Below are 113,813 nucleotides of genomic sequence, written 5' to 3' on the forward strand. Positions count from 1 at the left end.
GGCCGTCTCGGAACTGCCCGCCGCCGTGAGTGTTGGTTCTTCAACAGTAAATCAAGGAGTATGATTATGAATTTTGTCGTAAAAACAATCGCCGCCGCAAGCCTGATGGGCAGCGTTGCCGCACCCGCCCTTGCCGATGCGCACATGAGCACTTCCATGACATGTGCCGAATACAAGGCATTGACCCCCGAAGAACAGATGACCGTTGCCTCGATGGCAATTGCCGAAATTGACGGCGAAACCGACGGAATGGTGACCGATGGCAATGCCAAGGCAGACCAGGGCACCATGGGAACCACCTCCGCCGAGGAAGCGACTGACGGTACTTCCGAAACCGGCAGTGTCATCGACGGTGAAGCCCAGGCGGTCGAGCCGACCGGCGGCAATACCGCGGCATCCAACATGACGGCAGTGCCGATGGATGAAGCTGCGATGGAAGCTTTCATGACAATCTGCGACCAGAATCTGGACGCCATGGTGTCAGAAGCTGCAGCCGGTCTTGACGGCACCAGATAAGACCTGTTTCTGAATGACCGGATCAGGGCGCCTTCGGGTGCCCTTTTTCGTTTCTGCCCGACAGAGAGATGGCATTTGTGTGGTGGCAGGTTAGATTTGGCCGATGAGGCAGCCCCTGTTCATCGGTCACGACATTTACCGCCATTCGACCTACGGCCGCTGGCACCCTTTGCGGGTGCCGCGCGTGTCCACGGTCATGGATCTGGCGCGGGCGCTGGGCTGGCTGGAGGAGGGTCAATTCATCAGATCACCCCGCGCCAAGCCCGAAGCGCTGACCCATTGGCATACCCCGCGCTATATCGCGGCGCTTCAGCGGATCGAGAAGGAACAGGCCGCGACCCCGGCAGATTTCGAGAACCATGATATCGGCAGCGTGACGAACCCGGTCTTTCCGGAGATTTTCCGCAGACCGGCGACGGCGGCGGGCGGTTCGATCCTTGCCGGTGAACTGTTGAAGGATGGCGGGACGGTCTACAGCCCGGCGGGTGGCACGCATCACGGGATGCCGGACCGCGCCAATGGTTTCTGCTATCTTAACGATCCGGTTCTGGCGATGCTGTCCCTGCGGCATCACGGGGTCCGGCGGATCGCTTTTGTGGACATAGACGCACATCACCCGGATGGGGTGGAGGTCGGCTTTGCCGGTGATCCGGATTGCCTGATGATGTCGGTCCACGAAGAACGTCTGTGGCCCCGCACCGGCCCGCTGGAAAACGACGGTGGCGGAAATGCCTTCAACCTGCCGGTGCCGCGCGGATTCAACGATACCGAAATGGCCTTTGTCAGAGAGGAATTCCTGATCCCGCGCCTGCTGTCGTTTCGGCCCGAAGCCATCGTGTTTCTATGCGGTGCCGACGGTCTGGAAGAGGACCCGCTGTCGCACATGCAGCTCAGCAACAATGCCCATTGGGACGTTCTGCGCGCCATCCGGGGGCTTGCCCCAAGGCTGCTGGTTCTGGGTGGGGGTGGGTACAATCCGTGGTCGGTGGGCCGGATGTGGGCGGGCATCTGGGGCATACTGAATGATCATGCGCTGCCCGGTCTCTTGCCGGCCCCTGCCGAAGCCGTGCTGCGCGCGTTACGGTTCGACGGGAACCGGCGGGGCAGGAACCCGCCGGAGAACTGGTTCACCACGCTGCAGGACAAGCCGCGCCCGGGCATCCTGCGTGACGAGGTTGCGCAGCGCGTTGACCATCTGAACAAGCGTCCGGTGATCTAGGCTCAGTGGACATTCATTTTCGACTGAAACGGGTGGTGGAAGATGAACGCCGCAGGCCCTGGGGTCAGCCCATCCGTTCAATGGCCAGCGCGATCCCCTGACCGCCGCCGATACACATGGTGATCAGGGCGCGCCTGCCGCCGATCCGCTCAAGCTCATACATTGCCTTGACCGTGATGATCGCGCCTGTCGCCCCGACGGGATGGCCCAATGCAATCGCGCCACCATTCGGGTTCACGATTGCGGGGTCAAAGCCCAGTTTCCGGGAAACCGCCACGGCCTGCGATGCAAAGGCCTCGTTGCTTTCGATGACATCGAAATCGCCGACTGTCAGCCCGGTCCGCGCCAGCAGGTTTTCAACCGCGGGCACGGGGCCGATCCCCATCACCTCGGGCCTTACCCCGGCGTGGGCATAGCCGATGATCCGCGCACGGGGGGTCAGGCCGGATTTCTCAGCTGCTTCAGCGGTGGCCAGAACGACCGCCGCCGCGCCATCGTTGATCCCGCTGGCATTGCCCGCCGTCACACTGCCGTCCTTCTTGAACACCGGGCGCAGGCTGGCCAGCGCCTCTGCCGTGGTGGCCTTGGGATGTTCATCAACCTCGAAATTGACCGTATCGCGCTTTACCCGGATCTCGACAGGGGTGATCTGTTCCGTGAAATATCCTGCCGCGATGGCCGCCGCCGCCCTTTGCTGGCTCTCCAGTGCGAAGGCGTCCATGTCCTCGCGGCTGATCCCGTGTTCCGCCGCCACGTTTTCCGCAGTGACGCCCATGTGACCGCTGCCAAAGGGGCAGTTCAATGTCCCCAGCATCATGTCCAGCGATTTGACATCGCCCATCTTCTGACCCCAGCGGGCGTTCTGAAGGAGGTAGGGCGAGCGCGACATGTTCTCTGCCCCGCCGGCAAGGCCGAATTCCGCGTCACCCAGCATCAGGGATTGTGCAACCGACACGATGGCCTGCACACCGGACCCGCACAGGCGGTTCACGTTCATCGCCGGAACCACGTCGGGCACACCCGCCTGCATGGCGGCGACACGCGACAGGTACATGTCGCGCGGTTCGGTGTTGATGACATTGCCAAAGGCAACATGCCCGATGCGATCAGGGGTCACCCCCGCGCGTTCCATCGCGGCTTTCGCCGCAGCAGTCCCCAGGTCGATGGGGGGTGTACCGGCCAGTGACCCGCCAAAAGTGCCAATGGCGGTCCGTGCGCCACCCAGGATAACGATGTCTTGTGTCATGACGGTTCCTTTGATGTTTGTTCGAATATGCCGCAGCTCTTGCCGGATGTCAGGAAAAGCCTGCCGGGACCTCACGTCAATTCCATGTGTTGCGCGTTGGTCGGTTGTTGACTTTCACCCGGGCGCGGTCAATTCCTCCGTCATGACGGAAAGCTCTGACACAATGTTGACCCAGCTGCCTGCGCGCCTGAAACAGGCGCGGCTGGGGCAGGGCCTGTCGCTTGAGGCGATTGCGAAATTGTCGGGTGTGTCCCGGTCCATGGTCAGCCAGATCGAGCGGGGAGAATCATCGCCCACCATCGCGACGTTGTGGAACCTGACCCGTGCCTTGCAGGTCGATTTCGCCGGTCTGCTGGACGGCGCGCCGCAGGTGTCGCGGATTGAATTGCTTAGGGCACAGGATGTGCCGGCCATCAACAATCTTGGTTCCGGGTGCCGGATTCGCATCCTGTCCCCGCCAGAGGAGGCGGGCAGGCATGAGGTTTACGATCTTTACATAGCCGCCGGTGGTGCACTGGACAGCCAGCCGCATGCGCGGGGTGCGCGCGAGCATCTGACCGTGATCGAAGGCCGCATCAGCCTGCGCAGCGGGGAAAGCGCGCAGGTGCTGAATACATCTGACACCGCCCGCTATCCTGCGGATGTGAACCATTGCATCGCTGCGCATGAAGGTCCGGCACGGGCCTTTCTGGTGGTACATTACGCCTGAAGCGCGCGCGTGTTTCTGCTATAAAAGAAAATTTCCGGAATATTGGATATTTTGGTTTTGTGCCGTGATGCGCCATGTTAGAGCAAGGAAAAGGACATGCGCATGACCCAGGCCTATCTGAACCATATCGAAAACATCCTGACGCAGATTGATGCGGACGGCATGATGAAGAAAGAGCGGATGATCACCTCCGCCCAGGCCGCGACAATCAATGTGGGCGGGCACTCCGTCATCAACCTCTGCGCGAACAACTACCTGGGGCTGGCCGATCACCCCGAGCTGATCGCGGCGGCGCAGGATGCGATGGGCCCCAAGGGGTTCGGCATGGCCTCTGTCCGCTTCATCTGCGGGACGCAGGATATTCACCGTGAGCTTGAACAGAAGCTGGCGGCCTTCCTGGGCAAGGATGATTCCATCCTCTTTGCCGCCTGTTTCGACGCAAATGGCGGCCTGTTCGAACCGCTGTTCGGACCGGAAGACGCCATTGTCTCGGATGCGCTGAACCATGCCTCCATCATCGACGGCATCCGGCTTTGCAAGGCCAGACGGTATCGTTACGCCAACAGCGACATGGACGATCTGGAAGGGCAGTTGAAACTTGCCCGGGAAGACGGCGCACGGTTCATTCTGATCGCGACGGATGGCGTGTTCAGCATGGACGGCTATCTGGCGAAACTGCCAGAGATCACCGCGCTGGCAAAGAAATACGAGGCGCTGGTGATGGTGGACGATTGCCATGCCACCGGGTTCATGGGGCCAAAGGGCGCGGGAACGCCCGCCCATTTCGGGGTGGATGTGGACCTGCTGACCGGCACCCTGGGCAAGGCGCTGGGCGGGGCCATCGGCGGCTATATCGCAGGGCCGCAGCCGGTGATCGACCTGCTGCGCCAACGTGCGCGGCCCTACCTTTTCTCCAATTCCCTGCCGCCTGCCATCGTCATGGCCGGGCTCAAGGCGCTGGACCTGGTCGAGGCGGGCGACGACCGGCGTGAGAAGCTGTTCGCGAATACCGCCTATTGGCGCGCCGGTCTTGAGCGGCTGGGGTTTGACCTGCTGCCGGGTGAACATCCCATCGTTCCGGTCATGCTGGGTGAAGCGCAGCTGGCGCAGGACATGGCCGCGCGCCTGTTCGAGGAGGGCGTCTATGTCTCGGGCTTTTTCTTCCCGGTTGTGCCGCGCGGACAGGCCCGGATCCGCACCCAGATGAATGCGGCGTTGACGCGCGATGAGCTGGACCGCGCGCTGACGGCGTTCGAGGTGGCGGGCAAGGCCAGCGGGGTGCTGTCATGACCAACGAGATGAAGGCGCTGAGCAAGCTGCATGCGCGAGAAGGCCTGTGGATGACCCATGCCCCGGTGCCCGAGATCGGCGCCGACGACGTGCTGATCAGGATCAACAAGACCGGCATCTGCGGCACCGATATTCATATCTGGAACTGGGACGACTGGGCGGCAAAGACCGTGCCCGTGCCGATGATCACCGGTCACGAATTCGCGGGCGAGATTGTCGAGATCGGGCGCAATGTCGAAGGGCTGGAGATCGGGCAGCGCTGTTCGGGCGAGGGGCATCTGATCGGCAAGCAATCGCGGCAATCGCGCGCGGGCAAGTTCCACCTCGACCCGGCGACGCGGGGCATTGGCGTCAACGAACAGGGGGCCTTTGCGCAATACCTCAAACTGCCCGCTTTCAACGTGGTGCCCTTGCCCGATACGATCAGCGATGACATCGGCGCGATCCTGGACCCTCTGGGCAATGCCGTACACACTGCGCTGAGCTTTGACCTTGTGGGCGAGGATGTGCTGATCACCGGTGCCGGGCCGATCGGCATCATGGCGGCGGCGGTGGCGCGGCACGTGGGTGCGCGGCACGTCGCAATCACCGACATCAACCCGGCGCGGCTGGAACTGGCGGCCAGGGTCGCGGATGTGGTGCCGGTCAACGTGGCCCAGGAAGACCTGCGCGACGTCATTGCCCGCCTGAAGATGAAACAGGGTTTCGACGTCGGCATGGAGATGTCGGGGTCACAGGCTGCGCTGGACCAGATGGTCGAGGCCATGACCATGGGCGGGCGGATCGCCATGCTGGGCATACCGCCGGGAAAATCGCCGGTGGACTGGAGCCGCATCGTGTTCAAGGCGATCACGATCAAGGGCGTCTATGGCCGCGAGATATTCGAGACCTGGTACAAGATGATCGCGATGCTGGAAAACGGGCTGGATGTCTCGGCCATCATCACCCACCGGTTTGGCGTTGATGATTTCGAAGCCGGGTTCGCCGCGATGAAGTCCGGCCAGTCAGGAAAGGTTGTGCTGGACTGGACCTGAGGCAGGTCACGCCGGCGTTTAGCTTTCCGGCGTGAGTGGGTTGCGGCCCTTGTCGGTGAGTGTCCAGCAATTGCTGCCCTCAAAGACCGCCGCCGTCAGCGGTTGCCCGTATCCCGCCCCGCTGTCGAGATTGATCCGGTTGCCGTAATGCGTTGCCTGATCGACCGGCGTATGACCGTGTACGATGATCTTTGGGTGCGGTTCCGCATATTCGTGAAACTCATTGCGAATCCACAACAGGTCTTCCTCGTCCTGCCGGGACAGCGGGATGCCGGGGCGAATGCCCGCATGACAGAAGAACAGCGCATCGGTCTCGTGGCACAGGTCCAGCCCTTTCAGGAACTCCAGATGCGCCTGTGGAACCGCCTTGCGCGCCGCTTCGTGGACGGCCAGCATCCGGTTCCGTGATCCAAAGTCGACCCCGTAGGATTCCAGTGTGGTGTCACCGCCCAGCCGCCTGTGCAGCCAGTATAGCTCGACCGGCAGATAGGCCTCGTGCTGGGGGTAGTCGCGCATGAACCATTCGAACATGCGGTCATGATTCCCCTTGATGAAAGTCCAGGGTCGGTTGCTGCGTTGCCCCTCGATCAGCAGGTCGAGCACACCGCGGCTGTCTGGGCCACGGTCGGTGTAGTCGCCGAGAAAAACGATCCGGGCGTCGCAGCCACCATCGGCTTCGATCAGGGATAGCACACGCTGCAATTCCTGCAGCTGGCCGTGAATGTCGCCGATGGCGTAAATGGGATCAGTCATGCGCAGCAGGTAGCGCAGGCCGACCCGCAAGAAAAGCCCCTAGGCTCTGGACCCATTAATTCTACATGCTCAGCGGCAATTTCACAAAATTTCAATGGTTTGGGGCGTGCAGCCAATAGTGGTTCTATTTGCAAACGGCCCAAGACGTTGAAATGAAGCGAAATCGCCGCCCTTCGGGTTTGACGGATTTTCCCGAAGCCTGCGTCACATCTGCTTGAAATAGAACCACTATTCTTGCGCAGATGTTCCTGGTCTGCGAAAAAATCTGTCAAACTGAGCATATAGAGTTAATGGGTCCAGAGCCTAGCCGTCAGCCTGACGATATGCGTCAAGCGGTGCCAGGATATCTGCGATGACACCACGGATCCAGATATGTGCAGCTGCATTGGTGCGGCGCCGGTGCCAGATCATGCCAATCACCGGCTCCGGCATGACGACAGGGGGCGGCAGAACCTGCAGGTTCAGTTTTGTGCTGATCTTTCTTGCCAGTTGATCGGGGACAACCGCAACATAATCGGTTTCAGCCACGGCGCTGCACACGCCGTACATGACCGGAAGTGTCATGACGACACGTCGGTTTCGGCCAACCTTGGCCAATGCGGCGTCAGCCATCGCCGCAAGGTTCCCTTCCGGCGAAAACAGGACATGGCTGAGATCGCAAAAGGTGTCGATGTCGATTTCACCGGGCGTCGGCAAGGCTGCCAGCCGCGGATGCCCGCGCCGCGCGATCATGGAAAAACGTGCACGGAACATCGGCTGCCATTCCATCCAGGACGGGCCTTCCATCTGGGGCACCATGGCCAGGTCGACATCCTGCCGTTCCAATGCGCCGGCGAAGTTGTCCGGCACCAGATCGACCAGCTGAATGCGAACGCCGGGTGCCTCCTGCGCGATTTTCTCCGCCAGCTGCGGCATCAGCATCTCGGCAAAGAAATCGCTGCCCGACAGGCGAAACCGGTCGTCCGCGATGCTGGGATCGAAACGCGGCGGGCCGGAAAGTATGGATTCGGTTTGATCCAGCAATGTCCGCAGTGGTTCGGCAAGTGACAGGGCATAGTCGGTTGGTTCAAGCCGGGGACCGATCCGTATCAGCAGAGGGTCGTTCAGCGCGGCACGCAACCGCGCCAGCGCAGCGGATACCGCCGGTTGCGAAAGCCCGATCCGCTGGCCCGCGTGGGTCGCTGACCGGGTTTCCAGCAACGCGTCAAGAACGCGGAGCAAATTCAGATCAAAGCTGCCAAAATTCATATCATCTATAATGATAATACATTTAATTAATTTTTTATATGGCGAAATTTATGGCATAGTATCAGCACGATTTTTGCAAAAAAGTCATTCTTTATGGGGGCTGCTCCTCGCTTCTGCGTGGCAGCCCTCTTTTGCGGACGGTGCTGTGTTCGTGTGGATTGGAAACTGGATGAATTGGAAGGGCAAATGAAAGGTCTGGCGTTTTATTTTTTGTTGGTGGGTGTGCTTTCGGTGCTGGTCGGGATGGTTTGGGGCATTCAGATGTCAGCCACGCACGATCATGGCCTCTCCCCCGCGCATGGGCATCTCAACCTGATCGGCTGGGTCAGCATGACGCTGTTTGCCCTTTATTATCACGTGGTGCCCGGTGCCGCGCAAAGCCGCCTGGCGATGATCCACTTTGCCGTCTCCGTGGTCGGGCTGATCGTACTGGTGCCGGGCATTGCCATCGTCCTGTCGGGTGGTACGGAATCGCTGGCCAAGATCGGTTCAATGATCACGGTTGTGGCCATGCTCCTGTTTCTTGCAGTGGTGCTGCGCAACCGCGCGGCCTGAACGAAAAAGGGCGCTCCTGCCGGAGCGCCCCTGAACCGCTTGTCAGGCCACGTCGAACTGCAGGGGCTTGATCTGTTTGAACATGCCCGTCGCGCGCAGTTTCTGAATGACCGGCTCGGGCACGACTTCATCCACATAGAGCAGCGCAATGGCTTCGCCCTTTGCGGCAGAACGTCCCAATGTGAAGTTGGCGATGTTCACATTGTTTTCGCCCATGGTCTGGCCCAGCGTCCCGATGATGCCAGGCACGTCCTCGTTCGTGGTATAAAGCATATGCTCGCCGATCTCGGCGTCGATGTTGATGCCCTTGATCTGGATAAAGCGCGGCTTGCCGTCGGAAAAGACAGTGCCCGCGATGGATCGCTCGCGTTTTTCAGTGACCACGGTGACCTTGATATACCCGTCAAAGACCCCCGATTTGTCCTGATTGGTAGTGCTGATCTGGATGCCCTTTTCGCGTGCGACGACCGGGGCGGAAACCATGTTCACGTCCGGGTTGGCGCGTTTCATGATGCCGGCAACCACACCGCAGTTCAGCGCGTCGAGGTTCATTTTGCCGACCGAGCCGTCGTAAAGAATGTTGATCGCCTTGATCGGTTCATCTGTCATCTGACCGATGAAGGCCCCCAGATGTCCGGCCAGCTTGACCCATGGGCCCATGACCTTGGCTTCCTCGGCGGTGACCGATGGCATGTTCAGCGCGTTGCTGACGGCACCTGTGAGCAGGTAATCCGCCATCTGCTCGGCCACCTGCAGCGCGACGTTTTCCTGTGCCTCTGTCGTGGCGGCACCGAGGTGCGGGGTGCAGACCACGTTGGGCAGGTTGAACAGCGGGTTCTCGGTGGCCGGTTCGACCTTGAAGACGTCAAATGCCGCACCCGCCACATGGCCGGATTTCAGCATTTCGGCCAGCGCCTCTTCGTCCACCAGACCGCCACGGGCGCAGTTGATGATGCGCACGCCTTTCTTGGTTTTCTCTAGGTTCTCGCGGCTGAGGATATTGGCGGTCTGATCGGTGTAAGGGACGTGCAGGGTGATGAAATCGGCACGTTTCAGCAGTTCGTCGAGTTCGACCTTTTCAACGCCCATCTTCTTGGCCTTCTCGTCGCCGAGGAAGGGATCGTAGGCGACGACTTTCATCTTGAGGCCGCGCGCACGGTCGCAGACGATGCCGCCGATATTGCCCGCGCCGATCACGCCCAGCGTCTTGCCGGTCAGTTCGACACCCATGAACTTCGACTTCTCCCATTTGCCGGCATGGGTGGAGGCCGAGGCTTCTGGGATCTGGCGGGCCACGGCGAACATCATCGCAATGGCGTGTTCGGCGGTGGTGATCATGTTGCCGAAGGGCGTGTTCATGACGATCACGCCTTTCTTGGAGGCTTCTTCCTTGTCGATGTTGTCGGTGCCAATCCCAGCGCGGCCGATGACCTTGAGGTTCGGCGCATTGGCGAGGATCTTTTCGGTGACCTTGGTCGCGGAGCGGATGGCAAGGCCGTCATAATTGCCGATGATCTCGGCCAGTTTGTCCTTGTCCTTGCCCAGGTCGGGCTGAAAATCCACGTCGATGCCGCGGTCCTTGAAGATTTGAACGGCGGCGTCGCTGAGCTTGTCGGAGATGAGTACTTTGGGGGCCATTGCTGTGGTCCTTTGAGGGATGGGGGAAGGTGCGCAGTGAATGCGCACCCTACGGGTCATGCGTTGGGGGTGCCTTTATGGCGCACCGATCATGCGTTGATTTCGGCCTCGAAGGCCCAGGTGAGCCAGGGCAGCATCGCCTCGATGTCGGCGGTTTCGACGGTACCGCCACACCAGATGCGCAGACCGGCGGGGGCATCGCGGTAGGCGCCGATGTCCAGCGCCACGCCCTCGTCTGCCAGCCTCTTGGCGACAGCCTTGGCAAAGGCGGCACCGTCGGTGATGCGGTCATCGGTGAACTTCAGGCAGACCGATGTGTTGGAACGCGTGGCCGGGTCTTCGGCCAGGTTCGCGATCCAGTCGTTCGCCTCGCAGAAATCAAAGATCGCCTGCGCGTTGGCGTCGGCCCGCGCGATCAGGCCCTTCAGCCCGCCCACGGATTTGGCCCAGTCCAGCGCCAGCAGGTAATCCTCGACGCAGAGCATGGAGGGCGTGTTGATCGTCTCGCCCTTGAAGATGCCTTCGTTCAGCTTGCCGCCTTTTGTCAGGCGGAAAATCTTTGGCAGGGGCCAGGCGGGTGTGTAGCTTTCCAGCCGTTCCACCGCGCGGGGGCTGAGGATCAGCATGCCGTGGGCCGCTTCACCGCCCAGCACCTTCTGCCAGGAGAAGGTGGTCACATCCAGCTTGTCCCAGGGCAGGTCCTGCGCAAAGGCGGCCGAGGTCGCGTCGCAGAGGGTCAGGCCCGCACGATCCGCCGGGATCGCATCGCCGTTCGGCATCCGCACACCGGAGGTGGTGCCGTTCCAGGTAAAGCAGACATCGTTGTCGTAGTTGAGCGCCGCCATGTCGACGATCTGGCCATAGTCGGCCTCGTGTACCGTCGCTTCGATCTTGAGCTGTTTGACCACATCGGTGACCCAGCCCGCGCCGAAGGATTCCCAGGCGACCATTTCGGCAGGGCGTTCGCCCAGCAGGGACCACATGGCCATCTCGAAAGCCCCGGTGTCAGAGGCAGGTACGATGCCGATGCGGTAATCCGCCGGCACACCGAGGACCTCGCGGGTCGTCTCGATTGCCGCAAGCAGTTTGGCCTTGCCAGGAGCGGCACGGTGGCTGCGCCCCAGGGGAGCGGATGCCAGCTTGGTCAGATCGAATGTGGGGATTTTGGCACAGGGGCCGGAAGAAAAACGCGGATTAGCCGGCCGCGTTGCCGGTGCAGTAATAGCCATTGATGCTACCCTCTCAGATAAGCGCCCTTCGTTGGGGAAGGGTGTCCCAAGGCTGCGTTTAAGCGGTTGGTCAGGCTGGCGCAATCTGAAAAACGTGTCTAGAACGCCGCCTTGTCGCACATTTGCGACCTGAATGACGCGGATCGGAAACTTCGGATGTACACAGTTGTCTTGCTGACCTCACCCCAAGCGCGGACTCTTGAGCCCTCATTGGTCGAAAACCTGCGCAATGCCTGGGGCGGCGGCGAAGCAGTCTGGCTGGCGCCGGACGAGGCGGCGGAATTCGGGATCGCGCAGCAGCCCGACAATTTCGAGGCCGTCTGGGAGGAGTGTCAGAAAATGGGCGTCGATCTGGTTGTCTTGCCGACCGCGAATCGCCGCAAACGGATGCTGCTGGCCGATATGGACAGCACGATGATTCAGCAGGAATGTATCGACGAACTGGCCAATGAGGCCGGTGTGGGGGCAAGGGTCAAGGACATCACGGCGCGTGCGATGAATGGCGAGTTGGATTTTGACGGCGCATTGCGCGAGCGGGTCGGTCTGTTGAAAGGATTGCCGGAATCGGTGATCGGCAAGGTGCTGGCGGAACGGATTACCCTGATGCCGGGCGGTCCGGTGCTGCTGGCGACGATGAAGGCCCAGGGCGGCCATGCGGCTCTGGTCTCCGGCGGCTTTACGGCCTTTACGGCAAAGGTCGCCGCTCTGCTGGGATTTGACGAGCATCGGGCCAACACCCTGCTGGTCGACAAGGGTGTGTTGAGCGGTGAGGTGGGGATGCCGATCCTGGGTAAACAGGCAAAGGTCGATGCGCTGGAGCAGATCACGGCGCGGCTGGGCATTGCCGAGGCGGATGTGATCGCTGTCGGGGACGGGGCGAACGATCTGGGCATGTTGAAGCGTGCGGGCCTTGGTGTGGCGCTGCACGCAAAGCCTGCCGTAGCCGCGCAATGTAATGTGCGGGTGAATTTCGGTGATTTGACCGCCTTGCTTTATGTGCAGGGCTATGCGCAATCGGATTTCGCCGCCTGACGGCGGCGATCCGGTGGGGGCGCTGCCCCCGTCCTTCGGACTCCCCCGGGAATATTTTTTGCCAAAAAGAATCAGAGGAGTTCGGCAGCAGGTTTCAGCACACCTGTCACGATCTCTCGTCTGTTGGTGATCGGGGCGTTCATGCGTTTCAGCGTGGCGGGGTGGTTCGGATCAAGGGCGCCGAGTTTGACCAGAATCGCGGCGATGGCGCATTCCGCGGCACGCGTGGTGCCGCAGGCCGCCTTGAGGGCGATGCCCAGCTTCTGCTCGGGCAGGATGGCGATGAAGAAGCCTTCGGCGCCGGTTTTCAGGGCGACCTTGCCGTCCATCGCGCGCATCAGCTCGGTGCAGGCCCGACCCTCGCCCGCGACAAGCTCCGGGTGCAGGCGCATCGCCTGATGCAGGCGGGTTTCGGCGGCGCCATCGGGCGCGGCGGCGAAACGGGCCATGGCGCGTGCCATGCCGTGCAGCGTGCAGGCGTGGTTCGGGGCCGAGCAGCCATCAATGCCGTAGCCGGGTGAAGTCTCTTCTGTGACGTCTTCGAAGGCGTCCAGGCAGGCCTTTTGTACCGGATGTGCCGGATCGACATATTCCGAATTGCCGCCAAGATGCCTGTTCAGTGTCAGGAAACCCGCGTGTTTGCCCGAGCAGTTGTTGTGAACCTGGCAGGGGGCTTCATCTGCCCGGATCAGGTGGTTGCGGGCATCACGGTCATCGGGTTCCTGCGGACCGCATCGCAATGCGGCATCGTCCAGGCCAAGGGTATCGAGCCATGAGTTGACCCTGTCGGTATGGATCGCGGCGCCGTTGTGCGAGGCGCAGGCCAGCGCAAGCTGTTCGGTGGAAAGCCTCATCCTGTCGGCGGCACCGGAGGTGACCAGCGGCAGGGCCTGGATCATCTTGGACGACGAACGGGGGAGGATCACGGCACTCGGATCACCCCATGATTGCGCGATCTGGCCGGTGTCGTCGCAGACCACCGCATGGCCTGAATGGACGCTTTCCAGAATGGGACCACGCCAGATTTCGGCAAAGGGGCTTGGCTGGGTCATGAATTCCTCCGATTCGTGCGCGAAATCCTGCCAATCAGGGTTTCGTCTGTCGCCTGTTTCGCGTTATTATGCTTGTTGTCGAAAAGATAACAGGCACTTGCAGGAGAGCGGCCAAACAACGCCGCCATCAAGGCTTGCGATTGAGTTGAGGTCAAGGACAGCTGGAGGCTGGACAGATGCGAATTATTAAGAATTTAGGGGTTGTGGCAGGGTTGGCCGCTTTTGCGGCGTCAGGCGCTGCCGCACAGGATCAGAGCACGAACCGCGTCGCTGCCAAGACGGACTGGAGTGTCTTCGTCGAGGACAACCCGACCGAATGCTGGGGTGTGTCCACACCAAAGGAAACCGTGAATTCGCGCGATGGCCGGGTTGTCGCGGTGAACCGCGGTCAGACCTTGTTGATGGTGTTCTACCGGCCCTCTGCCGGCGCCAAGGGGCAGGTTGCCTTTACCGGTGGCTACCCCTTCAAGTCGGGATCGACCGTAAACATGGATATTTCCGGCAATACGTTTGAGCTGTTCACCGAGGGTGAATGGGCGTGGCCGGCAACCACCGAAGATGATGCCAAGATCATCACAGCGATGAAACGCGGTGCCGATGCGGTACTCAGCGGTCAGTCAGGTCGGGGGACGAACACCAAGGACACGTTCTCCTTGCTGGGATTCACGGCAGCGGTGGAAGACGCGGCCAAGCGCTGCGGTGGCTGAACATTGGTGGGTGGTGCGTTCAGACGATGCGCACCATTAATACCATCGCCGCCAGAGCGCAGCCGATTCCGGCGAATTCCCTGAATTCCAGGGTTTCGCCGAACCGCAGCACGCCCAGGGCGCAGAGCGCGATCAGCGTGATCATGGAAAACCCGACTCCGGCTTGCGAAAGTGTGATGTGCTGCAGGGCAAAGTACCAAAGCAGGGCCGAGCCCGCGTAAAGCGCGCAGCCGATGATGACCAGTGGCGATCCGGCTGACTGGCCCTCGACAACGGCGGTTTTGATCAGGTAGTCGCCGAAGATGACAATCAGGGCCGTACCGGATGTCAGGGCGAGGCCGTAGAATATCGACATACATCTATCCTTCAGAGAAAATGGTTCATGCCCCTGCAGGGTGGCTTGAAATGAAGCCAGGGGTGCGAAAGTCTGAATGGATTGAAGTTGGGCCGGATGCAAAGACCGCGCAAGTGGGGATAACCATACCCCGGAGCGTGCGGTTCAAGACCCTTTTGCAATTCGCGGCACATTCTATATAGAGACGCATCCACCCAAGGAGAGTCGCCCCATGACCGCCACCGCGCCAATCACCCAGGAAGTCCATACCATTCCGCGCAAGATGCCGGAGGGTCCTGTGAACCTTGTCGGGATGACCCGCGACAAGATGCGGGAGGTTCTGATCGCCAACGGCACGCCGGAAAAGCAGGCTAAGATGCGGGTCGGCCAGATCTGGCAGTGGATCTACCAGTGGGGCGTGCGTGATTTCGATGCGATGACCAATCTGGCCAAGGCCTATCGGGCCGAGCTGGCTGAGAAATTCGTGATCGAGGTGCCGGAGGTCGTGACCAGGCAGGTCAGCAGCGACGGCACGCGCAAGTATCTTGTCCGCATTGCCGGCGGTCATGAGGTCGAGGTGGTTTATATCCCGGAAGAGGGGCGCGGCACGCTTTGCGTATCGTCACAGGTAGGGTGCACGCTGACCTGTTCGTTCTGCCACACGGGCACGCAAAAGCTGGTGCGCAACCTGACGGCGGCAGAGATCATCGGCCAGGTCATGGTGGCGCGGGACGATCTGGGCGAATGGCCGGTCCCGGGCGCGGTCAAGGATGAGACGCGGCTTTTGTCGAACATCGTGCTGATGGGCATGGGTGAACCGCTGTATAATTTCGAGAACGTGCGCGACGCGATGAAAATCGCGATGGACGCCGAAGGCATCCAGCTGTCGCGCCGTCGGATCACGCTGTCCACATCGGGCGTGGTGCCGGAGATCTGGCGCACCGCGCAGGAGATTGGCTGCCAGCTTGCGGTATCCTTCCATGCCACCACGGATGAGGTGCGTGACAAACTGGTGCCGATCAACAAGCGCTGGAACATCGAGGAATTGCTGGACGCCCTGCGCAGCTATCCCAAGGTCAGCAATTCAGAGCGGATCACCTTCGAATATGTCATGCTGCACGGCGTCAATGACAGTGACGAAGACGCGCGGCGGCTGGTCAAGCTGATTGACGGCATTCCGGCCAAGATCAACCTGATCCCATTCAACGAATGGCCCGGTGCGCCATACAAGCGGTCCAGCAACAACCGCATCCGCGCCTTTGCCGATATCATCTACAAGGCCGGCTATGCCTCTCCGATCCGGACCCCGCGGGGCGAGGATATCATGGCGGCCTGCGGGCAGCTGAAATCGGCCACGGAACGCGCGCGCAAGTCGCGCAAGCAGATCCAGGCGGACGCGGGGATCAGTTGATCTGCCATCCGGCAAAGAGATGCTGATGCTGCTCCCGAGGCAATGGAATCAGGCGGTTTGAGATCAATTTTGGTCCGGGGGTCAGGCGGCCTCCGGGGTTTATCTATCTGAATTAAAGCAATAAACTACAGATTTATGACATCACGGGTCGTTCGGTGCGTCCTGAAATGACCTTTGTTCCGACGCATTCCCGAGCAAATGTTGCCATGGGCGGCGTCAAGATTGTTTCCTGTAGAAACCCAATCAGGAGACAGAAAATGTCTGTCATGATCAACAAGGACCCTTTTATCACCGCTCAGGTCATGGACCTCGTGCTGCGGGAACGCGCCGTGGCGCTTTCCAGTCGCGAATGGAAACACCGGCTGGCCGGATATGGCTATGCGATCAAGTCGACGGATCACGGTGAAATCGTGGAAACGCTGCCACATCATGTGGAAGTTGGTGTGCTGCCCGACCAGGCGCGCGCCTGACCGGACCGATTGCGCCGGCGGGCGAGGCGCACGGCTGTTGACGCCCGGACGATCAACCAGGCGCAGAACGATCAACAGCAGGTGCTTACCGGCCGGGAATTTCCTTGCGCGCAGGTGACACTTTCCAGTTTTCGATCAGGTCCATCGCTTCGGCTGCTGTTTCGACAAATCGGAACAGGTCCAGGTCCTCGACCGAGATGGTGCCGGCATCTGCCAGCGCGTCCCAGTTGATGATCTTTTCCCAGAATGCCCGCCCAAACAGCAGAAACGGAACCGGCTCCATCCGGCCCGTCTGGATCAGGGTCAGCGCCTCGAACATTTCGTCCATGGTGCCAAAGCCACCGGGAAAGACGCAGATCGCCTTGGCCCGCATCAGGAAGTGCATCTTGCGGATGGCGAAGTAGTGAAAATTAAAACATAATTCCGGTGTGACATAGGCATTGGGTGCCTGCTCGAACGGCAACACGATGTTCAACCCGACAGAGCGCCCGCCGGCGTCCATCGCGCCGCGGTTGCCAGCCTCCATCACGCCCGGCCCGCCGCCGGTGACGATCACACCCTCGCGTCCGTTGCTCTGCATGGATTTCAGGGTCATCAGGCGGGCAAATTCGCGGGTTTCATCGTAAAAGCGGGACAGATCCGCCAGGGTCTCGGTCCGGGCGGTGTGTTTTTCTGCCGGTTCCGGAATGCGTGCGCCGCCAAAAAGGACGATGGTGCTTTCCACCCCTTCGGCATCCAGCATCAACTGGGGTTTCAGCAGTTCCAGTTGCAGCCGCACGGGGCGAAGTTCGTCGCGACACATGAAATCATCGTCGGAAAACGCCAGACGATACGCCGGGGCCCGCGTCTGTGCCGTGTCGGGTGCGGATTCCGCCGCCCTGCGATCGCTGGATGCATGGCGCAGGGGGTGGCGGCGGTCATCGTCTTTCATCAGTCTCTCCGGATTAGATGGCAGGTCAGGGTGGCGTGGTTGGGCCGAACTTGCAATGGGGTATCGGTCATGCAGGAACCGCCCTGCGGCCGACGTCTTTACGGAAGTTGCGTGACATCCGGTCCGCAGGTATAGCGCGTCAAAGACTTTCTTCAGCAGGAGTGCGCCCAATGTCCAATTCCCAACTTGAAACCGCGATCGAAAAAGCGTGGGACACCCGTGATCAAATCAATTCATCGACCACTGGCGAAACCCGTGACGCGATCGAGGAGACGCTGAGTGCATTGGATTCAGGCAAGCTGCGGGTTGCGGAAAAGCAGGAAGACGGCAATTGGCATGTGAACCAATGGGCCAAGAAGGCCGTGCTGCTGGGCTTCCGGATCAAGGATATGGAATATCACGATGGTGGCCCGCAGGGTGCCGGGTGGTGGGACAAGGTCGACAGCAAGTTCAAGGGCTGGGGCGACGCGGAATGGAAAGAGGCCGGTTTCCGTGCCGTGCCCAACTGCGTGGTGCGCCGCTCTGCCTATATCGCGCCGGGCGCGGTGCTGATGCCGTCTTTCGTGAACATCGGTGCCTATGTGGACAGCGGCGCAATGGTGGACACATGGGTCACTGTCGGTTCCTGCGCGCAGATCGGCAAGAACGTGCACCTGTCCGGCGGCGTTGGCATCGGCGGCGTGTTGGAGCCGATGCAGGCGGGCCCGACCATCATCGAGGACAATTGCTTTATCGGGGCGCGTTCGGAAGTGGTCGAAGGCTGCATCGTGCGGGAAGGTTCCGTTCTGGGCATGGGCGTTTTCATCGGCCAGTCGACCAAGATAGTGGACCGCGAAACCGGCGAGATCATGTATGGTGAAGTGCCCGCGGGGTCGGTCGTTGTGGCGGGCACGATGCCGTCCAAGAACAACGTCAGCCTGTATTGCGCTGTCATCGTGAAACGCGTGGACGAACGGACGCGGTCGAAAACCTCGATCAACGAGCTTCTTCGTTCCTGACCGGGAACCATTTCCCGACCTGCGGGTTTCTGTCCGATATCTCAGGGAAGGACGGATACCATGACAGGTTTGGGCTGGATCGCGGCAATTATCGTTGGCGGCATCGCCGGATGGCTGGCGGAAAAATTCATGAAGGGTGATCACGGGCTGTTGCTCAACATCTTCATGGGAATCGTTGGGGCGATGCTGCTCAACGCGATTCTGTTGTTCATATTCGGTTTCACCCTTGGCGGATGGATCGGCCAGCTTGTTGTCGGCTTTATTGGTGCGTGCCTGTTGATCGCGGCCATCCGCGCAATGCGGGGTCGCGGCTGATCTGGAGCCTGGCGCCGGGGGAGGCCGCAGCGGCTTGACAAACCCCCTGCTGCGCCGCCAATTGCGCGCATGGCGAAAAAAGGTCCAAGCAGACAGCAAGTGTACACCCTTTTGGTCGAGATTGGCCGCAAGGAAGGCGACGGCCTGCCCGAAAAGGCGACTGGCGCCGCGCTGATGTGCTTTGCTTCCGGCATCGACGAGGCTGAGGCCGTGCGCGAAACTGTGGCGATTCTCAAGCAGGCGGATACCAATCCGCTTGATGTCACGGGCTACGGCACATTGGCCGAGCGTGAGGCCGAAGGCCACGAGATCGACGAGGAGGAGCGCGCGCTGATGGCCCGCGCGCTGGAAGAAAACGCGGTCATCGTCGCGCAGATGACGCCCTTCTTTGATTGATCTTGCGAGCGGCCATCGGGCCTGCGGGATGTCAGCTTTCTGACTTCAGGCCGCGCGCTGGCGGGCCAGGTGAATCGCATCGTACCATTGCAAGACGTGGTGCGCGGGCTTGCCGTGTTCCGGCAGGCTGTTGCGATCAAGCCCGTGCAGCAGGCTGCCGTGCAGATGCTGCCCGTTCCGGCGAATACGTCCGATATAGAGACTTTCGAGCGCTGTGCCGGCAGCAAGAAGCGTTTCGTGGCTGGGCAAGAGCAATTGGGTATAGCTGATGGTCGGGCCGCAGGGCTCTGCCATCGCGGCAAAGCCGTTGACCAGATGCCGCGCGGGCACGAGGACGGCCTCTTGGCCGAACAGGTATTCCACTTCCGGGCCGTCGATGATCAGCCGCTGGTCCGGTGACACGACGATATCCTGCTGCAATCCGAAATAGGGCGCGCGCAGGCGCACGGGATGATAGCTGCCCCGCGCGGGAACGGTCCGGCTGATGGTTTGCAGGACAGGGACCACCCCGGCATTGCGGGTCATCACCGTGTCGCCCCGCTGCAAGGTCTCGGCGGGTCTGTAGCCCCATGGCGTGGCCAGCGGTGTCCCCGGCAGAAGACTGGGCATCGGTCCGATCGGTTCGATCTGATCGGACAGGGCGGCAAAAATCATGTCCGGTGCAAATGTGTGGTCGCCGCTGCCCAGCATCAGCTGACGCACGTCTTCCAGGGACAGGGGGTGAGGATTTTCGACATAGACGCTGGTCAGCGTCGTGACCTCAGGCTGTTCCAGCGTCATCCGGCCCCATTTGGCGCAGCTGTCCCAGGAATAGGTGATCCGGACCACATCCGTCCGGCCCGCATCCTTGCGCTGGATCGCGGCGTGGTTGATGGATTTGCCCTGTACCTGCACCATGGCGATGCCGCCGCCCGGTATCGCCTGAAACGTCAGGCTGCGCTGCCAGGGAAAGATCGTCTTGTACCCGAACAGCAGTTGCGGACGCCCATCCGCGGAAAGCCGGGTTTCAAACATGATCGAACCACGTGTCAACAGCGTGCGCGGATCGTCCTCGACCTGTGGCTGGTCATTCTTGTCGCTGCCCAGGCCCCGGACAGAGAGCCGCCGCCCATCGTGATCGCAAAGCGCCAGCCAGGTCACGTCACGCTGCCTTTGCGGCGCGCAGCAGGCCCGCTTCAAACCGTTTCAGGGTACGTCGTGCCGCGGGTGAATAGCCTGCACCGGTCTCCGGGTCGATTTCCGGGAACAGGGCGCAGATCTCATTCACGATCTCCTGCTCAAAACTTTGTTTGGTCTGGGGGCCGGGGAGGAAGCTTTCGGTTTCCAGCCCTTCGGAAAAGACGACCTGATGGCGGTCGAAGAGCAGATGAACATAGGTGACATCGCCACCCGTGCGTCGGGTGACAGACCTGTCATTCACAAGGTCACGCGCCGCGATCAGCACTTCGGCCTCGCCGAACAGCAGCTCTGCCAGATTGTCCCGGATCAGCACCCGGTGCAGCGGCGACACCAGCAGATCACGGTGCTTGCCAAAGGTGTTCGCGCGGATGTGGATCGGGGCGAACTCTCCTGTGGCGGGAACGGTGCGGGTGCCGCTCCAGCGCAGTGGCTGCGGGCCGTCATCCTGGGTCAGCACCATGTCGCCGGGTTGCAGGTGCTCGGCCGGCCGTTCCCCATCGGGGGTCGCGATCAGGGTGCCGGCGACGAAACAGGGCACGCCCGTCGCGTTGACGAAGCCGACGTCGGTGTTGATGCCGTTGTCGATCGTATAGGTGAAGTTGAAGTTCTCGACGTCACCGTCACCCGTGACCGTAAATGTCCCGTTTGCATTCAGGCGCACCGTCTGGCCGGTCGGCAGCGTAATCGTGTCGCCCGCATTGACCGCCACGCCGTTGATATGCGTGATGGTCAGAGTGCCGCCACCCTCGTTGATATCATTGCCAAGGACGTCGATTTCACGTTCGCCGTCCGGAAACAGATCCACGTTGTCGGACATCGCGATCAGGTCGGTCTGAACCGAGTTGCCGGCGATCAGCAGATTGGAATCGTAATTGCTGTCCGAGACGTCCGCGATGGCGATGCGCAGCGAATTCACGACACCGGGGTTCACGAACATGGTCAGGGTCAATGTGATCGTGAACCCGTCCATTTCCGTGTTGAACTGGTCGTTCTGGTTGTTCACGTACATGTTGATGTTATTGGCGGTATTGACGTTGCCCGGGTCCACGTCGCCATTGCCCACGTCCATCGGCACAAGTGTGCCGTTGACCCAGACGCCGACAAAATCCTGATAGATCGAATTCTCGAACTCTGGATATTCCTCCGAGGAAAAGACGAACTGCATGGTCATCACGCTGCTGTCGGGAATGAAATCCACATCCAGCGTTGCCGCGTCATAGGTCCGCGCCCCTGCCACATCGTTGTAGGGTCGGTAGTTGTTCGTTCCCGATGTGTTGGTGGAGGTATTGGTGTTCTGGTTCGACTGGCCGTTGGAATTGGTGAAATCCTGCGCATTGCCCGTCGACAGGATCACGCCGGTATCGCCCGGCGTCACACCGGGGGCAGTTGTGTCGCCACCCGAATAGATGCCGGCGCTGTCGTTGTCACCGTAATAGGTCGCGCCGACGACGGTCACGCCGTCGCCAAATATCGTTTCGGCCATATCCGTGGCGCTGGTGCCTTCTCGGACCGTTTCGATGGGAAGTTCTGATGCTGCTACCACGTCTCTGCCTCTTACCCTTGGTTCGAGGCGACATTGGTCAGCGGCGCACGGATCAGCCCCGTGCTTTTCATTTGCCGAAGTGCAAGCATGGCCCTGTTTTCAGGTGTCCGGTCTTGCGTTTACTGCTGATGCCCTGCCTCGGGTCATATTATTGCCACAACCTTAACACCATCCGGACAAAACTGTTAAGCATTTCGTGAAATCCCCCCCTTGGCACCGCGCTTTTTTGGTCACAAAAGGTCAATGCCGACCAAAACACCTTAACCAAGGAGCCCGATATGCCCGCGACTGACCCTGTAGAGCTTACGGCAAGGCTGGTGCGCTGCGCCTCTGTCACCCCTGCAAACGAAGGGGCGCTGGAGATTGTCGAGGAGGTTCTGTCGCTGGCCGGTTTCAATTGTGTCCGGGTGGACCGGGGGGGCATCTGCAACCTCTTTGCCCGCTGGGGGGCCAGGGGCAACGGCAAGGCTTTCGGCTTTAACGGGCATACGGATGTGGTGCCCGTGGGCAATCCCGATGACTGGTCGATGCCGCCCTTCGGCGCCGAGATCAAGGATGGGGTGATGTATGGCCGTGGCACCACGGATATGAAATCCGGCGTTGCGGCATTTGTCGCCGCTGCCGTCGATTTCGTGCGTGACACACCGCCGGATGGGTCTGTTGTCCTGACCATCACGGGGGACGAGGAGGGCGATGGCGTGGACGGCACGGCGGCGCTGCTGGACTACATGGCGGAAAATGGCGAACGTATGGATGCCTGCCTGGTGGGAGAGCCGACCTGCCCCGAGAAGATGGGCGATATGATCAAGATCGGCCGCCGCGGGTCGATGTCCGCTTGGTTCAAGGTGATCGGGACGCAGGGGCATTCGGCCTATCCACATCGCGCCAACAACCCGCTGCCTGCCATGGTGCGGCTGATGGACCGGCTTGCCAGTCATGAGCTGGACCGGGGGACGGATCACTTCGACCCCTCCACGCTGGCCGTGGTGACCGTGGACACCGGCAACCCCGCCAGCAACGTGATCCCGCGCAGCTGCTCGGCCGCCGTGAACATCCGGTTTAATGACACACATTCCGGCGCCAGCCTGACCGCATGGCTGGAGCAGGAAGTGGCACAGGTCCGAGATGCCTTTGGTGTCGAGATCGAGATGAGCATCAAGATCTCGGGCGAAAGTTTCATCACGCCGCCGGGCGCGCTTTCGGCGCTGGTGGCAACCGCGGTTGCTGCTGAAACGGGGGTGACGCCTGAACTCTCCACCACCGGTGGCACATCCGATGCCCGTTTCGTCAAGGCGCATTGCCCGGTTGTGGAATTCGGGCTGGTGGGCCAGTCCATGCACCAGGTGGACGAACATGTCGTGGTTGAGCAGATACATCAGCTCAAGGCGATCTATGGGCGCATTCTGCGCGACTATTTTGCATGAGCGTGACGATTGAAACGACCGATGACCTGGCAAGCTGCCTGCGTCTGCGGTGGGTTGTCTTTATCGAGGAACAAGGCGTCAGCGAGGCGGATGAAGTCGACGGGCTGGACAATTCCTGCCTGCATCTTCTGGCGCGGGACGGGGCCACACCGGTGGGGACCGCCCGGGTTCTGTTCGACGGCGAGGTCGCCAAGATTGGCAGGGTTTGCGTGCTGAAATCCCATCGGGGCACCGGGCTGGGCGCGGGTCTGATCCGTGCGGCGCTTGCGGCTGCAGAAGGGCGCGCGCGCAAGGCCAGGCTGGGCGCGCAGGTACATGCCCTGGGATTCTACGAGGCGCTTGGGTTCACGGCGGTCGGGCCGGTCTTTGACGATGCGGGCATTCCCCATCGCGACATGGTGCGGGATCTTTGAACCGAACACTGATCATCATGCTGAAAGAGCCGCATCCCGGACGGGTCAAAACCCGCCTTGGCCGCGACATCGGCATGACGGCAGCGGCATGGTGGTTCCGGCATCAGGCAGGGCGCCTGCTGCAAAGGCTGGACGATCCGCGCTGGCAGATCGTGCTGGCCGTTTCACCGGATGCCGAAGGGCTGCGCAGCCGCGTCTGGCCCGCCGGTCTGCCCCGTCTGGCGCAGGGACGCGGTGATTTGGGGGAGCGGATGGCGCGGATGCTGCGCCAGGTGCAGCACGGGCCCGCCTGCCTGATTGGCGCGGATATTCCAGCTGTGAACCGGGCGCATATTGCCAGGGCATTCAGGCGGCTGGGTGATCATGATGCGGTCTTTGGCCCGGCCCCGGACGGGGGTTTCTGGCTGATCGGTCTGAAACACCCGCGCCGTCAGCCCCCCGGATTTTTTCGCAACCTGCGCTGGTCCACGTCCACGGCGCTGGCCGACAGCCGGGCAACGCTGCCGGACCACCGGATCGCGACATGCGATACCCTGAGCGACGTGGACAACGCTGACGATTTGAACATGACGTTGGCAGGGCCGCGTGCTAGCTGAGGGGGATGAGCAACATTCCGACCAAAGCCGAGATCCTTGACTGGATCGAACAGAACCCCACCCTGACCGCCAAGCGTGACATCGCCAAGGCGTTCGGGATCAAGGGGGCCGCGCGCATCGACCTCAAGCGTCAGCTCAAGGAGCTGGAGGCAGAAGGGCATCTGGAAAAGCGCAAGCGCAGCTATCAGGATCCTGACCGCCTGCCGCCGGTATCCGTTCTGGTCATCAGCCACGCGGACAAGGATGGCGATCTGATTGCCAAGCCGATGGAATGGCAGGGCGAGGGGGTGGAACCCGTTGTTCTGGTGATCCCACGCGCATCCGACCCCGCGCTGGGCGAAGGCGATCGCATCCTGGCACGGCTGACCGTCGTGAAGGAAGAAGGTCACAATTACGAAGCCCGCCTGATCCGGCGGATCGGCACCAATCCCAAACGGGTCATGGGCATTTTCCGCAAGCGCAGCGAAGGCGGGCGGATCGTGCCGATCGACAAGGGGGCCGACCGCGAATGGGTGGTGGCCGAGGGGGCGACCCATGGTGCCAGGGATGGCGAGCTGGTCGAGGCGGAACAGGCCGGGCCAAAGGGCCGTATGGGCCTGCCCAGGGCGCGCATTGTTGAACGGCTGGGCGACCCTTCGGCACCCAGGGCGGTGTCGCTGATTGCCATCCATCAGCACGGCATTCCGGATCACTTTCCCGACGATGTGATTGCCGAAGCGGATGCAAAGAAACCTGCCGGGCTGAAAGGCCGCGAGGACCTGCGCGATCTGCCGCTGATCACCATCGACCCCTCAGACGCGCGCGACCATGACGACGCCTGCTATGCCCATGCCGACGAGGACCCGAAGAACGAAGGCGGTCATGTGCTTTGGGTCGCGATTGCCGATGTTGCCCATTACGTCACCCCCGGCTCTGCCCTGGATCGCGAGGCGCGCAAGCGGGGGAATTCCACCTATTTCCCGGATCGCGTCGTGCCGATGTTGCCTGACCGCCTGTCAGGCAATCTGTGTTCGCTGCACGAAGGCGTGCCGCGCGCCTGTATCGCAGTGCGCATGGTGCTGGATGCCAGGGGTAACAAGCTGAAGCATTCGTTTCATCGCGGGCTCATGCGCTCGCCGGCCTCATTGCATTACGAAGAAGTGCAGGACGCCATTGACGGCAATCCGAATGACAGGACCGGGCCGCTGCTGGATCCGGTGCTGAAACCACTTTACGCGGCCTATGGCGCGCTGAAGCTGGCAAGGGCCGAGCGCCAGCCGCTTGACCTGGATTTGCCAGAGCGGCGGATCGAGCTGGCGGAGGACGGCAAGGTCAAGTCAGTGAACTTCAAGGACCGGCTGGATGCTCACCGGTTGATCGAGGAATTCATGGTGCTGGCGAATGTCGCTGCCGCCGAAACGCTGGCGGCAAAGAAGATACCGCTGCTTTACCGTATCCACGAGGAACCCTCGCAGGAGAAACTGGACGCCTTGCGCGAGACCGCAGCTGCTGCCGGGTACACGCTGGCCAAGGGGCAGGTGCTGCAGACCGCACATCTGAACCGGTTGCTGAACGATGCGGCGGGCTCCGATGATGCGGAACTGATCAATCTCAGCACCCTGCGTTCGATGACCCAGGCCTATTACGGGCCGGAACACATCGGGCATTTTGGCCTGGCGCTGCGATCCTATGCGCATTTCACCTCGCCGATCCGGCGCTATGCCGATCTGATCGTGCACCGCGCGCTGGTCACCGCGCATGGCTGGGGCAAGGACGGGCTGACGCCCGAGGACATGGAAACGCTGGATCAGACCGGCGCGCATATTTCCGACACGGAACGCAGATCCATGACGGCGGAGCGGGACACGACAGACCGCTATCTGGCGTCCTATCTGTCTGAACGTGTGGGCAGCGAATTTACCGGCCGGATCAGCGGCATCGCCCGGTTCGGGGCCTTTGTGAAGCTGGATGAGACCGGGGCGGATGGATTGCTGCCCATGCGTGCGCTGGGCCGCGAGTATTTCCACTATGACCGTGAGGCGCAGACCCTGATGGGGTCGGACACCGGCAGGTTGATCAGCATCGGTCAACGCGTCACCGTCCGCCTGGCAGAGGCTGTGCCGGTCACTGGCGGCATCGCGTTGGAACTGCTTGAAATCGACGATCAGAAAGTCCCGCAGGGGCGGCAATCCCCGGCAGGGCGCCATCCCCGCCGGAGCGCGACCAAGGCCAAGCGCAAGAAGGACAAGATCAAGCGCAAAGTGGCTCGGACACGGCGGTCGAAGTGACATCGTACACCTTCGGCATGTCCAGCATGTTCTGGCAAAGGTCGATGTAGCGGCAAAGCATCCGGTCCCCGGCAATGCGCATCTTTGCCGGCCCGTTGCCCGGCGTGGCCCGCAATCCGGCCAGCATCGGTGCCACCGAAGCATCGGCGGCAGTGGGCCTGTCGCCGAACAGGAAAGGCCCCTGCCAGAGCCGCGTCGTGATCGCCTGCAGGTCCGGTTCCAGCCTTTCGAGCCGCTCCTGCGCGGAGAGGCGGCCAAGCCCCTGGGTTTTCATCCCCGTCAACAGGTTCTTGCGCAACTTACCGGTGATGAAGCCGCGCAGGGGTTTGGGGATCTGGGCAAAATAAGTGTCCCGGATCACCGGCCAGACGTCATCGTCGCCCCAGCGGGCCAACACGTTGTGAAAATAGATATGCTCCTCGGCCATGCGGATGAAGGCGCGCGAGGCGGCCTTTTCCATTTCGGATAACCCGCCGTCAAAATCCGCCCCACGCGATTCCAGAAAGGCGCGGATATTGTCACTGTCCGCGATTACCTGCCCATCGACCCGAATGGCAGGGAGTTTCTGTTTGGGCATGTTGCGCGGATCGGTGCTGTCTTCCCGTTGCCAGTCCTCGCCGGACATGTTCAGCAGCCAGATAGCCTTGACGCAAAAGGGGCTGGCGGCAATCTGCCCGAATGACGGGGCAAAGGTGATGAGAGTGATCATGTCGTGCTCCTGTTTTCCTGCCTCGTGATAACGGGTATTGCTGTCAATTCCTGTCAGGATGGGGTATGCCCTGCGCATGACCCGAACCCATCGCCTTTTCCAGATGATGACAACGCTGCGACGGCTGCCCGCGCCGGTCCGGGCGCAGCAGCTTGCGGATGAAATGGATGTGTCGCTGCGGACCGTCTATCGCGATATTGATGCGCTTCGTGGGCTGGGCGCGGTGATCGACGGGGAGGCCGGATTTGGCTACACCCTGATCGAAGATGCCGCCATGCCGCCGCTGGCCTTCGAAGACGACGAATTGGAGGCTCTTGTGCTGGGTCTGCGCAATGTGTCCGTAATTGGTGATCCGGCTCTTGCTGGCGCTGCCAGAACCGCGCTGGCCAAATTGACCGCACGAGTCCCGCCTCGACAGGCGCGCCGGTTGCAACATGCGATTCTGGATGCGCGCCGGTTTGATCCACCGGCCCCGCCGCGTATCGACGTGGCCGTGTTGCGCGCTGCCACATGGGATGAGGAAACCATCGCCTTTTCATACGTGGATGCCAAAGGGGCGGCATCTGTTCGTCAGGTCGATCCCTTGGGCATCGTATACATGCAGCAAACAAACATGCTGCTGGCCTGGTGCCATCTGCGGCGGGATTTCCGGGCATTCCGGCTGGACCGGATGGATGACCTGGTCCGCACCGGCAAGAGCTTTCGACCCCGCCGCGTTCCGATGTTGCGCGACTATACCGCGCGCCTGCGTGAAGCGAACCGCGCACAGCCCGAAGGTCAGGATTGAACACCTGGCCACAAGCCCTTTTTCGCGGGGCCAAAGACGGGTAGGTTTGGCCAAAGTCCTTTTCAAAGAGACATGCAAATGCACAGGCGAGTTTTCGTTTTCTGCCTATTGATGGTTTTCGGCACGGCCAGCGGGGCACAGGCACCGGATGCATCCGCCCGCCCGCCGGAGCGTGTTGTCGAGATTCAGTCGGCGCCGGAGGGCGGCTCCACGGCCGGGTTGCGGGCGTGGGTTGCGGCGTTTCGGCCGCGCGCGCTGGAGCAGGGCATTGATGGCGAGGTTTATGACCGGGCGCTCAAGGATGTGACCTATGACCCGGAGGTTGTGCGCCGCGACCGCAACCAGGCGGAATTCACCAAGACGATATGGGATTATCTGGACACCGCAGTGTCCGACCTGCGCGTCGCCAACGGCAGGGCCGCCCTGGCGAAATGGGACAAGGCACTGACCCAGATCGAAGAAACCTATGATGTGGACAAGGAGATCATCGTCGCAATCTGGGGGTTGGAGAGCGCCTATGGCACGTTCCGGGGCGGCGATTCCGTGCTGAATTCCATGGCCACGCTTGCCTATGATGCACGGCGGGCCGAATTTTTTGAAGATCAACTGCTGGCCGCCCTCAAGATCCTGCAAAGCGGCGATACCACAAAAGCGAAACTCAGCGGGTCATGGGCCGGTGCGATGGGGCATACGCAGTTCATGCCGACCTCGTTTCAGGACCATGCGGTCGACCACGATGCCGATGGCAAGCGGGACATCTGGGGCGATGATCCGGTGGACGCGCTGGCCTCGACGGCGGCCTACCTCAAGCATCACGGATGGACCCGGGGTCAGCCCTGGGGCGTCGAGGTCAAGATTCCCGAAGGATTCGATTATGAGCTGGCGCGCCGATCCCTGCGCAAGATGCCAAGCGAATGGGCAACACTGGGTGTGACCCTGCCCAGCGGGACGGCGGTAAAGGATTATGGTCTGGCGTCTGTCCTGCTGCCCGGCGGGGCGGAAGGCGCGGCTTTCCTGATCTTTGGCAATTTTGCCGCACTGGAAAATTACAATACCGCGGACGCCTATGTCGTCGCGGTTGGTCACCTCGCCGACCGGATCAAAGGTGGTCCGGCTTTTGAACACGGCTGGCCCCGGCACCTGCGGGTTCTGACCTTTGACGAGAGAATCGAGTTGCAGAAAAGACTGACCAGCGCGGGCTACGACACGGAAAAGATAGATGCCAAGATGGGGCCCCTTACCGTGGATGCCATCCGCCGGTTTCAGGTGGATCGGGGAATCGTGCCCGATGGCTATCCATCATTGAGCGTTCTGGACCGCTTGCGGGCATTGTAAGGATGGCAGTTGGTTCGCGCCCCATGGAGCGCGCGCCAACTGTCATCCCGCGTGATCTCAGGACTGAATCTTGAGCATGTCCTTGTCCTTGAGGTCCTTGTAGGTCGCATCCAGTGCCAGCTTGGCGCGCGCGGCAAAGACGTCGATCTCTTCCGGTGTGATCACCAGCGGCGGCGAGATGATCATCCGGTCGCCCACATGGCGCATCACCAGATTGTTGGCAAAGCAGTGCTCGCGGCACATGTAGCCCACGGTGCCGCCATCGCTTGCGAATTTCGCGCGGCTTTCCTTGTGCGGCGTCAGCGGCAGGGATGCCATCATGCCTGAAACGTTCACGGTGCCGACCAGCGGATGCTCGCCCAGCTTTTCAAGCGCAGCGTGCAAGGCCGGCATCGCGGTGTTGCGGATGTGGCCAAGCAGGTCTTCCTCTTCCATGATTCGCAGGTTTTCCAACGCGACGGCGGCGCAGACCGGGTGCCCGGAATACGTATAGCCATGGTTGAATTCACATGCGTTCATCACGGCTGCGATCTCGTCCGAAACGATAGAGCCGCCGATGGGGGCGTAGCCAGAGCTGAGCCCCTTGGCGATGGTCATGATGTCGGGGCTGATCCCGACGGTTTGCGAGCCAAACCAGTTCCCGGTCCTGCCGAACCCGCAGATCACCTCGTCCGCGATGAGCAGGACATCGTATTTTCTGCAGATGCGCTCGATTTCCGGCCAATAGGTGCTGGGCGGGATAACAACGCCGCCAGCGCCCTGGATCGGTTCACCGATGAAGGCCGCGACCTTCTCCGCCCCGAGTTCGAGGATTTTTTCCTCAAGCTCCTGCGCGCGGGCAAGGCCGAATGCCTCCGGCGTCTGGTCGCCGCCTTCAGACCACCAGTCGGGCTGTCCGATGTGGTGGATGCCGGGAATCGGCATGCCGCCCTGTTCGTGAATATAGGTCATGCCACCCAGGCTGCCGGACCCGACCGAAGAGCCGTGGTAGGCATTCTTGCGGCTGATGATGTGGCTTTTTTCCGGCTGGCCCTTCTGCGCCCAGTAGGTCCGCACCATCCGCAGGTTTGTGTCGTTCGCCTCTGATCCTGATCCGGCGAAGAAGACGTGGTTCAGGTCGCCCGGTGCGAGTTCGGCAAGTTTGCTGGCCAGGGCAATCGCGGGCACATGCGAGGTCTGGAAGAAGGTGTTGTAGTAGGGCAGTTCGTTCATCTGGCGCGCGGCAACCTGGCCCATTTCCGGCCGGCCATAGCCGAGGTTCACACACCACAGGCCGGCCATGGCATCCAGGATCTCATTGCCGTCGCTGTCCGTCAGGTAGACGCCGCTGGCCCGCGTAATGATCCGCGCGCCTTTTGCAGCCAGTTCGTCATTGGTTGTGAAAGGGTGCATGTGATGCGCTGCATCCAACGCCTGAAGCTCGGCAGTTGGCAGATGATTGGTGATGGTTGACATGGCATGACCCTTTCGGACAGGCGTTTCGGAATGGGACGCAGAATATGATCAAATTCTGCGGTGTCAATCGAATCAGGGGTAAGTTCAGGCTTCGGCCAGCACGACCCTGATCTGGTGCATCCCCTGATTGACGTCTTCCGCCATGGCTTTCGCAGCGGCTTCGGTGTTGCCATCGGCCAGCGCCATGATCAGGTCCGAATGCTTGTCTGGCAGGCTGGAGGTGCCGAATCGCCCGCAGACGACACGAAGGGAGGGGCCGAATCGGAGCCACAGACGATCCACGGTGGCCGTCATGATAGGGGCTGCCGCCGCAGAGTAGACTTGCGAATGAAACCGGTAGTTATGCGTGAGGTAACCGCCCACATCGCCCACGTCTATCGCGGCATTCAAATCCGAATCGCAGGATCTCAGCCGGTCCAGGCACTCAGGGGTCATGCGCTGCGCCGCCCGCCGTGTCAGTTCCGGTTCCAGCGTTCTGCGCATGAAATGCAGTTGATCCAGGCAATCCGCCGTCAGGCCGGGGACCGTAACGCGGCGGTTTCCTTGATGGATCAGCGCCCCTTCCGCGATCAGGCGACGCAGTGCTTCGCGCACCGGTGTCATGCCGGCACCGAGCGTTTCAATCAAACCCTGGATTGTCACGGCCTGCCCGGGAACGAGGTCGCCGAACAGAATCATCACACGCAACTGCTCGTAAACCTGCTGATGTGCAGGGATTTTTGCCGCATCGTCGGCTCGAAACGGATTTCCGTGCGCGAACATCTCAGTTTTCATTCTCAGCGCCTTTTTTTTGTCCAGCGTCAGCACCTTGCACCAAGATGCAGTGCATGAAAGCATATCTTATATTGCCCGATGAGGCAAAACTTGATCAAATTCAATAGAAGCCGGGACCAACCCGGTATCAGATGGGAGAGCCAAATGAAGAAATCTATCATTGGCGGCATTGCTGCCGCCGCCGTCATGGCAACAAGTGCCTTTGCCGAGGAGGTCCGGGTTTATAACTGGTCCGACTATATTGACGAGAGCCTGCTGGAGAAATTCAGAACCGAGACCGGGATCGACCTGATCTACGACGTGTTCGACAGCAACGAAGTGCTGGAGACAAAAATGCTGGCCGGCGGTTCCGGGTATGATGTGGTTGTGCCGTCGGGTACTTTCCTGCAGCGGCAGATCACTGCGGGCGCGTTCCAGAAACTGGACATGGCCAAGCTGCCCAACAACGGCAACCTTTGGGATGTAATCGAAGACCGGCTGAAAAAATACGACCCCGAGAACGAATATGCCATCAACTACATGTGGGGCACCACCGGCATCGGCGTGAACGTGAACAAGGTCAAGGAAGTGCTGGGCGATGATGCGCCGGTGGATTCCCTCGCCCTGGTCTTCGATCCGGCGAATATGGAAAAGCTGGCCGCCTGTGGCGTGCATTTCCTTGATGCCCCGGCAGAGATGATCCCGGCGGCGCTGGCCTATCTGGGCGAAGACCCTGACGCGCAGGACGTCGAGACCATCGAAAAGGCAGAGCCTGTGCTGACGGCAATCGCGCCTTACGTGCAGAAATTCCACAGTTCGGAATACATCAACGCGCTGGCCAACGGCGACATCTGTGTCGCTTTCGGCTGGTCCGGTGACATCCTGCAGGCGCGCGACCGTGCAGCAGAGGCCGACAATGGCGTCGAAATCGCCTATAACGCACCCTCCGAAGGGGCGCTGATGTGGTTCGACAACATGGCAATCCCGGTCGACGCGCCAAACCCGGATGCCGCACATAAGTTCATCAATTTCATCCTTGATGCGCAAAACATGGCCGCGGCATCGAACTATGTATACTACGCCAACGGCAACAAGGCGTCTCAGGAGTTCCTGGAGGAAGACGTGATTGGCGATCCGGCGATCTATCCCAATGAGACGACGCTGGAAAAACTCTACACCACGTCGCCCTATGGGCCGAAGGTGCAGCGGACGGTGACCCGTATGTGGACCAAGATCAAGTCAGGGACCTGACCCGATCCTGCGGCGAGGCCTGATGGCCTCGCCCTTTTTTCATCGCCTGTGGCACCCCAAGGATGAACTAAATTGACCCAAACTGTATTTGCCCCCTGGGATGATCCCAATCAAAAGCCGTTGATCCGGTTCCAGAACGTGACCAAGCGATTTGGCGAATTCGTCGCGATTGACGACCTGACGCTGGATATCTTCGAGAAAGAGTTCTTTGCCCTTCTTGGACCTTCCGGATGCGGCAAGACGACGATGATGCGCATGCTTGCGGGGTTCGAAACCGTCAGCGAAGGCCGCATCGAATTGTCCGGCAAGGACATCGGCCATGTGCCGCCCAACAAACGCGCCGTGAACATGATGTTCCAGTCCTACGCGCTTTTTCCGCATCTGTCGGTTTGGGACAATATCGCCTTTGGCCTGCGCCGTGATCGCAAGAGCAAGTCAGAGATCGATGCGCGGGTCGATGAAATGCTGAAGCTGACGCGTCTGGAAAAGTTCGGCCGCCGCAAACCGCATCAGATTTCCGGCGGCCAGCGGCAGCGCGTGGCGCTGGCGCGGTCCCTGGCCAAGGCGCCGAAGCTGTTGTTGCTGGATGAGCCGTTGGGCGCGCTGGACAAGAAGCTGCGACAGGATACCCAGTTCGAACTGATGGATATTCAGGAGAGCACCGGGACCACCTTTGTGATCGTGACCCACGATCAGGAAGAAGCGATGACCGTCGCATCCCGCGTCGCGGTCATGGACGAGGGGCGGATCATTCAGGTCGCGACCCCTGCCAACATCTACGAATACCCCAATTCGGTCTATGTGGCGGATTTCATCGGTGACGTGAACATCATCGACGCGACAGCGACGCCGACGGGTGAAAATACCTATGCCCTGAACTGGATCGACGGTCAGCCGCCGATCACCGCCGAAACCAAGACCTCCTTCAGCGCGGGCCAGCAGGCGCATCTGGCAATCCGGCCGGAGAAGATCCGCATTTCGACGGAAAGGCCCGATGATGCAGCCAATGCGCTGCAGGGAAAGGTGCTGGATATCGCCTATCTGGGCAACCTCAGCACCTATCACGTGCAACTGCCCGGTGGTCAGTTGATCAAGGCGCAGACAGCAAACACCCGCCGCATCGCGCGTCGTGACATCACCTGGGAAGATCCGGTTTGGATTTCATGGAGCGCCACCGCCGGCGTTCTGTTGGAGCATTGAACATGCGCCGCTTTGCCCTGATCGCTGTTCCCTACGTTTGGTTGCTGGCGCTCTTCCTCGTTCCGTTCATCATCGTCTTCAAGATTTCGCTGTCGGACCTCGCGCTTTCGATCCCGCCCTATACCCCCACCATGCGGGACGGGATCGGCGATATGTTCGCCGCTTTCGATTTCGAGAATTTCGTCTTTCTGACGGAAGATGATCTGTACTGGAAAGCCTACCTCAGCTCCCTGCGTATCGCGCTCATCTCAACCTTCATGACCTTGCTGGTGGGCTATCCCATTGCCTATGGCATGGCGAAGGCACCCGACGAATGGCGGGCGACACTGATGATGCTGGTGATCCTGCCGTTCTGGACCTCTTTCCTGATCCGGGTCTACGCCTGGATGGGTATCCTCAGCAACGAAGGTCTGCTGAACCAGTTCCTGCTCTGGCTTGGGTTGATCAATGAACCGCTGGTGATCCTGAACACGAATATGGCCGTCTATATCGGTATCATCTACACCTATCTGCCCTTCATGATCCTGCCGATCTATGCGGCGCTCGACCGGTTGGACGAGTCCCTGAACGAGGCGGCAGAGGATCTGGGGTGCTCGCGGATGCAGGCATTCTGGCTGGTGACGATTCCATTGTCGAAAAACGGGATCATCGCGGGATCGTTTCTGGTGTTCATCCCGGCGCTGGGTGAATTCGTGATCCCGTCGCTGCTGGGCGGATCCGGCACGCTGATGATCGGCAAGATCTTGTGGGAAGAGTTCTTCAACAACCGGGACTGGCCGGTCGCCTCTGCTGTGGCGGTTGTCCTGCTGTTGATCCTTGTCATCCCCATCGTGCTGTTTCAGCGCAACCAGCAGAAACAGGCGGAGGCAGAGCAATGAAGCGGATGTCGTGGTTCAATGTCACCTCGCTGACCCTGGGGTTCGCGTTTCTGTACCTGCCGATGATCATCCTCGTGATCTACAGCTTCAATGCCTCCAAGCTGGTGACGGTCTGGGCGGGGTTTTCAACCCGGTGGTATGGCGAGCTTGTCCAGAACGAGGCATTTCTGGATGCGGCTTGGGTCACCATCAAGGTTGCCGTAATGTCCTCGACCCTTGCCACCGTGCTTGGCACCATGGCCGCCTATGTGCTGGTACGTGGCGGGCGCTTTCTGGGGCGCACCCTGTTCTCCGGTATGATCTATGCACCGCTGGTCATGCCCGAGGTCATCACCGGCCTGTCGCTGTTGCTGTTGTTCATCGGCATCGGGCTTGACCGCGGGGTTCTGACCATCGTGCTGGCGCATACGACGTTTTCGATGTGCTATGTCTCTGTTGTGGTCTCCTCACGGCTGGTCACCTTCGACAGGTCGCTGGAGGAAGCGGCGCTTGATCTGGGTTGCTCCGGCTGGGATGCCTTTCGTCTGGTCACCCTGCCGATCATCGCACCTGCCGTGATCTCTGGATGGTTGCTGGCCTTTACCCTGTCGCTTGATGACCTGGTTATTGCATCCTTCACCTCCGGGCCCTCTGCCACGACGCTGCCGATCAAGATCTTCTCGGCCGTGCGGCTTGGCGTTTCGCCCGAGATCAATGCCCTGTCCACGATCATGATCGCGATCGTTACGGTCGGCGTGATCACGGCGTCGCTTGTCACCAAACGCAATGCCACCCGGGCCGAGGCTGATACCCGTGCGGCGGAACGCGCCCAGGCATGAAACGCATCTACGGCGACTTCGCCTATTCCGATGCGCCAAGGCAGGGATGTTGGTGGGATCAAACCTGCGACATCCCTGACCGACCGGCGCTGTCCGGCGAACATCGCTGCGACGTTGCGATTGTCGGCGGCGGCTTCACCGGCATCTCCGCAGCTTTGCATCTGGCCGAATCCGGTGTCAGCGCCACGGTACTGGAAGGCCGCTATGTCGGCTGGGGGGCCTCGGGGCGGAACGGCGGCTTCTGCTGTCTTGGCGGGGGCATGCTGGACAACGCGGCACTGGACAAACGCTTTGGCCGGGAGGGCCGCGTGGCCTGGCGCGAAACGGAAATGGCCGCAATCCATCTGGTCGAGGGGCTGTTGGAGCGGCACGCGATAGATGTGGACCGCCATTCCAATGGTGAAACGCAATTGGCGCATCGGCCCAAAGACTTTGACGCGATGCAGGATGACGTCGCGTATTACGCAGAGAGTTATGGCGTGGAGGCGCGCCTGACCCGGCCAGAGGATCTTGCGGCCGAAGGCATGAATGCGGGTTTCCACGGGGCCATCACCGTGCCCATCGGTTTCGGCATGAACCCGCGCAAATACATCACGGGCCTGGCCGCCGCCGCCGAAGCAGCGGGTGCGCATATCCATCACGACACGCCGGTCACCACAATTACGCGGCAAGGGTCGGGTTTTGCCCTGCAAACACCGGCGGGCCGGGTGCTTGCCAATCGTGTGATCATCGGCACAAACGGGTATTCTTCCGAAGATTTGCCGGACTGGTTGGCGGCACGCTACATGCCGACCCAATCCAGCGTCATCGTCACCCGCCCCCTCACGCAGAGCGAGCTGGACGCCCAGGGCTGGACCAGCGGGCAGGCTTCTTATGACACCCGCCACCTGCTGCATTATTTCCGCCTGATGCCGGACAACCGAATGCTGTTTGGCGTGCGCGGCGGCCTGTTGGCCAACGCCGGATCGGAAAAGCGGGCGCTGCAACGGGCGCGGGCGGATTTCGACCGCATGTTCCCGGCGTGGCGTGACGTGGAAACACCTTTCAACTGGTCGGGCATGGTATGTATCGCCCGGGACAGGATGCCCTTTGTTGGCCAGGTGCCCGATGAGCCGGGATTGTTTGCGAGCCTTTGCTATCACGGAAATGGCGTGGCGATGGCAAGCTATTCGGGGGCGGTGCTGGCCGACGTGGTTCAGGACAAGGTACCGCAACACCCCTATCCCGAAGCCATGCAGCGCCCGCTGGCAAAGTTCGAACTGGGCAGGTTCCGCCGCGCCATCATGCCCTTCGCCTACCTCGGTTTCAGCCTCTCCGACTTGTAGTTCCGGCCGATGACCCGCCTGCGCTTGAACCCGCCGAAGGGCTGCTGCCGGCCGGTTCCCGCAGACCGCTGACAGCGCTGGCCAGAACGGCGGCGCCCCCTTCCAGGATCAGGACGGTCTGGCCGTCCTGCACACGCGCCTCCGTGATCCGGCCATATGTCGCGACCGGATCGGTCAGGACCACTTCACCATCTGCGCGGCTTTCGATTTCGAAACTGTAAAGGCCCTGGGCGAATGGCGCGCCATCCTCCGCGACACCGGCCCATTCGACCGGTTCCGCCGAAACCGGAATTGACATGCGCTGCACCTCTGTCCCGGTTTCATCATAAACGACAAGAAACACCTCGTCAGAGATGGCGGCGGGGTTGGGATTGATTGTGATCGGGCTGCCGTCGAAATAGGCGGGCGCGGTGCTGAGCGCTTCCATTCCGATCCACCCTGCCATTTGCGCCATGCCGCCGGAGCCGAGTTGAGCGGTCAGCGCAGTCAGAAGATCGTTGGACAGCACCTGCTGCTCTACCATCGAGAATTGCGCAAGCTGGGCGGCATATTCGGACGAATCTATCGGTTCCAGAGGGTCCTGAAACCGGGCCTGGGCGGTCAGCATCTTCAGAAACGTCTCGAAATCGGAGGACAGGACGGCGTTGGACCCGGTCGGGCCACCAGTGCCAGCGCCGACGGTGTGACCTGCAACATTTGATGTGGGTAAGATCATTGTTCTTCTCCTGTCACAATCTGATGTCGATGCCGGTTTCGGGCGTGGCGGAAAGGACGATTTCAGCAGGGCTTTCCGTGCCTGCTTCGGCCTGCGTTTCGGGTGTGCGTGACGGGCGTGCCATCGCCCCGTCCTCTTGTCGGGTATCACCACCCGCAAAGGTGAAGCTGATATCCGCATAGCCGAGCTGCCGGAACTCCTGTGCCAGTTCCGTGATATGCCGTCGCATCAGTTCGATCGTATCCGGACGCTCTGCCGTGATCTGGACCGCCATCCCGGCCTCCGTTGTGGAAAGGGCCAGGCGCAGGCGGCCCAGCTCTTCCGGATTGAGCGCGATATCAACCGGACGTTGCCCGGCATTTTGCAATGCGTCGGCCAGTTGCCGCGCCACCTGAACCGGTAAATCGGCGCGATGCGGCGCCGCGGTTTGAGGGGCAGAGGTTGTCTGCATCACATCCATGCGCGGGCCGCCGTGCCCTTCGGGAACCAGCGGACGGTTTGGCTCCGACGCAGGCTGGGTTGTGTCGGTCTTTGTGGCCTCCGGACCGGATGCAGCCAAAGGTGCGGCCATCGCAGCCCTTGTGGGGCTTGCGGCCCTGGGCATTTGCGGGAGGGCGACATCGCGCCCTGTGTGAAACTGTTCCGTTGGGCGGTCAGGGGTTGAGGCACGGGGCGCGGCGCGGTGCGTCACGGAAATGAGAAATTCCGGATCGCTGCCTGGCACCGCAGCATCGCGTGCAGAGCCAGAAACAGGCACAGCAACCCGCGCATTGAGGGAGGAACGATCCACTGTCTGCGGAAGCAATCTGGACGGGTTCGTTTCCCGCTTGTCGTCGAACGCCCGATCACTGCGCCGCAGGCCAATCTCCCCGGCGGTGGCAGGCAATCCATCTGGCAACTTGCTGCTGGCGGCAGGACCAGAGGCAGGACGTGCAACAGGTGCGGAAACATCGGTTGGGCGGCTCACATGGGTGAGCGGCCGGTCAATGATCTGGCGAGTCGCCACAGGCTCTGTGCCGTTTGTTGCCTGATGCAACCCCGTTTCAATGTTGCGCACAGGCACGGGTTGTCGCGGCGTTTCGCGTTCTTGTACGGCCCCTGAAACCACATCACCTGCAGATGGCCGCTGTTGTGGCAGCCTCATGTCAGTCGCCGCAGGCAGGTCGCCCTGCGGTTTCATGGGGCTCCCGCTCTCGTCCGTCATGGTGCGCGCGGCATTGCGAACCACCGGGATAACCGGTCGATCCAACTGTTGTTTCGCAGTGACCATCTGACGGTCTCCGGGGGCGGGTTGAGGTCTTGCTGGCGGGTCCTGGAAGGACACAGAGGACAGCGTTGCAGATCCGCCTGTTTCTGCGTCTCGCCAAACCATTTGGCCGGTCACCGCACGTTCCAGAGAGGTCTCGCGGCCTGCGCCAACCGCAGGATTCTGCAGTTCTGTTGTTATCGCGTGACGGTTGAGCTTCTCCTTCCCGGACTGAGACAGAAATCCGTTCGCTTCAACTTGCTGCCTGTCGCTTCGCGTTAGCTGAGGCCGTGCGTCTGGAATCGCATGACGGTCGAAGCCTTCCTTTCCGGACTTGGACGACGGTCCGCGCGCATCGGCTTGCGCCCTGCCGTTCCACGTTGCACGAGGCCGTTCGGCTGGGGTGATGACCGAGCCTTCGCCCGTGGCGAGGGCTGCGGATTTCGGCGGGTTTGTCCCCATCGCATGTTGCCGGGCCGTTTCGCCAACCAGCGCAGTTGCGGGCGCCCGAGCGTCTGGACCTTCATGCCCAATGTCAGGAAGGCTTTCTTCCGGTTGCTGCCGGAGCACAGAATGGTCCTGTCGCGGCGCAAGGATGCGCTGTAATTGCGGGTTCGCTTCGGGTGAGGTGCGGTTGTGAAACGCGGAAACCTCGTCACCTGTCGAATCATCAACCGCGATTTGATCGCGGGTAATTTCCGGAATGCGCTCCGCTTGCGGCTTCGGCATTGCCACACCGGTAACCGCCGGGCGTGACGCGCCTTCAGTTAGGTGTGGGCTGGATCTCTCCTCCGCGTCGTCATGCGGGCCGTCCATGAAAGAGGCATCAAGATCTTCCGGTTCTGCGCCCCCTGCATGCTTGGCGGGTCGCTGCCCTGTGCCTGTCATGCCAGTCTCGGGCTCGGGCTCGGGCTCCTGCGCCGGGGCGCTTCCAGGGAATGGTTCAACCGATTTATCATAGGCGAGACCAAAGTCAGGCACGCCGGTGGCAATCGCCGGGCCATCACGCGCTGTGGCGGGCAGAACCAAGCTACCCGTCTTTCGGGCCTCGCCCGCCGATGGGGCGGTGATATTGGGAAGTGAAATGTTCAACAGCGCCTCCGGGAGTTCTTCTCCGACGGGGGGTGTATGCGGCAAAATCCTTACCGGTTGTTTACCGGTTCAGGCGCATCCTTCCAAAAATAGAACGCAATTTAAGGACCAGGTCGATGCAAATTACGCCTCCCACGCGGCACATTTCCTCCCCCGATGGCGCGGACCTGCGGCTGCGGCAGGCGGCGGAGCAGCTAGAAGCGACATTTCTTGCAGAAATGCTGAAATCTGCGGGGCTTGGACAATCCCGGGATCAGTACGGCGGTGGCGCGGGGGAGGATCAATTTTCCTCATTCCTGGTGCAAGAGCAAGCTGCGGCAATGGTCCGTGCCGGTGGCATCGGGCTGAGCGAATCTCTCTATGAAGCACTCAAGGAGAAAGAAGATGACCGATGAAACCGTGAAACATCAGATCGACGCCCTCAACGACCTGCTGGATTCCGAGCGTGAGGCCTTGCTGAAAGGGGACCTGGAGCGGCTCGCAGAGATGCTTGCACCGAAAGAAACACTGATCGGCGCGATCAACAGCGTGCCGCAGGATGATCTGCAGGGGCTTCGGGAACTCGACAACAAGGTAAAGCGAAACCAGCTGCTTCTTGGTGGCGCGCTTGACGGTATCCGCGCAGTCGCGGACCGAATGGCCCAGCTTCGCCAGGTCAGAAGCAGTCTGGACACCTACAGCGCGGATGGCAAAAAGCGCAGCATCGACCTGCGGGACAACACCACATTGGAACGGCGTGCGTGAAGTCCATGCCGATCCACGGCAGCTCCGGCAAAATCAGCTAAAAACCGCGATAGTCCGGCCTCAGGCATTCAGCAAACCTTAAGCCTCGAATGGGCATGTAGGCCATGCATCCGAAATCGGGTGGCGCATCGTTTTCCACAGAACGCATGCACAGGTCAGAACGCCGCCAACGTATCCCCATGGGGGGTGACACTCCACGGGCGCAAAGCGTCCATGATTGAAGGAACTAGCTTATGTCGAGCATTCTTACCAACAACGGTGCAATGGTTGCGCTGCAAACACTGAAGTCCATCAACAAGGACCTTACCCAGACGCAGAACGCGATCTCAACCGGCAAGGACATCGGATCCGCCAAGGACAATTCCACGGTCTGGATCACCTTGGCATTGGAGGAATAGGCCCGTTGCGTCTGGATCATCGCGGTCAGTTCACCCGCCACATCGGTGGAGGATTCCTCAAGCGCGAAGGCAAGAATGTCGCCGGTCGGCCCGTCGCTGGCATCCCACAGGAAGAAAGAGCCGCTGTCGACCGACGGCTGATAGGTCTGGCTGTCCAGGGCGACCATGCCATTGGGATTTGGCAGATCGACCAGCGGCACCTGGTAGATGGTCCGTGTTATGCCGGTATCGAAATAGGCATGGACATAGCCATTGGCGTCAACCTCGACGCTGGTCATGTTCCCGACGGGCGATCCGTCCTTGGAAATGGATACGGGCGCAAAAGCATCCGACAGCTGCGTTATGCCATCGCTTTCCCCGATCTGGCCAATGTCGATTTCGATCGGGCCGCCAGCGACATCGACGATCAACTGCCCGGTTGCAGGGTCATAAGGGCCGCCGCTTACCGTCGTGACCGAAGCAAGCGTACCGCCTGCGGTCCTGTCATCGGCGAAGGTCAGGATGTACTCGCCGATCACCGTTCCTGCCGGATCGGTCGCGGAATCCGTCATGGTTATGGTCCATTCGTTCGACGACCCAGTGGCGGGCACGGTCGGCGTGAACGTGACATTGATGTTTTCCGATGTGCCGAGGTTGTCGTAATATTCCACCGACAGGTTGTGCACGTCACCGGATGCCCCTGCATCGGTGTCGGTGGCGGGCAGGTTGACGCCCAGCGTCATGCTTGTCGTCGGTTCGCCCGAGAACTGGTTGACGTTGATCTGCACAGGCTCCAGGCCGTCCGCCGTGTCGCGCGGAAAGCTGGGGATCGTGCCGTCGGGCAGCGCCGGCCAGCCCAGCAGCACGAGGCCCGAATTGGACCGCAGGTATCCTTCTGAATCGGTTCTGAAGGATCCGGTGGTGGTCAGCATCATGTTGCTGGCGCCGTTGCCCACCTCAACCTCTGTCGCCTGGGTCACGGGCAGAAATCCCCGCCCGCGAACAGCAAGATCCGTGGCGTTCGAGGTTGACACCAGCGGGCCGCGCTGATCGATCAGCCGCTGGGTGTTCGCGCGGACACCGCCGGCGGAATAGGCCCCGCCGCGCGACGAGATCACCAGGGATTCGAACTCGGTGCTGACCCGTTTGTATCCATAGGTCGAAGAGTTCGCGATATTGTCCGAGATGGAAGCAAGACGGGTCGCATTCGCCTGCAGCCCCGCCACCCCTGCGTTGAGCGAAGATGAAATTGTCATAGACACGCCTTTCTGCTGTATCATTCCGTCAGAGTCAGGCTCACTTCTATGCAGGGTCACCTTAACGCTGCGCTAACAGATAAAATCTGTCCTATTCCGCCTGTCCTCAGTTGCGTGGCACGTTTCGCAACAGGATGATCTCCAGCCGGTTGTTCCGCCGTGCCATCGGGTCGGTCACGGCAGGTGCCCGGTCGGCATGTCCCGTGACCCGGCGGATGCGTTCGGCGGGCACGCCGCTGTGCTCCAGCAGTTTCCGCATTTCAGTGGCGCGCCGCGCTGACAGGTCCCAGACCGGGCTTTCTGCCAGGACGATGGGGTTGGCGCGGACATGCGCGCCGACCGCGATCTTGTTCGTGACCGCCGTGACGGTTCCGGCGATCATTGCCGAGAGGTCTTTCAGGATCTGTGTCGGGGCGGCCGTCTTTTCGTCAAACAGCGGGACATCCTCAAGATCAAACAACTCGATGACCAGTCCTTCATCGGTGATCCGGGTCACGATGTGCCGCCTGGCATTTTCCATCACCAGGCTTTCGCCCCCCATGCCCTGCAATTGCGCGTCGAGATCGCGAAAGCGCTGCTCTTCGCTCTCGGCGGCTTCGCCGTTATCGGCCTTGTCGCTGGCCCCGCTTGCCTTGTCATCGCGGGCGGCATGTTTTGCGGTTGATCCGGTGCCTTCCTTGGGCAGCGTCATCTCGGAAAAGATGCTTTCGCCGCCAAAGGCCCCGTTGCCGCCGCCGGACACGCGGTTGACCGGGATCGTCGGCGAAAAGTAATCCGGGATTCCCTTGCGTTGTTGTTCCGTTGTTGCATTCAGCAGCCACATCAACATGAAGAAGGCCATCATCGCGGTAACAAAATCCGCATAGGCGACTTTCCAGGCCCCACCATGGTGCCCGCCGCCGCCGACGACCTTCTTGCGTTTGATGATGATTGGCTGCGCATTTGCCTGCGCACTCATCTCCACCACCTCTTTTTCACCCGGGATCAGGGATAAGGGATGAGGTTTACTGCACGCTTAACAGGTCAATTTGTCGGGAAATTCAGGGCTGCAAAGGATCGGCGGATCAGGGCAGACGCCGCCGTGCCGCGAGCCGCAGCTGTTTCTGCCGCTCGCGGAAACGCGCCTTGTCGTCCTCGGTCGTCCGGTCGAAACAATGATGGCAGCTCACGCCTTCTTCGTATTCGGGGCGGTCGCGGTCCTCCGGCAGGATCGGTTGACGGCAGCCGTGGCAGAGCATGTGCGGCCCTTTGCGCAGCCCGTGACCGACGCTGACCCGCGCATCGAAGACAAAGCAGTCACCCTGCCAGGTACTCTCCTGCGCGGGGACGTCTTCAAGGTATTTCAGAATGCCGCCCTTGAGGTGAAAGACCTCTTCGACGCCTTGCCCCAGCAGGTAGTTTGTCGATTTCTCGCACCGGATGCCGCCGGTACAGAACATCGCGATCTTCTTGTTGTGGAACCGATCCTTGTTGGCTTCCCACCAGGCGGGAAACTCGCCAAAGCTGGCGGTCTTGGGGTCAATTGCCCCGTCGAATGTGCCGATGGCGACCTCGTAATCGTTCCTTGTGTCGATCACGGCCACTTCCGGATCGCGGATCAGGTCGTTCCAGTCCTGGGGCTCGACATAGTGTCCGACCCGCGCCTGCGGGTCCACGTCAGGCTGACCCATGGTCACGATCTCGCGTTTGATCCGCACTTTCATGCGGGGGAAGGGCGGTGTTTCGGAATGCGCTTCCTTCCACTCCAGATCGCTGCAACCCGGCAGGGCGCGAAGATGGGCAATTACCGCATCGATGCCTTCACGCGGCCCCGCAATGGTGCCATTCACACCCTCATGCGCCAGCAGCAGCGTCCCCTTGACACCCTGCGCGACACAAAGCTCCAGCAGCGCGGGTTTCAGCGCGGCGGGGTCTTCGAACCGGGTAAAGTGGTACAGGGCGGCGATCGTGTGCATGGGGCGGAAATAGGCCCTTGGGGGGCTGTTGTGCAAGGGGGTGCTGGGGTAAAACCCGGTATCCAATCAGAAACGGAGTGACCGCGATGCATGCCCTGATCGTAATCGACGTACAGAAGGATTTTTGCCCGGGCGGCGCGCTTGCGGTGCCCGAGGGTGATCTGATCGTGCCGGGCATTACCGATCTGATGGCAGAATTCGACGCGGTTGTTCTGACCCAGGATTGGCACCCGGCGGGGCATTCCTCCTTTGCCAGCGCGCACGAGGGGCGTGCGCCCTACGACATGATGGAAATGCCCTATGGTCCGCAGGTCCTCTGGCCCGACCACTGCATTCAGGGCAGCCTGGGGGCGCAGTTCCACGAGGGCCTTGCCCAGGACCGTGCAGACCTGATCATCCGCAAGGGCTATAACCCGGCAATCGACAGCTATTCCGCGTTTTTCGAGAATGACCACAGCACCCCCACCGGGTTGGAAGGCTATCTGCGCACCCGCGGCATCGACAGGCTGACCATGGTGGGGTTGGCGCTGGATTTCTGCGTCAACTTTTCGGCTGTTGATGCGGCGAAACTGGGCTTTGCTGTGACGGTGCGGCAGGATCTGTGCCGCGCGATTGATCTGAACGGTTCGCTGGAGGCCGCACGGGCCGGAATGACCGCCAGCGGCGTGCAATTGGCCTGAACCTAATTCAGCGGGCTTTCTGTCTGTGCCAGGTCAAGCAGGCCCAGCGCTTCCAGCCCGCCCAGTGTCGAATCGACTGCCACGGTGGCCAGGACAATGCCCATGACCCGGCTGATCACGCTTGACCCGGTGGTGCCGATCAGACGGCCAATCCGAGAGGCCAGCAGCAAAAGCACCAGTGTCAGCAGCAGCACGAGCACCAGCAACCCGCCGGTGATCGCCTGATCGACCACGGGGTTGGTATGATTGTCGGTCAGGATCACGATCGCCAGCATGGCACCGGGGGAGGCGATCGAGGGCATCGCCAGAGGAAAAACCGCACCTGCCAGGTGATCGCGTTCGGCGCTTGCGACCTCCTTTTCGGGTTTGCTGTCGCCAAAGATCATGGTCATGGCAAAGAGGAACAGGACCATCCCGCCCGCGACCTGGAATGATCCCAGCCGTAACCCCAGGGATTCCAGCAGGAACTGGCCGCCAATGAGAAAGGCCAGCAACACGGCCCCGGCCACAAGCACCGCCCGCAAGGCGAAACTGCGGTGCAACTGCTTGGGAACATGGGCAGTCGCATAGAGGAATATCGGAATGCTTCCGATGGGGTCGATGACCACCACCAGCGTAATGAATTCACGGATCAGGTTCTGCCAGTCCATCGGGGCGGCTATCTTTCGGGGCTGAATGCTGGGCGTTGCCCTACATTATCTGGATTGAACGGCGGGTGAAACGCCAAAGCGATCCGTTAAGGCTAAAGGCCTTCGAAGATTGGCTTTCCCTTGGCAAAGATGCCCCGGACAAGGCGCAGTTTGCCTGCAATCTGCGCCCGGTCCCTGAACTGGTCGTTGGACACCACGGGCATGTTGTTTTCCCTGGCGTATTTCAGCAGGAAAGCATCCGCTTCCGTCCCGGCGGGGCAGACCATCACCCGGTTTTGCGGCAGGCCCAGTGCCTTGGCAAAATCCTTTTCCGTCAGGCTCTTGTCCTTCAGGTGGTGCCGTGATGAGGCATCAAGAAAGACAACCGGTGCATATTTGCGTTTCAGCAGGGCGCTGACGACCAGCCGCAGGCTGGCCAGTTCCGCCACCTCGCCATCCCAGTAGAGGACATTGGTGCCGTCGATCACGATGTCCTTGCGGTCACTGGCGGCGACAGTTTCGCCGGGCGGGGCGGCAGGTGCGGGCGGGCGGCCCAGCCGAGACAGGGCAACGGCACCCAGCACCAGCACGGCGGCACCGCCCCAGCCCCATGCATTTGCCGCAATGAACGGATAGGACAGCGACAAAAGCGCCGCCAGCGCGGCTGTGCCCAGCAAGGTCTGCCAAAGCGCTGTGGCCAGGCAGCGGACATAGCCAAAGGCGGCCAGCGCCAGGACAACGGGGGTCAGGATCTGCAATGGTGTGAGGCTTGCAAGCACATCCATGGTTCAATCCTAACCTTTAGCCTTGCCCCTGTCCTGCAGTCTTTGCCACAAGGGTGCGGAAGTTCTGAGGAATAACTGATGGTCGATATCGCAACCCGCGTCTGGAATCACAAGTGGAAGATCGACCCGATCGTCCGGTCCCTGATCGACATGGATTTCTACAAGCTGTTGATGTGTCAATCCATTTTCCGCAACAAACCGGATACCGAGGTCACGTTCTCGCTGATCAACCGGTCTGACCACGTGCCCCTGGCCAAGCTGATCGACGAGGGCGAGCTGCGCGAGCAGCTGGACCATATCCGCTCGCTCAGCCTCAGCCGGGGCGAAAGCACCTGGCTGCGGGGCAATACCTTTTACGGCAAGCGTCAGATGTTCCGGCCCGATTTCATGGAATGGTTCGAGGGGCTGCGCCTGCCGCCCTACCACCTGGAGCGGCGCGGCGACCAATATGAGCTGACCTTCGAAGGCAAATGGCACGAGGTCATGCTGTGGGAAATTCCCGCGCTGGCGGTGCTGATGGAACTGCGGGGCCGGGCCGTGCTGGACACGATGGGCCGCTTCGAACTGCAGGTGCTCTATGCCCGCGCGATGACCCGTGTCTGGGAAAAGATCGCTGTCCTGCGCGAGATCCCCGACCTCTCCGTGGCCGATTTCGGCACCCGCAGGCGGCACAGCTACCTCTGGCAGGACTGGTGCGTACAGGCGATGCAGGAAGGCCTGGGCAAGGCCTTTACCGGGACCTCGAACTGCAAGATCGCGATGAGCCGCGAGCTGGAGGCGATCGGGACAAATGCGCATGAGTTGCCAATGGTTTACGCCGCATTGGCCGAGGATGATGCCGCGCTGGCACAGGCCCCCTACGAGGTGCTGTCGGACTGGCACGAAGAGCATGACGGGAACCTGCGGATCATCCTGCCGGACACCTATGGCACCAAGGGTTTCCTCGACAATGCGCCGGACTGGCTTGCCGGCTGGACAGGCATTCGCGTGGACAGCGGCGACCCGGTCAAGGCCGCGCAGATTGCCATCGACTGGTGGAAGTCGCGGGGTGAGGATCCGACCCAGAAGCGGGTGATCTTCAGCGATGGTCTGGATGTGGACAAGATACGGGAACTGCATGGAAAATTCGCCGGAAAGGTGAATGTCTCCTTCGGTTGGGGCACATTGCTGACCAATGATTTCAGGGGCCTGGTGAAAGATGATGCGCTGGCCCCTTTCTCGCTGGTGTGCAAGGCCGTGGCGGCCAATGGCAGGCCGACGGTGAAGCTGTCGGACAATCCCAACAAGGCAATGGGCCCGGCCGAAGAGATCGAGCGCTACAAGCGGGTGTTCGGGGTTGGCGCGCAGGACCGTCAGGAGGTTGTGGTCTAGAACGCGCGCAACGGCCCCGGCCGATGGGGGCAGAGCACGGGTGTCTACTTTGGCGTGGTCACCTCGCGACCAGCCGCGTTCATCTGCCGTTCCCGCCAGATGATCAGCAATCCGCCACCTGCCAGCAGCAGCGCGCCGGGGAACAACTCGGACCAGGGCGCTTCGCCGTAGAACAGCCAGCCCAGGACAAAGGCCAGCGGGATGCCGAAATAGCCGAACGGGGCAAGGTTGCTCTGTTCAGTCATACGGTAGGCCGTCACCAGCACCAGCACGGCAAATCCGCCGAGCCCGCCCATCGCCACAATCCACAGCAGGTCCGTGCTGTCCTGCATTGGCGTGAAACCGCCCGTGGCCAGCGTCAGCACCAGCGCACCCAGGGTCGCGACGCCGGTGGAATACAGGTTGATCAGGGCTGTTGGCGGGCCGTCGTCCATCATCCGGGCGGTGACGGCGGTCAGCGCATAACAGAGCGCCGCGCCCAGCGGCAGCAGGGCCGCCAGTGAAAAGCTGTCCCGGCCCGGTCCCACGATCATCACCACCCCGGCAAAGCCGACCAGCACCGCGGCCCAGCGCACCAGCCCGACCTTTTCGCCCAGCAGGGGCACGGCAAGTGCGGTGACAAAGACTGCGTTGGAATAGGAGATGGTGGAGGCGGTGGCAAAGGTCAGGATGCCCAGCGACAGGTAAAAGAAATATTGCGCGAAGGTCAGGATCAGCCCGCGCAGCAGGGCCAGTTTCCATTGCCGCATGTGCAGGCTGCGCCCTTTGGCGTGCCAGTCCCGGGAGGTCCAGAGGACCAGAAGTGCCGGGATCAGCCCCACCAGGTTGCGGTAGGCCGAAAGTTCGGCGGCCCCGTAGCTGCCGGAGAGGTGTTTGATGATCAGCCCCATGCCATCGAACAACAGGATCGCAAACAGCGAATAGAGAATCGCGAGGGTGGTTCGGCTCACGCGGCGAAGGCTCCTGTCAGAGGGGGAGGGTTGTCCGCCTGTTATGGGCCGCAGGGCAGAGCAGGGCCAGAGGAAATTGAAACGTCATGGTCGGGTGCGGCCAGGCCACCACCCGATCCGGGGCCGGAGTACCGGGGATTGTGCACCGGGGCCGGCGTTTCCAGACAGCGCAAGGCGTTGCTGCGGGCAAGCGCATTCGGCGCATGAGTTGTCGTGAATGAGCCTTGCCTTGGCTGGGCCGAAGTGCAACATTGGGCTTGCTTGGTGTTCCCGCAAGCGCCCCTTTGGGTGTGGAACCGAACAGGGAATTCCGTAAGGGCCGCACAGCCTGAAACGGAAGCCGCCCCCGCGACTGTAAGCGGAGAGTCTGTGCCCAACGTGCCACTTGACCATTCGGTCGGGGAAGGCGGGCAAAGGCATCGACCCGTGAGCCAGGAGACCTGCCAGGCGTGAGAAACTTGAAACAGGTCGTCGGGTGTGACGGCAAGGAGAAGACCATGACTACAATGACTGCCAAGTCGCAGACCGCCAGCCGCTTTGTTCCCGCGATCTTTGCCGCCGTTCTGGGCCTTGCCCTGATCACGCTGACCGGGCACGTTCAGGCCGCCGCGTTGCATGATGCCGCGCATGATGTGCGCCATGCCACAGGTTTCCCCTGCCACTGACCCCATTGGGCCATCGGGACCAGGTCTGAGCCGCGTCAAAGCAGGCGGTGACCCGGTTCCCCTGGTGAACAACGCAGCGCGTTCCGGTCAAAGACCTTTATCAGCTTGAGGCGCTGCCGATTTTCGGCGGCGTGTTTGCGTTGATTGGTGTCGGTGCCGGCGCGTTGCCATGAAAGCAAGAGGATCTCGTTATGACTTCACGGTTTTTGGTTTCCGCCCTTTTTGCAGGGGCCTTGGCGGGTGCGATCATCGGCCTGCTGCAACTGGTATTTGTGCAGCCTGTGCTGCTGCATGCGGAGCTTTATGAAAGCGGGGAGCTGGTCCATTTCGGCGCAGAGGCGGTCAGCGCCCATCCCGCCTTGCCCGGTTTCGACCTGATGCGTGACGGGTTGAGCGTGATTTTCACCATGCTGACCTATACCGGTTATGCGCTGATCCTGGTTGCGGCCATGAGCTTTGGCGAGGACCGCGGTGCGCGGATCGACGGGCGCTGGGGTATCCTGTGGGGCGTGGCCGGTTTCGTGGCCTTTCATCTGGCCCCCGGATTTACCCTTGCCCCGGAAGTGCCCGGTGTGGCTGCGGCCGATGTGGCCCTGCGGCAGGTCTGGTGGTTTGCGACGGCGATTGCGGCCTGTGTGGCGCTCTGGCTGCTGGCCTTTGGCCAGAACTGGGCGGCCTGGAGTGCGGCGGCGCTGTTGCTGGCCGCACCGCATCTGATCGGCGCGCCGGAGCCCGAGACCTTTACCGGTCCTGTCCCGACCGAGATCGGCGCGCTGTTCGCGGCGCGTGCGCTCGGCGTCGGTCTGGCGGCCTGGGTGTTGCTCGGGTGCTTTGCGGGCTATTTCTGGCAGCGCGAAGGGGAGCATGCCGCCCAGGCGGCGTGAGGGTGTGATGGGCAGAACGCTTGCGCTTTTCGTCATCGGCCTTGTCTTTGGAGGCGGTCTCGGCTTTGCCTTTGCGGCGGGCAACGGGATCACTTTTGACGGGCATGATCATGGGGATGCGGCCCAGCATGGCGGGATGGATCACGGGGGCATGACTGCCGGCGGGATGGATCATGCCAGGATGCACGAGACGCCGATTGCGGTCGCGGCGGATGCCGCGCCCGAGGTTCAGATCATGGTCAGCCCGGACCCGATGGCGGGCTATAACCTGCATGTCATGGTCGAGAATTTCGAGTTTTCGCCGCAGAACGCCAGCCTGCCCCATCAACCAGGGCAGGGCCATGCGCATGTCTATGCAAACGGCGTCAAGCTGGCCCGGATCTATGGCCCCTGGATGCATCTGGATGGCCTGCCCAAAGGCCAGGTAGAGATCGAGGTGACGCTGAACAGCAACGATCATCATCCGCTGGAGGTGGAGGGCACGCCGGTAACGTCCCGGGCCGTGGTGGAGGTGGAATGACCGCAACGCTTTATGTCTGCACCACCTGCCGCGCGGGTGAGGTGCTGGAAGAGGATGCACCCCGGCCCGGCGCGCTGCTGCACAGCGCATTGACCGAAGCGGGGGCACCTGACGCGGTCGAGATCGTCGGGGTGGCCTGTCTGTCCGCCTGTTCGCAAGGGGCAGCGGTGGCGCTGTCGGAGCCGGGCAAATGGACCTATGTCTATGGCCGTCTGACCCCGGCGGATGCCCCCGATATCCTGGCCGGTGCCGCCGCCTATGCCGCAAGTGCCGACGGGCTGGTGCCCTGGCGCGAGCGCCCCGTGATTTTCCGCAAGCAGAGCCTTGCGCGTGTTCCCCCCTTTACCCTGCCTTTGGAGGCTGCCGAATGAATGACCTGAGCAAAATTCCCGTGACCGTGATCACCGGGTTTCTGGGCGCTGGCAAAACCACGCTGATCCGCCATCTGATGGCCAATTCGGGCGGGCGGCGGCTGGCTGTTCTGGTGAACGAATTCGGGACCGTGGGGGTGGATGGCGACATCCTGAAATCCTGTGCAATCCCCGATTGCCCGGCAGAGAACATCGTGGAATTGGCCAATGGCTGTATCTGCTGCACGGTGGCGGATGATTTCATCCCCACCATCGAGGCGCTGATGGCGCTGCCCACGCGGCCCGATCACATCCTGATCGAAACCTCCGGTCTGGCGCTGCCAAAACCGCTGCTCAAGGCTTTCGACTGGCCCGCGATCCGTTCGAAGATCACGGTGGACGGGGTGATTGCCCTGGCCGATGCCGAAGCTGTGGCGGCAGGTCGTTTCGCCCCTGACGAGGCGGCGGTGGATGCGCAGAGGCTGGCCGATGACAGCCTGGATCACGAGACCCCGCTGTCCGAGGTATTCGAGGATCAGATTGCCTGTGCGGATATCATCCTGATGTCCAAGGCCGATCTGGCCGGTGAGGAAGGGCTCGCCACGGCGCGCCGGATCATCGAGGCGGAAAGCCCCCGCCCGATCCGCATCCTGCCGATGACCGAAGGGGTGATCGACCCCAAGGTGGTGCTGGGCCTGAATGCCGCAGCCGAGGACGATCTGGCGGCCCGCCCGTCGCATCATGACGGGGCGGATGACCACGAGCATGATGATTTCGAGACCATTGTGGTGCCCATGCCCGAGGTCGAGGATGTGAACGCGCTGGTCGCGGCCATCGAAAGGCTGGCAACCGAACAGCACATCCTGCGGGTCAAGGGCTATGTTGCGGTGGCGGGCAAACCGATGCGCCTGCTGGTGCAGGCGGTGGGCGCACGGGTGCGGCAGCAGTTCGACCGCCCCTGGGGCGCGGATGCGCGGCAGGGCCACCTGGTGGTGATCGCGGAGCACGACCACATCGACGCCGCTGCCATCCGGGGTGTTCTGGGGGCCTGACACCATGCACGTCGTCTTTCGCGAAAGCCACGGGCTGGAGGACAGCGAAACCCCGTTTGATCCGGGCCAGACGCCTGCGGATCTGGTGGTGCTTTCGTTCTCCGACAGTGACCTCGGCGCCTTCGCGGCGGGCTGGCACCGGGGTGGCGGGCCGGAAGGCAAGCTGCCCACGCTGCGACTGTGCAATCTTGTGGCGCTGCGGCACCCGGCGTCGGTGGACAATTATGTCGAACAGACGCTGACCGGGGCCAGGGGCATCCTGATCCGGCTGATCGGGGGCGAGAACTACTGGCCCTATGGCATCATGCAGGTGCAGGATTTCGCCCGGCGCAACGACATCGCGCTGGCGGTGCTGCCCGCAGACGGGCGCGAGGACCCGGCGCTGGACAGCTATTCGACGCTGCCGGTGTCGACCCTGCGGCGGTTGTCGCATCTCTGCGACGCGGGGGGTGCCGTGGCGGCGCAGGCGGCGCTGGCGCAGCTTGCGCTGGCCGCCGGCTTCTATGCGGGCCCGGTGCCGGGCAGCAAGACGGTGCCGGACTGCGGGATCTATGATCCGGAACAGGGCGTCATCCCCTTTGCCGATGTCACCGGCGATGTGGTCGCTGTCACCTTCTACCGCAGCTACCTGACTGCCGCCGACACCGCGCCGGTGGATGCGCTGATCATGGCGTTGCGCGACCGGGGGTTTACGGCTGTGGGTCTTTTCGTGCCCTCGCTGAAGGCCGAGACCGGGCGCGCCTTTCTGGATCAGACGCTGGCGCGGCTGGGCCCATGTGCCATCGTCAACGCCACGGCATTCTCCGGCCGGGGGGAGGACGGCACAACACCACTGGATGGCCCCGGCTGCCCGGTGTTTCAGGTTGCGCTGTCGACGGCCCGTCAGAAGGAATGGGCCGAGGCCGAGCGGGGGTTGTCGCCTGCGGACCTTGCCATGCATGTGGTGCTGCCAGAGGTGGACGGGCGCATCTTTGCCGGGGTTGTCAGCTTCAAGGCGCCGGAAAAGAAGGACCCGCACCTGCAATTCTCGCGCTTTGCCCACCGGGCAAATGCCGAACGGATCCATGCGGTGGTGGACCGGGTGGCGGGCTGGCACCGGCTGGCGCGGACACCGGCAGGGGACCGCAAGCTGGCGCTGGTCTTGTCCACCTATCCGGGCCGTGAAGATCAGATCGCCCATGCGGTCGGGCTCGATGCCCTGGCCTCGACCGAGGATATGCTGCTGACCCTGGCCGATGCGGGCTATGGCGTGGAACCTGCCATCGGATTTGGCAAGTCATTGAACCAGAAAACAATTTCCTGGCCTGTCGATGGTGACATGTCATATTTGACATGTCTTCCCGACACGCTCTTGAAGGATCTGAACACCGCATGGGGGCCGGTGGAAGATGACCCGCTCTACCGGGACGGAGCGTTTCATTTTCCCGCGCAGCGCTGCGGAAACGCGCTGGTCGCGCTGCAGCCCGAGCGGGGCAGCATTGCGGCCCGCGATACGGATTATCACGATCTCGCCCGCATCCCGCGCCACTCCTACGTGGCCTTCTACCTCTGGCTGCGCGCCCAGGGCATCGATGCGCTGGTGCATATCGGCGCCCATGGCACGCTGGAATGGCTGCCGGGCAAGGCGGTGGCGCTGTCGGGCGATTGCTGGCCCGAAGTCCTGACCGGGCCGATGCCGGTGATCTATCCGTTCATCGTCAACGATCCCGGCGAGGCTGCGCAGGCCAAGCGGCGCATCGGGGCGGTGACCCTCGGCCACCTGCCGCCGCCGATGAAGGAGAGCGAAACGCCGCAGGCGTTGTTGCAGCTTGAGCGTCTGCTGGACGAGTATTCCACCGCTGACGGGCTGGACCCGGCGCGCCGCGACCGGTTGATCGACACCATCCGGTCAGAGGCGCGGGCCGCAGGGGTGGAGGATGACCTGGGCATGGACGATGCCACCAGCGCGGCGGAGGCCATCACCCGGATCGACCGCTTCGTCTGTGACATCAAGGAAAGCCAATATGGGGACGGGCTGCACATCTTTGGTGCCGGTGACGGCGAAAACGCAGGCCTTCTGGCCGCGCTTGACGGGCGGCGTGTTGCGGCCGGCCCCTCCGGGTCGCCCTATCGGGGGCGGTCCGACGTATTGCCCACGGGGCGCAACCTCTATGCCGTGGACCCGCGCAGCGTGCCGACCCGCGCGGCCTATGCGCAAGGCGTCAAACTGGCCGAAGAACTGATCCGCCGCCATCTGCAGGACCAGGGCGATTATCCGCGCGGGCTGGTTGTCGACCTCTGGGGCTCCGCCACCATGCGCACCGCCGGAGAAGAGCTTGCCATGGCGATGCATCTGGCCGGGCTGGCCCCGAAGTGGGACGAAGGGTCAGAGCGGGTGTCAGGTTTCGAGGTGCTGCCGCTGACCCTGCTGAACCGGCCCCGCATTGACGTGACCCTCCGTGTCTCTGGCCTGTTCCGGGATGTGTTTCCGGGCCTGTCGCAGCTGTTCGAGGCCGGCGCCGCCGCCCTGGCCGAGCGCGAAGAAGCGCCCGACATGAACCCCTATCTGACCCGCACGCCGCGTGTCTTTGGCCCCAAGCCGGGGTTGTATGGCATGAACATGGAAGCCGCGATGCTGGATTATTCCGACGAGGGGCGCGCGGCAGCGGGGGAAGCCTGGCTGAAAGCCTCCGAATGGTCCATCGACGCAAAGGGCGTGTCGCATCAGGACCGGGCCGCGCTTGAGGCGCGGTTGCAGGGCGCCGACGGTTTCGCCCATGTGCAGGACCTCACCGAAAGCGATCTGCTGCTGGCGTCGGATTATGCCAGCCACGAGGGTGGATTTGCCGCCGCCATGGCACATCTGGGGGCGGTGCAGCCTGCGATGTACCATGTTGACAGCACCGTCATCGGCGCGCCCCGCGCCCGCACCATGGCCGAGGAGATTGCCCGCGTGGTGCGTGCCCGTGCGGCGAATCCGGACTGGGCCAGCGGCATGATGCGCCATGGTTTCAGGGGTGCGGCAGAGGTCGCCGCAACGCTGGACAATCTGGCCGCCTTCGCGCATCTCACGCGGGCCGTGCCTGCGCATCTTTTCGACCTATATTTCGATGCGACGATGGGCCGGGAGGATTTGATGGAGTTTATGGAACGCGAAAACCCCAAGGCATTGGCAGAAATGCGCGCCCGTTTTGTGGCGCTGCGCGATGCGGGCCTTTGGGTCACACGGCGCAATTCGATCTCTGCCCAGATGGACGCAGCCGAATGACCGCGCCTGTGGTCAAGGGATATTGCCCCGGCGCGCTGCGCCCGATGATGTCGGGCGACGGTCTGGTGGTGCGGGTGCGCCCTTTCAACGGACGTCTGCGCCGGGCACAGGCCGATGGCATCGCGACGCTGGCCGCCGCCCATGGCAACGGGCTGATCGACCTGTCGAGCCGGGGCAACCTGCAGATCAGGGGCGTGCGGGAGGACAGGCTTGCGGCGCTGATCACCGGTCTGGGGGCGATGTCGCTGGTGGATGCGGATGCCGAGATCGAAGGCCGGCGCAATGTGCTGGTCACCCCTTTCTGGCAGACGGGCGAGGAAACAGAGGGCTTTGCCGCCGCGTTGACCGAGGCGCTGGCGCAGCCGGATGCGCCGCGGATTCCGGGCAAGTTCGGCTTTGCCGTGGATACGGGCCGCGCGCCGGTGTTGCAGACCGCTTCGGCAGATATCCGGCTGGAACGGGACGCGGGTGGTGGTCTTATCCTTGTTGCGGATGGGTTCGACAAGGGCAAGCCCGTCGCCTCCGGGACAGTCGTGGCAGAGGCCATGGCGCTGGCGCGGTGGTTCGTCGAGATGCGGGGCGAGCACAGCCGCATGGCCGCGCTGCTGGCCGGGGGTGTCGCGCTGCCCGGCGGGTTCATCGTACCGCGTCAGCGTCAGGATTACCTGCCGCGACCTGGCTATACCCCGCTGGGGGCGATGGTCGGCCTTGCCTTTGGCCAGCTGGAGGTCAAGACATTGGCAAGTCTTGCCAAGCAGGGGGGGCTGCGGATGACCCCCTGGCGGATGTTGCTGGTGGAAAGCGCGCGCAAGCTGCCCAAGGTGCGCGGTGTGATCACCGACCCAGATGATCCGCTGCTGCGTGTGGTCGCCTGCACCGGCGCGCCGCGTTGTGCGCAGGGGTTGGCAAAGACCCGCTCCGTTGCGCGCAGCCTAGCACCCCATGTTCCCCCCGGCAGCCTGCTGCATATGTCGGGCTGTGCCAAGGGCTGTGCCCACGCCCGGCCCGCGCCGCTGACGGTGACGGCCACCCGCGGTGGTTTCGACCTGATCCGTCAGGGACGCGCCGGCGATGCGCCGGAGGCGACCTCCCTCACTCCCGAAGACATTATCAAGGCGATCTGAATGCCCCACAGCTACATCACCGATGGCGCGGAGATTTACCGCCAGTCCTTTGCCACGATCCGGTCGGAGGCGGCGCTGGCGCGTTTCACGCCCGAGGAAGAGATCGTCGCGGTGCGCATGATCCATGCCGCCGGGATGGTCGGGCTGGAAGAACATCTGCGCTTTTCCCCCGGTATGGCAATTGCCGCCCGCGCGGCGCTGGAGGATGGCGCGCCGATCCTCTGTGATGCCTATATGGTCAGCGAGGGGATTACCCGCAAACGTCTGCCGCGCGAAAACGAGGTGATCTGCACTCTGCGCGACCCGCGTGTGCCGGAAATGGCTGCCGCGATGGCCAACACCCGCTCTGCCGCCGCGCTCGAACTCTGGCGGCCGCATCTGGCCGGGGCGCTGGTGGCCATCGGCAATGCGCCCACGGCGCTGTTTCACCTGCTGAACATGCTTGAAGACCCCGCTTGCCCGCGCCCGGCTGCGATCATCGGGTGCCCTGTCGGCTTTATCGGTGCGGCGGAAAGCAAGGATGCCCTGATGGCCGACCTGCCGGTGCCGTCGATGATCGTGCAGGGGCGGCTGGGCGGCTCGGCGATCACTGTCGCGGCGGTGAATGCGCTCGCCAGCAGGGTGGAATAGGCATGGGCAGGATCATCTGCGCGGGCCTCGGCCCCGGCGACCCCGAATTGATGAGCGTGAAGTCGGATCGGGTGATCCGGGGCGCCCGCCATGTCGCCTATTTCCGCAAGAAGGGTCGCGCCGGACAGGCCCGGACCATCGTCCGCGACATGCTGCGCGATGATGTGGTCGAATATCCGATGGAATATCCCGTCACCACCGAGCTGCGCTTTGACAGTGCGGAATATCGCGACCTCATGGTCGATTTCTACGCCGAATGGGCCGACCGGCTGGCCGAACTGGCGCGCGATCACGAGGTGGTCGTGCTCTGTGAGGGCGACCCATTCTTCTACGGCTCCTTCATGCATCTGCACACGCGGCTTCAGGGCCGGGCAGAGGTCGAGGTTCTGCCGGCGATCCCCGGCATGGTGGGCTGCTGGAACGCGCTGGACATGCCCTTTACCTGGGGGGACGACGTGATGTCCGTCCTGATGGGCACCTTGCCGGATGCGGACCTTGTGGCGCATATGGAGCGCGCCGATGCGCTGGTGATCATGAAAACCGGGCGCAACATGCCGCGGGTGCGCGCGGCCCTTGTCGCCACCGGACGGCTTGAAGATGCCTGGCTGGTGGAAAAAGGGACCATGGCGGGTCAGCGCGTTGTCCGGCTGGCTGATGTGGATGACGATGATTGTCCCTATTTCGCGATTGTGCTGGTGCATGGGCAGGGCCGCAGGCCGGAAGCCGGGGTGCCGACATGACAGGCTGGGTTGCCATCGCGGGCCTTGGGCCGGGCCGGGACGATCTGGTCACACCCGAAGTGACGGCAATGCTGGCCGAGGCTACCGACGTGATCGGCTATATACCTTACGTGAAGCGCGTGGCGCCCCGTGACGGGTTGACCCTGCATCCAACCGACAACCGGGTCGAGATCGACCGCGCCACCCATGCCCTGACGCTTGCCACCGAAGGCCGTCGCGTGGCGGTGGTGTCGGGCGGTGATCCGGGGGTCTTTGCCATGGCCTCTGCCGTCTTCGAGGCACTGGAAGGCAAGCCGCAGTTCGCGGATGCCGACATTCGGGTGCTGCCAGGCATCACCGCGATGCTTGCCGCCGCTGCCCGCGCGGGTGCGCCCCTGGGGCATGATTTCTGTGCCATCAATCTCAGCGACAACCTCAAGCCCTGGTCGGTGATCGAACGCCGCCTTCGGTTGGCTGCGCAGGCCGATTTTGCCATGGCCTTCTACAATCCGCGTTCCAGGTCGCGACCGCACCAGTTTGGCGATGCCCTGGCGATCCTGCGCGAGGAATGCGCACCGCAACGGCTGGTGACCTTTGCCCGCGCGATCAGCCGCCCGGACGAGGCGCTGAACACCGTGACACTGGCCGAGGCGACGGCAGAGATGGCGGATATGCAGACCGTGGTGCTGCTGGGCAATTCGCAGACGCGGGTTGTCGGGCGCTATGTCTATACGCCGCGTTCGGCCACATGAGCCAGCCAGGACATCACCTGCGCCACGTCATGCGCGATGGTGTTGCCGGGCAGGGCGGGCCTCTGGGCCATGATCACGGGCAGGCCCAGGGCGCGGGCCGCGTCAAGCTTGGCGCGCGCGCCGCTGCCGCCGGCATTCTTGCAGACCACATGGGTGATCGCATGATCGCGCAGCAGCGCGGTGTCTGTCGCCAGCGCGAAGGGGCCGCGCGCCAGGATCACGGCGGTATCCGGCAGCGGCAGCGGTGCCTCGGGCGCGTCGACAAGGCGCAGCAGGTAATGGTGCTGCGGCCGGGCCGCAAAAAGGCCGATCTGCTGCTTGCCAATCGCCAGAAACACGCGGGACGGTCGGTGCGGCAGCGCGGCGGGCAGGTCTTCGACTGTCGCGACCTGCTGCCAGTCATCGCCCGGCCCGGCCTGCCATGGCGGACGTTCCAGCCGGATCAGCGGTGTCTGCGTCGCGGTGCAGGCGGCATGGGCATTGCGGCTCATTCCCGCGGCAAAAGGATGCGTGGCGTCGATCACATGGGTGATGCCCGCGTCGCGCAGGTATCGCGTCAGCCCCGGCACACCGCCGAAACCGCCCGTGCGCTGCGGCAGCGGTTGCGCGGCCGGGGATTGCGTGCGTCCGGCATAGGAGAACGTGGCGTTCATCCCGGCCTCGGCCAGTTGTCTGGCCATCTGGCTGGCCTCGGTTGTGCCGCCCAGCAAAAGGATGTGCATGATGGGTGACCCGTGGCTCAGCATCGTTGGAATGCCGCACGATAGCGCAGCGCAGCTGCCCCCCGCAAGTCGGGCTGCGATCGATGCCGCCGAGGTGATTTTTGGCGGGCCCCGGCACCTTGATCTGGTAAACGCAGGAGGCAGGGGAGCGCCCTGGCCGGTGCCGTTTTCGGTCGGGCCGGTGCTGGCGGCAAAGGGGCGGCGGGTTGTCGTGCTGGCCTCTGGCGATCCGTTCTGGTTCGGGGCTGGCGGCAGCCTGTCGGCGCATCTGGAACCCGGCGAATGGTGCGTGCTGCCCGCGCCCTCGACGTTTTCATGGGTGGCAGGCGCGCTGGGCTGGCGGTTGGAGGATGTGACCTGCCACGGCCTGCATGCCGCGCCGCTTGCGCAATTGCGCGCGGTGCTGGCACCTGAGGCGCAGTTCATCTGCCTGTTGCGTGACGGTGCGGCCCCTGCCGAACTGGCGCAATGGCTGACCCAAGAAGGCGCGGGGCAGGCCCGGATCTATGTCTGCGAACGTATGGGCGGCGCGGAGCAGCGGGTGCGGGAAACCACGGCGCAGGCCTATGACCTGACCGATGTTGCGGCCCCCGTGGCTGTCGCGGTGGCGCTGCCCGCCGGGGTGGGCCTGCCGCGCAGTTCCGGCCTGCCCGATGATCTTTTTGCCCATGACGGCCAGATCACCAAGCGGCCCGTTCGGGCCCTGACCCTTTCCGCACTGGCCCCGCGTCCGGGAGAGGTTCTGTGGGATATCGGTGCCGGGTCCGGCTCCATCTCGGTCGAATGGTGCCTGGCGGGGGGGCTGGCGGTTGCCTTCGAACAGCATGCGGCGCGGGCTGATAATATTATCCGCAACGCCGGGCAGTTCGGCCTTTCCCACCGCCTGACGGTGCATCACGGGGATGCGCGCGCGCTGATCGCGGACCGGCCGGCGCCGGATGCGGTGTTCGTAGGGGGCGGCGGCAGTGACGCATTGTTCGGGGCGCTGTTCGACATTTTGCCCAGGGGCACGCGGCTGGTCGCAAATGGCGTCACGCTGGAGACCGAGGCGCGGCTCGCCCGTCTGCATGGCGAAAGGGGCGGCAGCCTGCTGAGGATCGAACTGGCGGAGGCGGCTCCGCTAGGCCGTCTGCGCGGCTGGCAGGCCGCGCGCCCGGTGGTGCAATGGAGCGTGGTCCTGTGAGGGTTGTCGGCATCGGGTTTCGCGCGGCAGCCGATCTGGCCAGCCTTCAGGATGCGTTGCAGCAGGTTCTGGACGCGGCAGGGGGCGGCGGCATTGACGCGGTGGTGACCGAAGCCGCCAAGGCACGGGAGAAAGTGTTTCGCGAGTTCGCGCAGGTGCTGGGCCTGCCCGGTTTGGGCATTACGGCGCAGGACCTGGGACAGATGATCACCCCGACACAATCGGAACGGATCCAGGACCGGTTCGGCACCGGATCGCTGGCAGAGGCCGCGGCGCTGGCCGCAGCAGGGCCAGCGGCGCGGCTGGTTGCGCAACGGGTCGTGTCGGGCGATGGTATGGCCACGGCGGCCCTTGCTGAAAGTTGAGAAGGAAAACATGACAGTTCATTTCATTGGCGCAGGCCCCGGCGCGCCTGACCTGATCACATTGCGGGGACGTGACCTGATCGCGGCCTGTCCCGTGTGCCTCTATGCCGGGTCGCTGGTGCCCGAGGCCTTGTTGGCGCACTGCCCGGATGGCGCGCGGATCGTGAACACCGCGCGGATGTCGCTGGACGAGATCGTTGCGGAAATTGCAGCTGCCCATGCGGCGGGCCATGACGTTGCGCGGCTGCATTCCGGCGACCTGTCGGTCTGGTCCGCAATGGGCGAGCAGCTGCGCCGGTTGCGCGCGCTGGATATTCCCTATGACGTGACACCGGGCGTACCCTCCTTTGCCGCCGCCGCTGCGGCGCTGAACGCGGAACTGACCCTGCCGGGTGTCGTGCAGTCGGTGGTGCTGACGCGCACTTCGGGCCGTGCGACCGCGATGCCGGAGGGCGAAGCACTGGAGAACTTTGCGCGCACCGGCGCGACGCTTGCGATCCACCTGTCGGTTCATGTGCTGGAAAAGGTGGTGGCTGACCTGACACCGCATTATGGCGCGGAATGTCCGGTGGCCGTGGTCTGGCGCGCAAGCTGGCCGGATCAGCGGGTGGTCAAGGCCACCCTTGCCACCCTGCAGACCGCCATCGGCGAAGAGATGGAGCGCACGGCGCTGATCCTCGTGGGCCATGCAATCGGGGCAGAGGAATTCGGCGAGAGCAGGCTTTACGCCGGCGATTACGACCGCCGGTTCAGGCCGGTCGGCACCGATCCGCGTTTTCCGGAGACGGCGGAATGATCCCGCCCGGGCTGATGATCTCTGCCCCCTCCTCGGGGACGGGCAAGACCACGCTGATGCTGGGGCTGCTGGCGGCATTCCGGGCGCAGGGGCTGAAGGTGCAACCGTTCAAGAGCGGGCCGGACTACATTGATCCCGCATTCCATACGGCAGCGTCTGGTCTGGCCTCCTATAACCTTGACAGCTGGTCGATGGACCGCGCCGTGATTGACGGGCTGGTGGGCAACGCCACCGGGGCGGACCTGATCCTGGCGGAAGGGTCGATGGGGCTGTTCGATGGCGTGGCCATTCCCGGGGCCTGCGGCAACGGGGCCAGCGCCGACATTGCGGCGCATATGGGCTGGCCCGTGGTGCTGGTGCTGGATGTCTCCGGCGCGGCGCAATCCGTTGCGGCCACTGCACGCGGGTTTCGCGACATGCGGCCCGATGTGACCCTGGCAGGCGTGGTGCTGAACCGCGTCGCCTCGCCCCGGCATGATACGCTGGTGCGCGCAGGCATGGAGCAGGTGGGCATTCGGGTGCTGGGCTCCCTGCCCCGGCAGAACGGCGTCGAACTGCCCGAAAGGCACCTGGGGCTGGTACAGGCAGGCGAGCAGGAAAACCTGCCGCAGATCCTGGCCGATGCCGCTGCATTCATCTCTGAACATGTTGATCTGACGGCGCTGCGCGCAGCGGCGGCAGGCACATTGTCGAAGGCGCCACCACCGGCAAAGATCGTCCCGCCGGGACAGAGAATTGCACTGGCGCAGGACAATGCATTCGCCTTTGTCTATCCGCATTTGCTGGCCGGATGGCACGCCGCCGGAGCAGAAGTGGTGCCCTTTTCGCCGCTGGCGGATGAAGCACCGGACAGCGGTGCCGATGTCTGCTGGTTGCCGGGCGGATATCCCGAATTGCACGCGGGCAAGCTGGCCGCGGCAGAGAGATTTCGCGCGGGCCTGATCGAGTTTGCGCAGACCAGGCCGGTCCATGGCGAATGCGGTGGCTATATGGCCATGGGGGCCGGGCTGGTGGACAAGGACGGCATTCGCCACCGTATGGTTGGGTTGCTGGGGCTGGAAACATCCTTTGCCAAGCGGAAGATGCACCTCGGCTACCGAAAGGCCGAGCTGAACGCGGCCATTCCCGGCCAGACCATACGGGGGCGTCTGCGCGGGCATGAGTTTCACTATGCCACCATCCTCGAAGAGCCCGACGCGCCATTGGCCCGGATCACCGACAGCAACGATCTGGAGGTGCCGGAAACCGGATCGGTGCGCCGGTTCGAGGGGGGCGGCGTTGCGACAGGTACGTTCTTTCACATGATCGGTGACGGCTGATGAGCGGTTTTGTTTCTTTTGTCTCTTCCGGCCCCGGTGATCCGGAGCTGCTGACCGTCAAGGCGGTGGACCGGCTGCAAAAGGCCGAGGTGGTATTGTTCGACGACCTCAGTTCGGGGCCGATTCTGGAACATGCCCATGCAGATGCCGATCTGATCGGCGTGGGCAAACGCGCCGGACGGGCCTCGCCCAAGCAGGACCATGTCAGCCGGGTTCTGGTGGACCACGCCGCCGCGGGCATGCGAGTCGTGCGGCTCAAATCCGGCGACAGTGGCATGTTTGGCCGGCTGGAGGAGGAAATCACCGCCCTGCGTGCTGCCGACATCCCGTTCGAGATCATACCCGGTGTCACCTCGGCTTCTGCCGGGGCTGCGGTTGCGGGCATCCCGCTGACCCGGCGGCTGACGGCGCGGCGGGTGCAGTTCATCACCGGTGCGGATGTGACCGGCGACCTGCCGCCCGATGTGAACATGGCGGCCCTGGCCGATCCGCTGGCCACGACGGTGATCTACATGGGCAAGCGGACCTTTCCGGGTCTGGCGGCGCGCCTGCTGGACCATGGGCTGTCCCCCGATACCCCCGCCCTGCTGGCCGAGGCGGTGTCGACGCCGGCGGAAAAGCTGCAGTGGTTCACCATCGCAACACTTGCGGCCTATCTGGAGACAACCACCAGCACCACACCGGCGCTGATCTATTACGGCGCGCTGGCGGAGCCGGGGTTGTGACGGTGTTTGTCTGCAGTTCCTGTCCGGAAGGCACGGGTTTTGTCGAGATGTTGCGCCGTGGTCTGCCGGAAGAGGAGGTGAAGCAGATCGACTGCATGTCCGGCTGCACCCGGCCGCAGACCGTTGCCTTTCGGGTGACGGGCAAGGTGGCCTATCTGTTTGGCGACATCACGTCGGATGATCTGGGGGATCTGCAACGGTTTGCGGCACTATATGCGGCATCATCCGATGGCACCTTTGCCGATGCGCGGGTGCTGGGCGGGTTGCGGATGAAAGCCATCGCACGGATTCCGGGATGAGCGCGGTGCAACTGACCCTGATCGGTATCGGCACGGGCAACCCCGAGCATCTGACGTTGCAGGCCATCCGGGCGATCAACGCGCAGGACCTGATCCTGATCCCGCGCAAGGGACCGGGGAAGGATGACCTTGCAGAGCTGCGCCGCGCCATCTGCGACGAGGTTTTGGAAAACGAGGCCACGCGTATCGTGGAATTCGACCTGCCGGTCCGCAACGCGGCAACAGCGGATTACCGGCGTCGGGTGGATGACTGGCATGACGCGATTGCCGAGGCCTGGCGCGGGGCGATGGCAGAGCAACCGGAGGCGGAGCGGGTGGCGCTGCTGGTCTGGGGCGATCCGTCGCTTTACGACAGCACCCTGCGGATTGCCGCGCGGCTGGACCCGCCACCGCAGGTCGAGGTGATCCCCGGCATCACGTCACTGCAGGCGCTGACAGCGGCCCATGCCATTCCGGTCAACGAGATCGGGGCGCCCTTTGTCGTGACGACGGGACGGCGCTTGCGGGATGCGGGCTGGCCTGAAGGGATCGACACGCTGGTGGTGATGCTGGACGGCACCTGCGCCTTTGCCGATATCGACGCCGGAGGGGTGCATATCTGGTGGGGCGGATACGTCGGCATGCCGGAGCAGATCATTTGCGAAGGCCCGCTGGCCGAGGTCGCGGAGCGGATCGTTCAGATGCGGGCCGAGGCGCGGGCGCGGCATGGATGGATCATGGATATCTACATCCTGCGCAAGGATCATGGCGCCTGACGAAATATCTGAAGCATCATGCATCACGTAACGCGTTGAAATCTCTGATTTCAGGCAGCGTTACGTGCTTCAGGTTTTTCGCATCACCTTTAATCCGATGGATCGACCTTGCCCCGCATGGCCTTGACCTCTCCCCGGACCTTTTTCGATTTCAGGCGGCGCTTCTTTGATCCCAGCGTCGGGCGTGTGGGGATGCGGCGCTTGGGCGGGGTCAGGGCCTTTTTGATCAGCTCGGCCAGACGGTCGCGGGCAATATCCCTGTTCCGGGCCTGACTGCGGGTTTCATCGCATTGCAGGATCAGCGCGCCCTCGTTCGTCCAGCGGCGCCCGGCAAGACGGCGCAGGCGCGCTTTCACGGGGCCGGTCAGGGAGGGCGAAGTTGCCGCCTCGAAACGCAGTTCGACGGCGGTTGCGACCTTGTTGACGTTCTGGCCGCCCGGACCAGAGGCGCGCACGAAATTCTCCGTGAGCTCCCAGTCCTGAATGGCGATGGTATCCGTGATCCTCAGCATTTTCGTATCTTTGCATCTGGCGCGGGCGAATTGAACATGAAAAGGGCCGCCCCGGTCGGAGCGGCCCAATTGTCGGTTTGGCGAATGGTTTCAGGAGGTGGGTCGGTTAGACCGTCTGTCCACTCGGGGTTTCAGCTGCCAGGGGCTGCCCTAGCAGGAGGTCCTCCAAGCTGTTCCGACACCTCGCTCCAATACCTTTCTTGACACTGGATCACCTCCTTTACATTTGTTGAACTCAACCTCAGGTTTGCACAGGTTTTTCAAAACGCAAAGAGATTTTTTGCAGCAGGCGTGATCCTGCGATGCGGCTGCACTGTGCGTGATTCATTTTTAGGCATGGGGGAGGTTATCCCCCATGCCCGCTGAGTATTTCCGGCATGAAGAAGCCTGGTCAGGCCGCCCGGGTCAGCCGGGCGGTGATGATCCGGAACGGGATCAGCGCGATCAGCGCGATGGAGAGCTTTACGGACCAATCCGCGATGGCGAGCGAAACCCAGAGCGGGGCCATGGGGCCAACGCCAAGAAGCGGCAGCGTTTCCGCCGCCCAGGAGACATCGGTGGCCGGGTGGATAAAGCTGAGGCTGCCCGCGAAGGCGATGGAAAAGAACAGCGCGGTGTCGATGCTGCTGCCGACCAGCGTGCTGACCAGCGGCGCGCGCCACCATTTGCCGCCACGCAGGGCGGCGAAGACCGAGACGTCGATCAGCTGTGCCACAAGGAATGCGACGCCGGAACCGGCGGCGATACGCAGCGTGACCAGCGGGCCGAATTCACCCATGATCTGCGTGCCGATCAGCGAGCAGACAAGGCCCACCACGAAACCCACCATGACGACGCGGCGGGCGGCGGAGGCACCATAGACGCGGTTCATGATGTCGGTGACCAGGAAGGCCAGCGGATAGGTGAAGGCGCCCCAAGTCAGCCATTGGCCGAACAGGAACTGGACCAGGATATTGGAGGCCACGACGATGGCGGCCATGGCAAGGATGCCGGGGAGATATGTGCGTGTCATGTTTGAACCGTTTTTTGCAAGGGTGCGGCGACTTGGCCCGTGGAGCATCCCCGGACAGGGCGGCTTTAGTGGCATAGCGGCGTGCTTGCAAGTTATTTGGTCAGAACGAATTCGACGATCTGGGTCCGCTGGATGCGCAGGAAGTTGTCGTCGGAGATCATCGTGATCCGTGTGTTTCCCGCCGGATCGCGCCAGAGGCTCAGGGATTCCAGGTTGTCGAACCGTCCGGGCAGGGTGGTGAGCAGCGTGGTTTCACCCAGGCCGGGGGCTGCAAGGTTGAAGCGGCGGATACGGGTGCGGAAGCCCAGCGGCGTCACGGTGCGTTCGGCCAGATAGAGCAGACCATCCGCGTCGAAATCCGCGCCGACCGGCAGGAAGGGGCCGCGCCGGGGGATATGCCCGGTCACGCGCCAGCGCTTGCCGTCAAAGCGGTAGAAGGGGAAGCCTTCGCGTTCTGGACCTCTGTTTTCCGGAATGGCGAAGAGGCTGCCATCGGGGTGGACTGCCAGCGCTTCGAGCCCGTTGTTGCGGGGAAAGCCTGCGAAATCCGGGTGATCGGGCAGGCGGCCCGCGGCCCCGGTCTGAAGGTTCACGCGTCCGACCCGGTGATCATGTTCAAAGGAGACATAGGCGGCGCCATCCGCCGAAATCGCCAGACCTTCGGAATCGGCGGCGTTGTTGCGCAGCGGCTTACCGCTGAGGTACGCCAGCGGCTTTCGGCTGAGGGTCTGGATGGCGGTAATCTGTCCCGCGCGGCGGATCAGCCTGACACGGACCAGGCTGGACCGGTCCGTCACCAGATAGGCAGTGTTGCCATCCGCGCCGATCTCCATCCCGGAAAAGCCGCCGAACCAGGGGTCCGGCAGGGACCAAAGGACATTGGACGTCAGGCGCAGCCCCTCGGCCTGTGCGAAGGATGCACAGGCCAGGGCCGTCGCGATGGACAGGATCAGTTTTCGAGGACGGATTTGCATTGTGCCGGCAGGTCGGCCAGCACCAGCTCGCGCCGCTTTTTCGGGGGCGGTGCGTCCGGGTCGGCCTTCTTGGGCGGTGGCGGGTTCAGGATGTTCTGCTGCCACTGCACCGCATCGGCACAGCCGTCACCGGCTGGCGGTGGCGTCTGGTTGACACAGCCGCGCGCACCCTTGGGACAGGCGAGGCGGACGTGAAAATGATAGTGGTGGCCGTACCAGGGGCGGATCTTGCGCAGATAGCCCCGGTCACCCTTTTCATCGGCGCACATCTGCACCTTGGCACCGGGGAAGACAAAGATCCGTTCGACGCGGGGATCCTTGGCGGCGGCCTTGATGATATTGTGGTGGGCCTGTGTCCAGGAACTGTTCACATAGGCCCCTTCCGCACGTCGCAGGGAGACGGAAGAGATGCTTTCGCGCTGTTGGCGGCTGAGGCCCAGCGATTTGGGCGGCAGCATCCAGATGTCGGCATCCAGGCCGATCTGGTGGCTGCGATGACCGGTCAGCATCGGGCCGCCGCGCGGCTGGCTCATGTCACCGATATAGAGCCCGGCCCAGCCCGGCTGCGTCGCGGCATAGGCGGAGAGTTTCTTGACCATGTCGATGGTTTCGGGGTGCGCCCAGTTGCGGTTGCGCGACAGGCGCATGGCCTGCCAGGTCGGCCCGGTTTCGGGCAGTTCCACGCCGCCGGCCAGGCATCCCTTGGCATAGCTGCCGTAAGCAGCGGGCGATTGCGTGGAGGCAAAGCTCTTTGCGCCGAAAAGCCGTTTCGCCTCGACGTTGGACAGGGCGCCGCCGGAGGAGCCGATGGTCGGCAGCGCTTCGCGGTTGCCGCTGATGTCGCGCGATCCGCCGCCGCATGAGGCGAGGGCAAAGGCAATGGCGGCAGTTCCGAGGATGCGGGTCAGGATCATTTCGAGAAATCTCCGTTTGGCTTGACCCATGCTAACAGGATCAGCCCGATGATGAACAGCCCCACCACGGGGGTAATGCCCAGCCGCTGGCTGTCGGTCACATCGCTCATCACCGCAATCAGCATTGGCGCAAGAAAGGAGGTGGCCTTGCCCGACAGCGCATAGAGGCCGAAGCTCTCGGTCATGCGGTCCGGGTTGCCCTGACGGGTCAGCATGTTGCGTGATGACGCCTGCAACGCACCGCCCGCCGCGCCGATCAGCGCACCGGCGAGATAGAAGGTGATGTCGGGCAGGGCGGATCCGGCACCCACGTCGATGCCCATCACGGATGTCGGGGTGAGCGAGATGATCAGGATGGCAGTCAGGATCAGCGTCACACAGCAGAAGATGATGACCGGCATCGGCCCCACGCGCCGGTCCACGCGTCCGCCGATCCAGCAGAATATCGCGCCCGAGATGGCGGCGAGAATGCCGAAAATGCCGATGTCGATAATGCTCCAGTTCAAGACCCCCAACGCGTAGATACCGCCGAAGGTGTACATGCCGTTCAGCGCATCGCGGTAGAACATGGAGGAACCGAGGTAGGCCATCAGCGACGGATGGCGCGGCAGGTTGCGCAGGGTGCGCGCGAGGTCCGACAGCCCCTTGCCCAGTTCATAACGCACCGGGTTCAGTTTCGGGATGTCGCGCGTATAGAGGAAGAAGGGGATCATGAAGAGCACGTACCAGATGGCTGTCAGCGGTCCGACGATACGGGTGTCGGCCTTTGTCGCGGTGTCGAGGCCAAAGAGCGGTGCCATGCCCGCCATCGTCTTGCCGCTGTCGCCTGCCTGGAACAGGGCGATCATCAGCATCAGCGCCACCACCCCGCCGACATAGCCGAATGCCCAGCCGGAGCCGGAAATACGCCCGCGTTCACCGGGGTCCTGGTCAAGCTCTGGCAGGTAGGAATTGGTGAAGATCGTGGCAAACTCCATCCCGATCAGGCCGATGCCGAAAAAGAACAGGGCCCAGAGGATCGAGAAATCCTGCGGTGCCGTCCACCACAGGCCGGCCGAGCCGATCACGTAAAGTGCCGAAAAGAGCCAGATCCATGGCATGCGCTTGCCCGAACTATCCGCAACCGCACCCAGGACCGGGGCCAGCAGGGCGATCAGGATGCCTGTCGCGGTCAGACCGTAACCCCAATAGGCCTGGGCCTGCGCCTTTGCCACATCCAGCGCCATGCCGTCCGCAACAAGGGCGGCTGTCGCGGTCTGCGCGAAATAGGGGCCGAAGATGAAGGTCAGCATCAGCGTATTGTAGGGTTGGCTGGCCCAGTCGAAGAAATACCAGCCCCAAATGCGTTTACGCGCTGTGATCGTCGCCATGTAGCCCCCCGTTTCCGTTGCGGAAGGGTAGAGCAGGAAGGCGCATCTTTCGCAAGAATTGCTTTTGGCCGGGTCGGCTTTGCGGAGTTGCGGATCCGGTGCGCGGCTGATCAGCCGCGCCCGGAAAACCGGCTATGGATGGGCTGGCACCACATCGGGCATCGGGGGCCAGGGGCGCAGTGCCTCGGTCTTGCACCATTCGCTGATCCAGTGGGGCATTTCGGGGGAAACGGCTTCCTGCCCCATCGCCTCCAGCACCCGTTGCGGGGGGATGATGCCGTTACTGTCCGTCACGGCAGCCCGGTAGAGAACATGGCTTGCACATTCGCCGTTGGTTTTCCACATGCTCTGTTCAAGGTAAATGAACTTGTCGTCCCAGCATACGGCGCGGCTGCGCATTTCGAACTTTTCGAAGCCGTGGATGCGCCGCCGGAAACGGGTCGACGATCCGGCCATTGTCAGGCCCCAGCGCTCGCGCCGCAAAACGTCGATCAGCCCGCCCCGCTGCGCCATGGCAATGCGTCCGATGTCATAAAGCGACAGGGCGCGGCCGTTGTTCAGCTCCAGCCAGAAATCCAGATCGTGCGGCCAGCACATATGCCGGCTGATGTGGGCCTCGGTCAGGGTTGCGAGGGGCGGCTGGCGCCGCGCTTTCAACACATGCCAGATGACGCGGACAAACGGGAACATGGGCAGACTCCTTTGCCCGACAGGTGCAACTATGCAGGCAAGGGTCAACCATGAACCTTGCGGCACTCTTGTGTATTTGTGCTTCTGTGCTTACCTCTGCGGCAATCGCAAGAAAGGGCCGCCCATGACGTCGTTGTTCCAGATCCTGATGTTGCTGCTGAACATCGTCTATTTCATCGTCATCGCGCATGTGATCATGTCGTGGCTGATCAATTTCCAGGTACTGAACCTGCGGCAGCCGCTGGTGGCGCAGATTTGGGATGGCCTCAACCGGCTGCTGGAACCGGTCTATTCCCGTGTGCGGCAGATCATTCCCCCAATGGGCGGGCTCGACCTTGCCCCGCTGGTCGTGCTGATCGCGGTTGCGGTGCTTCGCATCGTCCTGGTGAACAATGCGCCGATGTTCTACTGAACCGCATTTTAGCTGACTGCCAGGCCTGTAGCGCCCGACCTTAAACCTGTGACACGAATACCCTGCCACGCCTGCGGCGCTCTCGGGACATTCGTGTCACGATGATTCAGATAAAAGGTCGGGCGCTTTAAACGGGGTTGTTCCCCCCGGGCCGCTGTGGGATTCTGCGTGGCATAACAGTTTATCCGACAGGGTTTTTCATGACCGCCACCGCATCGGGCGCGACCGCGCTGCTACGTGACGTATTCGGCTTTGATGCCTTTCGCCCCGGCCAGCAGGAGATCGTCGAGGCGGTGACTGCGGGTGAGAACGTGCTGGCGATCATGCCCACGGGTGGCGGGAAATCCCTGTGTTTCCAGATGCCTGCCCTGCTGCGCAACGGGGTGACGGTGGTCATCTCGCCGCTGATCGCGCTGATGCGCGATCAGGTCCGCGCGTTGCAGGAGGCGGGTGTGGGCGCAGGCGCCCTGACCAGCGGCAATACCCCTGACGAGACCGATGCAGTCTGGGAGGGGCTGGAGGCCGGAACGCTGCGGCTGCTTTACATGGCGCCCGAGCGGTTGGCGGCCGGATCGGTGACCGGCATGTTGCGCCGGGTCGGTGTTAACCTGATTGCGGTGGATGAAGCGCATTGCGTCAGCCAATGGGGCCATGACTTTCGCCCCGACTACCTGCGCATCGGAGAGCTGCGCCGCGCGCTGGATGTGCCGCTGGCGGCCTTCACCGCCACGGCAGATGCCGAGACCCAGACAGAGATCGTGCAAAAGCTGTTTGACGGGCAGGCGCCGCGCGCCTTCCTGCGGGGGTTCGACCGCCCCAACATCCACCTGGCCTTTGCCGCCAAGAACAAGCCGCGTGACCAGATCCTGAACTTTGCCGCGGCCCGGCCCGGTCAATCCGGCATCGTCTATTGTGGCACGCGGGCCAAGACCGAAGGCATCGCAAGGGCGCTGCGTGAGGCGGGGCAGAAAGCGATCCATTATCACGGCGGGATGGAGGCCGAGGACCGGCGCATCGCGGAGCGACAGTTCCAGCAGGAAGATGGGTTGATCGTCTGCGCCACGGTGGCCTTTGGCATGGGCGTGGACAAGCCGGATATCCGCTGGGTGGCCCATGCCGACCTGCCCAAGTCGATCGAGGCCTATTACCAGGAAATCGGTCGTGCGGGCCGCGACGGCGCCCCGGCGGAAACGCTGACCCTGTTCGGCCCCGATGACATCCGCCTGCGCCGCTCCCAGATCGACGAGGGGCTGGCCCCGCCTGAGCGCCGTGCGGCGGACCATGCGCGGCTGAACGCTCTTCTGGGCCTGGCCGAGGCGCTGACCTGCCGGCGCAAACAGTTGCTGGCCTATTTTGATGAACATGACGTGACCTGCGGGCGCTGCGACCTTTGCGACACGCCGGCGGAGGTCTTTGACGGCACCACGGCGGTGCGCAAGGCCCTGTCCGCGATCCTGCGCACCGAAGAATGGTTCGGCGCGGGCCATCTGATCGACATTCTGCTCGGGGTCGAGACCGACAAGGTAAAGGCGCGCGGCCATGACGGCCTGCCGACATTCGGCGTGGGCGGGGAATATGACCGCCGCCAATGGCAGGCCGTGTTCCGGCAGATGATGGGCCACGACCTGATCCGACCCGACCCGGAACGCCATGGCGCATTGCGCATGACCGATGCCGCCCTGCCGATCCTGCGCGGCGAAGCGGAGATCAGCCTGCGCCGTGACACGATCAAGGCTGCAGGCGGGTCACGCCGCCCGGCGGTCAAGGCGATGGTCAGCGAAGAGGATGCACCGCTGCTCTCTGCGCTCAAGGCCAAGCGGCGCGCGCTGGCGGAAGCGGCCAAGGTGCCTGCCTATATCATCTTTACCGACCGTACCCTGATCGAAATGGCCGAGACGCGCCCCCGCGACCTGGACGGGATGGCGCGCATCGGCGGGGTCGGGGCCAAGAAGCTGGAGAACTACGGCGCGGATTTCCTGCGCGTCATCAACGGCGAGGCCGAAGCGATGCACCCCACCCGGCGCAAGCTGGCGGGCCGCTCGGCGGGATCGGTCTATGACCGGTTGCTGGAAGTGCAGGCGGATCTGGCGCGCGGCGAAGGGGGCACGGAGAAACCATTAAGCTGCTCCGCGTCCCTGCTGGCCAAGGTGGCGCAGATGCACAACGCCGATGACGCGGCGCTGGAGCGTTTGCTGGGCGAACGCCGCGCCGAACGGTTCGGCGCGGCGTTCCTGGATATTCTTTCGGAACGGTAGAGCGGTTTCAGGCGGCCGAGGTTTCGGCTGCCAGCGCCTCTTCGTGTTTTTGCAGGGCCGCAGCTGATGGTCGTGCCTGACACCGCTCGATCCATTGCCGCACGGCAGGGATATCCGGGGCCATCTGCGGTGCAAAGGTGAAGGCCGAGACCATGATAAGATCGGCTGCGGTAAAGCGGTCGCCCAACAGGAAAGGTCGGTCCGCCAGCGCTTCTGCCAGCCGTTGACCCGTCTCGGTCAGGCCACGGAACGTTGCGAAGTAGGCGGGATGATCGATTTCGGCGAATTTGCCCACCAGAACCGGTTCGACGACATTGCCGTAATAGGCCAGCCAGCTGAGGTATTCGCCGCGCCGGGGGTCGCCGATGGGAATGCCCATCGGGCTGTCGAAAAGATCGGTGAGATAGAGCATGATTGCATTGCTTTCACGGATCGCCGTGCCGTCGTGAACCAGAAGCGGAACCTTGCCCTCGGGGTGCGGATTGGCCGGGTCCGGCGCGCCGATGTTGCCCTGGCGGATCAGCCCGACGACACGAACCTCGACCTGATCGAGCACTTCCATTTCCATCAGCAGGCGGATGATGCGGGAAGAGCGGGTATTGGGGCCGTGGTAGAGGGTCAGCATGGATTTGTCCTTTCACATTGCAGGATGTGAACATCCTAGCCGAGGGTAGCGACAATTTCTGTCAGCAGGCACGGGCCTGAGCGGGGTGCGGTCAAAAGTGCATCCGGCATTCTGGACCTTTCCGGGCCTGCGCGGTAGGTCGGTGGCACATCAAGGGGAGTGGACCGATGCTGGTGGTGATTTCGCCTGCCAAGAGACTGGACTGGGACGCGCGCGAAGTGGCGACGACACAGCCCGATTTTCAGGAGGATGCCGTGCGGCTGGCCAGGACCGCGCGCAACCTGACACTGGGCAAGCTGAAGGGCCTGATGGACCTGTCGGACGAGCTCGCGCGGCTGAACCGGGACCGGTTCCAGGCCTTCGAAGAGGCCCCGGCAGCGGATGTCACGCGCCCTGCGGCGCTGGCCTTTGCCGGCGATACCTATCAGGGGCTTGAGGCAGGCAGCCTTGATGCGGAGGAAATGATCTGGGCGCAGGACCATTTGCGCATTCTGTCCGGGCTATACGGTGTGCTGCGCCCGCTGGATGCCATCCAGCCCTACCGTCTGGAAATGGGCAGCAGGCTGAAGACGCGGCGTGGGGCCAACCTTTATGATTATTGGCGCGATACGCTGTCAAAGGCGTTGAACGCCCAGGCGCAGGCCATCGGCAGTGAGGTGCTGATCAATTGCGCCAGCCAGGAATATTTTGGCGCGGTTGCGCCCAGCGCCCTGAAACTGCGGGTGATCACACCGCAATTCATGGAAGACAAGGGCGACGGCAAAGGGCCGAAGATCGTGAGCTTCTTCGCCAAGAAGGCGCGCGGTGCGATGGCCCGTTTCATTGTTCAGAACCGTTTGACCGACCCCGAGGCGATCCGCGAATTCGACACCGGCGGCTATGTCTGGCAGCGCGGTGCATCGACGCCTGAAAAGCCGGTATTCCTGCGGCCCTACCCGGCGGCCTGATCGCTTTCTGCGGGCAGGGGCGGGATCATGCCCGGCCCATGCGCCGCCCTGATCCGGCCCAGGATGTCGGGCTTGCGCAGGGGTTTGGTCAGATAGTGATCCAGCCCGGCGGCCAGAATACCGTGGTCGTCGCCGTCCATTGCATGTGCGGTCAGGGCCACAATCGGCACATGCCCGCCCGTCTCCTTTTCCAACCGGCGGATCGCACGGGTGGCTTCTTTCCCGTCCATACCGGGCATGGAAATGTCCATGAAAATCAGGTCTGGCGCGGTCTCCTGGAACAGTTTCACCGCTTCTTCGCCGTTGTTGGCAAATGTCAGTTCAATCTCCAGCGTCTTGATCATCTTGCTGAAAACAAGCTGATTGGTCCTGTTGTCCTCTGCCGCGAGAATGCGCATCGGCCGCAGTTCTGCAGGACCAGGGCCCTCCGCCCCGCTGCCAAGCGCGGCCAGCCGGGCAAAGAGGGTCGCGCGTGGCACCGGTTTTTGCAGCACGCCCTGAATCAACGTGTTTGCCGGATCCTGCTCCGCAAGGTCGGGATTGGAGCTGAGCAGGAGGATCGGCGCATCATGGCCGCCGTCACGCAGGGCGCGGGCCAGTTCCATACCGTCCATGCCGGGCATGTTGTGATCGGTCAGGATCACGTCAATCTGCGGCGATATCGCCGCCAGCGCCTGAGCGCCGTCTGAACAGGCGGTGACCGTGGCGCCCAACTGCCTGAGTTGCCGTTCCAGAATGGTGCGATTGGTGCCGATGTCGTCCACGATCATCACATGGCCGATCCCGGCAGGCAGGGCCGCAAGGTCGGGCAGAGCGACCGCACCGGTCGCCATGGGCAGTTCAAAGCCGAAACAGGCACCATGTCCCTCTTCGGAGTTGACCCATATGCTGCCGCCCATCAGCTCGACCAGACGCTGGCAGATGGCAAGACCCAGGCCGGTGCCGTCGAATTGCCGGTTGCGTTCGTTTTCGACCTGATTGAACTCCCCGAAGATATGCGCGAGCTGATCCCCCGGTATCCCGATGCCGGTATCCTCGACGGTGATATGGACCCGGTTTTGCAGGCCTTCCGAATCGGGGACGCCCGTGACACGGATCATCACATGCCCCCGGGCGGTGAATTTCACCGCATTCCCGATCAGGTTAGTCATCACCTGCCTGATGCGCCCGGGGTCACCGACCATCTGGGTCGGCATGAAGATGTCGTAATCCAGCATCAGGTTCAGACCCTTTTCACGGGCCAGGGGCTGCAACAGCATCATGACCTCGTGAATGGCACGTTCCAGGTCGAAGGGTTCGGGATGGATATCAAGCTTCATCGCCTCGATCTTGGAATAATCCAGCACGTCGTTGATGATCACCAGCAGCGCCTCACCCGAATTCTTGATGGTCTGGACGTATAGCCGCTGTTCCTCTGTCAGGTCGGTCTCTGTCAGGACATCGGCCATGCCGACAACGCCGTTCATCGGTGTCCTGATCTCATGGCTCATGTTGGCGAGGAAAGAAGACTTGGTCCGGGTCGCGCTTTCGGCCCTGGCGCGGGCTTCTTCCAGTTGTTGTTCGTAATTCACGGTCGCTGTGATGTTGAGACCAAGGGTCACCATGTCACCGCCGGAGCCGCGTTGATCGACCAGCTTGATGTATTGATCGTTCCACAGCCGGATGACCTTGGGCGCCGGTGCCGGATCCTGCAGCCGCAGGGTCATCATCTGACGCCATTCCTTTGGCGAGAGCCCTTCGGTGTTCACAATCCCTTCGTCCGTGAGCAATTGCAGGATGGTGACGTAGTTGATCCCCGGCGCCACGACCTCCAGCCCGTCGAAGATCGACAGATAGGCCTGGTTCGCCATGATCATCTGATTGTCGGCATCGAACAGCGCGAAGCCGTCGCTGATCGTTTCGATGGACTGCCAGAGCCGTCGCTCCGTCAGCGCGATTTTCCGGTTGGCGGCGGAAAGGTCCGATTTGACGCGCAGGTTCTCCCCGCGAATGGTCTCGACCTCGGCCCGCGTCTCGACGATTTCTTCTGACAATTGCTGGGCGTGCAGGCCAAGTTTGCGGTTGGCGGCAAAAAGCTCCGCCTGTTTGAGTTCCAGCATCCGTTCCGCCGCAAGGCGGTTTCGCCGTTCCTCCGTCAGTTTGCTGGCAAAGTCCATCCACGCTCCGAAAGGCTTCTGCCCGGGTTTCCCGCACTTTCGCCGGACATGGTGAACATCTTGCTAATGGATGGCGAAGCCTTGCCGGGAATCGGATGCCATGCGACCATGGCCGCATTTAGAACCGGAGTTTGTCATGTCGATTTTCCGCATCCTGCGTCTGCCTCTTTTGCTGCTTTTCCTGCTGACCGGGCCGCTCTGGGCGCAAACTGCGGTGCCCGAGCATCGTTTCCTGTTTTCACGTGACGTGGATTTTTACGGCGCGGACCTGACCAACCTTTTTGATACCACGCAGGACGCCTGCCAGCGTGCCTGTTCCGCGCAGGATGCCTGCGTCGCCTTTACCTTCAACGCGCGGTCGAATGCCTGTTTCCCGAAATCCGGCATATCCGACCGGCAGCCCTACGAGGGGGCCATGTCGGCGCGCAAGGTGGCGACCGATCCGGCGGTTCTGGCCATCGCAGCGGCGCGCGCGGCAGATCTGTCGTTCCTGGACAGCAGAGACCTGGTAAATGCACGGGCGCTGGTCGCAAGCAATGCGCGGCGGTATTCCTTTGGGCCGGAAACGGCAGATGACCTGATTGCCGCAATGACCAGCGCGCAACAGGCAGGCAATACGGAAAATGCGCTGGCATGGGCGGGCAAGGCGGTTGCGGCGACCGACCGGGCCGACCTTTGGGCGCGCATGGCGCGGCTGTCGCTGGTGCGGGCGCAGCAGCTGCGCAACAGCGAGCGGGCAGAGCGCAACCGGGTTGCGTTGCGGGCGGCGACCAACGCCTATCTGCGCGCGGATAATGCGGCGGTTCAGGTCGATGCCCTGTCGGCGATGGCACTGGCGCTTGAGGAGAACCGGCGCGGGCGTGACATGATCCCGGCGCTGCGGCTGGCGCTGTCGCTGTCGCCACGGGAGGAGCTGGAAACCGCGCTGGACGATGCGATCGGAAAATACGGCTTTCGCATCACGGAGCACCGGGTGGACAACAATGCCGCCGCCCCGCGCATCTGTGCCGAATTCTCGGAAAAGCTGGTGCAGGTGGGGCAGGATTATGAACCCTTCGTCCAGGTCGAGCAGCGCGGTCTGGTTGTGCAGGCTGACGAAAGCCAGCTGTGCATCGACGGTGTGGAACACGGAACGCGCTATGACGTGACCTTTCGCAAGGGTCTGCCGGCGCAAAGCGGTGAGACATTGCACAAGGATGTGCGCCTCCGGCTTTACATACGTGACCGCGATCCGCAGGTGCGGTTTCCGGGCCGTGCCTATGTGCTGCCACGTGCGGCGGATGCCGCCTTGCCGGTCGAGACGGTCAATGTCACCGATCTGGATCTCGTGTTGCTGCGTGTCAGCGACCGCAATCTGGTCCGCACGATCCGGGAAAGCTATTTTGGCCGCCCGCTCAGCTATTATGAGGCGGAGCAGTTTTCCAGCGATCTCGCCCAGGAAGTCTGGCATGGCAAGGGCGAGACCCGGAACGAGCTGAATATGGACATGACAACGCGGCTGCCGATGGGCGATGTGCTGGCTGACCAGCCTGCGGGTATCTATGCGCTCAGCGCCGCGGTGCCCGGGCAGGACCCCTATGACCATCCGGCGGCAACCCAGTGGTTCGTGCTGTCCGATCTGGGGCTGTCGACCTGGTCCGGGGTCGACGGGCTGCATGTGGCTGTGCGGCGTCTGGCCGATGCCACGCCGCGCGCGGGCATCCGGGTAAGCCTGATTTCCCGCGCCAACGCGGTGCTGGGGAAGGTGACCACCGATGCGGAGGGTTTTGCCAGTTTTGCCGCCGGTCTGACGCGCGGGTCCGGTGCCGAAGCACCGGCGCTGCTGGTGGCAGAGGATGGCACGGCGGATATCGCCTTCCTGCCGCTGACCGATCCGGCCTTTGATCTGTCCGACCGTGGGGTGGAGGGCAATCCGCCCGCGCCGCCCATCGACACGTTCCTGACAACGGACCGGGGCGCGTATCGCGTGGGCGAGACGATCTATGCCACCGCCCTGACCCGTGACGGGCAGGTCGCTGCGCTGACGGACCTGCCGGTGACAGCGATCCTCAGGCGGCCCGACGGCGTCGAATATTCCCGCCACCTCAGCCAGAATGCCAAGGCCGGCGGCCATGTCTTTGCCCTGCCGCTGGGCGGGGATGTGCCGCGCGGTGCCTGGCGCATCGACGTGCTGTCGGATGTAGATGCCCCGCCACTGGCCAGCCAGACCGTGCTGGTGGAGGATTTCCTGCCAGAGCGCCTCGATTTCGAGATGACCCTGCCCGACGCCCCCCTGACGCTGGCCAGCCGCCCGCCCCTGCGGGTGGATGTGCGCTATCTGTTCGGTGCACCGGGGGCCGACCTGCCGGTGCGTGGCGACCTGCGCCTGCGGGCAACGCGGTCCCTGCCGGGATGGGAGCGTTACAGCTTTGGTCCGCATGATGCGGCCTTTGGCACCCGCACCTCGGCGCTGGACGACACGGTGACCGATGCGGCAGGGACCGCAACGCTGGCGTTGAAATTCCCCACCCTTGATGAGGATCCCGGGCTGCCGCTGGAGGCCGAGATCATCCTGCAGGTCTCCGAAGGGTCCGGCCGCCCGGTCGAACGCCGCCTGACCCAACCGGTCACGCCGCAGGCCACGATGATCGGAATCAAACCGGCCTTCGAGGGGACCCTGCCAGAGGGTGGCGATGCCGGATTTGACCTGATCGCGGTGACACCCCAGGGGGACATGGCCCCGATGCAGGTCCGCTGGACCCTGAACAAGGTCGAGACGCGCTATCAATGGTATCAGCAATACGGCAGCTGGGAATGGGAGCCGACCGTGCGCCGCATCCGAGCCGCGACCGGCGAGGCAACGCTGGGGGCCGAACCCGCGCGGATCAGCACGCCGACGCAATGGGGCGAATATGAGCTGATCGTGGAACGCATTGGCACGCCCTATGCGGTGTCCTCGGTGCAGTTCTATTCGGGCTGGTACGGGGGCGATGGCGAGACCGACACGCCGGACCGGCTGGAAATGTCGCTCAATGCCGATGTCTTTGCGGTGGGCGATCCGGTGCAGGTGCGGCTGATGGCCGATGGCGATGGTGTTGCGATCCTGACGGTGCTGTCCAACCGGGTGATCGAGCGCAAGGTTGTCGCCGTGACCAGGGGCGAGAACGTGCTGCCCCTGACCGTGACGGAGGATTGGGGCAGCGGGGCCTATGTGACCGCTTCGGTGCTGCGGGGCATGGATGTGGGTGCGGGCCTGAACCCGGCGCGCAGTCTTGGGCTGGTTCATGCCGCGGTGGAGCCGGGGCAAAAGCAGCTGCAGGTCAGCTTTGATGCCCCCGCGGTAGTGGACGGTCAGGCAGGCACCATGCGTGCCGCCGTTTTGGTCGAAGGCGTGCAACCGGGAGAGACGGCATATGTCACCCTTGCGGCTGTGGATCAGGGCATTCTGAACCTCACCCGGTTCGAAGCGCCGGACGTGAACGGCCATTATTTTGGCCAACGGCGGCTGGGCGTCGAGATGCGCGATGTCTATGGCCGTCTCATCGACGGGATGAACGGCGCGCTGGGCGCGGTCCGCTCTGGTGGGGATGCATCCGGCGGGTCGCAGGTGCAATCGCCGCCGCCGACCGAGGAACTGATGGCTTTCTTCGCCGGTCCGGTGGCCGTGGGCCCTGATGGCCGGGCCGAAGTCGAGATCATCAAGCCCTCCTTCAACGGCACGATCAAGCTGATGGCGGTTGCCTGGTCCGGCAGCGCCGTGGGGGATGCCGACACGGATGTGATCGCGCGCGATCCGGTTGTGGTCACCGCCTCCCTGCCGCGGTTCCTGGCCCCGGGTGACGACAGCCGCCTGCTGCTGGAATTCGTCCATGCCGAAGGCCCCGCAGGTGACATGCCGCTAAGCGTGGTGGCCGATGCCGCCGTGGCCCTGGGAGATGTGCCGCAGCGGGTCAGTCTGGACCGGGACGGCACCCTGCGCCTGGAGATACCGGTGACCGGGCGCGAGATTGGCGACCCGTTGATTACCGTCAGTCTGCAGACCCCCGATGGCACCACCCTGCGCAAGGTGCTGACCATGCCGGTGCGTGACAACGATCCCGAAACTGCCATCACCCGCAAATTCGCGCTGGGCGTGGGCGAGACCTTTACCTTCGACAACAACGTCTTTGCCGGCATGCGCCCCGGCACGGGCGAGGCGACCCTGACGGCCGGACCACTGGCGCGTTTCGACGTGCCGGGGCTGCTGCGGCAGCTGGATCGCTATCCCTACGGCTGTACCGAACAGGTGACATCGGCGGCGATGCCGCTGCTGTACCTGTCGTCCATGGCCGAAGCCGCCGGACTGGGCGAGCCGGAGCGCATTCGCGCCAAGATCGACGCTGCAATTGCGCGCGTGCTGACCCGGCAGTCCAGCAACGGGGCGTTTGGCCTCTGGAATGCCTCCTCGGGGGAATTCTGGCTGGACGCCTATGTGACGGATTTTCTGTCCCGGGCCCGGGGTGAAGGATACGAGGTGCCCGATACCGCCTTTGGTATCGCCATGGACAACCTGCGCAACCGCATCGCCTATGCCCCGGATTTCGACAACGGGGGCGAAGACGTCGCCTATGCCTTGCTGGTGCTTGCCCGCGAGGGGGCGGCGAACATGGGTGATCTGCGGTACTATGCTGACACAAAGGCCGATGATTTCGGCACACCGCTGGCTGCCGCCCAGATTGGCGCGGCGCTGGCCGCCTATGGCGATCCGGTGCGCGCCGATGCGATGTTCCGGCGTGCGGGGGTTCTGCTACTGCGCGACAGGGACCAGCGGCGCATCTATCGTGCCGACTTTGGCACCAGCCTGCGGGACACCGCCGCCGTGCTCAAGCTGAGCGCGGAGGCGGGCAGCAATGCGGTTGAGCCTGCCACGCTGATCTCCTGGGTGCGCAATGAGGACAAGCGCCTGTCGACGCAGGAGGCCGCGCAGGTGGTGATGGCGGCCCATGCGCTTGCTTCACCCGATGCGGTGCCATCACTGCGCGTGGACGGCGAGGAGGCGCGCGGACCGGTGATCAAACGGCTGAGCGACCGGCAATCGGGCCTGTCGGTGATCGAAAACATCAGCGCCACGCCCATCGACATCACCATGACGGCCTATGGCGTGCCGCAGGTGCCGCCGGCGGCGGATGGCTACGGCTATGCGATTGATCGAAGCTATTTCACCCCCGAAGGTGCGCCGGTCAGCGGGCCGGTTGCCTCGGGTGACCGGCTGGTGGTGGTGATCACGGTGACACCTTTCGAGAACGTGGGGGCGCGTCTGATCGTGGACGATCCGCTGCCCGCAGGCTACGAGATCGACAATCCGAACCTGTTGCGCGGGGGCGAGGTCAGCAGCCTTGACTGGTTGCAGACGGCGGAGGCGGAGAATGCCGAATTCCGCAGTGACCGCTTTATCGCAGCGGTGAATCACAGCAGCGCGGAGCCGTTCCGCCTTGCCTATATGGTGCGCGCGGTGACGCCGGGGGCCTATCACCATCCTGCCGCCACGGTCGAGGACATGTACCGCCCCGAATACCGCGCCAACACCGATACCGGCGAGGTGACGGTTACGCCATGATCCGGCGCTATGGTCTTTTCGCCCTGGTGGTTGCGCTAGGGCTGGCCGCCGGTCTGCGTGATGGTTTCGACCGATGGGTGGCGGCGACGGTGCTGCCGCCGGTGCTGGTTGAAACCTCGGTCGAGGTGCATGACCGTTACGGCGCGCTGATGCGGGTGTTCCCGGTGGAAAACGGTCGTGTCCGCCTGGCATTGCGCCTTGATCAGGTCGATGCCGGTTACCTGGACATGCTGGTCACCTATGAGGACAAGCAGTTTTACCGACACGCCGGTGTTGACCCCGTTGCGCTGCTGCGTGCGGCGGCGCAGGCCCTTTGGCAGCGGGAAATCCGGTCCGGCGGCTCCACCCTGACGATGCAGGTTGCGCGGTTGCTGGAGAACTCGGGGACCGGGCGCTGGCCGGGCAAGATGCGCCAGATCCGCGTGGCGCTGGCGCTTGAGCGGCGGCTGACCAAGGCGCAGATACTGGAGCTTTACCTGAACCACGCGCCCTATGGCGGCCCGCTGGAAGGGCTGCGGGCCGGAACCCTCGCCTGGTTCGGCAAGACGCCCGCGCGACTGACCCAGGCCGAAGCGGCGCTGATGGTGGCGCTGCCGCAATCCCCCGAAACCCGCCGCCCCGACCGCCACCCGGCGGAGGCCCGCGCCGCAAGGGATCGTGTGCTGACGCGCCTCGATGCACCGGAGCAGGATTTGAAGGCGGCAATCCCCACGGCGATGAAACCCATGGTCCGGCTGGCCCCGCATCTGGCGGATGCGGCCCGGCGGGAAGACCCGCTGGCCCCGCGCCATGACCTGACACTGGATGCCGGGATGCAGCGGCAGGTAGAGGCGCTGGCGCGGCGAGCGGTCAAGGGCCAGCCGCGTGGCGTTTCGGCAGCCATCGTCGTTGCCGATCATCGTAGCGGTGACATCCTCGCTTCTGTCGGGTCACCGGCCTATGCGGCCGAGGATGGGGCGCTGGGCTTTGTCGATATGACGCGGGCCATCCGCTCGCCCGGGTCCACCCTGAAACCCTTCATCTACGGGCTGGCCTTTGATCAGGGGCTGGCGCATCCCGACACGCTGATCGACGATTCACCGGTGGCTTTCGGCAGCTATGCGCCGCAGAACTTCGATGGCCAGTACCGCGGCGAGCTGACGGTGCGCGAGGCGCTGCAACTGTCCCTGAACATCCCGCCCGTCCTGCTGACGCAGGAACTGGGCCCGGCCCGGCTGATGGCCAGCCTGAGACAAGGCGGCGCCCGGCCGCAGCTGTCGGGCAAGCCGGGTCTGGCGGTGGCGCTGGGCGGCGTGGGGCTGACGCTGAATGACATGGTGCAGCTTTATGCGGGCCTTGCCTCCGGCGGGAGGGCGCAGCCGCTGGTCTGGCGCAAAGGCACCGAAAAGCAGCCCGAGCGGCGCATGATGTCGCGGGCGGCGGCCTGGCAGGTGGGTCATATCCTTGCCGGTATCACCCCGCCGCCCGGCACGGCGGCGCGCCCGGGGCAGATCGCCTACAAGACCGGGACGTCTTATGGGCACCGCGATGCCTGGGCCATCGGGTTTGACGGCGCCCATGTGGTCGGCGTCTGGCTTGGCAGGCCGGATGGCACCCCGGTGCCCGGTGCATTCGGCGGCGACCTTGCCGCGCCCCTCCTGTTCGAGACCTTTGGCCGTCTGGCCGCAACGCGCAGCCCGCTGCCGGTGCCACCGCCCGAAACCCTGATCCTCAGCACGGCTTCCCTGCCCAAGCCCTTGCAGCGGTTCCGGCCCCGTGACGCGGCATTTACCGGCGATGCCCGCGCGCCCATGGTCACATTCCCGCCCGACGGCGCAGTCCTGCGGCAAAGCGGCGACGGCATTCCGCTGAAATGGCGGGCCGGTGTCCTGCCGATGACGGTGCTGGTGAACGGCGCGCCGGTGCTGACCGGTGTGCGCCGCCGCGATGCGATGCTGTCGACGCTGGGGCCGGGGTTTTCGCGCATTCAGGTGATTGACGCGACCGGCCGGGGAGCGGCGGTCGAGATCAGGCTGGACTGACCTGCGCCGCTTGGCCAAATCGTGCCACAGCCATTTGCCCGCCATTGCTGGCCGCAGGTGCTTGCGCTAGGACTGGCGGTGATGAAACGACTGCTGGCCACCTTGTTTTTCTGCGTATCGGCCTCCGGGCTGACGGCACATCCACATATCTTTGTGGATACCGGCCTTGCTTTTCATTTTGACCCGGAGGGACGTCTGACCGAGGTCGAAGTGACCTGGGCCTACGATGAATTCTATTCCCTTCTGGTCACCGAGGATATGGAGCTGGATGCGGATTTCGACGGCAAGCTGACAGAGGCGGAACAGGCCGCACTGACCGGATTCGACATGCAATGGATCGAAGGTTTCAACGGAGATCTGGAGATCATGCAGGGTACGAAACCGCTGCACCTGTCCGGGCCCCGGAATTATACGGCCAGACTGACGCATGGCCGCGTGGTCACGACCCATTTCCGCAGTATCGAAGGCGCTTCGGCAGAAGGCGCGGCCTTTGAGGTGAAACCCTATGACCGGACCTATTACACCGCCTATGACGTGACTTTGCCCGTCACCATCGAGGGGACCGAAAATTGCCGCAGCCGGGTCAAGATGCCGGATCTGAACAAGGGGCTTATGGCGGTCCGCGACGAGCTGGCCGCGCTGGATGCGGAAACCGACCCGGATGAGGCCGGACTTCCCAACATCGGGGCCGATCTGGCGTCGACGGTGATTGTCACATGCGGCGCATCCTGACCCTTGCCGCGGTCGCGGTTCTGGTGCTGCTTGCGGCGTTCTGGGCGATTGGCGGCTTTGACCAGATCGCACTTTGGGCTGCGGGATTGCAACGCTCCTTTCAAAACACCATCGCCGGTGCCCTGCGCGCGGCGCGGGCAGGGGATGAGGGCGCGGTGCTGACCTTGCTGGGGGCCTGTTTCGCCTATGGGCTTGCCCATGCGGCGGGGCCGGGCCACGGCAAGGTGCTGATCGGCGGCTATGGGATGGGCAGCAACGTACCGATGCTGCGCCTCTCGGTGATCGCGGGGCTTGCGTCACTGGGGCAGGCCGTGGCGGCTGTCGTGCTGGTCTATACCGGTGTTCTGGCCCTTGATCTCGGGCGCGAGGCCCTGGTTGGCGTGACCGAAGACATCATGGCCCCCGCCAGCTATGCGGCCATTACCGCCATCGGTCTCTGGCTGTTCCTGCGCGGTTCACGCAAGGCATTTGCCCGGCCATCGGGCACCTCTCACCACCACGATCACGGCGCAGGCCATGATCACGGTGTCTGTCAGGAATGTGGCCATGCCCATGGTCCGACCCTGGAACAGGTTCAGCAGGTGCATTCGCTGCGCGCGGCAATTGGTCTGATTGCCGGGATCGCGATCAGGCCCTGCACAGGGGCCCTGTTTGTGCTGGTGATCACCTGGCAGATGGGCATCGGCGGCCTGGGCATCGGCGGGGCCTTTGCGATGGCGCTGGGGACGGCGGTTGTTACCATTGCCGTCGGGCTGACGGCGGGCGGTTTGCGTGGCGGTCTGCTGGCAGGCATCAGCGGCTCTGCCCGCCTCGCTAAGACCGCTGCGGCGCTTGAGGTGATGGCAGGGCTGACCGTGATTGTCCTGGCCGGGGGGCTGTTGGTCCGCGCGTTGTAGCGGCAGCCGCTTCGACACGGGCCGGTCAGCTCAGCGCCGCCCCTCGCGCAGCCAAGCCCCGGTGATCAGCAGCACCGACAGCACCAGAACCAGCCAGCCCGGCAGCAGCGGCGTTTGCGTGACATCGCGGGTCTCGAAGGCATCGCGCGGGGTCAGGCCCAGCCAACCCCGTCCTGCGGCGGGCCGTCCGGGCCTTACGTCGCGCAGTTTGGGCAACCCGTCCTCCAGCCGTGCCACACCGCCACGCATGCTGTCCACCAGCGGGCGCATGACTTCATCGCTGGCAATGGTTTCGACAAATTCGCGAGGCGCGGCGGGGCCAAGGCCGATGACAGCGTTCTGATCGCCGTTCGCCAGCCGGTAGAGCCCGATCTCCGGCCCCTGAAAGACGGTTTCGAAAATGCCGGGGGAGACCTCCTCCAGGGTGAGCTCGACGGTGCTGCCGTCCGGTGCGGTGACCGTGACCGGGGGCACTGTTTCCTCCAGCGTGCGGCGGCGGATGCGCATGGTCTGGCCTTCGGCGGTGGCGGTCAGCGCCTCTTCCTCCAGTTCGGGTTCCTTCATCATCCAGTGCGCCAGCCGCCGCAGCAGCTCCAATTGCGGCCCACCGCCCTCGTAGCCCCGGCTCCACAGCCAGGCGTGATCCGAGGCCAGCAGGGCCACGCGGCCCTCCTCCACCCGGTTCAGCACCAGCAGCGGGCGGTCGTCGACGCCCTGCATCACCACATTGCCCTTTGGCTGGGTCAGGTCGATCTGGCGCAGCCAGCGTCCCCAGTCGCCGGAAGATGGCAGATCGGCCGTCACCGGATGCCGTTTGCCGATCTCGGTGACCTTGGGCAAATAGGGTTCCTCGATCACCCGCGCCGTGGTCGGCGTGGCTGGCAGCACCGTCCCGAGCGGCGAGCGGTACAGGCTGTCGGCGGTGGCAAAGTCCGGGCCGGCGGCGACCAGCACGGCACCGCCCTTGCGGATATAGTTCGCGACATTCTCCAGGTAGAGCGAAGGCAGGATGCCCCGGCGCTTGTAGCGGTCGAAGATGATCAGGTCGAAGTCCTCGATCTTTTCCATGAACAATTCGCGGGTCGGAAAGGCGATCAGCGACAGTTCGTTGACCGGCACGCCGTCCTGCTTTTCGGGGGGTCTGAGAATGGTGAAATGCACCAGGTCGACGGAACTGTCCGATTTCAGCAGGTTGCGCCAGGTGCGCCCGCCGGGATGGGGCTCGCCCGACACCAGCAGCACACGCAAACGGTCGCGGACACCGTTCATCTGGATCAGCGCGGTGTTGTTGCGGTCGGTCAGTTCGCCATCTGCTTCCGGCAGGGTGAACTGGATCACGTTGCGCCCGCCGTGGGGCAGGGTCACCGGCAGCTTCAGATCCTCGCCCACCGGGACGCGGAAGCTTTGCGGCGGGTCCCCGTCGATGGAGATGTCGAGTTGCACCAAAGGTTCATCTGCAGGGGCGGCGCCAAGGTCGTCGATGCGCAGCGTCAGGGTGACCGGTTCGCCGATGATGGCAAAGGCGGGGGCGTTGCGGACGGTCAGGCGGCGGTCCCAGTCGGCCTCTTCACCGCTCATCAGCAGGTGCAGGGGCGCGGGCAGGTCAACGGGCAGATCGGCATCATGGATGCGCCCATCGGATATCGCAAGAATGCCCGCGATGCGCGCGCGCGGTTCTTCCGCCATGGCGTTTGACAGGGTGGTCATCAGTTCGGTGCCTGCGTCACCCTCCCCATCGGGAATGGCAATGCGGCGCAGTTCCGTGTTCGGGCGGGCGGTGATCTGCGCCGCGAGGGCCTCTGCCGCCGCATCGGATTGCGCGGTGCGCGTGCCCAGCGTCTGGCTGGCGCTCTCATCCTCCACCAGAAAGACGATGTCGGTCAGCGGCGCGCGGTCTTCCTGCTGGTAGGACGGGTTTGCCAGCCCCCCGAGCACCACCAGCGCCGCGCCGGCCCGCAGGCCCCAGCCATTGAGCCCCCGCAGGATCGCAAGGATGATCGAAAGCGCGGCGATGATGGCCACCACCAGCAGCAGCGCCATGGGCACAAGGGGATCAAAGACGACAGTTGCGGTCATTGGCCAAGCCGATCCAGCAGGGCAGGCACATGGACCTGGTCCGACTTATAATTCCCGGTCAGTACATGCATGATCAGGTTCACGCCAAACCGGTTGGCAAGCTCCCTTTGCCGTTCACCGGCATATCCCCGCCCGATCGGCAGCAGCGGCGCACCGTCGCTGCGCACCGCCCAGGCCGCGGCCCAGTCGTTGCCGCCGATCACCACCGGCGTGACACCGTCGTTGAGATTGCGGAACGGCATCCCCTCGATCTGCTCTGCATCGGGCGGTGAAGCCTCTACCCAGACATCGCGGCTGTTGTAGCGGCCCGGAAAGTCCTGCAGCAGGTAGAATGTGCGTGTCAGCACGTGATCGGCGGGCAGCGGTTCCAGCGGCGGAATGTCCAGCAGCGCGGCAAGGTCCTGCAGCTTGCGGCCATTCTGGCTGGTGCCGCTCAGCCCCGCGATATCCGCGTCCCGCGTGTCGAACAGGATCATGCCGCCGGACCGCAGATAGGTGTTCAGCCTGGAATAGGCTTCGGCGGAGGGGCGCGGCTGATTGGGCGTGATCGGCCAGTACAGGATCGGAAAGAACGCCAGTTCGTCGGTTTCCAGGTTGACCGCCGTGGGCGGTGCCGGTTCGACCGACGTGCGAAAGAACAAGACGTCGGAAAGCCCCTGCAGACCGGCGGCAGCGATTTCATCCACCTCCGCGTCGCCGGTGATCACATGGGCCAGCGACACCTCGACCGTGGCGGCAAGGGCAAATGCATCCGCCTCGGCTGATTGCGCATCCGCCGGGCCGTGAGGCAGGCAGATCGCAAGCACCAATGCGCCGATCACCGTTGTGCCACGGCGGCCCAGCAGGCGCCCGGACAGCGCCAGGGATGCCACCACATCCGCCAGCAGCAACAGGATGGAGAGGCTCAGCAACCAGCCTGCCACCGGCTGTTCCGGCGGGACGGCAAGGCCGCGCAGGGGCACGTCGGCGGGCCAGCTGGCCGGGATCAGCCTGCTGTCGGCGGTGAACACGTTACGGGCCAGCCTGCGGTCTGCATTGGCGTAGATGCCCGGGCGCAGGGCCGGCCCGGCAGGGGCGCTGACCAGATCGGCCCCGTCCACACCCGGCAGCGTGCCCGCGTCGGACAGGGTGCCATAGCCGTCCATGATCCGCAGCGGCGTCCAGGTGGTCCCGCTGAGATCGCCCGCATCGGGCTGCGCCGCAGCAGAGGACACCGCGAGCCGTTCCATCATCTGGACGAAGAGACCCGACAGCGGCAGGGTGGACCATTCCGCCGTGGCAGTGACATGGAACAGCACGATCTGCCCCTGGCCCACGGTCTTGCGGGTGACCAGCGGCGTGCCGTCGCTGAGCGAGGCGATGACCCGGTCGGCGAGGGTCGGATCGGGTTGCGCGACGACCTGGGCGGTAACTGTCACGTCGTCCGGCACCGGCAGGCCAAAGAAGGGCGATGTATCGCGGAACGGGGCCAGCGATTTGGGCTCGCCCCAGCTCATCGCGCCACCCACGCTGCGCCCGCCTGCCCGCAGGCGCACCGGCATCAGCGGGTCTTCGTCGATGCGGCTGACGTCGCTTGCCGCGATGCGGGGGCCGGCAAAACGGACAAGCATGCCGCCGTTCTCGATCCATTCGGTCAGGGGCGCCGCCTCGGCCTCCGACAGGGTGGCGATATCGGCCAGCACGATCACATCGGGGTTGGCGGGCAGCACATCGGCGATCGACCCGTCGATCAGGTCGGCGGTGGGGGCAAGCGCCTGTTCGATGTAATGCAGGGGTGACAGAAGCTGCAGCGCCTCGCGGTCGCCACGCCCGCCGATCAGCGCCACCTCGCGCCGCCGCAGGGCATCGTCCACCAGCGTCACCGCACCGGCGGAGCGTTGTCCCGCGATCACAAACCCGGTGATACGTCCCCGCATCTCGGCTGGCAGGGAAAGCTCGGCCTCGCCCAGGGTCTCGCCCTCGGCAAATGACCCGTTTGCCGTTGCAAGGATGCGCGCGTTCCCGGCGGGGTCGCGCCCCTCTGCCTGGATGGTGACCTCGCGGGCGGGACCGGGCGCGGCACGGGCAACCTGAAGATTGATCACACTGTCGGCATAGGTGGCCGGGCTGATGGCAAGCACATTTGCCGCGGTCTGGTAGACCTCCACGTCGCCCTGCGCCTGAAGCGCCTCCAGCATCTCATCCCGGCCTTCATAATCCAGCGCGTCGCTGAACCAGAGCGTATCGAAACCCGCCATCTGATCGACGATTGCCGTGGCCCGCGCAACATCGGCGGGGGAGGGTTGCCATGGCGCGGGGGTGAACCCCGCCAGCCGGCTGCGCCATACATCGGCCGCCTGGAACAGCGGTTCCTCCGGGCGGGTCAGCGCCAGCACAGCCACCGTGCGATTGGCCCGCGCGGCACGGGCAAGCTGCGCTTCGACAGCCTGCATCTGTTCGGCCCAGCGGGTTGCCCCCGCCCATGTGCCATCCAGCACGATCAGCAGCGGACCGGTGCCCTGCGCCTGATCCTCCTGCGGGTTCAGCACCGGACCGGCAAGGCCCAGAATGATCGCCGCAACCGCCAGCATCCGCAGCAGCAGCAGCCACCAGGGTGTGCGGTCAGAGACGCTTTCGTCGTCCTTGAGACCCAGCAGCAGCGCCACACCCGGAAAGCGCCGCCGGATCGGCGCAGGCGGCACCGCGCGCAGGATCAGCCAGAGGATCGGCAGGGCCGCCAGAGCAATCAGCAACCAGGGTGCCGTGAAACCGATGCCACCCAATACCGTCATGCCGCCACCCCCGCACGCGCATCCAGCGCCGCATAAAGCCACAGCAGCGCCGCTTGCGCGGAGGCATCCGTGTGATGCAACCCATAGCGCCAGCCGGTCACCGCACAGAGCGATTGCAGCTCTGCCTTGCGGGTGGCGAGCCGCTCCAGATAGCGGTCGCGCAGGTCATTCGCCTTGAGCGTCTCATGCCTGAGGGTTCCGCCCACGCTTTCGAAAATCGTACGTCCCCGGAAGGGAAATGCCTCTTCGGAGGGATCAAGCACATGGTACAACACGCCGCGCACGCCCCGGTCCGCCGCCTTGGTCAGGGCCAGTTTCACGCCGCTCATGTCGCCCATGAAATCCGAGATAAAGACCGCCCGCGCATGAGGGATCATCGCCCGGTGCTCCGGCGGGCTGTAATCGGCATTGTCATCCTGGCAGAACACCTCGGCCAGCCGCAGCAACTGCGGGTTGCCACGACGCGGCGGCAGGCGGGTGCCGGTCAGGCCGACCCGTTCGCCGCCCCGCAGCAGCAGGATCGTCAGCGCCAGGCCCAGCAGGCGGACGCGGTCGGATTTCTGCGGCAACCTGGAATCGCTGGAAAACCGCATCGAGGCACCCTGGTCGAGCCAGAGCATCACCGACTGGGCAATTTGCCATTCCCGTTCGCGCACGAATTCATGATCGCCCATGGCGCTGCGGCGGTGGTCGATCATGCGGCGGCTGTCGCCAATCTGGGCCGGACGGTACTGCCAGAAATCATCGCCGACGCCCGCGCGCCTGCGGCCATGTGCACCCAGCAGAACGGCTCCCGCCAGATGTTCGGCACGCGCCAGCAGGGCGGGCAGGCGGGCTGACTCCTCCTCCCCCTCGGTGCGAAGGGTCGCGGGGGTGTAACCGCCAGGGGCAATGGGGTCGGTCACGCCGCCGCCTTGGTCCCGGAAAGGCTGGCGGCTGTTTCCTCGATCAGGCCCTGAAGGCTGTCCCCCCGCGCCCGCGCGGCAAAGTTCAACGCCATCCGGTGGCTCAGCACCGGGCGCGCCATGTCGATCACATCTTCGGCGGAGGGAGCCAGACGCCCTTGCAACAAGGCGCGCGCCCGCACCGCCAGCATCAGCGATTGCGCCGCGCGCGGGCCGGGGCCCCAGGCAACGGATTCGCGCACACGGGCGCTGGCACCTTCCTCTTCCGGGCGGAAGGCGCGGACCAGATCGAGGATCATCTCGACCACCGATTCCCCGACAGGCATGCGCCGCAGCAGACGTTGCGCCGCCAGAAGCTCGCCCGTGGTAAAGACCTGGTTGGACTGCTCTTCCGTCTCGCCGGTGGTAGCCAGCAGGATATCGCGTTCCGTATCGCGGTCCGGATAGGCCACGTCGATCTGGACAAGAAAACGGTCCAGCTGCGCCTCTGGCAGGGGATAGGTGCCTTCCTGCTCGATCGGGTTCTGGGTGGCCAGAACGTGGAACGGCACACCCAGCGCACGGCTTTGCCCCGCGACTGTCACGGTCTTTTCCTGCATCGCCTGCAGCAGGGCAGACTGGGTACGCGGGCTGGCGCGGTTGATCTCGTCCGCCATCAGCAACTGGCAGAACACCGGCCCCTCGATGAAGCGGAACCGGCGCGAGCCGTCCTCGGCGGTGTCCAGCACCTCGGAACCAAGGATGTCGGCGGGCATCAGGTCGGGGGTGAACTGAACCCGGTTGCCATCAAGGCCCATCACCGTGCTGAGGGTTTCCACCAGACGTGTCTTGCCCAGACCCGGCAGGCCGATCAACAGCCCGTGGCCGCCGCACAAAAGCGCGGTGAGCGTCAGTTCGACAACCCGCTCCTGCCCGATGAAACGACGGGTGATCGACTGCTTCGCTTCGGCCAGCTTGACGCCCAGCGTCTCGATCTCGGCGACCATGTCTTCTGCATCACTCATGACAAACGCGTCCCTTGGGTTATATCCGTTGGTTGTACTGTATCTCTCAAACCGGGAATGGCAAAAGCAATGAGTGGACAAAAAAGCGTTACCCCCTCGGCGGAAAGCCTCGCAGCCTCTGTAAACGCCGCAAAATCACGCGGATTGCCGCCGCTGGAAAAATGGAACCCGCCGTTCAGCGGGGACATCGACATGCAGATCCGGCGGGACGGGACCTGGTTTTACGAAGGAACGCCGATTGCGCGGCCCGGACTGGTCAAACTTTTTGCATCGATTCTGTGGCGGGAGGGGGAGGATTACTTCCTGGTCACGCCGGTGGAGAAAGTGGGCATCACGGTCGAGGATGCGCCCTTCATCGCGGTGGATTTCGAGGTGGAGGGGCAGGGGCGCGACCAGAGCCTGCGCTTTGTCACCAATGTGGAGGACAGCGCCGTCGCGGGCGCGGATCACCCGATCCGGGTGGCGCGGGATGATGACACAGGGGAGCCCGCCCCCTATATCCTGATCCGCCGCAACCTGGAGGCGCTGATCGACCGCAAGAGCTTTTACCGCATGGTCGAGATCGGGGAGCATCACGAGGGCTGGTTCGGCCTGTGGTCGGGCGGCAGCTTCTTCGGCATGATCCCCTCGGACGCGTTGCCGCAGGGCGCGTGACCCCGCCGGAACAGCGGCGGTATCGCCACCCTGCGCGTGATGGGGCTGGGCAAGGTTAACAGCTTTGTTTTGAAGGAGGAAACGGCGCACAACCTGTGTGCTGGCAGTAGACATGCTGTGTACCAGAGGATGCACGGACGGGTGTTGCGGAGACCTGTAAACGCAGCGGACGGGGGTGTTGCGTTAAGCGGCGGTTAATGGGGGGAGTGAAAAGGGTGGGGAAGGGGTGTTTTTTTGGGTTTGCACGGATGACCGTTATCCGCAAGAAGCGGGACGTGGCGGTGTCTGATCATGCGTGGCCCGATGTTTTCGGCCCGGAGCGGGCATATGTCCCTTGCGTAGCAAATGGCCGGAACACGGCCAACGTGTCGTGAGGCGCAAGCCGGGTATCGCCCGACCTGGAGGGCGTTCCAAACAAATGTGAGGTGTGTAGCGTCGCAACCCGCAGACAGGGTTATGGCTTGGCAGAGCGTGCAAAATCGCCCTCCTGGGGGAGGTCGGGCGATGCCCGGCTCGCGCCGGGCGAGGCATTTGCGGGTAGGCACCGCGCCGACGGCAACAAAGTCCCCATATCAGACTTCAATGCAAATCACAGCAAACTTCCGCATCCCGCCCTTCGTGTCAGCGCGCTGTCAGATGCTCCGGTAAGTACAAACATCTGACAAGCCCTGCGACCTGTCATGCGTTGCGCCAAGCAGGGACGCCTGCTCAAATGCCTAACTCACCATCCTCACGAGGCCGACACCCCCTAATGCGCCTCCGCCCAGTTGCTGCCCTGCCCGGCGTCCACTGTCAGTTTCACGTCCAGTTTCACCACCGGGTCGTTGGCGTTTTCCATGACCTCCCGGGCGGTGGTGATCAGGGTGTCTTCGGCCCCCTTGTCCACCTCGAACAGCAATTCGTCATGGACCTGCAGCAGCATCGTTGCGGGCAGATCGGCGATGGCCCCGGGCATGCGGATCATGGCGCGGCGGATGACGTCGGCGGCGGTGCCCTGGATCGGCGCGTTGATCGCGGCGCGGGCGGCAAAGCCCGCGCGGGGGCCTTTGCTGGCGATCTCCGGCGTGTGGATCTTGCGGCCGAACAGGGTCTGGACATAGCCGTGCTCTTTGGCAAAGGCCTTGGTGTCGTCCATATAGGTGCGGATGCCGGGGAAGCGCTCGAAATAGCGGTCGATGAAGCCCTGCGCCTCGGCCCGCGGGATGCGCAGGTTGCGGGCGAGGCCGAAGCCGGAGATGCCGTAGATCACCCCGAAGTTGATCGCCTTGGCCTGGCGGCGGATGTCGGGGGTCATCTCCTCCAGCGGCACGTTGAACATTTCCGACGCGGTGAGCGCGTGGATGTCGATGCCCTCGGCAAAGGCCTGTTTGAGTTCGGGAATATCGGCGAAATGGGCCAGGATGCGCAGTTCGATCTGTGAATAGTCGAGGGCGACCAGCGTCTTGCCCTCTTCGGCGACAAAGGCCTCGCGGATGCGGCGGCCCTCTTCGGAGCGGATCGGGATGTTCTGCAGGTTCGGATCGGTGGAGGCCAGCCGCCCGGTGGAGGCCCCGGCAATGGAATAGGAGGTATGGACGCGGCCGGTGTCGGGATTGATGTGGTCCTGCAGGGCGTCGGTATAGGTGGATTTCAGTTTCGACAATTGCCGCCAGTCGAGGATGCGGCGGGGGAAGTCGTGTTCGGTGGCCAGGTCTTCGAGGATGTCGGCGCCGGTGGAATATTTGCCGTTAGCGCCTTTCTTGCCGCCCTCCAGGCCCATGTCCTCGAACAGCACTTCGCCCACCTGCGCGGGGGAGCCGACGTTGAACTTGCGGCCGGCGAGTTCGTAGATTTCATCCTCCAGCCCGGCCATTTTCTGGGCAAAGGCGTTGGACATGCGCGAGAGCGTGTCGCGGTCGACCTTGATGCCGGAGCGTTCCATGGAAGCAAGGACCGGGACCAGGGGGCGTTCGAGGGTTTCATAGACCTTAGTCACCTGCGCGGCGTGCAGTTGTGGTTTCAACAGTTGCCACAGGCGCAGGGTGATGTCGGCGTCTTCGGCGGCGTATTTTACCGCGTCCTCCAGCGGAACCTTGTCGAAGGTCACGGCGGATTTGCCGGAGCCGAGCAGCGGTTTGATCGGGATCGGCGTGTGGTTCAGGTAGCGTTCCGACAGGGTGTCCATGCCATGTCCGTGCAGGCCCGCGTGCTGGGCGTAGGACATCAGCATGGTGTCGTCTATCGGGGCCACGGTGATGCCGATCTGGGCAAAGATCTTGGTGTCGTATTTCATGTTCTGCCCGATCTTGAGGATGCTCGGGTCCTCCAGCACGGGTTTGAGCATGTCGAGGCAAGTGTCCAGGGCCATCTGCCCCTCTGCCAGGTCGTCGGAGCCGAAGAGGTCATTGCCCCGGTTCGCCTTGTGGATCAGCGGGATGTAGCAGGCCTTGCCGGGCTCGACCGCCAGAGAGATGCCGACAAGCTCGGCGGTCATTTCGTTCAGCCCGGTGGTTTCGGTGTCGATGGCCACATGGCCGGCCTCGTAGATCGCGTCGATCCACCTTTGCAGCGCTTCCGCATCGCCGACCTGTTCGTATTTGTCGGCGTCAAAGGGGATGTCATCCATCTGCGGTGTGTCGGGCAGGGTGGGGGTGTCTTCGATGGCGGGCATTTCCGCGCCCATTTTCTCGGCCACGCGTTTGGTCAGGGTGCGGAATTCCATTTCGGCCAGAAAGCCGATCAGGGTTTCCGCGTCCGGTTCGCGGACTTCGAGGTCGTCGAGGGTGAAATCCAGCGGTGTGTTCTCGTCCAGCTGGACCAGCTTGCGGCTGAGCCGGATCTGGTCGGCGTGGTCGATCAGGGTCTGGCGGCGCTTGGGTTGCTTGATCTCTTCCGCGCGTTCCAGCAGGGCATCCAGATCGCCGTATTCATTGATCAGCAGGGCTGCCGTCTTGATCCCGATGCCGGGGGCGCCGGGCACGTTGTCGACGCTGTCACCTGCCAGCGCCTGCACATCCACCACGCGGTCGGGGTAGACGCCGAATTTCTCGAACACGCCCTCACGGTCGATGCGGTTGTTCTTCATCGCGTCCAGCATTTCGACGCCTTCCCCGACAAGCTGCATCAGATCCTTGTCGGAACTGATGATGGTGCAACGCCCGCCGGCCTTGCGGGCCTGCACGGCAAGGGTCGCGATGATGTCGTCGGCCTCGTATCCTTCCAGCTCCTTGCAGGCGATGTTGAAGGCCTCTGTCGCCCTGCGGGTCAGGGGGATCTGGGGGCGCAGGTCTTCGGGCATCGCCTCGCGGTTCGCCTTGTAGAGGTCATACATGTCGTTGCGGAAGGTGTGGCTGCCCTTGTCAAAGATGACGGCGACATGGGTCGGTGCGTCGGGGCCCGTGTTGTCCTCGACCATCTTGAAGATCATGTTGCAAAAACCCGAGACCGCGCCGATGGGCAGCCCGTCGGATTTGCGCGTCAGCGGTGGCAGCGCGTGATAGGCGCGAAAGATGAAGGCCGAGCCGTCGATCAGATGGAGGTGGTGGCCTTTGCCAAATGTGCCGGACATGGATGTGCTCCCCTTCTTGCGCATGGCGTTACTACCGCGCGCGGCGGGCTGCGGCCAGTGGGTATCTGACGCAGGGGTGGAGAGAGCAAGTGCGGCGGCATGTCCCTTGCCGGGTCACGGCGGAAAAATGTGGAGGGCGCTGAAAGGGGCGCAGCAGTGCCAAAGCTGTTCGGGGCTACGGATTTTCTGAATTCAGTCAGCGATCCGTGGCAAGCAAAACTGACCCGGATGCCAGGCAATTCTGGCCCAAACCGGCCCTTCGACGCGGGCTGCGCGAGGGGCTGCTTTTGCGGGACTTTGCTGCCGTGCCATTGGCGCGGTGCATACCCCCCAAGCGCCTCCGCCCGGCGTCAGCCGGGCATCGCCCGACCTCCCCCCGGAGGGCGATTTTGCCCCGTCAGCCAAGCCATGATCTGGTCTGCGGGCTGAAACGTTTCCCATCGCATATAGGTCTGGAACGCCCTCCAGGTCGGGCGATACCCGACTGACGCCTCATGTTACTTTGGTCTCTTCCCGTCCTTCACTGCATTTTTCACGAACGCCCGCTTCGCCCCTGCCCATCCTTCGGACGTAGCGCCGCGCGCCGGGTCAGGGATGTGACGCAAAAGCCGGTTTTTCCTGGCCGCTGACATGAACGGGCCGAAGCGGTGCTTCCCGGCGGCCTGCTGCGCCCTGTGCGCAAGGGGGCTGGCCGTTGATTTCGGGGCAGGTGCCGGGCATCTGCGTGCAATCTGCCTGACGTTCGATACTTGCAGCGCTGTCCTTGCCCGACTATTCCGGTTCACAATGTCTTTGAGGGAGCCATCAGATGTCCAGCAACCAGCGCTTTGACAAATCCAAACTGCCCAGCCGCCATGTGACCGAAGGGCCCGCGCGCGCGCCGCACCGGTCCTACTACTATGCGATGGGCATGACAGACGAAGAGATTCACCAGCCGCTGGTCGGCGTTGCCACCTGCTGGAACGAAGCCGCACCCTGCAACATCGCGCTGAACCGGCAGGCGCAGGCGGTCAAGCTGGGCGTCAAGGCCGAGCAGGGCACGCCACGCGAATTCACCACCATCACCGTGACCGACGGTATCGCGATGGGGCACGAGGGGATGCGGTCCTCTCTGGCCAGCCGCGAGGCCATTGCCGACACCGTGGAACTGACCATGCGCGGCCATTGCTATGACGCCATCGTGGGTCTGGCGGGCTGCGACAAATCCCTGCCCGGGATGATGATGGCGATGATCCGGCTGAACGTGCCTTCGGTGTTCCTTTATGGCGGGTCGATCCTGCCGGGCAAGGCCCCGCGCGGCGCTGATGTCCCGCAGAGCTTTGCGGACCGGGACCTGACCGTGCAGGACATGTTCGAGGCGGTTGGCAATTTCCAGAACGGCACCATGACCGAGGCCGAGCTTGAGATCCTTGAACGGGTTGCCTGCCCCTCTGCCGGGGCCTGCGGCGGGCAGTTCACCGCCAACACCATGGCCTGCGTGTCGGAGGCGATCGGCCTTGCGCTGCCCAATTCTTCCGGCATGCCCGCGCCTTACGAATCCCGCGATGAATATGGCAAGGCATCGGGCGCTGCGGTGATGCACCTGATCGAAAAGAACATCCGCGCCCGTGACATCTGTACCCGTGAGGCGTTCGAGAACGCGGCGCGGATCGTCGCCTGCACCGGCGGGTCCACCAACGCGGGTCTGCACCTGCCGGCGATGGCCCATGAGGCGGGCATCGACTTTTTCCTTGAAGATGTCTGCGATATTTTCCGCGACACCCCCTATTTCGTCGACATGAAGCCGGGCGGGGCATATGTCGCCAAGGATCTTTACGAGGCGGGCGGCGTGCCGGTCGTGATGAACGAGCTGCGCAAGGCCGGGTTGATCCACCTCGATTGCATGACCGCCACCGGCTATTCCATGGGCGAAGTGCTGGACCAGGTCACGCGTGAGGCGGACGGCAAGGTGATCCATTCCGTTGCCAACCCGATCAGCAAGACCGGCGGCGTCGTGGGCCTGAAGGGCAACCTCGCGCCCGAGGGTGCCATCGTGAAGATCGCCGGGATGAGCGAAGACGATATCGTCTTTACCGGCCCCGCACTGGTGTTCGAATGCGAACAGGATGCATTCGAGGCGGTGCAGAACCGTTCCTATTCCGAAGGCGACGTCTTTGTGATCCGCAACGAGGGCCCTGCGGGCGGTCCGGGCATGCGTGAAATGCTGGCGACCACGGCGGCGCTTTCCGGTCAGGGCATGGGCAAGAAGGTTGCCTTGATCACCGATGGCCGTTTTTCCGGCGCGACACGCGGGTTCTGCGTGGGCCACGTCGGACCGGAGGCGGCGCACGGCGGGCCGATCGCATTGCTGAAGAACGGCGATATGATCACGCTCAATGCCATCGAGGGGTCGATCACCGTCGATCTGACCGACGAGGAGCTGGCCAAGCGCAAATCCGAATGGAAAGGCGCGCGGCCCACGAACTATGCCTCTGGCGCGCTGTGGAAATATGCGCAACTGGTCGGGCCGACCTATCTGGGCGCCGTCACCCATCCGGGTGCCAAGGCGGAAACCCATGATTACATGGATCTTTAAGGCACCACTGGCCGCGATTTCACTGATTGCCCTGACTGCCTGCGAAGGCGGACAGGGGGTCAGTTTTTTCGCAGGTGCCCTGGGATCGGAACCCAAACCCCTGTCGCGGGCGGATATGGCCGGCGGGGCTGTCACGCTTGTGGCGCCTTCCGGGTTCTGCATCGACAGCGCGAGCCTGAAGCAGCGTTTTGCCCTGATGGCGCGGTGCGACCGGCTGGGCGCACCTGCCGCCGCTGCGGCGGCTCCGCTGGGCGTGATGACGGTCAGCCTGTCCAAGGTGGCCCCCGGCACGACCCTGCCCGATCCGAATGTCACCGGTGCGGCATTGGGCCTGACCGAGGTTTCCGCCCCCACGGGTGACGAAAATACCCAGATCTTTCGGGCCAACGGGCCGGCCCCCACCGACGAGCTGGACGGCAGGCACTGGCGCGCGACCGCCCTGGTGAACGGACAGTTCATGGGCGTGGCGCTTTACGGGCCCAGGGGCGATGCGGAAGTGCAAGAAGAGGGCCGCAGCATCATCGAAGCGATGCTCAACCGGACACGCAGCGTGAACTGAGCGGGATTGTTTCCCAATCGGCAACAGTCGACTTTATCCATCCCCGACCCTGGCCTATTCATTTGAATGAAACCTCCGGTCTGGATAGGATACGGAAAACAAAAGGCTTCTTGCAGATGTCCAAACTCGGCTTCAGTTTTCTGGATGGGAAAGTGTTCTCGCGCAATATCCGGCGCTGGGCGCGCGCTGCGCGCCTGGCCGATACGGCCGAACTGCCACTGCTGCGCCGTCAGCGGAACCGGGCAAGGATGCTCAAATCCCACCTCGACAAGCTGATCCACACCGCTGATGAGCGGCTGGCCCTGCCCATGATCGGTTCTACCAGCTTTCCCAAACCGCATAACGCGGACTGGGCGTGGCGGCCCGAACTCTGGCGCGGGCCGTTGCCCACCCCCGGGATCAGTTCCGTACAGACCAAGAGCCTGCTGGGCAACGAGGTGACGCTGTTTCACGATTGCGAATATTCCGAACTGACCCTGCGCCAGCTGCGCAACCTGCGCGAAGAGGACCTGGCTCCCTATGGGTTGCGGCTGGATGTTTTCAAATTCGATGGTTCCTTCCTGTCGCTGGTCATCGACCTGCCGGAGGCGGGGGTGACTGGCCTGAAGCGAACCCACCTGCTGCGCATGGATGCCATCGTGGAGCTTGAGAAACCGCTGGAGATCTTTGCGCGGCTCAACATCCGCCACGGGCCGAACACGGAACAGATCGTCCGCGAATTGCCGCTGGACGAGGAAAACCACCGCGTCGAATTCGACCTGGCCTATTCCAACCTGAATGAAAAGCGGGTGGACCGGGCCTGGATCGACGTCATCTTTGAAGGGCCGCAGATGAACCAGGTGATCCTGCGTGACCTCACCTTCTCGCGCCGCCCCCGCGCCCATTTGTAAGGAGGATAGCGATGTCCACGTTGGAACTGACCAAGACGAAGATGAAGCAAGGGGTCTGGCAGGGGGTGATCACCGGTGCGGGCGATGACATGCCGAAGATCAAGGTCACCCATCAGAATCAACCTGTCGAAGGGGTGGAACTGGTGCACAACGAGAAGGCGGACCATTGGCTGCTGTCCGTCACCATCCCGCCAGAGGCGATAGCGGACGGGGTGCAGACCCTGTTGATCCAGGACGCCGCAACCCAAACGGAGCTGGGTCATATCACGGTGATGGCCGGTGAAATCCTGGGCGACGACATTCGGGCTGAAATGGATCTGCTGCGGGCAGAGCTGGACATGCTGAAACGGGCGTTCCGGCGTCACTGCGTTGAAACCGCCTGACTCCGGGCGAGACCCGGCACCGGACATGAAAAGGCCCGCCATCTCTGGCGGGCCTTTCGCATTTTCGGGATCAGAAGGGGCTCAGTCGTTGGGACCCAGCGCCGAGAGGCCCTTGAGGATGTCGATGGCATAGGCGAGCTGGTAATCTTCCTCGCGCAGTTCGGCGGCCTTTTCGGCCTTGGCCCGGTCTTCCTCGATCTGTTTGATCTGGTCCTCGGTCAGGCTGTCGTTGTTCAGGCTGCCGCGCAGGTCCGCTTCGGACCGCAACAGGCGGCGCGGTGTTTCCTCTTCCTCGGTTTCGGGGCGCGCCGGGGGCTGGGCGACGATGATGTCGGGCGATACGCCCAGCGCCTGGATGGACCGGCCCGACGGTGTGTAATACCGCGCTGTCGTCAGGCGCATCGCGCCGTCCCCGCGCAGCGGCATGACCGTCTGCACGGACCCTTTGCCAAAGCTCTTGGTGCCGATGACAACCGCCCGGCGGTGATCCTGCAAGGCGCCCGCAACGATTTCCGAGGCCGAGGCAGAGCCGCCGTTGATCAGCACAACCAGCGGCTTGCCCATGCTCAGGTCGCCTGGTGTCGCGTTGACACGGTCACCATCTGCCGGATCGCGGCCCCTTGTGCTGACAATCTCGCCTTCCTCAAGGAAAGCATCCGACACGGCAATCGCCTGGTTCAGCAGCCCGCCCGGATTGTTCCGCAGGTCGATGACAAAGCCGTTTACCTTTTCGATGCCGCCGGCCTTTTCAACCTGCTCGTCGATGGCTTCCTTCATCTTGGGGTAGGTCTGTTCGTTGAAGGTGGACAGGCGCAGGACAACGGTATCCCCCTCGATCCGCGAGCGGACAACGGTCAGCTCGATGGTGTCGCGGATGATCGACACGTCGAAGGGCTCCTGTTCGCCTTCGCGTACCACGGTGATCACGATTTCGGATCCGACCGGCCCGCGCATCAGTTCGACCGCATCGTCCAGCGCAAGGCCCAGCAGGCTTTCGCCGTTCACATGGGTGATGAAATCACCGGCCTCCACGCCCGCCTCGTCCGCCGGTGTCCCGTCGATGGGAGAGACCACTTTGACAAAACCGTCTTCCTGGGTGACTTCGATGCCCAGACCGCCGAATTCGCCGCGTGTCTGTTCGCGCATCTTCAGCGCGTCCTTGGGGGACAGATAGCTGGAATGCGGGTCAAGCGAGGTCAGCATCCCGTTGATCGCGGCTTCGATCAGGTCGCTGCTGTCCACTTCCTCGACATATTGGGCGCGGATACGTTCGAAGATATCGCCGAACAGATCCAGTTGCTCATAGACATTTTCGGTCTTGGCGGCCTCTTGCGCGAGAAGCGGGGCCGCGATCTGGGTGGTGGCGATCACGCCTGCGGCCGTACCGCCCAAAGCGGCCATCAAAAATCTCTTCATTGCCTATTCATCCTTCTCGGTCCGGAACCAGGCTTCTGGGTCCTGTGGAATGTTGTCTCTTCTTACTTCTATATAGAGCGTTTCTGTGCGGTCAGTGCCAGTGCCTTCACGATCAGGTGACAATGACGTGCCGCTTTCTGCCGCCTGCCTTGCGTCTTTTTCACCCATCAGCCCAATCGGTGTGCCGCCTGCGATTACCTGACCCGCCTCGCCATAGACCACGTCCAGCCCCGCCAGAACAAACAATGTGCGCGCTTCGGGTTCCAGAATCACCACATTGCCAAAGTCCAGCAACGGCCCGGTGTATCTGATGGTGGCGGCAGCAGGGCTGGTCACGATGGCCCGCGCGCGGGTCGCCATGATGATGCCGGGGCGCTTGACGCCTGCCGCATCGGCCTGACCGGCACGGCGCAGGACCAGACCCTGGACCGGCAGGGGCAATTCGCCGATCCGGCCCTGCAAGGTGACCGGGGCCGGTTCCACCTCGTCCGTGATGATCTCTGCCAGGCCGGAGGCGAAACCATCCAGCGTTTCGGTGGATGCGATCAGGATCGCGGTGCGCACCGGGTCGGCGGTGAAACGGGTCGGCAGTTCGGTCCGGTTTGCCATCGCCTGGTTCAGCGCGGTGCGCGCCGCCTGCACCTGGGTCAGACCGGCCTGCAACCGCTCGGCGGCATCGACCTGCAGCAGGCGCAGGGTCTGCACATCTTCCAGATCGCGGCGCAGGGCGTCTGCCTGCCGGTTCAGGGCCGGTGTCAGTTCCGCCAGCAACATGCCCGCGCGCGCGGTGCCCACCGGGCCATCGGGGTGCAGAAACGCGGTGGGCGAGGGGTTGCCGCCAATGCTTTGCAGGACACCGAACAATTGCGCCACCTCGCCGTCGCGCGATTGCAGCTTTTTCGACAGTTGCGCCTCGTTGATGGCGGCCTGCCGCAGCCCGTCGCGCATGGCGCCGAGACCTTTTTCAAAGGCCTGAATGGTTTCGGTCAGCGCCATCACCCGGTCCCGCGCCCCTTCGGCCTTGTCCAGCATTTCTGCTGCCGTCTCCAGCTCTGCCGCTGCCGCGCGCGCCTGGGTGGTCGCCGCGGTTTCAGCGGCAGCACAGATCGGCCAGACCAGCAGAACAAGGGCGAGGAGGCGGATCATGACAGCAGGTTTTTCCCCGTCATCTCGGCGGGCTGGGGCAGGCCCATCAGATGGAGCACCGTGGGCGCGAGATCGGCCAGGCGTCCGCTGGCCAGATGCGCATCCGGCGCTGCACCAACCACGGCCACTGGCACCGGGTTCAGCGTATGTGCCGTATGCGCGCCGCCGGTGTCGGGGTCGATCATGGTTTCGCAATTGCCGTGATCCGCTGTCAGGATCATCGCGCCGCCAGCCGCCTCCAGCGCCTGCATCACCCGGGCCAGACCGGAATCCACCGCCTCGCAGGCGGCAATCGCCGCGTCCAGATCGCCGGTATGGCCGACCATATCAGGGTTGGCATAATTCACCACGATCAGGTCATAGCCATCCTTGATGGCCTTCACGAAGGTATCCGTCACCTCGCCCGCCGACATCTCCGGCTGCAGGTCATAGGTCGCGACATTGGGGGATTTCGGCATGTGGCGGTCCTCGCCCTCCGATGGCACTTCCTCGCCACCGTTCAGGAAAAAGGTCACATGGGGATATTTCTCTGTCTCAGCCAGCCGGAACTGACGCTTGCCGTGCTGTGCCACCCAGGCGCCCAGCGTGTTGGGCAGGTCGGGCTTGTGGTACATGGTGGTCATGTAACCCGCATGTGCGTCTGAGTATTTCGCCATGCCCATGCAGGCCGCCCAGCCAGGCCGTCCGGCTGTGTCAAAGGCGTCAAAAGCCGGGTCGGCCAGCGCCGCCATGATCTCGCGCGCGCGGTCGGCGCGGAAATTCAGGCAAAAGAATCCGTCGCCATCCGCGGCACCGGCATAGTCGCCGATGATCGTGGCGGGGATGAATTCGTCATCGGTTCCGTTGTCATAGGCCGTCTGCACCGCCGCGCGCGGGCTGTCCGCCTGCTGGCCTTTGCCCCGGGTGATCGCGTCGAAGGCGGTTTTCACACGGTCCCAGCGGTTGTCACGGTCCATCGCGTAATACCGCCCGGTGACCGTAGCGATCCGCGCGCCCGCGGGCAGGGCGGCTGTCAGGGTCTCGAAATATTCCAGCGCGGATCGTGGGGCGACATCGCGCCCGTCCGTCAGCGCATGGACCACCACAGGCACCCCGGCCGCAGTAAGCGCCCCGATTGCCGCGATCATATGGTTGAGATGCCCATGCACCCCCCCGTCCGAGACGACGCCCATCACATGGGCCGTGCCCTTGCTGTCCTGCATGGCGCTGATGAAATCCAGCAGCGGCGGGTTCTTCGCAAAATCGCCCTGTTCGATGGCCAGGTCGATCTGCCCCAGGTCCATCGCCACCACCCGGCCCGCGCCGATGTTGGTATGGCCCACCTCGGAATTGCCCATCTGGCCGCTGGGCAGGCCGACGTCCGGCCCGTGGGTGACCAGCGTGGCTTGCGGGCAGGTTGCCATGATGCGGTCGAAGGTCGGGGTTCTGGCCAGTGCAGGGGCGTTACCGGTCCGGTCTTCGCGTACACCCCAACCGTCAAGGATACACAGAACCACGGGTTTCGGGATGCTCATCTGGGGCTGCTCCATCTTTTGTTTTGATGGCCTTTTAGCTGCTGTCGCGCCCGCCGTGAACCACTTTCCTGTCACGATTGGCTGATGCGCGACATTCGGAGCGGGGCAACTTGCGCATCTGTCAGCGCGGAGGGCCAGGCTGACTGACAGGAGGCGGGTTGCGGGTCTTGTCCATGACCCGCAGTTTGGGCATAACGGGACCTGCAACCGACCTTTAGCCAAGGACCTCCTCCATGAGCCAGCCTGCGCCCGAAACCCGGATCGTGAATACCTATCGCATTGCCTGTGATGGCGGCGAAGGGGGGCTGGGCCATCCGCGTGTCTGGCTGCAGATCCCGCGTGACAGCGGTTGGGTCGAATGCGGCTATTGCGACTGCAAGTTCATCCACAGCGATTTCGAAGGCAAGCTCTGAGGGCATTGCCCCGGATGGGGGTGCCGCACGGCGGATTGTCCTGCTGATGAGAGCATTTCGCGCGGGTTGAACAAATGACCGGCCTGGCGCGCAAAGCGCCGGCATCGGGACAATCTTGTGCCACGGAACACGGCAAGTGCTGCCGGTGATGTTGTAATGGGCCGGCCCCGCGCATAAGTTGCAGCGACCCCGTCAGTACGATGGGTCCCCAGCGAAAGTCCGGTGCATGGAACCCAGCATTTTTTCCTTTATCTGGAAATACTCGCGGCGTGACCAGCTTTACCTGCTGGCCTTCACGCTGTTCACCTTTCCGTTTCTCTACGCCACGCTGGAACTGCCCAAGCGGATCATCAACGATGCCATCGGCGCAGAGAGTGACAGGGTTTCGGTATTTGGTTTCGAGATTACCCAAGTGCAGTTCCTGCTGGCCCTGTGCTTTACCTATCTGATCGCCGTCATCGTGCACGGCTTGCTGAAAATGCGGCTGAACACTCTGAAAGGGGTCCTGTCGGAACGCCTGTTGCGGCGGTTTCGCTATCAGTTGATCAGCCGGATGATGCGGTTTCCGCGCAGTTATTTCCGCAAGACCTCGCAGGGGGAGCTGGTCAGCATGGTCACCTCGGAGGCGGAGCCGATGGGGGGCCTGATGGGCGATTTTATCGCCCAGCCGATGTTCCAGGCGGGTCAGATGCTGATCATCGTGATTTTCCTGTTCCTGCAAAGCTTCTGGTTCGGTCTCGCCGGGGTTGCCCTGATCCCGCTCCAGGCCTGGATCATCCCGATGCTGCAGCGGCAGATCAACGAGCTGAACAAGGTCCGGATCAAGGAAGTGCGCCAGTTCTCGGCCGAGATCGGAGAAACCGCTGCGGGCATCGCGGATCTGCGCAGCAACGGTGGCTGGCGCTACCGGCTGGCGGCCTTTACCGACCGGCTGGGTCTGCTGTTCGACGTGCGGTTCCGCATCTACCAGAAGAAATTCTTCATGAAGTTCCTGAACAACTTCATCACCCAGCTGACGCCGTTCTTCTTTTACGCGGTGGGGGGCTATCTGGCGATTCAGGGGCAGATTACCGTGGGTGCGCTGGTTGCGGCGCTGGCCGCCTACAAGGACCTTTCGAGCCCCTGGAAGGAGCTGTTGACCTACTACAACCAGACCCAGGACATGTCGGTGCGCTGGGACGTGGTAATAGAACGCTTCAACCCGCCAAGGATGATCGACGAAGCGCTTTTTGAGGGCAGCCCGGAAGAGATTCCGCATCTGCGCGGCGATATCGCGTTTGACAGGGTGACGGTGCGGGACGAGGACGGCACAAACATCCTGCAGGACCTGAGCTTTACCATCCCCGCGGGCAGTTGTGTTGCCATCGAAGTCCCGAGCCAGTCGGAGCGGACTGCGCTGGCAGATGTGCTGACCCGAGAGGTGATCCCGTCACGGGGGCATGTCCATATCGCCGGATACGATCTGGCAGGTCTGCACCAGGCGGTGATCGCGGCGCGAATCGGCTATGCGGGTTCGCAGCCCTATATTTTCCAGGGAACCGTGGGGGACAACCTGCTGATGCCCCTGATGACGCATCCGTCGACCGTTCTGTGGGACCCCAAGATGAGCGACCGGACCACGATCGAGGCGCGCCGATCCGGCAACAGCCCGGACAGCACCAAGGCAGAATGGCTCGACCCGTCGATCGCGGATCTGGAAACCAGGGAGCAGATCTTCGATTTCTGGTACAAGATCACATCGGCGGTGGGCACCGCCGATCTGATTTTCCACAACATGCTGGATTCCCGCATGGACCCGGACAAACATCCGGAACTGGCACGCCGGATCGTGGCGCTGCGCGATGAGGTGCACCAGCGGCTGAAGGCCGACAAGCTGGACAAGGCCGTGTATCGTTTCGATCCCGAGGCTTTCAACCCGGCGGTGCCCCTGGGCGGCAACCTGATGTTTGCCGCGCCGCGCCGGGCGATCACCCAGAAAGGGCTGGTCGAAGAGGGCGGTTTCCTTGGCATGATCATCGAACAGGGCCTGGCGGAGCAGGGCATCGCCATTTCCCAGACCCTGATTGAGACGCTGCACGATACCTTTGGCCGCGACGGCACGGATCATCATCATCCGCTGTTCACCGCGCTGGGGATTGAGGATACCTTGTATGAGCAACTGGTCGACATCGCGCAGCGCCGCCGGGACAAGGGCGATGCAGCACTCACCGAGCAGGAATTCGCGCTGCTGCTGACGGTGCCTTTCGCCTTTACCGCCGAACAGATCGGCCCCGGTTTTCCCGAAAGCTTTAAACGGGAAATCCTGTCGATCCGCAAATCGCGCGGGCCCAAGCTGCGCGAAAAGGCGAAAGATCTGTTTGTCGAGATTGCGCCCGAAAATTACCTGCCGCGGCTGACCATACTGGAGAACCTGATCTACGGTCGTTTTTCAGCCATGGCAGGGTTGCAGGCCGATCTGGTCCGTGACGCGGTGGTCGAGGTAATGGCGGCACATAACCTCATGCAGATGGTCTCGGCCAACCTCTTTGACGTTCCGACCGATATCGGCGGGGCCAATCTGCCGGTGCTGTTTCAGGAGCGGGCGGCCTTTGGCCGGGCGGTGATCAAACAGCCGGATGTGCTGGTGTTCAATCAGGTCCTTGCCGGAGCCGATGCCCAGACCCAGAAGCAGATCAGCAACCGCCTGAGCGACCTGCTGCCCCATACCACGCAGATTTTCCTGAATGACAAGTTCGCGGATGTGGAGGCCTATGACGTGCATATCGAAATCCGCAATGGTCGTCTGGACGGAGCCTCCGAGGCCGAAGACAGCGACATGGACGAAGGCGCATCGGACGACCTGCGCCGGAAACTGCGCATCATCGCAAGCAACAGCCTGTTCAGCACGCTTGAACCGCGCCAGCAGCGTTTGCTGGCCTTTGCCGCGCAATGGTACAGCGCGGAGGCGGGGCAGGTCATCTTTTCCACCGGCGAGCGGGCTGATGCCGCTTATCTGTGCCTGTCAGGCAATGCGGAAATCGTCTGGGCCGGAAAGAACGGGGACACGCACCATGTCGCCGACGTGGGGCCGGGTCGGTTGATGGGCGATCTTTCGATCATTCTGGACGAACCCCGGCAGATGAACCTGATTGCGACCGAGCCCTGCCTGTTCCTGCGCATCGGGGCAGAGCAGTTCCGCTCTGTTCTGGAAAGCGACAAGACCTTGCTGCTGACCCAGTTGCGCACGGTTGCCGGCCATCTGACCGGCGCGGCCGAACGGATGCGCGCGGCCGGGCTGGAAGTGCCACGGGATTTCGGGCCGCCGCTCCCGCCCGCCATTCCGGAGGAACCCGAACAGGGGCAAGAACCTTGACCGGAAATTATTCCGGTCTGGGGTCCTTTGTCGCCCCGGCGCGGGAAAAGTCGGAACTGTGGCGTTTCGCGGTGGGTGTGGTCATCGCGATTGCGGCCTATTTCGCCTTGAACCGGCTCTTTTTCGGCGCGGTTTACCAGATTGCCGGAAACCGGAGCAACGCGCTCTACAACAATCTGGTTACCGGGGAGACGCCCCTGGCGATGTTCCTGCTGCTGTCCAGCTTTGCCTGTATGGTGTTGAGTGTGGCCCTTGTTGTGCGTGTGCTGCATCGGCGTCCGGTTCGCAGCCTGATCGGACCTATGCCCCTGGCATGGAAGGATTTTCGCGCGGTCACGCTGATGCTGGCGGGTCTCAGCCTGGCGATCGCCCTGCTGCCGCCCTGGGACATGGGCGGCCCTTTCGTGTCCAACATGCCTTTCGGGCAATGGCTGGTGTTGCTGCCCTTGTCTCTGTTGGGTGTTTTCGTGCAGGTCAGCGCGGAAGAGATCTTCTTTCGCGGCTATGTCCAGCAGCAACTGGCGGCGCGGTTCCGCTCTCCGCTTGTCTGGATGATCGCGCCTTCGGCGTTGTTTGCACTGGGCCATTATCTGCCTGATTCAGCTGGTGAAAACGCCTTTGCCATCGCGCTTTGGGCAGGTGTTTTCGGGGTGCTCATGGCGGATCTGACCGCGCGGTCGGGGTCACTCGGGCCTGCAATCGCGCTGCACTTTTGCAACAACGTGTCGGCGATCCTGATCGTCTCCCTGCCCGACAGTCTGTCGGGCCTTGCGCTCTACCTCACGCCCTTCGGCATGCAGGACACCGAGATGCTTGCAGACTGGCTGCCCGTGGATTTCGCGATGATGCTCGTGTTCTGGCTGGCAGCCCGGGTCGCGATCCGCCGTTGATTGCATTTGTCGCACTCGGGGCTTATCTGGGGGCAAACAAGTCGTCAGGGGCCTGATATGAACTGGATCACGAACTATGTCCGTCCGCGGATCAATTCGATCTTTTCGCGTCGTGAAACGCCGGACAATCTGTGGACGAAATGCGATGACTGCGGCACCATGCTGTTTCACCGCGAGGTATCGGATAACCTGAACGTCTGTACCAACTGCGGCCACCATATGCCGATTTCCCCGCGTGACCGCTTTCGCGCGTTGTTCGACGGTGGCATTTATACCGACATCAAGGTGCCCGTGCCGCCTGCCGACCCGCTGCAGTTCCGGGATCAGAAACGCTATCCCGACCGTCTGAAGGCGGCACAGCGCGAGACCGGCGAAGCCGAGGCGATGCTGGTGGGCACCGGTGAAATCGGCCGCACGCCTATTGTCGCGGCCTGTCAGGATTTTTCCTTCATGGCCGGGTCGATGGGCATGTATGTGGGCAATGCGATCATTGCTGCCGCGCAGGAAGCGGTGAAGCTGAAGCGCCCGCTGATCCTGTTTTCCGCTGCGGGCGGTGCGCGGATGCAGGAAGGCATCCTGAGCCTGATGCAGATGCCGCGCACCACGGTGGCGGTGCAGATGCTGAAAGAGGCCGGTCTGCCCTATATCGTCGTGCTGACCCATCCGACCACCGGTGGGGTGACGGCCAGCTATGCCATGCTGGGCGACGTTCAGATTGCGGAACCCAACGCATTGATCTGCTTTGCCGGGCCACGGGTGATCGAACAGACCATCCGTGAAAAGCTGCCTGACGGCTTCCAGCGTGCGGAATACCTGCTGGATCACGGCATGCTGGACCGGGTGACACCCAGGACCGAGCTGCGCGAGGAGCTGATCGGCATCACCCGGATGCTGCTGGGCCTGCCACCTGCCGTGCGCGGCGATCTGCCCGCGCCCGAAGAGGAGGGCGGGGAACTGGCGCATGCGCTGACAGGCGCGGAAGCCAAGCCCGCGGACACGTCCAAGAAGGACGCCCCAAAAGCCGAGAAGAAATGACAGCCCCGACATCGGACGCCATCCTTGCGCGGATGATGGCGCTGCACCCCAAGATCATCGACCTGACGCTCGACCGGATGTGGCGGCTGCTGGAAGCACTGGGCAATCCGCAAAACGATCTGCCACCGGTGATCCATATTGCCGGCACCAATGGCAAGGGGTCGACCCAGGCCATGATTCGCGCAGGCCTTGAGGCGGCGGGCAAAGATGTGCATGCCTATACATCTCCCCATCTGGCGCGGTTTCACGAACGCATCCGGCTGTCTGGCGAGTTGATCGCCGAGGATGCGCTGACCGAGGTGCTGGATGAATGCTACGCCGCCAACGGCGGCGGCAACATCACCTATTTCGAGATCACGACCGCGGCGGCGCTGCTGGCATTTGCCCGCACGCCTGCGGACTACACGCTGTTGGAAGTCGGTCTGGGCGGACGACTGGACGCGACCAATGTGGTGGAAAAACCCGCGCTGAGCATCATCACCCCGGTGTCGGTGGACCATCAGCAATACCTTGGTGAAACACTGGCCGAAATCGCGGGCGAAAAGGCGGGGATCATCAAGCGGGGCGTGCCTTGCATCGTGGGACCGCAGGAGGAAGCGGGCCTTGAGGTGATCGAGGCACGGGCGGCGCGGCTGGGCGCGCCGGTGCTGGCATATGGACAGCAATGGCATATAGGCCAGGAAGCCGGGCGCATGGTCTATCAGGATGAGCGCGGTCTGCTGGACCTGCCCCTGCCCAATCTGCCCGGTGCGCATCAGGTGATGAACGCCGGGGCGGCGCTGGCCGCTCTGCGGCATCTGGGCGTGAGCAACGAGGCCTGCGAGGCTGCGGTGACCGGTGCCTACTGGCCCGCACGGATGCAGCGGCTCAGAACCGGGCCGCTGGTCGATCTTGCGGGCGCGGCCGATCTGTGGCTGGACGGGGGCCACAACCCGGCGGCGGGCGAGGCTATCGCGGCATTGCTTGCCGAGGCGCCCGACCGCCCCACCCACCTGATCTGCGGCATGCTGAACACCAAGGATATCGGCGGTTACCTGCGCCCGCTGGCAGCACATGCGCGGTCGCTGCATGCGGTTTCCATCCCCGGTGAAGCCGCGACACTGCCCGCTTCGGAAACCGCGAAGGCCGCGCGGGCGGCAGGGCTGGAGGCCGTGGAATCACCCGATGTGGCACATGCGCTTGCTGATATCGTGGCGCAGGACCCCCATGCACGGGTGCTGATCTGCGGGTCGCTTTACCTTGCCGGTGTGGTGTTGCGCGAAAACAGCTAACGGGCGATATTTCGTTGCAGATGCTCCTCTGGGGGCCAGATGTGGTATGATGTACCTCAATTCACACGTGGTTTGACCACAAGAACATATTGAGGACGACACCGGAGCAGCACCATGGCACATCAATCGAACACCATCTCCGAAAAGCAGAGCGACGACCGTGGCCTGTCTCAGGCGATCTTTATCATGGTTGGCATCGGCATCATCCTGGGCGGTCTTTGGTTTCTGTATCAAAGCACCGCGCCTTATCATCCGGACGTCACCGGCGGACAGGAAGAGATCTATCTGTCCACCGACAGCTAGGCTCTGGACCCATTAATTCTATTTGCTCAGTTTGACAGATTTTTTCGCAGACCAGAAGCATCTGCGCAAGAATAGTGGTTCTATTTCAAGCAGATGCGCCGCAGGCTGCGGGAAAATCCGTCAAACCCGGAGGGCGGCAATTTCGCTTCATTTCAACGTCTTGGGTCGCTTGCAAATAGAACCACTATTGGCTGCACGCCCCAAACCTTTGAAATTTCGCGAAATCGCCGCTGAGCATATAGAATTAATGGGTCCAGAGCCCAGGATCCCGGTCCAGCGCCTAACTGCCCCAGCCTTCGGCCTGCATTTCGCGCAACCGTGATGCGGTGCGTTCGAATTCAAAGGTACCTTCGCCTTCGAGGTAGAGCATTTCCGGCACGGCAGCGGCAGAGCAGATCAGCCTGACGCGCGCCTCGTACAGGGCGTCGATCAGGGTGACGAAACGTTTCGCCTCGTTGAAGTTGCTGCGGCCCAGTTGCGGGATGTCGTCCAGCAGAAGAACCCGCACGGCATCGGCCAGCGCGAGGTAATCAGCCGCACCCAGCGGTTTGCCGCATAGCCCGTGAAACCCGGCCCGCGCCATACCGTTGCGAAAGGCCGGTATCTCGACCTCGCGGCCCTTGACCTTGAGGATCAGGGGCGCGCCCGGTCCGCCTGCCAGATCGTTCCAGACCGCATCCATGGTCGCGCGGCTTTCGGCGTTCACCGGTGTGAAATATACCTGACTGCCCGCCAGCCGGTCCTGCCGGTAATCCCTGGGGCTGGCCAGTTCATGCACCACCATGCGATCCTTGATCAGATCGATGAAGGGCATGAACAGATTCCGGTTCAGCCCATCCTTGTACAGGTCGTCCGGCACCCGGTTCGACGTGGTCACCACCACGACACCGGCGGCAAAAAGCGCCTGGAACAGGCGGCCCACGATCATCGCATCGGTGATGTCGGTGATCTGCATTTCGTCAAAGGCCAGCAAGCGGACGGATTCGGCCACTTCGGCCGCGACCGGGGCAATGGCATCGTCCACGCCGGTCTTGCGGGCTTCGTGCATGGCGCTGTGGATTTCCTGCATGAAGGCATGGAAATGGACCCGTCGCG

At 63.1% G+C, this 113,813-nt stretch carries 102 protein-coding genes and 1 riboswitch (1 of these 103 only partly in view); of the genes, 63 read left to right on the forward strand and 39 right to left on the reverse strand.

What is annotated here, in order from left to right:
* Positions 1-66 precede the first annotated feature (66 nt).
* Together ACWNZ3_RS00780 and ACWNZ3_RS00785 are read left to right on the forward strand one after the other, a co-directional pair.
* Positions 67-516, forward strand: coding sequence for a hypothetical protein (locus tag ACWNZ3_RS00780; protein WP_269363069.1), 450 nt, complete (start codon positions 67-69; stop codon positions 514-516).
* Positions 517-619: 103 nt separating this feature from the next.
* Complete coding sequence (locus tag ACWNZ3_RS00785) at positions 620-1,735, forward strand: acetoin utilization protein AcuC (RefSeq protein ID WP_496900867.1); 1,116 nt, start codon at positions 620-622, stop codon at positions 1,733-1,735.
* A gap of 64 nt (positions 1,736-1,799) precedes the next feature.
* Here ACWNZ3_RS00785 and ACWNZ3_RS00790 read toward each other — a convergent pair whose 3' ends face one another.
* Positions 1,800-2,981, reverse strand: coding sequence for an acetyl-CoA C-acyltransferase family protein (locus ACWNZ3_RS00790; RefSeq protein WP_496900868.1), 1,182 nt, complete (start codon positions 2,979-2,981; stop codon positions 1,800-1,802).
* A 142-nt stretch (positions 2,982-3,123) separates the two neighbouring features.
* Here ACWNZ3_RS00790 and ACWNZ3_RS00795 point away from each other — a divergent pair, with 142 nt between their 5' ends.
* The 3 genes from ACWNZ3_RS00795 (at position 3,124) to tdh (ending at position 6,014) form a co-directional block, all read left to right on the forward strand.
* On the forward strand, positions 3,124-3,690 hold the full coding sequence (locus ACWNZ3_RS00795) for a helix-turn-helix domain-containing protein (protein ID WP_269363065.1): 567 nt from the start codon (positions 3,124-3,126) through the stop codon (positions 3,688-3,690).
* Positions 3,691-3,792: 102 nt separating this feature from the next.
* Positions 3,793-4,980, forward strand: coding sequence for a glycine C-acetyltransferase (locus tag ACWNZ3_RS00800; RefSeq protein WP_496900869.1), 1,188 nt, complete (start codon positions 3,793-3,795; stop codon positions 4,978-4,980).
* Positions 4,977-6,014 carry an L-threonine 3-dehydrogenase gene (tdh, locus tag ACWNZ3_RS00805; RefSeq protein ID WP_496900870.1) on the forward strand — a complete coding sequence of 346 codons (1,038 nt, stop codon included), beginning with the start codon at positions 4,977-4,979 and terminating at the stop codon, positions 6,012-6,014. The genes ACWNZ3_RS00800 and tdh overlap by 4 nt, the downstream gene beginning before the upstream one ends.
* Before the next feature lie 18 nt (positions 6,015-6,032).
* On the opposite strand, the gene ACWNZ3_RS00810 is transcribed toward tdh, so the two are convergent.
* Both ACWNZ3_RS00810 and ACWNZ3_RS00815 read right to left on the reverse strand, forming a co-directional pair.
* Positions 6,033-6,767 carry a metallophosphoesterase family protein gene (locus tag ACWNZ3_RS00810; protein WP_496901928.1) on the reverse strand — a complete coding sequence of 245 codons (735 nt, stop codon included), beginning with the start codon at positions 6,765-6,767 and terminating at the stop codon, positions 6,033-6,035.
* A gap of 303 nt (positions 6,768-7,070) precedes the next feature.
* A complete protein-coding gene (locus tag ACWNZ3_RS00815; protein ID WP_269363059.1) occupies positions 7,071-7,988 on the reverse strand; it encodes a LysR family transcriptional regulator in 918 nt (305 codons plus the stop codon).
* A 288-nt stretch (positions 7,989-8,276) separates the two neighbouring features.
* Here ACWNZ3_RS00815 and ACWNZ3_RS00820 point away from each other — a divergent pair, with 288 nt between their 5' ends.
* Positions 8,277-8,570: a hypothetical protein gene (locus tag ACWNZ3_RS00820; protein WP_496900871.1), complete on the forward strand. Its 294-nt coding sequence runs from the start codon at positions 8,277-8,279 to the stop codon at positions 8,568-8,570.
* Between the two features lie 42 nt (positions 8,571-8,612).
* Here the strand turns inward: ACWNZ3_RS00820 and serA are convergent, their stop codons facing one another.
* Together serA and ACWNZ3_RS00830 are read right to left on the reverse strand one after the other, a co-directional pair.
* Positions 8,613-10,208, reverse strand: a complete 1,596-nt coding sequence (serA, locus tag ACWNZ3_RS00825) for a phosphoglycerate dehydrogenase (protein ID WP_496900872.1) — start codon at positions 10,206-10,208, stop codon at positions 8,613-8,615.
* 89 nt (positions 10,209-10,297) lie between these two features.
* The gene (locus ACWNZ3_RS00830; protein ID WP_274573418.1) at positions 10,298-11,437 is read right to left on the reverse strand and encodes a phosphoserine transaminase; all 1,140 of its coding nucleotides are present in this window, start codon (positions 11,435-11,437) and stop codon (positions 10,298-10,300) included.
* Between the two features lie 156 nt (positions 11,438-11,593).
* Between ACWNZ3_RS00830 and serB the strand changes: the two genes are divergently transcribed.
* Entirely contained in the window at positions 11,594-12,469 is an 876-nt protein-coding gene (gene serB / locus ACWNZ3_RS00835) for a phosphoserine phosphatase SerB (RefSeq protein WP_496900873.1), read from the forward strand.
* A gap of 71 nt (positions 12,470-12,540) precedes the next feature.
* On the opposite strand, the gene ACWNZ3_RS00840 is transcribed toward serB, so the two are convergent.
* Positions 12,541-13,521 (reverse strand): asparaginase, encoded by a 981-nt coding sequence (locus ACWNZ3_RS00840; RefSeq protein ID WP_269366797.1) that lies wholly within the window; start codon positions 13,519-13,521, stop codon positions 12,541-12,543.
* A gap of 176 nt (positions 13,522-13,697) precedes the next feature.
* Here ACWNZ3_RS00840 and ACWNZ3_RS00845 point away from each other — a divergent pair, with 176 nt between their 5' ends.
* Complete coding sequence (locus ACWNZ3_RS00845) at positions 13,698-14,228, forward strand: invasion associated locus B family protein (RefSeq protein WP_269366798.1); 531 nt, start codon at positions 13,698-13,700, stop codon at positions 14,226-14,228.
* Between the two features lie 19 nt (positions 14,229-14,247).
* On the opposite strand, the gene ACWNZ3_RS00850 is transcribed toward ACWNZ3_RS00845, so the two are convergent.
* Positions 14,248-14,583, reverse strand: a complete 336-nt coding sequence (locus tag ACWNZ3_RS00850) for an EamA family transporter (protein WP_269366799.1) — start codon at positions 14,581-14,583, stop codon at positions 14,248-14,250.
* Between the two features lie 211 nt (positions 14,584-14,794).
* Between ACWNZ3_RS00850 and rlmN the strand changes: the two genes are divergently transcribed.
* The gene (rlmN, locus tag ACWNZ3_RS00855; RefSeq protein ID WP_496900874.1) at positions 14,795-15,973 is read left to right on the forward strand and encodes a dual-specificity RNA methyltransferase RlmN; all 1,179 of its coding nucleotides are present in this window, start codon (positions 14,795-14,797) and stop codon (positions 15,971-15,973) included.
* A 257-nt stretch (positions 15,974-16,230) separates the two neighbouring features.
* Positions 16,231-16,443 (forward strand): hypothetical protein, encoded by a 213-nt coding sequence (locus tag ACWNZ3_RS00860; protein ID WP_114274130.1) that lies wholly within the window; start codon positions 16,231-16,233, stop codon positions 16,441-16,443.
* Positions 16,444-16,528: 85 nt separating this feature from the next.
* Here ACWNZ3_RS00860 and ACWNZ3_RS00865 read toward each other — a convergent pair whose 3' ends face one another.
* Positions 16,529-17,374, reverse strand: a complete 846-nt coding sequence (locus ACWNZ3_RS00865; protein ID WP_496900875.1) for an LOG family protein — start codon at positions 17,372-17,374, stop codon at positions 16,529-16,531.
* A 170-nt stretch (positions 17,375-17,544) separates the two neighbouring features.
* On the opposite strand from ACWNZ3_RS00865, the gene dapD reads away from it, so the two are divergent.
* The 3 genes from dapD to ACWNZ3_RS00880 all read left to right on the forward strand — a co-directional run bounded on the left by dapD (position 17,545) and on the right by ACWNZ3_RS00880 (position 19,083).
* Positions 17,545-18,372, forward strand: a complete 828-nt coding sequence (gene dapD, locus ACWNZ3_RS00870) for a 2,3,4,5-tetrahydropyridine-2,6-dicarboxylate N-succinyltransferase (RefSeq protein WP_496900876.1) — start codon at positions 17,545-17,547, stop codon at positions 18,370-18,372.
* Between the two features lie 60 nt (positions 18,373-18,432).
* Positions 18,433-18,687: a GlsB/YeaQ/YmgE family stress response membrane protein gene (locus tag ACWNZ3_RS00875; protein WP_274573413.1), complete on the forward strand. Its 255-nt coding sequence runs from the start codon at positions 18,433-18,435 to the stop codon at positions 18,685-18,687.
* A 69-nt stretch (positions 18,688-18,756) separates the two neighbouring features.
* Positions 18,757-19,083 carry a DUF8846 family protein gene (locus ACWNZ3_RS00880; RefSeq protein WP_114274447.1) on the forward strand — a complete coding sequence of 109 codons (327 nt, stop codon included), beginning with the start codon at positions 18,757-18,759 and terminating at the stop codon, positions 19,081-19,083.
* A gap of 45 nt (positions 19,084-19,128) precedes the next feature.
* On the opposite strand, the gene ACWNZ3_RS00885 is transcribed toward ACWNZ3_RS00880, so the two are convergent.
* Positions 19,129-20,223 carry a Hint domain-containing protein gene (locus tag ACWNZ3_RS00885; protein ID WP_496900877.1) on the reverse strand — a complete coding sequence of 365 codons (1,095 nt, stop codon included), beginning with the start codon at positions 20,221-20,223 and terminating at the stop codon, positions 19,129-19,131.
* A 1-nt stretch (position 20,224) separates the two neighbouring features.
* On the reverse strand, positions 20,225-21,805 hold the full coding sequence (locus ACWNZ3_RS00890) for a Hint domain-containing protein (protein ID WP_496900878.1): 1,581 nt from the start codon (positions 21,803-21,805) through the stop codon (positions 20,225-20,227).
* Between the two features lie 278 nt (positions 21,806-22,083).
* On the opposite strand from ACWNZ3_RS00890, the gene dapE reads away from it, so the two are divergent.
* The 4 genes from dapE to rnr are packed head-to-tail and all read left to right on the forward strand — an operon-like array spanning position 22,084 to position 26,505.
* Complete coding sequence (gene dapE / locus ACWNZ3_RS00895; RefSeq protein ID WP_496900879.1) at positions 22,084-23,229, forward strand: succinyl-diaminopimelate desuccinylase; 1,146 nt, start codon at positions 22,084-22,086, stop codon at positions 23,227-23,229.
* Entirely contained in the window at positions 23,226-23,642 is a 417-nt protein-coding gene (locus ACWNZ3_RS00900; protein WP_496900880.1) for a GNAT family N-acetyltransferase, read from the forward strand. Before dapE ends, ACWNZ3_RS00900 begins: the two co-directional genes overlap by 4 nt.
* On the forward strand, positions 23,639-24,238 hold the full coding sequence (locus tag ACWNZ3_RS00905; RefSeq protein ID WP_496900881.1) for a TIGR04282 family arsenosugar biosynthesis glycosyltransferase: 600 nt from the start codon (positions 23,639-23,641) through the stop codon (positions 24,236-24,238). Before ACWNZ3_RS00900 ends, ACWNZ3_RS00905 begins: the two co-directional genes overlap by 4 nt.
* Positions 24,239-24,243: 5 nt before the next feature.
* A complete protein-coding gene (gene rnr, locus ACWNZ3_RS00910; RefSeq protein WP_496900882.1) occupies positions 24,244-26,505 on the forward strand; it encodes a ribonuclease R in 2,262 nt (753 codons plus the stop codon).
* On the opposite strand, the gene ACWNZ3_RS00915 is transcribed toward rnr, so the two are convergent.
* Positions 26,468-27,214, reverse strand: coding sequence for a glutathione S-transferase family protein (locus tag ACWNZ3_RS00915; RefSeq protein ID WP_496900883.1), 747 nt, complete (start codon positions 27,212-27,214; stop codon positions 26,468-26,470). The genes rnr and ACWNZ3_RS00915 overlap by 38 nt on opposite strands.
* 76 nt (positions 27,215-27,290) lie before the next feature.
* Between ACWNZ3_RS00915 and ACWNZ3_RS00920 the strand changes: the two genes are divergently transcribed.
* Both ACWNZ3_RS00920 and ACWNZ3_RS00925 read left to right on the forward strand, forming a co-directional pair.
* On the forward strand, positions 27,291-28,001 hold the full coding sequence (locus ACWNZ3_RS00920) for a helix-turn-helix transcriptional regulator (protein WP_269366819.1): 711 nt from the start codon (positions 27,291-27,293) through the stop codon (positions 27,999-28,001).
* Between the two features lie 78 nt (positions 28,002-28,079).
* Complete coding sequence (locus ACWNZ3_RS00925) at positions 28,080-29,336, forward strand: lytic murein transglycosylase (RefSeq protein WP_496900884.1); 1,257 nt, start codon at positions 28,080-28,082, stop codon at positions 29,334-29,336.
* Between the two features lie 57 nt (positions 29,337-29,393).
* Here the strand turns inward: ACWNZ3_RS00925 and ACWNZ3_RS00930 are convergent, their stop codons facing one another.
* Together ACWNZ3_RS00930 and ACWNZ3_RS00935 are read right to left on the reverse strand one after the other, a co-directional pair.
* Complete coding sequence (locus ACWNZ3_RS00930) at positions 29,394-30,791, reverse strand: aspartate aminotransferase family protein (RefSeq protein ID WP_496900885.1); 1,398 nt, start codon at positions 30,789-30,791, stop codon at positions 29,394-29,396.
* Between the two features lie 84 nt (positions 30,792-30,875).
* On the reverse strand, positions 30,876-31,565 hold the full coding sequence (locus ACWNZ3_RS00935) for a GntR family transcriptional regulator (protein ID WP_496900886.1): 690 nt from the start codon (positions 31,563-31,565) through the stop codon (positions 30,876-30,878).
* Between the two features lie 144 nt (positions 31,566-31,709).
* Here ACWNZ3_RS00935 and ACWNZ3_RS00940 point away from each other — a divergent pair, with 144 nt between their 5' ends.
* The 5 genes from ACWNZ3_RS00940 (at position 31,710) to ACWNZ3_RS00960 (ending at position 37,016) form a co-directional block, all read left to right on the forward strand.
* Positions 31,710-32,795 (forward strand): polyamine ABC transporter substrate-binding protein, encoded by a 1,086-nt coding sequence (locus ACWNZ3_RS00940; protein ID WP_274573404.1) that lies wholly within the window; start codon positions 31,710-31,712, stop codon positions 32,793-32,795.
* 72 nt (positions 32,796-32,867) lie between these two features.
* On the forward strand, positions 32,868-33,995 hold the full coding sequence (locus ACWNZ3_RS00945; RefSeq protein WP_496900887.1) for an ABC transporter ATP-binding protein: 1,128 nt from the start codon (positions 32,868-32,870) through the stop codon (positions 33,993-33,995).
* A 2-nt stretch (positions 33,996-33,997) separates the two neighbouring features.
* Positions 33,998-34,873, forward strand: a complete 876-nt coding sequence (locus tag ACWNZ3_RS00950; protein ID WP_274573403.1) for an ABC transporter permease subunit — start codon at positions 33,998-34,000, stop codon at positions 34,871-34,873.
* Positions 34,870-35,691 carry an ABC transporter permease gene (locus ACWNZ3_RS00955; protein WP_274573402.1) on the forward strand — a complete coding sequence of 274 codons (822 nt, stop codon included), beginning with the start codon at positions 34,870-34,872 and terminating at the stop codon, positions 35,689-35,691. The genes ACWNZ3_RS00950 and ACWNZ3_RS00955 overlap by 4 nt, the downstream gene beginning before the upstream one ends.
* Positions 35,688-37,016, forward strand: a complete 1,329-nt coding sequence (locus ACWNZ3_RS00960) for an NAD(P)/FAD-dependent oxidoreductase (RefSeq protein ID WP_496900888.1) — start codon at positions 35,688-35,690, stop codon at positions 37,014-37,016. Before ACWNZ3_RS00955 ends, ACWNZ3_RS00960 begins: the two co-directional genes overlap by 4 nt.
* Here ACWNZ3_RS00960 and ACWNZ3_RS00965 read toward each other — a convergent pair.
* Positions 36,997-37,731 carry a flagellar hook capping FlgD N-terminal domain-containing protein gene (locus tag ACWNZ3_RS00965; RefSeq protein ID WP_496900889.1) on the reverse strand — a complete coding sequence of 245 codons (735 nt, stop codon included), beginning with the start codon at positions 37,729-37,731 and terminating at the stop codon, positions 36,997-36,999. The genes ACWNZ3_RS00960 and ACWNZ3_RS00965 overlap by 20 nt on opposite strands.
* A gap of 13 nt (positions 37,732-37,744) precedes the next feature.
* Positions 37,745-40,069 carry a flagellar hook-length control protein FliK gene (locus tag ACWNZ3_RS00970; RefSeq protein ID WP_496900890.1) on the reverse strand — a complete coding sequence of 775 codons (2,325 nt, stop codon included), beginning with the start codon at positions 40,067-40,069 and terminating at the stop codon, positions 37,745-37,747.
* A gap of 116 nt (positions 40,070-40,185) precedes the next feature.
* Here ACWNZ3_RS00970 and ACWNZ3_RS00975 point away from each other — a divergent pair, with 116 nt between their 5' ends.
* Together ACWNZ3_RS00975 and ACWNZ3_RS00980 are read left to right on the forward strand one after the other, a co-directional pair.
* The gene (locus tag ACWNZ3_RS00975) at positions 40,186-40,464 is read left to right on the forward strand and encodes a rod-binding protein (protein ID WP_114274150.1); all 279 of its coding nucleotides are present in this window, start codon (positions 40,186-40,188) and stop codon (positions 40,462-40,464) included.
* Positions 40,454-40,813 (forward strand): flagellar biosynthesis protein FlgN, encoded by a 360-nt coding sequence (locus ACWNZ3_RS00980; protein ID WP_496900891.1) that lies wholly within the window; start codon positions 40,454-40,456, stop codon positions 40,811-40,813. The genes ACWNZ3_RS00975 and ACWNZ3_RS00980 overlap by 11 nt, the downstream gene beginning before the upstream one ends.
* Before the next feature lie 226 nt (positions 40,814-41,039).
* Here ACWNZ3_RS00980 and ACWNZ3_RS00985 read toward each other — a convergent pair whose 3' ends face one another.
* From ACWNZ3_RS00985 to trhO, 3 genes are all read right to left on the reverse strand, one after another.
* Complete coding sequence (locus ACWNZ3_RS00985) at positions 41,040-42,446, reverse strand: flagellar hook protein FlgE (protein WP_443069624.1); 1,407 nt, start codon at positions 42,444-42,446, stop codon at positions 41,040-41,042.
* Positions 42,447-42,552: 106 nt separating this feature from the next.
* Positions 42,553-43,404 carry a flagellar motor protein MotB gene (locus ACWNZ3_RS00990; protein ID WP_496900892.1) on the reverse strand — a complete coding sequence of 284 codons (852 nt, stop codon included), beginning with the start codon at positions 43,402-43,404 and terminating at the stop codon, positions 42,553-42,555.
* A 106-nt stretch (positions 43,405-43,510) separates the two neighbouring features.
* Positions 43,511-44,401 carry an oxygen-dependent tRNA uridine(34) hydroxylase TrhO gene (gene trhO / locus ACWNZ3_RS00995; RefSeq protein WP_496900893.1) on the reverse strand — a complete coding sequence of 297 codons (891 nt, stop codon included), beginning with the start codon at positions 44,399-44,401 and terminating at the stop codon, positions 43,511-43,513.
* Between the two features lie 86 nt (positions 44,402-44,487).
* Between trhO and pncA the strand changes: the two genes are divergently transcribed.
* Positions 44,488-45,081 (forward strand): bifunctional nicotinamidase/pyrazinamidase, encoded by a 594-nt coding sequence (gene pncA, locus ACWNZ3_RS01000; protein WP_269366844.1) that lies wholly within the window; start codon positions 44,488-44,490, stop codon positions 45,079-45,081.
* Positions 45,082-45,083: 2 nt separating this feature from the next.
* Here pncA and ACWNZ3_RS01005 read toward each other — a convergent pair whose 3' ends face one another.
* Both ACWNZ3_RS01005 and ACWNZ3_RS01010 read right to left on the reverse strand, forming a co-directional pair.
* Entirely contained in the window at positions 45,084-45,731 is a 648-nt protein-coding gene (locus ACWNZ3_RS01005) for a MarC family protein (protein WP_114274234.1), read from the reverse strand.
* A 92-nt stretch (positions 45,732-45,823) separates the two neighbouring features.
* A complete protein-coding gene (locus ACWNZ3_RS01010) occupies positions 45,824-46,495 on the reverse strand; it encodes an NYN domain-containing protein (protein WP_496900894.1) in 672 nt (223 codons plus the stop codon).
* 78 nt (positions 46,496-46,573) lie between these two features.
* On the opposite strand from ACWNZ3_RS01010, the gene pncB reads away from it, so the two are divergent.
* Positions 46,574-47,866, forward strand: a complete 1,293-nt coding sequence (gene pncB / locus ACWNZ3_RS01015; protein WP_114274236.1) for a nicotinate phosphoribosyltransferase — start codon at positions 46,574-46,576, stop codon at positions 47,864-47,866.
* A 44-nt stretch (positions 47,867-47,910) separates the two neighbouring features.
* On the opposite strand, the gene ACWNZ3_RS01020 is transcribed toward pncB, so the two are convergent.
* Positions 47,911-48,816, reverse strand: coding sequence for a DMT family transporter (locus ACWNZ3_RS01020; RefSeq protein ID WP_269366850.1), 906 nt, complete (start codon positions 48,814-48,816; stop codon positions 47,911-47,913).
* A 245-nt stretch (positions 48,817-49,061) separates the two neighbouring features.
* Positions 49,062-49,278, forward strand: a riboswitch (cobalamin riboswitch).
* Between the two features lie 44 nt (positions 49,279-49,322).
* Between ACWNZ3_RS01020 and ACWNZ3_RS01025 the strand changes: the two genes are divergently transcribed.
* The 10 genes from ACWNZ3_RS01025 to cobJ all read left to right on the forward strand — a co-directional run bounded on the left by ACWNZ3_RS01025 (position 49,323) and on the right by cobJ (position 58,759).
* Positions 49,323-49,481: a CbtB domain-containing protein gene (locus ACWNZ3_RS01025; RefSeq protein WP_443069626.1), complete on the forward strand. Its 159-nt coding sequence runs from the start codon at positions 49,323-49,325 to the stop codon at positions 49,479-49,481.
* Positions 49,482-49,672: 191 nt separating this feature from the next.
* Positions 49,673-50,365 (forward strand): CbtA family protein, encoded by a 693-nt coding sequence (locus ACWNZ3_RS01030; RefSeq protein ID WP_269366853.1) that lies wholly within the window; start codon positions 49,673-49,675, stop codon positions 50,363-50,365.
* A gap of 7 nt (positions 50,366-50,372) precedes the next feature.
* Positions 50,373-50,885 carry a hypothetical protein gene (locus tag ACWNZ3_RS01035; RefSeq protein WP_496900895.1) on the forward strand — a complete coding sequence of 171 codons (513 nt, stop codon included), beginning with the start codon at positions 50,373-50,375 and terminating at the stop codon, positions 50,883-50,885.
* A complete protein-coding gene (locus ACWNZ3_RS01040; protein WP_114274239.1) occupies positions 50,882-51,256 on the forward strand; it encodes a DUF1636 family protein in 375 nt (124 codons plus the stop codon). Before ACWNZ3_RS01035 ends, ACWNZ3_RS01040 begins: the two co-directional genes overlap by 4 nt.
* Positions 51,253-52,287, forward strand: a complete 1,035-nt coding sequence (gene cobW, locus ACWNZ3_RS01045) for a cobalamin biosynthesis protein CobW (RefSeq protein ID WP_496900896.1) — start codon at positions 51,253-51,255, stop codon at positions 52,285-52,287. The genes ACWNZ3_RS01040 and cobW overlap by 4 nt, the downstream gene beginning before the upstream one ends.
* A 4-nt stretch (positions 52,288-52,291) precedes the next feature.
* On the forward strand, positions 52,292-55,534 hold the full coding sequence (gene cobN / locus ACWNZ3_RS01050; RefSeq protein WP_496900897.1) for a cobaltochelatase subunit CobN: 3,243 nt from the start codon (positions 52,292-52,294) through the stop codon (positions 55,532-55,534).
* Positions 55,531-56,658: a precorrin-3B synthase gene (gene cobG / locus ACWNZ3_RS01055; RefSeq protein WP_496900898.1), complete on the forward strand. Its 1,128-nt coding sequence runs from the start codon at positions 55,531-55,533 to the stop codon at positions 56,656-56,658. The genes cobN and cobG overlap by 4 nt, the downstream gene beginning before the upstream one ends.
* A complete protein-coding gene (locus ACWNZ3_RS01060; RefSeq protein ID WP_274573360.1) occupies positions 56,659-57,288 on the forward strand; it encodes a precorrin-8X methylmutase in 630 nt (209 codons plus the stop codon).
* 2 nt (positions 57,289-57,290) lie between these two features.
* Positions 57,291-58,028, forward strand: coding sequence for a precorrin-2 C(20)-methyltransferase (locus ACWNZ3_RS01065; protein WP_274573359.1), 738 nt, complete (start codon positions 57,291-57,293; stop codon positions 58,026-58,028).
* Positions 58,025-58,759, forward strand: a complete 735-nt coding sequence (gene cobJ, locus ACWNZ3_RS01070) for a precorrin-3B C(17)-methyltransferase (protein WP_496900900.1) — start codon at positions 58,025-58,027, stop codon at positions 58,757-58,759. The genes ACWNZ3_RS01065 and cobJ overlap by 4 nt, the downstream gene beginning before the upstream one ends.
* Here the strand turns inward: cobJ and ACWNZ3_RS01075 are convergent.
* Positions 58,735-59,481 carry a cobalt-precorrin-6A reductase gene (locus ACWNZ3_RS01075; protein WP_496900901.1) on the reverse strand — a complete coding sequence of 249 codons (747 nt, stop codon included), beginning with the start codon at positions 59,479-59,481 and terminating at the stop codon, positions 58,735-58,737. The two genes, cobJ and ACWNZ3_RS01075, sit on opposite strands and share 25 nt — an antisense overlap.
* A 1-nt stretch (position 59,482) precedes the next feature.
* Between ACWNZ3_RS01075 and cbiE the strand changes: the two genes are divergently transcribed.
* From cbiE to cobF, 7 genes are read left to right on the forward strand one after another with little or no spacing between them, the layout of a single operon-like run.
* Positions 59,483-60,664 carry a precorrin-6y C5,15-methyltransferase (decarboxylating) subunit CbiE gene (gene cbiE / locus ACWNZ3_RS01080; protein WP_496900902.1) on the forward strand — a complete coding sequence of 394 codons (1,182 nt, stop codon included), beginning with the start codon at positions 59,483-59,485 and terminating at the stop codon, positions 60,662-60,664.
* Positions 60,661-61,029, forward strand: a complete 369-nt coding sequence (locus ACWNZ3_RS01085) for a cobalamin biosynthesis protein (protein WP_496901873.1) — start codon at positions 60,661-60,663, stop codon at positions 61,027-61,029. The genes cbiE and ACWNZ3_RS01085 overlap by 4 nt, the downstream gene beginning before the upstream one ends.
* 10 nt (positions 61,030-61,039) lie before the next feature.
* Positions 61,040-61,825, forward strand: a complete 786-nt coding sequence (gene cobM, locus ACWNZ3_RS01090) for a precorrin-4 C(11)-methyltransferase (RefSeq protein ID WP_496900903.1) — start codon at positions 61,040-61,042, stop codon at positions 61,823-61,825.
* Positions 61,822-63,144 carry a cobyrinic acid a,c-diamide synthase CobB gene (locus ACWNZ3_RS01095; RefSeq protein ID WP_496900904.1) on the forward strand — a complete coding sequence of 441 codons (1,323 nt, stop codon included), beginning with the start codon at positions 61,822-61,824 and terminating at the stop codon, positions 63,142-63,144. Before cobM ends, ACWNZ3_RS01095 begins: the two co-directional genes overlap by 4 nt.
* The gene (gene cobA / locus ACWNZ3_RS01100) at positions 63,144-63,869 is read left to right on the forward strand and encodes a uroporphyrinogen-III C-methyltransferase (RefSeq protein ID WP_274573352.1); all 726 of its coding nucleotides are present in this window, start codon (positions 63,144-63,146) and stop codon (positions 63,867-63,869) included. The genes ACWNZ3_RS01095 and cobA overlap by 1 nt, the downstream gene beginning before the upstream one ends.
* Positions 63,866-64,168 (forward strand): DUF1636 family protein, encoded by a 303-nt coding sequence (locus tag ACWNZ3_RS01105; protein WP_496900905.1) that lies wholly within the window; start codon positions 63,866-63,868, stop codon positions 64,166-64,168. Before cobA ends, ACWNZ3_RS01105 begins: the two co-directional genes overlap by 4 nt.
* Positions 64,165-64,923 carry a precorrin-6A synthase (deacetylating) gene (gene cobF / locus ACWNZ3_RS01110; RefSeq protein ID WP_496900906.1) on the forward strand — a complete coding sequence of 253 codons (759 nt, stop codon included), beginning with the start codon at positions 64,165-64,167 and terminating at the stop codon, positions 64,921-64,923. Before ACWNZ3_RS01105 ends, cobF begins: the two co-directional genes overlap by 4 nt.
* An 89-nt stretch (positions 64,924-65,012) precedes the next feature.
* Here cobF and arfB read toward each other — a convergent pair whose 3' ends face one another.
* The 6 genes from arfB to ACWNZ3_RS01140 form a co-directional block, all read right to left on the reverse strand.
* Positions 65,013-65,435 carry an alternative ribosome rescue aminoacyl-tRNA hydrolase ArfB gene (gene arfB / locus ACWNZ3_RS01115; RefSeq protein ID WP_114274253.1) on the reverse strand — a complete coding sequence of 141 codons (423 nt, stop codon included), beginning with the start codon at positions 65,433-65,435 and terminating at the stop codon, positions 65,013-65,015.
* 391 nt (positions 65,436-65,826) lie between these two features.
* Complete coding sequence (locus tag ACWNZ3_RS01120) at positions 65,827-66,447, reverse strand: queuosine precursor transporter (protein WP_496900907.1); 621 nt, start codon at positions 66,445-66,447, stop codon at positions 65,827-65,829.
* Positions 66,448-66,539: 92 nt separating this feature from the next.
* Positions 66,540-67,421 carry an esterase-like activity of phytase family protein gene (locus tag ACWNZ3_RS01125; protein WP_496900908.1) on the reverse strand — a complete coding sequence of 294 codons (882 nt, stop codon included), beginning with the start codon at positions 67,419-67,421 and terminating at the stop codon, positions 66,540-66,542.
* Entirely contained in the window at positions 67,397-68,335 is a 939-nt protein-coding gene (mepA, locus tag ACWNZ3_RS01130) for a penicillin-insensitive murein endopeptidase (RefSeq protein ID WP_269366891.1), read from the reverse strand. Before mepA ends, ACWNZ3_RS01125 begins: the two co-directional genes overlap by 25 nt.
* Entirely contained in the window at positions 68,332-69,705 is a 1,374-nt protein-coding gene (locus ACWNZ3_RS01135) for an MFS transporter (protein ID WP_274573347.1), read from the reverse strand. The genes mepA and ACWNZ3_RS01135 overlap by 4 nt, the downstream gene beginning before the upstream one ends.
* A 132-nt stretch (positions 69,706-69,837) precedes the next feature.
* Positions 69,838-70,395, reverse strand: coding sequence for an acyl-CoA thioesterase (locus tag ACWNZ3_RS01140; protein ID WP_269366895.1), 558 nt, complete (start codon positions 70,393-70,395; stop codon positions 69,838-69,840).
* A gap of 124 nt (positions 70,396-70,519) precedes the next feature.
* Here ACWNZ3_RS01140 and ACWNZ3_RS01145 point away from each other — a divergent pair, with 124 nt between their 5' ends.
* Positions 70,520-70,807, forward strand: coding sequence for a YggT family protein (locus ACWNZ3_RS01145; protein WP_269366897.1), 288 nt, complete (start codon positions 70,520-70,522; stop codon positions 70,805-70,807).
* A 200-nt stretch (positions 70,808-71,007) separates the two neighbouring features.
* A complete protein-coding gene (recQ, locus tag ACWNZ3_RS01150) occupies positions 71,008-73,062 on the forward strand; it encodes a DNA helicase RecQ (RefSeq protein ID WP_496900909.1) in 2,055 nt (684 codons plus the stop codon).
* Positions 73,063-73,069: 7 nt separating this feature from the next.
* On the opposite strand, the gene ACWNZ3_RS01155 is transcribed toward recQ, so the two are convergent.
* Positions 73,070-73,687, reverse strand: a complete 618-nt coding sequence (locus ACWNZ3_RS01155) for a glutathione S-transferase family protein (protein ID WP_496900910.1) — start codon at positions 73,685-73,687, stop codon at positions 73,070-73,072.
* 167 nt (positions 73,688-73,854) lie between these two features.
* On the opposite strand from ACWNZ3_RS01155, the gene yaaA reads away from it, so the two are divergent.
* Positions 73,855-74,634 carry a peroxide stress protein YaaA gene (gene yaaA / locus ACWNZ3_RS01160; RefSeq protein WP_496900911.1) on the forward strand — a complete coding sequence of 260 codons (780 nt, stop codon included), beginning with the start codon at positions 73,855-73,857 and terminating at the stop codon, positions 74,632-74,634.
* Here yaaA and ACWNZ3_RS01165 read toward each other — a convergent pair.
* Complete coding sequence (locus ACWNZ3_RS01165) at positions 74,619-76,790, reverse strand: response regulator (protein WP_496900912.1); 2,172 nt, start codon at positions 76,788-76,790, stop codon at positions 74,619-74,621. The two genes, yaaA and ACWNZ3_RS01165, sit on opposite strands and share 16 nt — an antisense overlap.
* Positions 76,791-76,926: 136 nt before the next feature.
* Here ACWNZ3_RS01165 and ACWNZ3_RS01170 point away from each other — a divergent pair, with 136 nt between their 5' ends.
* From ACWNZ3_RS01170 to ACWNZ3_RS01185, 4 genes are all read left to right on the forward strand, one after another.
* A complete protein-coding gene (locus ACWNZ3_RS01170) occupies positions 76,927-82,365 on the forward strand; it encodes an alpha-2-macroglobulin family protein (RefSeq protein ID WP_496900913.1) in 5,439 nt (1,812 codons plus the stop codon).
* Entirely contained in the window at positions 82,362-84,386 is a 2,025-nt protein-coding gene (gene pbpC / locus ACWNZ3_RS01175) for a penicillin-binding protein 1C (protein WP_496900914.1), read from the forward strand. The genes ACWNZ3_RS01170 and pbpC overlap by 4 nt, the downstream gene beginning before the upstream one ends.
* A gap of 81 nt (positions 84,387-84,467) precedes the next feature.
* Positions 84,468-85,118 carry a DUF1007 family protein gene (locus tag ACWNZ3_RS01180; RefSeq protein ID WP_269366912.1) on the forward strand — a complete coding sequence of 217 codons (651 nt, stop codon included), beginning with the start codon at positions 84,468-84,470 and terminating at the stop codon, positions 85,116-85,118.
* A complete protein-coding gene (locus ACWNZ3_RS01185) occupies positions 85,103-86,014 on the forward strand; it encodes a nickel/cobalt transporter (protein ID WP_496900915.1) in 912 nt (303 codons plus the stop codon). The genes ACWNZ3_RS01180 and ACWNZ3_RS01185 overlap by 16 nt, the downstream gene beginning before the upstream one ends.
* A gap of 30 nt (positions 86,015-86,044) precedes the next feature.
* Here ACWNZ3_RS01185 and ACWNZ3_RS01190 read toward each other — a convergent pair whose 3' ends face one another.
* The 4 genes from ACWNZ3_RS01190 to ACWNZ3_RS01205 are packed head-to-tail and all read right to left on the reverse strand — an operon-like array spanning position 86,045 to position 92,770.
* A complete protein-coding gene (locus tag ACWNZ3_RS01190) occupies positions 86,045-88,090 on the reverse strand; it encodes a hypothetical protein (RefSeq protein ID WP_496900916.1) in 2,046 nt (681 codons plus the stop codon).
* Positions 88,087-90,861, reverse strand: coding sequence for a DUF4159 domain-containing protein (locus tag ACWNZ3_RS01195; RefSeq protein ID WP_496900917.1), 2,775 nt, complete (start codon positions 90,859-90,861; stop codon positions 88,087-88,089). Before ACWNZ3_RS01195 ends, ACWNZ3_RS01190 begins: the two co-directional genes overlap by 4 nt.
* Positions 90,858-91,754: a DUF58 domain-containing protein gene (locus tag ACWNZ3_RS01200; RefSeq protein WP_496901874.1), complete on the reverse strand. Its 897-nt coding sequence runs from the start codon at positions 91,752-91,754 to the stop codon at positions 90,858-90,860. Before ACWNZ3_RS01200 ends, ACWNZ3_RS01195 begins: the two co-directional genes overlap by 4 nt.
* Positions 91,755-91,762: 8 nt before the next feature.
* The gene (locus ACWNZ3_RS01205) at positions 91,763-92,770 is read right to left on the reverse strand and encodes an AAA family ATPase (RefSeq protein ID WP_496900918.1); all 1,008 of its coding nucleotides are present in this window, start codon (positions 92,768-92,770) and stop codon (positions 91,763-91,765) included.
* 69 nt (positions 92,771-92,839) lie between these two features.
* Between ACWNZ3_RS01205 and ACWNZ3_RS01210 the strand changes: the two genes are divergently transcribed.
* Positions 92,840-93,424 (forward strand): DUF1285 domain-containing protein, encoded by a 585-nt coding sequence (locus tag ACWNZ3_RS01210; protein ID WP_496900919.1) that lies wholly within the window; start codon positions 92,840-92,842, stop codon positions 93,422-93,424.
* A gap of 748 nt (positions 93,425-94,172) precedes the next feature.
* Here the strand turns inward: ACWNZ3_RS01210 and polA are convergent.
* Entirely contained in the window at positions 94,173-96,971 is a 2,799-nt protein-coding gene (polA, locus tag ACWNZ3_RS01215; RefSeq protein ID WP_496900920.1) for a DNA polymerase I, read from the reverse strand.
* Between the two features lie 808 nt (positions 96,972-97,779).
* Between polA and ilvD the strand changes: the two genes are divergently transcribed.
* The 4 genes from ilvD to ACWNZ3_RS01235 all read left to right on the forward strand — a co-directional run bounded on the left by ilvD (position 97,780) and on the right by ACWNZ3_RS01235 (position 101,378).
* Positions 97,780-99,546 (forward strand): dihydroxy-acid dehydratase, encoded by a 1,767-nt coding sequence (gene ilvD, locus ACWNZ3_RS01220; protein ID WP_114274274.1) that lies wholly within the window; start codon positions 97,780-97,782, stop codon positions 99,544-99,546.
* Complete coding sequence (locus ACWNZ3_RS01225) at positions 99,527-100,105, forward strand: hypothetical protein (RefSeq protein ID WP_496900921.1); 579 nt, start codon at positions 99,527-99,529, stop codon at positions 100,103-100,105. The genes ilvD and ACWNZ3_RS01225 overlap by 20 nt, the downstream gene beginning before the upstream one ends.
* 116 nt (positions 100,106-100,221) lie before the next feature.
* Positions 100,222-100,995 (forward strand): DUF6478 family protein, encoded by a 774-nt coding sequence (locus tag ACWNZ3_RS01230; protein ID WP_269366925.1) that lies wholly within the window; start codon positions 100,222-100,224, stop codon positions 100,993-100,995.
* A gap of 11 nt (positions 100,996-101,006) precedes the next feature.
* Positions 101,007-101,378 carry a hypothetical protein gene (locus ACWNZ3_RS01235; protein WP_496900922.1) on the forward strand — a complete coding sequence of 124 codons (372 nt, stop codon included), beginning with the start codon at positions 101,007-101,009 and terminating at the stop codon, positions 101,376-101,378.
* A gap of 81 nt (positions 101,379-101,459) precedes the next feature.
* Here the strand turns inward: ACWNZ3_RS01235 and ACWNZ3_RS01240 are convergent, their stop codons facing one another.
* The 3 genes from ACWNZ3_RS01240 to gpmI are packed head-to-tail and all read right to left on the reverse strand — an operon-like array spanning position 101,460 to position 105,454.
* Entirely contained in the window at positions 101,460-102,794 is a 1,335-nt protein-coding gene (locus ACWNZ3_RS01240; protein ID WP_274573332.1) for a S41 family peptidase, read from the reverse strand.
* 3 nt (positions 102,795-102,797) lie between these two features.
* Positions 102,798-103,940 carry a murein hydrolase activator EnvC family protein gene (locus ACWNZ3_RS01245; protein WP_274573331.1) on the reverse strand — a complete coding sequence of 381 codons (1,143 nt, stop codon included), beginning with the start codon at positions 103,938-103,940 and terminating at the stop codon, positions 102,798-102,800.
* The gene (gene gpmI, locus ACWNZ3_RS01250; RefSeq protein ID WP_496900923.1) at positions 103,937-105,454 is read right to left on the reverse strand and encodes a 2,3-bisphosphoglycerate-independent phosphoglycerate mutase; all 1,518 of its coding nucleotides are present in this window, start codon (positions 105,452-105,454) and stop codon (positions 103,937-103,939) included. The genes ACWNZ3_RS01245 and gpmI overlap by 4 nt, the downstream gene beginning before the upstream one ends.
* 233 nt (positions 105,455-105,687) lie before the next feature.
* Here gpmI and ACWNZ3_RS01255 point away from each other — a divergent pair, with 233 nt between their 5' ends.
* The 6 genes from ACWNZ3_RS01255 (at position 105,688) to ACWNZ3_RS01280 (ending at position 112,718) form a co-directional block, all read left to right on the forward strand.
* Positions 105,688-105,867: a zinc-finger domain-containing protein gene (locus ACWNZ3_RS01255; RefSeq protein WP_114274281.1), complete on the forward strand. Its 180-nt coding sequence runs from the start codon at positions 105,688-105,690 to the stop codon at positions 105,865-105,867.
* A gap of 226 nt (positions 105,868-106,093) precedes the next feature.
* Positions 106,094-109,219, forward strand: coding sequence for an ABC transporter transmembrane domain-containing protein (locus ACWNZ3_RS01260; protein WP_496900924.1), 3,126 nt, complete (start codon positions 106,094-106,096; stop codon positions 109,217-109,219).
* On the forward strand, positions 109,216-110,109 hold the full coding sequence (locus ACWNZ3_RS01265; protein WP_496900925.1) for a CPBP family intramembrane glutamic endopeptidase: 894 nt from the start codon (positions 109,216-109,218) through the stop codon (positions 110,107-110,109). Before ACWNZ3_RS01260 ends, ACWNZ3_RS01265 begins: the two co-directional genes overlap by 4 nt.
* Before the next feature lie 57 nt (positions 110,110-110,166).
* A complete protein-coding gene (accD, locus tag ACWNZ3_RS01270) occupies positions 110,167-111,144 on the forward strand; it encodes an acetyl-CoA carboxylase, carboxyltransferase subunit beta (RefSeq protein ID WP_496900926.1) in 978 nt (325 codons plus the stop codon).
* The gene (locus ACWNZ3_RS01275) at positions 111,141-112,415 is read left to right on the forward strand and encodes a bifunctional folylpolyglutamate synthase/dihydrofolate synthase (RefSeq protein ID WP_269363368.1); all 1,275 of its coding nucleotides are present in this window, start codon (positions 111,141-111,143) and stop codon (positions 112,413-112,415) included. The genes accD and ACWNZ3_RS01275 overlap by 4 nt, the downstream gene beginning before the upstream one ends.
* Before the next feature lie 114 nt (positions 112,416-112,529).
* A complete protein-coding gene (locus ACWNZ3_RS01280) occupies positions 112,530-112,718 on the forward strand; it encodes a hypothetical protein (RefSeq protein WP_269363370.1) in 189 nt (62 codons plus the stop codon).
* A 280-nt stretch (positions 112,719-112,998) separates the two neighbouring features.
* Here ACWNZ3_RS01280 and zapE read toward each other — a convergent pair whose 3' ends face one another.
* Positions 112,999-113,813 carry the 3' portion of a cell division protein ZapE gene (zapE, locus tag ACWNZ3_RS01285; protein ID WP_269363371.1) on the reverse strand. Its footprint extends 244 nt past the window's final position, so only the last 815 of its 1,059 coding nucleotides appear in the window; its start codon lies off the right edge, out of view; its stop codon occupies positions 112,999-113,001.

The organism is Sulfitobacter sp. IGS-18, assembly GCF_059628195.1.

Bases quoted from the DNA above. Each gene is read 5' to 3' on its own strand.
- ACWNZ3_RS00900 (WP_496900880.1), top strand. From the start codon at position 23,226: ATGAGCGTGACGATTGAAACGACCGATGACCTGGCAAGCTGCCTGCGT.
- ACWNZ3_RS01235 (WP_496900922.1), top strand. From the start codon at position 101,007: ATGTCCACGTTGGAACTGACCAAGACGAAGATGAAGCAAGGGGTCTGG.
- pncB (WP_114274236.1), top strand. From the start codon at position 46,574: ATGGTCGATATCGCAACCCGCGTCTGGAATCACAAGTGGAAGATCGAC.
- ACWNZ3_RS00780 (WP_269363069.1), top strand. From the start codon at position 67: ATGAATTTTGTCGTAAAAACAATCGCCGCCGCAAGCCTGATGGGCAGC.
- ACWNZ3_RS00810 (WP_496901928.1), bottom strand. From the start codon at position 6,767: ATGACTGATCCCATTTACGCCATCGGCGACATTCACGGCCAGCTGCAG.
- ACWNZ3_RS00925 (WP_496900884.1), top strand. From the start codon at position 28,080: ATGCACAGGCGAGTTTTCGTTTTCTGCCTATTGATGGTTTTCGGCACG.
- ACWNZ3_RS00990 (WP_496900892.1), bottom strand. From the start codon at position 43,404: ATGAGTGCGCAGGCAAATGCGCAGCCAATCATCATCAAACGCAAGAAG.
- ACWNZ3_RS00935 (WP_496900886.1), bottom strand. From the start codon at position 31,565: ATGAAAACTGAGATGTTCGCGCACGGAAATCCGTTTCGAGCCGACGAT.
- ACWNZ3_RS00865 (WP_496900875.1), bottom strand. From the start codon at position 17,374: ATGAAAGACGATGACCGCCGCCACCCCCTGCGCCATGCATCCAGCGAT.
- ACWNZ3_RS00960 (WP_496900888.1), top strand. From the start codon at position 35,688: ATGAAACGCATCTACGGCGACTTCGCCTATTCCGATGCGCCAAGGCAG.
- ACWNZ3_RS00955 (WP_274573402.1), top strand. From the start codon at position 34,870: ATGAAGCGGATGTCGTGGTTCAATGTCACCTCGCTGACCCTGGGGTTC.
- ACWNZ3_RS01135 (WP_274573347.1), bottom strand. From the start codon at position 69,705: ATGGCGACGATCACAGCGCGTAAACGCATTTGGGGCTGGTATTTCTTC.
- ACWNZ3_RS00785 (WP_496900867.1), top strand. From the start codon at position 620: ATGAGGCAGCCCCTGTTCATCGGTCACGACATTTACCGCCATTCGACC.
- ACWNZ3_RS01155 (WP_496900910.1), bottom strand. From the start codon at position 73,687: ATGCTGACCCTCTACCACGGCCCCAATACCCGCTCTTCCCGCATCATC.
- ACWNZ3_RS01035 (WP_496900895.1), top strand. From the start codon at position 50,373: ATGGGCAGAACGCTTGCGCTTTTCGTCATCGGCCTTGTCTTTGGAGGC.
- ACWNZ3_RS01120 (WP_496900907.1), bottom strand. From the start codon at position 66,447: ATGACACGCACATATCTCCCCGGCATCCTTGCCATGGCCGCCATCGTC.
- ACWNZ3_RS00965 (WP_496900889.1), bottom strand. From the start codon at position 37,731: ATGATCTTACCCACATCAAATGTTGCAGGTCACACCGTCGGCGCTGGC.
- rnr (WP_496900882.1), top strand. From the start codon at position 24,244: ATGAGCAACATTCCGACCAAAGCCGAGATCCTTGACTGGATCGAACAG.
- ACWNZ3_RS00880 (WP_114274447.1), top strand. From the start codon at position 18,757: ATGGCGAAAAAAGGTCCAAGCAGACAGCAAGTGTACACCCTTTTGGTC.
- pbpC (WP_496900914.1), top strand. From the start codon at position 82,362: ATGATCCGGCGCTATGGTCTTTTCGCCCTGGTGGTTGCGCTAGGGCTG.
- ACWNZ3_RS01185 (WP_496900915.1), top strand. From the start codon at position 85,103: ATGCGGCGCATCCTGACCCTTGCCGCGGTCGCGGTTCTGGTGCTGCTT.
- ACWNZ3_RS01040 (WP_114274239.1), top strand. From the start codon at position 50,882: ATGACCGCAACGCTTTATGTCTGCACCACCTGCCGCGCGGGTGAGGTG.
- rlmN (WP_496900874.1), top strand. From the start codon at position 14,795: ATGACCGCCACCGCGCCAATCACCCAGGAAGTCCATACCATTCCGCGC.
- cobG (WP_496900898.1), top strand. From the start codon at position 55,531: ATGACCGCGCCTGTGGTCAAGGGATATTGCCCCGGCGCGCTGCGCCCG.
- ilvD (WP_114274274.1), top strand. From the start codon at position 97,780: ATGTCCAGCAACCAGCGCTTTGACAAATCCAAACTGCCCAGCCGCCAT.
- cobW (WP_496900896.1), top strand. From the start codon at position 51,253: ATGAATGACCTGAGCAAAATTCCCGTGACCGTGATCACCGGGTTTCTG.
- ACWNZ3_RS00820 (WP_496900871.1), top strand. From the start codon at position 8,277: ATGTCAGCCACGCACGATCATGGCCTCTCCCCCGCGCATGGGCATCTC.
- ACWNZ3_RS00985 (WP_443069624.1), bottom strand. From the start codon at position 42,446: ATGACAATTTCATCTTCGCTCAACGCAGGGGTGGCGGGGCTGCAGGCG.
- ACWNZ3_RS01075 (WP_496900901.1), bottom strand. From the start codon at position 59,481: ATGCACATCCTTTTGCTGGGCGGCACAACCGAGGCCAGCCAGATGGCC.
- ACWNZ3_RS01065 (WP_274573359.1), top strand. From the start codon at position 57,291: ATGGGCAGGATCATCTGCGCGGGCCTCGGCCCCGGCGACCCCGAATTG.
- trhO (WP_496900893.1), bottom strand. From the start codon at position 44,401: ATGCACACGATCGCCGCCCTGTACCACTTTACCCGGTTCGAAGACCCC.
- cobA (WP_274573352.1), top strand. From the start codon at position 63,144: ATGAGCGGTTTTGTTTCTTTTGTCTCTTCCGGCCCCGGTGATCCGGAG.
- dapE (WP_496900879.1), top strand. From the start codon at position 22,084: ATGCCCGCGACTGACCCTGTAGAGCTTACGGCAAGGCTGGTGCGCTGC.
- ACWNZ3_RS01165 (WP_496900912.1), bottom strand. From the start codon at position 76,790: ATGGACTTTGCCAGCAAACTGACGGAGGAACGGCGAAACCGCCTTGCG.
- ACWNZ3_RS01170 (WP_496900913.1), top strand. From the start codon at position 76,927: ATGTCGATTTTCCGCATCCTGCGTCTGCCTCTTTTGCTGCTTTTCCTG.
- ACWNZ3_RS00920 (WP_269366819.1), top strand. From the start codon at position 27,291: ATGACCCGAACCCATCGCCTTTTCCAGATGATGACAACGCTGCGACGG.
- serA (WP_496900872.1), bottom strand. From the start codon at position 10,208: ATGGCCCCCAAAGTACTCATCTCCGACAAGCTCAGCGACGCCGCCGTT.
- ACWNZ3_RS00980 (WP_496900891.1), top strand. From the start codon at position 40,454: ATGACCGATGAAACCGTGAAACATCAGATCGACGCCCTCAACGACCTG.
- ACWNZ3_RS01230 (WP_269366925.1), top strand. From the start codon at position 100,222: ATGTCCAAACTCGGCTTCAGTTTTCTGGATGGGAAAGTGTTCTCGCGC.
- pncA (WP_269366844.1), top strand. From the start codon at position 44,488: ATGCATGCCCTGATCGTAATCGACGTACAGAAGGATTTTTGCCCGGGC.
- yaaA (WP_496900911.1), top strand. From the start codon at position 73,855: ATGCTGGTGGTGATTTCGCCTGCCAAGAGACTGGACTGGGACGCGCGC.
- ACWNZ3_RS00845 (WP_269366798.1), top strand. From the start codon at position 13,698: ATGCGAATTATTAAGAATTTAGGGGTTGTGGCAGGGTTGGCCGCTTTT.
- ACWNZ3_RS01255 (WP_114274281.1), top strand. From the start codon at position 105,688: ATGAGCCAGCCTGCGCCCGAAACCCGGATCGTGAATACCTATCGCATT.
- ACWNZ3_RS00940 (WP_274573404.1), top strand. From the start codon at position 31,710: ATGAAGAAATCTATCATTGGCGGCATTGCTGCCGCCGCCGTCATGGCA.
- cbiE (WP_496900902.1), top strand. From the start codon at position 59,483: ATGGGTGACCCGTGGCTCAGCATCGTTGGAATGCCGCACGATAGCGCA.
- mepA (WP_269366891.1), bottom strand. From the start codon at position 68,335: ATGATCCTGACCCGCATCCTCGGAACTGCCGCCATTGCCTTTGCCCTC.
- ACWNZ3_RS01095 (WP_496900904.1), top strand. From the start codon at position 61,822: ATGATCCCGCCCGGGCTGATGATCTCTGCCCCCTCCTCGGGGACGGGC.
- cobF (WP_496900906.1), top strand. From the start codon at position 64,165: ATGAGCGCGGTGCAACTGACCCTGATCGGTATCGGCACGGGCAACCCC.
- gpmI (WP_496900923.1), bottom strand. From the start codon at position 105,454: ATGAGCATCCCGAAACCCGTGGTTCTGTGTATCCTTGACGGTTGGGGT.
- ACWNZ3_RS01225 (WP_496900921.1), top strand. From the start codon at position 99,527: ATGATTACATGGATCTTTAAGGCACCACTGGCCGCGATTTCACTGATT.
- polA (WP_496900920.1), bottom strand. From the start codon at position 96,971: ATGTCCGGCACATTTGGCAAAGGCCACCACCTCCATCTGATCGACGGC.
- ACWNZ3_RS01190 (WP_496900916.1), bottom strand. From the start codon at position 88,090: ATGACCGCAACTGTCGTCTTTGATCCCCTTGTGCCCATGGCGCTGCTG.
- tdh (WP_496900870.1), top strand. From the start codon at position 4,977: ATGACCAACGAGATGAAGGCGCTGAGCAAGCTGCATGCGCGAGAAGGC.
- ACWNZ3_RS00850 (WP_269366799.1), bottom strand. From the start codon at position 14,583: ATGTCGATATTCTACGGCCTCGCCCTGACATCCGGTACGGCCCTGATT.
- ACWNZ3_RS00950 (WP_274573403.1), top strand. From the start codon at position 33,998: ATGCGCCGCTTTGCCCTGATCGCTGTTCCCTACGTTTGGTTGCTGGCG.
- serB (WP_496900873.1), top strand. From the start codon at position 11,594: ATGTACACAGTTGTCTTGCTGACCTCACCCCAAGCGCGGACTCTTGAG.
- ACWNZ3_RS01180 (WP_269366912.1), top strand. From the start codon at position 84,468: ATGAAACGACTGCTGGCCACCTTGTTTTTCTGCGTATCGGCCTCCGGG.
- ACWNZ3_RS01275 (WP_269363368.1), top strand. From the start codon at position 111,141: ATGACAGCCCCGACATCGGACGCCATCCTTGCGCGGATGATGGCGCTG.
- ACWNZ3_RS01205 (WP_496900918.1), bottom strand. From the start codon at position 92,770: ATGAGTGATGCAGAAGACATGGTCGCCGAGATCGAGACGCTGGGCGTC.
- ACWNZ3_RS01210 (WP_496900919.1), top strand. From the start codon at position 92,840: ATGAGTGGACAAAAAAGCGTTACCCCCTCGGCGGAAAGCCTCGCAGCC.
- recQ (WP_496900909.1), top strand. From the start codon at position 71,008: ATGACCGCCACCGCATCGGGCGCGACCGCGCTGCTACGTGACGTATTC.
- cobM (WP_496900903.1), top strand. From the start codon at position 61,040: ATGACAGTTCATTTCATTGGCGCAGGCCCCGGCGCGCCTGACCTGATC.
- ACWNZ3_RS00840 (WP_269366797.1), bottom strand. From the start codon at position 13,521: ATGACCCAGCCAAGCCCCTTTGCCGAAATCTGGCGTGGTCCCATTCTG.
- ACWNZ3_RS01030 (WP_269366853.1), top strand. From the start codon at position 49,673: ATGACTTCACGGTTTTTGGTTTCCGCCCTTTTTGCAGGGGCCTTGGCG.
- cobN (WP_496900897.1), top strand. From the start codon at position 52,292: ATGCACGTCGTCTTTCGCGAAAGCCACGGGCTGGAGGACAGCGAAACC.
- ACWNZ3_RS00975 (WP_114274150.1), top strand. From the start codon at position 40,186: ATGCAAATTACGCCTCCCACGCGGCACATTTCCTCCCCCGATGGCGCG.
- ACWNZ3_RS00860 (WP_114274130.1), top strand. From the start codon at position 16,231: ATGTCTGTCATGATCAACAAGGACCCTTTTATCACCGCTCAGGTCATG.
- ACWNZ3_RS01025 (WP_443069626.1), top strand. From the start codon at position 49,323: ATGACTGCCAAGTCGCAGACCGCCAGCCGCTTTGTTCCCGCGATCTTT.
- cobJ (WP_496900900.1), top strand. From the start codon at position 58,025: ATGACAGGCTGGGTTGCCATCGCGGGCCTTGGGCCGGGCCGGGACGAT.
- ACWNZ3_RS01260 (WP_496900924.1), top strand. From the start codon at position 106,094: ATGGAACCCAGCATTTTTTCCTTTATCTGGAAATACTCGCGGCGTGAC.
- ACWNZ3_RS00790 (WP_496900868.1), bottom strand. From the start codon at position 2,981: ATGACACAAGACATCGTTATCCTGGGTGGCGCACGGACCGCCATTGGC.
- ACWNZ3_RS00930 (WP_496900885.1), bottom strand. From the start codon at position 30,791: ATGTCAACCATCACCAATCATCTGCCAACTGCCGAGCTTCAGGCGTTG.
- ACWNZ3_RS01125 (WP_496900908.1), bottom strand. From the start codon at position 67,421: ATGCAAATCCGTCCTCGAAAACTGATCCTGTCCATCGCGACGGCCCTG.
- accD (WP_496900926.1), top strand. From the start codon at position 110,167: ATGAACTGGATCACGAACTATGTCCGTCCGCGGATCAATTCGATCTTT.
- ACWNZ3_RS00915 (WP_496900883.1), bottom strand. From the start codon at position 27,214: ATGATCACTCTCATCACCTTTGCCCCGTCATTCGGGCAGATTGCCGCC.
- ACWNZ3_RS01010 (WP_496900894.1), bottom strand. From the start codon at position 46,495: ATGGATGTGCTTGCAAGCCTCACACCATTGCAGATCCTGACCCCCGTT.
- ACWNZ3_RS00830 (WP_274573418.1), bottom strand. From the start codon at position 11,437: ATGGCTATTACTGCACCGGCAACGCGGCCGGCTAATCCGCGTTTTTCT.
- ACWNZ3_RS01240 (WP_274573332.1), bottom strand. From the start codon at position 102,794: ATGAAGAGATTTTTGATGGCCGCTTTGGGCGGTACGGCCGCAGGCGTG.
- ACWNZ3_RS01195 (WP_496900917.1), bottom strand. From the start codon at position 90,861: ATGACGGTATTGGGTGGCATCGGTTTCACGGCACCCTGGTTGCTGATT.
- ACWNZ3_RS01245 (WP_274573331.1), bottom strand. From the start codon at position 103,940: ATGATCCGCCTCCTCGCCCTTGTTCTGCTGGTCTGGCCGATCTGTGCT.
- ACWNZ3_RS00800 (WP_496900869.1), top strand. From the start codon at position 3,793: ATGACCCAGGCCTATCTGAACCATATCGAAAACATCCTGACGCAGATT.
- ACWNZ3_RS01005 (WP_114274234.1), bottom strand. From the start codon at position 45,731: ATGGACTGGCAGAACCTGATCCGTGAATTCATTACGCTGGTGGTGGTC.
- ACWNZ3_RS00795 (WP_269363065.1), top strand. From the start codon at position 3,124: ATGACGGAAAGCTCTGACACAATGTTGACCCAGCTGCCTGCGCGCCTG.
- ACWNZ3_RS00875 (WP_274573413.1), top strand. From the start codon at position 18,433: ATGACAGGTTTGGGCTGGATCGCGGCAATTATCGTTGGCGGCATCGCC.
- ACWNZ3_RS01140 (WP_269366895.1), bottom strand. From the start codon at position 70,395: ATGTTCCCGTTTGTCCGCGTCATCTGGCATGTGTTGAAAGCGCGGCGC.
- ACWNZ3_RS01060 (WP_274573360.1), top strand. From the start codon at position 56,659: ATGCCCCACAGCTACATCACCGATGGCGCGGAGATTTACCGCCAGTCC.
- ACWNZ3_RS01280 (WP_269363370.1), top strand. From the start codon at position 112,530: ATGGCACATCAATCGAACACCATCTCCGAAAAGCAGAGCGACGACCGT.
- dapD (WP_496900876.1), top strand. From the start codon at position 17,545: ATGTCCAATTCCCAACTTGAAACCGCGATCGAAAAAGCGTGGGACACC.
- arfB (WP_114274253.1), bottom strand. From the start codon at position 65,435: ATGCTGAGGATCACGGATACCATCGCCATTCAGGACTGGGAGCTCACG.
- ACWNZ3_RS01145 (WP_269366897.1), top strand. From the start codon at position 70,520: ATGACGTCGTTGTTCCAGATCCTGATGTTGCTGCTGAACATCGTCTAT.